The sequence below is a fragment of the Streptomyces sp. NBC_00459 genome, from assembly GCF_036013955.1.
Classification (GTDB): Bacteria; Actinomycetota; Actinomycetes; order Streptomycetales; family Streptomycetaceae; genus Streptomyces.
On record NZ_CP107903.1, the window covers coordinates 9,571,412 to 9,685,594 of the forward strand.

104 protein-coding genes and 6 pseudogenes are annotated in these 114,183 nt (G+C 68.4%); 53 read left to right on the top strand and 57 right to left on the bottom strand.

Features of this window, described 5'->3' with window-relative positions; genetic code table 11:
• Positions 1-232: 232 nt before the first annotated feature.
• The 3 genes from OHN74_RS41890 to OHN74_RS41900 all read right to left on the bottom strand — a co-directional run bounded on the left by OHN74_RS41890 (position 233) and on the right by OHN74_RS41900 (position 1,909).
• Positions 233-1,414, bottom strand: coding sequence for a hypothetical protein (locus OHN74_RS41890; protein ID WP_327699797.1), 1,182 nt, complete (start codon positions 1,412-1,414; stop codon positions 233-235).
• 2 nt (positions 1,415-1,416) lie between these two features.
• A complete protein-coding gene (locus tag OHN74_RS41895; protein ID WP_327699798.1) occupies positions 1,417-1,620 on the bottom strand; it encodes a hypothetical protein in 204 nt (67 codons plus the stop codon).
• 151 nt (positions 1,621-1,771) lie between these two features.
• Entirely contained in the window at positions 1,772-1,909 is a 138-nt protein-coding gene (locus OHN74_RS41900; RefSeq protein ID WP_327699799.1) for a hypothetical protein, read from the bottom strand.
• Positions 1,910-2,070: 161 nt separating this feature from the next.
• Here OHN74_RS41900 and OHN74_RS41905 point away from each other — a divergent pair, with 161 nt between their 5' ends.
• Complete coding sequence (locus tag OHN74_RS41905; RefSeq protein WP_327699800.1) at positions 2,071-2,829, top strand: transposase family protein; 759 nt, start codon at positions 2,071-2,073, stop codon at positions 2,827-2,829.
• Between the two features lie 122 nt (positions 2,830-2,951).
• Positions 2,952-3,935: a phosphotransferase enzyme family protein gene (locus tag OHN74_RS41910; protein ID WP_327699801.1), complete on the top strand. Its 984-nt coding sequence runs from the start codon at positions 2,952-2,954 to the stop codon at positions 3,933-3,935.
• Positions 3,936-4,040: 105 nt separating this feature from the next.
• On the opposite strand, the gene OHN74_RS41915 is transcribed toward OHN74_RS41910, so the two are convergent.
• Positions 4,041-4,298 carry a hypothetical protein gene (locus tag OHN74_RS41915; protein WP_327699802.1) on the bottom strand — a complete coding sequence of 86 codons (258 nt, stop codon included), beginning with the start codon at positions 4,296-4,298 and terminating at the stop codon, positions 4,041-4,043.
• Between the two features lie 338 nt (positions 4,299-4,636).
• Here OHN74_RS41915 and OHN74_RS43005 point away from each other — a divergent pair, with 338 nt between their 5' ends.
• Positions 4,637-5,185, top strand: coding sequence for an AMIN-like domain-containing (lipo)protein (locus tag OHN74_RS43005; protein WP_443060526.1), 549 nt, complete (start codon positions 4,637-4,639; stop codon positions 5,183-5,185).
• A gap of 108 nt (positions 5,186-5,293) precedes the next feature.
• Here OHN74_RS43005 and OHN74_RS41925 read toward each other — a convergent pair.
• Positions 5,294-5,676: pseudogene (locus OHN74_RS41925) on the bottom strand (hypothetical protein); the annotation flags it as partial.
• A gap of 436 nt (positions 5,677-6,112) precedes the next feature.
• On the opposite strand from OHN74_RS41925, the gene OHN74_RS41930 reads away from it, so the two are divergent.
• The 4 genes from OHN74_RS41930 to OHN74_RS41945 all read left to right on the top strand — a co-directional run bounded on the left by OHN74_RS41930 (position 6,113) and on the right by OHN74_RS41945 (position 10,629).
• Positions 6,113-7,111, top strand: a complete 999-nt coding sequence (locus OHN74_RS41930) for an arabinan endo-1,5-alpha-L-arabinosidase (RefSeq protein ID WP_327699804.1) — start codon at positions 6,113-6,115, stop codon at positions 7,109-7,111.
• 281 nt (positions 7,112-7,392) lie between these two features.
• Positions 7,393-8,208, top strand: a complete 816-nt coding sequence (locus OHN74_RS41935; protein WP_443060592.1) for a rhamnogalacturonan acetylesterase — start codon at positions 7,393-7,395, stop codon at positions 8,206-8,208.
• Between the two features lie 60 nt (positions 8,209-8,268).
• Complete coding sequence (locus tag OHN74_RS41940; RefSeq protein ID WP_327699806.1) at positions 8,269-9,279, top strand: pectinesterase family protein; 1,011 nt, start codon at positions 8,269-8,271, stop codon at positions 9,277-9,279.
• A gap of 567 nt (positions 9,280-9,846) precedes the next feature.
• Complete coding sequence (locus OHN74_RS41945) at positions 9,847-10,629, top strand: DUF4253 domain-containing protein (protein WP_327699807.1); 783 nt, start codon at positions 9,847-9,849, stop codon at positions 10,627-10,629.
• 234 nt (positions 10,630-10,863) lie between these two features.
• Here OHN74_RS41945 and OHN74_RS41950 read toward each other — a convergent pair whose 3' ends face one another.
• Positions 10,864-11,586 carry a dienelactone hydrolase family protein gene (locus OHN74_RS41950; protein ID WP_327699808.1) on the bottom strand — a complete coding sequence of 241 codons (723 nt, stop codon included), beginning with the start codon at positions 11,584-11,586 and terminating at the stop codon, positions 10,864-10,866.
• A gap of 583 nt (positions 11,587-12,169) precedes the next feature.
• On the opposite strand from OHN74_RS41950, the gene OHN74_RS41955 reads away from it, so the two are divergent.
• The 3 genes from OHN74_RS41955 to OHN74_RS41965 all read left to right on the top strand — a co-directional run bounded on the left by OHN74_RS41955 (position 12,170) and on the right by OHN74_RS41965 (position 14,115).
• The gene (locus tag OHN74_RS41955; RefSeq protein WP_327699809.1) at positions 12,170-12,544 is read left to right on the top strand and encodes an SDR family NAD(P)-dependent oxidoreductase; all 375 of its coding nucleotides are present in this window, start codon (positions 12,170-12,172) and stop codon (positions 12,542-12,544) included.
• 414 nt (positions 12,545-12,958) lie between these two features.
• The gene (locus OHN74_RS41960; protein WP_327699810.1) at positions 12,959-13,258 is read left to right on the top strand and encodes a hypothetical protein; all 300 of its coding nucleotides are present in this window, start codon (positions 12,959-12,961) and stop codon (positions 13,256-13,258) included.
• Positions 13,259-13,365: 107 nt separating this feature from the next.
• The gene (locus OHN74_RS41965) at positions 13,366-14,115 is read left to right on the top strand and encodes a class I SAM-dependent methyltransferase (RefSeq protein ID WP_327700458.1); all 750 of its coding nucleotides are present in this window, start codon (positions 13,366-13,368) and stop codon (positions 14,113-14,115) included.
• A 245-nt stretch (positions 14,116-14,360) separates the two neighbouring features.
• Here the strand turns inward: OHN74_RS41965 and OHN74_RS41970 are convergent, their stop codons facing one another.
• Positions 14,361-14,690 (bottom strand): hypothetical protein, encoded by a 330-nt coding sequence (locus OHN74_RS41970; protein ID WP_327699811.1) that lies wholly within the window; start codon positions 14,688-14,690, stop codon positions 14,361-14,363.
• 556 nt (positions 14,691-15,246) lie between these two features.
• Complete coding sequence (locus OHN74_RS41975) at positions 15,247-16,269, bottom strand: S66 peptidase family protein (protein ID WP_327699812.1); 1,023 nt, start codon at positions 16,267-16,269, stop codon at positions 15,247-15,249.
• A 260-nt stretch (positions 16,270-16,529) separates the two neighbouring features.
• On the opposite strand from OHN74_RS41975, the gene OHN74_RS41980 reads away from it, so the two are divergent.
• Positions 16,530-17,114 carry a hypothetical protein gene (locus OHN74_RS41980; RefSeq protein ID WP_327699813.1) on the top strand — a complete coding sequence of 195 codons (585 nt, stop codon included), beginning with the start codon at positions 16,530-16,532 and terminating at the stop codon, positions 17,112-17,114.
• Positions 17,115-17,133: 19 nt separating this feature from the next.
• Here the strand turns inward: OHN74_RS41980 and OHN74_RS41985 are convergent, their stop codons facing one another.
• From OHN74_RS41985 to OHN74_RS42000, 4 genes are all read right to left on the bottom strand, one after another.
• Positions 17,134-18,429 carry a GNAT family N-acetyltransferase gene (locus OHN74_RS41985; protein WP_327699814.1) on the bottom strand — a complete coding sequence of 432 codons (1,296 nt, stop codon included), beginning with the start codon at positions 18,427-18,429 and terminating at the stop codon, positions 17,134-17,136.
• Between the two features lie 231 nt (positions 18,430-18,660).
• Positions 18,661-19,452, bottom strand: coding sequence for an IS21-like element helper ATPase IstB (gene istB, locus OHN74_RS41990; RefSeq protein WP_327692608.1), 792 nt, complete (start codon positions 19,450-19,452; stop codon positions 18,661-18,663).
• Positions 19,452-20,957: an IS21 family transposase gene (istA, locus tag OHN74_RS41995; protein WP_327692450.1), complete on the bottom strand. Its 1,506-nt coding sequence runs from the start codon at positions 20,955-20,957 to the stop codon at positions 19,452-19,454. Before istA ends, istB begins: the two co-directional genes overlap by 1 nt.
• Before the next feature lie 125 nt (positions 20,958-21,082).
• The gene (locus OHN74_RS42000) at positions 21,083-21,364 is read right to left on the bottom strand and encodes a hypothetical protein (protein WP_327699815.1); all 282 of its coding nucleotides are present in this window, start codon (positions 21,362-21,364) and stop codon (positions 21,083-21,085) included.
• Between the two features lie 135 nt (positions 21,365-21,499).
• Here OHN74_RS42000 and OHN74_RS42005 point away from each other — a divergent pair, with 135 nt between their 5' ends.
• Positions 21,500-21,841, top strand: a complete 342-nt coding sequence (locus tag OHN74_RS42005; protein ID WP_327699816.1) for a hypothetical protein — start codon at positions 21,500-21,502, stop codon at positions 21,839-21,841.
• A 129-nt stretch (positions 21,842-21,970) separates the two neighbouring features.
• Here OHN74_RS42005 and OHN74_RS42010 read toward each other — a convergent pair whose 3' ends face one another.
• Entirely contained in the window at positions 21,971-22,888 is a 918-nt protein-coding gene (locus tag OHN74_RS42010; RefSeq protein ID WP_327699817.1) for a DUF6891 domain-containing protein, read from the bottom strand.
• Positions 22,889-23,326: 438 nt separating this feature from the next.
• On the opposite strand from OHN74_RS42010, the gene OHN74_RS42015 reads away from it, so the two are divergent.
• Positions 23,327-24,160 carry a PIG-L family deacetylase gene (locus OHN74_RS42015; RefSeq protein WP_327699818.1) on the top strand — a complete coding sequence of 278 codons (834 nt, stop codon included), beginning with the start codon at positions 23,327-23,329 and terminating at the stop codon, positions 24,158-24,160.
• Positions 24,161-24,605: 445 nt separating this feature from the next.
• On the opposite strand, the gene OHN74_RS42020 is transcribed toward OHN74_RS42015, so the two are convergent.
• The 3 genes from OHN74_RS42020 to OHN74_RS42030 form a co-directional block, all read right to left on the bottom strand.
• Positions 24,606-24,962: a DoxX family protein gene (locus OHN74_RS42020; protein ID WP_327699819.1), complete on the bottom strand. Its 357-nt coding sequence runs from the start codon at positions 24,960-24,962 to the stop codon at positions 24,606-24,608.
• 640 nt (positions 24,963-25,602) lie between these two features.
• Positions 25,603-27,609, bottom strand: coding sequence for a GDSL-type esterase/lipase family protein (locus tag OHN74_RS42025; RefSeq protein ID WP_327699820.1), 2,007 nt, complete (start codon positions 27,607-27,609; stop codon positions 25,603-25,605).
• A gap of 290 nt (positions 27,610-27,899) precedes the next feature.
• Positions 27,900-28,175, bottom strand: coding sequence for a hypothetical protein (locus OHN74_RS42030; protein ID WP_327699821.1), 276 nt, complete (start codon positions 28,173-28,175; stop codon positions 27,900-27,902).
• A gap of 158 nt (positions 28,176-28,333) precedes the next feature.
• On the opposite strand from OHN74_RS42030, the gene OHN74_RS42035 reads away from it, so the two are divergent.
• Positions 28,334-29,446 carry an SGNH/GDSL hydrolase family protein gene (locus OHN74_RS42035; RefSeq protein WP_327699822.1) on the top strand — a complete coding sequence of 371 codons (1,113 nt, stop codon included), beginning with the start codon at positions 28,334-28,336 and terminating at the stop codon, positions 29,444-29,446.
• Between the two features lie 71 nt (positions 29,447-29,517).
• Here OHN74_RS42035 and OHN74_RS42040 read toward each other — a convergent pair.
• The 3 genes and pseudogenes from OHN74_RS42040 to OHN74_RS42050 form a co-directional block, all read right to left on the bottom strand.
• Positions 29,518-29,669, bottom strand: a pseudogene (locus OHN74_RS42040) (NF041680 family putative transposase); the annotation flags it as partial.
• A gap of 135 nt (positions 29,670-29,804) precedes the next feature.
• Positions 29,805-32,111, bottom strand: a complete 2,307-nt coding sequence (locus tag OHN74_RS42045; protein WP_327699823.1) for a glycoside hydrolase family 3 N-terminal domain-containing protein — start codon at positions 32,109-32,111, stop codon at positions 29,805-29,807.
• 42 nt (positions 32,112-32,153) lie between these two features.
• The gene (locus OHN74_RS42050) at positions 32,154-33,185 is read right to left on the bottom strand and encodes a LacI family DNA-binding transcriptional regulator (RefSeq protein ID WP_327699824.1); all 1,032 of its coding nucleotides are present in this window, start codon (positions 33,183-33,185) and stop codon (positions 32,154-32,156) included.
• Between the two features lie 235 nt (positions 33,186-33,420).
• Between OHN74_RS42050 and OHN74_RS42055 the strand changes: the two genes are divergently transcribed.
• From OHN74_RS42055 to OHN74_RS42065, 3 genes are all read left to right on the top strand, one after another.
• Positions 33,421-34,740: an ABC transporter substrate-binding protein gene (locus OHN74_RS42055; RefSeq protein WP_327699825.1), complete on the top strand. Its 1,320-nt coding sequence runs from the start codon at positions 33,421-33,423 to the stop codon at positions 34,738-34,740.
• Positions 34,741-34,802: 62 nt separating this feature from the next.
• On the top strand, positions 34,803-35,648 hold the full coding sequence (locus OHN74_RS42060) for a carbohydrate ABC transporter permease (RefSeq protein WP_327700459.1): 846 nt from the start codon (positions 34,803-34,805) through the stop codon (positions 35,646-35,648).
• Positions 35,648-36,562, top strand: coding sequence for a carbohydrate ABC transporter permease (locus OHN74_RS42065; protein ID WP_327699826.1), 915 nt, complete (start codon positions 35,648-35,650; stop codon positions 36,560-36,562). Before OHN74_RS42060 ends, OHN74_RS42065 begins: the two co-directional genes overlap by 1 nt.
• 137 nt (positions 36,563-36,699) lie before the next feature.
• On the opposite strand, the gene OHN74_RS42070 is transcribed toward OHN74_RS42065, so the two are convergent.
• A complete protein-coding gene (locus tag OHN74_RS42070; RefSeq protein ID WP_327699827.1) occupies positions 36,700-36,975 on the bottom strand; it encodes a hypothetical protein in 276 nt (91 codons plus the stop codon).
• A gap of 702 nt (positions 36,976-37,677) precedes the next feature.
• Here OHN74_RS42070 and OHN74_RS42075 point away from each other — a divergent pair.
• Positions 37,678-38,910, top strand: a complete 1,233-nt coding sequence (locus tag OHN74_RS42075; protein ID WP_327699828.1) for an MFS transporter — start codon at positions 37,678-37,680, stop codon at positions 38,908-38,910.
• A 617-nt stretch (positions 38,911-39,527) separates the two neighbouring features.
• Here the strand turns inward: OHN74_RS42075 and OHN74_RS42080 are convergent.
• Together OHN74_RS42080 and OHN74_RS42090 are read right to left on the bottom strand one after the other, a co-directional pair.
• The gene (locus OHN74_RS42080; protein WP_327699829.1) at positions 39,528-40,151 is read right to left on the bottom strand and encodes a hypothetical protein; all 624 of its coding nucleotides are present in this window, start codon (positions 40,149-40,151) and stop codon (positions 39,528-39,530) included.
• A gap of 1,133 nt (positions 40,152-41,284) precedes the next feature.
• Positions 41,285-41,848 carry a YcxB family protein gene (locus tag OHN74_RS42090; protein WP_327699830.1) on the bottom strand — a complete coding sequence of 188 codons (564 nt, stop codon included), beginning with the start codon at positions 41,846-41,848 and terminating at the stop codon, positions 41,285-41,287.
• A 436-nt stretch (positions 41,849-42,284) separates the two neighbouring features.
• Between OHN74_RS42090 and OHN74_RS42095 the strand changes: the two genes are divergently transcribed.
• The 6 genes from OHN74_RS42095 to OHN74_RS42125 all read left to right on the top strand — a co-directional run bounded on the left by OHN74_RS42095 (position 42,285) and on the right by OHN74_RS42125 (position 49,966).
• Positions 42,285-43,016, top strand: coding sequence for a dienelactone hydrolase family protein (locus OHN74_RS42095; protein WP_327699831.1), 732 nt, complete (start codon positions 42,285-42,287; stop codon positions 43,014-43,016).
• A 307-nt stretch (positions 43,017-43,323) separates the two neighbouring features.
• Positions 43,324-43,623 carry a putative quinol monooxygenase gene (locus OHN74_RS42100; RefSeq protein WP_327699832.1) on the top strand — a complete coding sequence of 100 codons (300 nt, stop codon included), beginning with the start codon at positions 43,324-43,326 and terminating at the stop codon, positions 43,621-43,623.
• A gap of 183 nt (positions 43,624-43,806) precedes the next feature.
• Positions 43,807-44,580, top strand: coding sequence for a maleylpyruvate isomerase N-terminal domain-containing protein (locus OHN74_RS42105; protein WP_327699833.1), 774 nt, complete (start codon positions 43,807-43,809; stop codon positions 44,578-44,580).
• Between the two features lie 1,022 nt (positions 44,581-45,602).
• Positions 45,603-47,363 (top strand): S8 family peptidase, encoded by a 1,761-nt coding sequence (locus tag OHN74_RS42115; RefSeq protein WP_327699834.1) that lies wholly within the window; start codon positions 45,603-45,605, stop codon positions 47,361-47,363.
• A 670-nt stretch (positions 47,364-48,033) separates the two neighbouring features.
• Positions 48,034-48,369, top strand: a complete 336-nt coding sequence (locus OHN74_RS42120; protein WP_327699835.1) for a hypothetical protein — start codon at positions 48,034-48,036, stop codon at positions 48,367-48,369.
• A gap of 82 nt (positions 48,370-48,451) precedes the next feature.
• Positions 48,452-49,966 carry a hypothetical protein gene (locus tag OHN74_RS42125; RefSeq protein WP_327699836.1) on the top strand — a complete coding sequence of 505 codons (1,515 nt, stop codon included), beginning with the start codon at positions 48,452-48,454 and terminating at the stop codon, positions 49,964-49,966.
• Between the two features lie 226 nt (positions 49,967-50,192).
• Here the strand turns inward: OHN74_RS42125 and OHN74_RS42130 are convergent, their stop codons facing one another.
• On the bottom strand, positions 50,193-51,101 hold the full coding sequence (locus OHN74_RS42130; RefSeq protein ID WP_327700460.1) for an NADP-dependent oxidoreductase: 909 nt from the start codon (positions 51,099-51,101) through the stop codon (positions 50,193-50,195).
• Between the two features lie 173 nt (positions 51,102-51,274).
• Here OHN74_RS42130 and OHN74_RS42135 point away from each other — a divergent pair, with 173 nt between their 5' ends.
• Together OHN74_RS42135 and OHN74_RS42140 are read left to right on the top strand one after the other, a co-directional pair.
• The gene (locus OHN74_RS42135; RefSeq protein WP_327699837.1) at positions 51,275-52,555 is read left to right on the top strand and encodes a helix-turn-helix transcriptional regulator; all 1,281 of its coding nucleotides are present in this window, start codon (positions 51,275-51,277) and stop codon (positions 52,553-52,555) included.
• Positions 52,556-52,754: 199 nt separating this feature from the next.
• Positions 52,755-53,240, top strand: a complete 486-nt coding sequence (locus tag OHN74_RS42140; protein WP_327699838.1) for a hypothetical protein — start codon at positions 52,755-52,757, stop codon at positions 53,238-53,240.
• 421 nt (positions 53,241-53,661) lie between these two features.
• Here the strand turns inward: OHN74_RS42140 and OHN74_RS42145 are convergent, their stop codons facing one another.
• A complete protein-coding gene (locus OHN74_RS42145; RefSeq protein ID WP_327699839.1) occupies positions 53,662-54,225 on the bottom strand; it encodes a MarR family winged helix-turn-helix transcriptional regulator in 564 nt (187 codons plus the stop codon).
• A 481-nt stretch (positions 54,226-54,706) separates the two neighbouring features.
• Here OHN74_RS42145 and OHN74_RS42150 point away from each other — a divergent pair, with 481 nt between their 5' ends.
• Positions 54,707-57,799, top strand: coding sequence for a S8 family serine peptidase (locus OHN74_RS42150; RefSeq protein ID WP_327699840.1), 3,093 nt, complete (start codon positions 54,707-54,709; stop codon positions 57,797-57,799).
• Between the two features lie 868 nt (positions 57,800-58,667).
• Here OHN74_RS42150 and OHN74_RS42155 read toward each other — a convergent pair.
• Positions 58,668-59,018, bottom strand: coding sequence for a DUF4333 domain-containing protein (locus OHN74_RS42155; RefSeq protein ID WP_327699841.1), 351 nt, complete (start codon positions 59,016-59,018; stop codon positions 58,668-58,670).
• A gap of 480 nt (positions 59,019-59,498) precedes the next feature.
• Here OHN74_RS42155 and OHN74_RS42160 point away from each other — a divergent pair, with 480 nt between their 5' ends.
• The 3 genes from OHN74_RS42160 to OHN74_RS42170 all read left to right on the top strand — a co-directional run bounded on the left by OHN74_RS42160 (position 59,499) and on the right by OHN74_RS42170 (position 63,414).
• The gene (locus OHN74_RS42160; RefSeq protein WP_327699842.1) at positions 59,499-60,332 is read left to right on the top strand and encodes an ABC transporter ATP-binding protein; all 834 of its coding nucleotides are present in this window, start codon (positions 59,499-59,501) and stop codon (positions 60,330-60,332) included.
• Positions 60,329-62,335, top strand: a complete 2,007-nt coding sequence (locus tag OHN74_RS42165) for an FtsX-like permease family protein (protein WP_327699843.1) — start codon at positions 60,329-60,331, stop codon at positions 62,333-62,335. Before OHN74_RS42160 ends, OHN74_RS42165 begins: the two co-directional genes overlap by 4 nt.
• Before the next feature lie 68 nt (positions 62,336-62,403).
• A complete protein-coding gene (locus OHN74_RS42170; RefSeq protein WP_327699844.1) occupies positions 62,404-63,414 on the top strand; it encodes a YdcF family protein in 1,011 nt (336 codons plus the stop codon).
• A 506-nt stretch (positions 63,415-63,920) separates the two neighbouring features.
• Here OHN74_RS42170 and OHN74_RS42175 read toward each other — a convergent pair.
• The 10 genes and pseudogenes from OHN74_RS42175 to OHN74_RS42220 all read right to left on the bottom strand — a co-directional run bounded on the left by OHN74_RS42175 (position 63,921) and on the right by OHN74_RS42220 (position 72,262).
• Complete coding sequence (locus tag OHN74_RS42175) at positions 63,921-64,865, bottom strand: amidohydrolase family protein (protein WP_327699845.1); 945 nt, start codon at positions 64,863-64,865, stop codon at positions 63,921-63,923.
• A 254-nt stretch (positions 64,866-65,119) separates the two neighbouring features.
• Positions 65,120-66,106 (bottom strand): aldo/keto reductase, encoded by a 987-nt coding sequence (locus tag OHN74_RS42180; RefSeq protein WP_327699846.1) that lies wholly within the window; start codon positions 66,104-66,106, stop codon positions 65,120-65,122.
• Positions 66,107-66,234: 128 nt separating this feature from the next.
• Positions 66,235-67,194 carry an amidohydrolase family protein gene (locus OHN74_RS42185; RefSeq protein WP_327699847.1) on the bottom strand — a complete coding sequence of 320 codons (960 nt, stop codon included), beginning with the start codon at positions 67,192-67,194 and terminating at the stop codon, positions 66,235-66,237.
• A 54-nt stretch (positions 67,195-67,248) separates the two neighbouring features.
• Entirely contained in the window at positions 67,249-68,835 is a 1,587-nt protein-coding gene (locus OHN74_RS42190; RefSeq protein WP_327699848.1) for a Na+/H+ antiporter, read from the bottom strand.
• A gap of 67 nt (positions 68,836-68,902) precedes the next feature.
• Positions 68,903-69,274 carry a DUF2255 family protein gene (locus tag OHN74_RS42195; RefSeq protein WP_327699849.1) on the bottom strand — a complete coding sequence of 124 codons (372 nt, stop codon included), beginning with the start codon at positions 69,272-69,274 and terminating at the stop codon, positions 68,903-68,905.
• A 128-nt stretch (positions 69,275-69,402) separates the two neighbouring features.
• Positions 69,403-69,837: a nuclear transport factor 2 family protein gene (locus OHN74_RS42200; RefSeq protein WP_327699850.1), complete on the bottom strand. Its 435-nt coding sequence runs from the start codon at positions 69,835-69,837 to the stop codon at positions 69,403-69,405.
• A 117-nt stretch (positions 69,838-69,954) separates the two neighbouring features.
• Positions 69,955-70,971 (bottom strand): zinc-dependent alcohol dehydrogenase family protein, encoded by a 1,017-nt coding sequence (locus tag OHN74_RS42205; protein WP_327699851.1) that lies wholly within the window; start codon positions 70,969-70,971, stop codon positions 69,955-69,957.
• 45 nt (positions 70,972-71,016) lie between these two features.
• Positions 71,017-71,259: pseudogene (locus OHN74_RS42210) on the bottom strand (cupin domain-containing protein); the annotation flags it as partial.
• 90 nt (positions 71,260-71,349) lie between these two features.
• Entirely contained in the window at positions 71,350-71,682 is a 333-nt protein-coding gene (locus OHN74_RS42215; protein WP_327699852.1) for a carboxymuconolactone decarboxylase family protein, read from the bottom strand.
• 31 nt (positions 71,683-71,713) lie between these two features.
• Positions 71,714-72,262, bottom strand: coding sequence for an alpha/beta hydrolase (locus OHN74_RS42220; RefSeq protein ID WP_327699853.1), 549 nt, complete (start codon positions 72,260-72,262; stop codon positions 71,714-71,716).
• Between the two features lie 232 nt (positions 72,263-72,494).
• Here OHN74_RS42220 and OHN74_RS42225 point away from each other — a divergent pair, with 232 nt between their 5' ends.
• The 6 genes and pseudogenes from OHN74_RS42225 (at position 72,495) to OHN74_RS42250 (ending at position 76,868) form a co-directional block, all read left to right on the top strand.
• Complete coding sequence (locus tag OHN74_RS42225; RefSeq protein WP_327699854.1) at positions 72,495-73,370, top strand: helix-turn-helix domain-containing protein; 876 nt, start codon at positions 72,495-72,497, stop codon at positions 73,368-73,370.
• Between the two features lie 106 nt (positions 73,371-73,476).
• Positions 73,477-74,346 carry a helix-turn-helix transcriptional regulator gene (locus tag OHN74_RS42230; protein WP_327699855.1) on the top strand — a complete coding sequence of 290 codons (870 nt, stop codon included), beginning with the start codon at positions 73,477-73,479 and terminating at the stop codon, positions 74,344-74,346.
• A gap of 187 nt (positions 74,347-74,533) precedes the next feature.
• A complete protein-coding gene (locus OHN74_RS42235; RefSeq protein WP_327699856.1) occupies positions 74,534-75,079 on the top strand; it encodes an HAD family hydrolase in 546 nt (181 codons plus the stop codon).
• Between the two features lie 154 nt (positions 75,080-75,233).
• Positions 75,234-75,503: pseudogene (locus OHN74_RS42240) on the top strand (transposase); the annotation flags it as partial.
• Positions 75,504-76,243: 740 nt separating this feature from the next.
• On the top strand, positions 76,244-76,429 hold the full coding sequence (locus OHN74_RS42245) for a hypothetical protein (RefSeq protein ID WP_327699857.1): 186 nt from the start codon (positions 76,244-76,246) through the stop codon (positions 76,427-76,429).
• 97 nt (positions 76,430-76,526) lie between these two features.
• Positions 76,527-76,868, top strand: a complete 342-nt coding sequence (locus OHN74_RS42250) for a hypothetical protein (RefSeq protein WP_327699858.1) — start codon at positions 76,527-76,529, stop codon at positions 76,866-76,868.
• 16 nt (positions 76,869-76,884) lie between these two features.
• On the opposite strand, the pseudogene OHN74_RS42255 reads toward OHN74_RS42250, so the two are convergent.
• The 8 genes and pseudogenes from OHN74_RS42255 to OHN74_RS42290 form a co-directional block, all read right to left on the bottom strand.
• Positions 76,885-77,067 (bottom strand): annotated as a pseudogene (locus OHN74_RS42255) (IS5/IS1182 family transposase); the annotation flags it as partial.
• A gap of 87 nt (positions 77,068-77,154) precedes the next feature.
• The gene (locus OHN74_RS42260; RefSeq protein ID WP_327699859.1) at positions 77,155-77,379 is read right to left on the bottom strand and encodes a hypothetical protein; all 225 of its coding nucleotides are present in this window, start codon (positions 77,377-77,379) and stop codon (positions 77,155-77,157) included.
• A gap of 232 nt (positions 77,380-77,611) precedes the next feature.
• Positions 77,612-78,544, bottom strand: coding sequence for an NADP-dependent oxidoreductase (locus OHN74_RS42265; RefSeq protein WP_327699860.1), 933 nt, complete (start codon positions 78,542-78,544; stop codon positions 77,612-77,614).
• A gap of 391 nt (positions 78,545-78,935) precedes the next feature.
• Positions 78,936-79,805, bottom strand: a complete 870-nt coding sequence (locus OHN74_RS42270; protein WP_327699861.1) for a helix-turn-helix domain-containing protein — start codon at positions 79,803-79,805, stop codon at positions 78,936-78,938.
• A gap of 179 nt (positions 79,806-79,984) precedes the next feature.
• Positions 79,985-80,680: a type 1 glutamine amidotransferase domain-containing protein gene (locus OHN74_RS42275; protein WP_327699862.1), complete on the bottom strand. Its 696-nt coding sequence runs from the start codon at positions 80,678-80,680 to the stop codon at positions 79,985-79,987.
• 27 nt (positions 80,681-80,707) lie between these two features.
• Complete coding sequence (locus tag OHN74_RS42280; RefSeq protein ID WP_327699863.1) at positions 80,708-81,100, bottom strand: nuclear transport factor 2 family protein; 393 nt, start codon at positions 81,098-81,100, stop codon at positions 80,708-80,710.
• A gap of 72 nt (positions 81,101-81,172) precedes the next feature.
• Positions 81,173-81,772, bottom strand: a complete 600-nt coding sequence (locus OHN74_RS42285; RefSeq protein ID WP_327699864.1) for a flavodoxin family protein — start codon at positions 81,770-81,772, stop codon at positions 81,173-81,175.
• 243 nt (positions 81,773-82,015) lie between these two features.
• Positions 82,016-82,927, bottom strand: coding sequence for an alpha/beta hydrolase (locus OHN74_RS42290; RefSeq protein ID WP_327699865.1), 912 nt, complete (start codon positions 82,925-82,927; stop codon positions 82,016-82,018).
• A 282-nt stretch (positions 82,928-83,209) separates the two neighbouring features.
• On the opposite strand from OHN74_RS42290, the gene OHN74_RS42295 reads away from it, so the two are divergent.
• Positions 83,210-83,997 (top strand): IS5 family transposase gene (locus OHN74_RS42295; RefSeq protein ID WP_443060593.1). Its coding sequence is split into 2 segments (ribosomal slippage): positions 83,210-83,546 and positions 83,546-83,997, totalling 789 coding nucleotides; the frame shifts between segments, so codons are not numbered across the junction.
• Positions 83,998-85,084: 1,087 nt separating this feature from the next.
• Here the strand turns inward: OHN74_RS42295 and OHN74_RS42300 are convergent.
• The 3 genes from OHN74_RS42300 to OHN74_RS42310 all read right to left on the bottom strand — a co-directional run bounded on the left by OHN74_RS42300 (position 85,085) and on the right by OHN74_RS42310 (position 87,144).
• Positions 85,085-85,621: a GlcG/HbpS family heme-binding protein gene (locus OHN74_RS42300; RefSeq protein ID WP_327699866.1), complete on the bottom strand. Its 537-nt coding sequence runs from the start codon at positions 85,619-85,621 to the stop codon at positions 85,085-85,087.
• 278 nt (positions 85,622-85,899) lie between these two features.
• Positions 85,900-86,118, bottom strand: a complete 219-nt coding sequence (locus OHN74_RS42305) for a hypothetical protein (protein WP_327699867.1) — start codon at positions 86,116-86,118, stop codon at positions 85,900-85,902.
• 354 nt (positions 86,119-86,472) lie between these two features.
• Positions 86,473-87,144 carry a DNA-binding response regulator gene (locus OHN74_RS42310; RefSeq protein ID WP_327699868.1) on the bottom strand — a complete coding sequence of 224 codons (672 nt, stop codon included), beginning with the start codon at positions 87,142-87,144 and terminating at the stop codon, positions 86,473-86,475.
• 72 nt (positions 87,145-87,216) lie between these two features.
• On the opposite strand from OHN74_RS42310, the gene OHN74_RS42315 reads away from it, so the two are divergent.
• The 3 genes and pseudogenes from OHN74_RS42315 (at position 87,217) to OHN74_RS42325 (ending at position 89,437) form a co-directional block, all read left to right on the top strand.
• Positions 87,217-88,068: an aldo/keto reductase gene (locus OHN74_RS42315; RefSeq protein ID WP_327699869.1), complete on the top strand. Its 852-nt coding sequence runs from the start codon at positions 87,217-87,219 to the stop codon at positions 88,066-88,068.
• 423 nt (positions 88,069-88,491) lie between these two features.
• Positions 88,492-88,695, top strand: a pseudogene (locus OHN74_RS42320) (ATP-binding cassette domain-containing protein); the annotation flags it as partial.
• Between the two features lie 157 nt (positions 88,696-88,852).
• Positions 88,853-89,437, top strand: a complete 585-nt coding sequence (locus OHN74_RS42325) for a TetR/AcrR family transcriptional regulator (protein ID WP_327699870.1) — start codon at positions 88,853-88,855, stop codon at positions 89,435-89,437.
• A 10-nt stretch (positions 89,438-89,447) separates the two neighbouring features.
• Here OHN74_RS42325 and OHN74_RS42330 read toward each other — a convergent pair whose 3' ends face one another.
• On the bottom strand, positions 89,448-91,187 hold the full coding sequence (locus tag OHN74_RS42330; protein ID WP_327699871.1) for an FAD-dependent monooxygenase: 1,740 nt from the start codon (positions 91,185-91,187) through the stop codon (positions 89,448-89,450).
• A 490-nt stretch (positions 91,188-91,677) separates the two neighbouring features.
• On the opposite strand from OHN74_RS42330, the gene OHN74_RS42335 reads away from it, so the two are divergent.
• The 4 genes from OHN74_RS42335 (at position 91,678) to OHN74_RS42350 (ending at position 94,812) form a co-directional block, all read left to right on the top strand.
• Entirely contained in the window at positions 91,678-91,797 is a 120-nt protein-coding gene (locus tag OHN74_RS42335; RefSeq protein ID WP_327699872.1) for a fumarylacetoacetate hydrolase family protein, read from the top strand.
• Between the two features lie 86 nt (positions 91,798-91,883).
• Entirely contained in the window at positions 91,884-92,627 is a 744-nt protein-coding gene (locus OHN74_RS42340) for a hypothetical protein (protein ID WP_327699873.1), read from the top strand.
• 92 nt (positions 92,628-92,719) lie between these two features.
• Positions 92,720-93,709 carry a hypothetical protein gene (locus OHN74_RS42345; protein ID WP_327699874.1) on the top strand — a complete coding sequence of 330 codons (990 nt, stop codon included), beginning with the start codon at positions 92,720-92,722 and terminating at the stop codon, positions 93,707-93,709.
• Positions 93,709-94,812 (top strand): alcohol dehydrogenase catalytic domain-containing protein, encoded by a 1,104-nt coding sequence (locus tag OHN74_RS42350; RefSeq protein WP_327699875.1) that lies wholly within the window; start codon positions 93,709-93,711, stop codon positions 94,810-94,812. Before OHN74_RS42345 ends, OHN74_RS42350 begins: the two co-directional genes overlap by 1 nt.
• A gap of 149 nt (positions 94,813-94,961) precedes the next feature.
• Here the strand turns inward: OHN74_RS42350 and OHN74_RS42355 are convergent, their stop codons facing one another.
• From OHN74_RS42355 to OHN74_RS42365, 3 genes are all read right to left on the bottom strand, one after another.
• A complete protein-coding gene (locus tag OHN74_RS42355) occupies positions 94,962-95,591 on the bottom strand; it encodes a TetR/AcrR family transcriptional regulator (protein ID WP_327699876.1) in 630 nt (209 codons plus the stop codon).
• A gap of 182 nt (positions 95,592-95,773) precedes the next feature.
• Positions 95,774-96,232 carry a MarR family winged helix-turn-helix transcriptional regulator gene (locus OHN74_RS42360; protein ID WP_327699877.1) on the bottom strand — a complete coding sequence of 153 codons (459 nt, stop codon included), beginning with the start codon at positions 96,230-96,232 and terminating at the stop codon, positions 95,774-95,776.
• Between the two features lie 144 nt (positions 96,233-96,376).
• On the bottom strand, positions 96,377-97,372 hold the full coding sequence (locus OHN74_RS42365; RefSeq protein WP_327699878.1) for an ABC transporter permease: 996 nt from the start codon (positions 97,370-97,372) through the stop codon (positions 96,377-96,379).
• A 139-nt stretch (positions 97,373-97,511) separates the two neighbouring features.
• Between OHN74_RS42365 and OHN74_RS42370 the strand changes: the two genes are divergently transcribed.
• A complete protein-coding gene (locus OHN74_RS42370) occupies positions 97,512-97,997 on the top strand; it encodes a MarR family winged helix-turn-helix transcriptional regulator (RefSeq protein WP_327699879.1) in 486 nt (161 codons plus the stop codon).
• A 179-nt stretch (positions 97,998-98,176) separates the two neighbouring features.
• On the opposite strand, the gene OHN74_RS42375 is transcribed toward OHN74_RS42370, so the two are convergent.
• Both OHN74_RS42375 and OHN74_RS42380 read right to left on the bottom strand, forming a co-directional pair.
• On the bottom strand, positions 98,177-98,869 hold the full coding sequence (locus OHN74_RS42375; protein ID WP_327699880.1) for a response regulator transcription factor: 693 nt from the start codon (positions 98,867-98,869) through the stop codon (positions 98,177-98,179).
• Complete coding sequence (locus OHN74_RS42380) at positions 98,866-100,059, bottom strand: sensor histidine kinase (protein WP_327699881.1); 1,194 nt, start codon at positions 100,057-100,059, stop codon at positions 98,866-98,868. Before OHN74_RS42380 ends, OHN74_RS42375 begins: the two co-directional genes overlap by 4 nt.
• Before the next feature lie 211 nt (positions 100,060-100,270).
• Here OHN74_RS42380 and OHN74_RS42385 point away from each other — a divergent pair, with 211 nt between their 5' ends.
• From OHN74_RS42385 to OHN74_RS42405, 5 genes are all read left to right on the top strand, one after another.
• Positions 100,271-100,411, top strand: coding sequence for a hypothetical protein (locus OHN74_RS42385; protein ID WP_327699882.1), 141 nt, complete (start codon positions 100,271-100,273; stop codon positions 100,409-100,411).
• A gap of 415 nt (positions 100,412-100,826) precedes the next feature.
• On the top strand, positions 100,827-101,474 hold the full coding sequence (locus OHN74_RS42390) for a (2Fe-2S)-binding protein (RefSeq protein ID WP_327699883.1): 648 nt from the start codon (positions 100,827-100,829) through the stop codon (positions 101,472-101,474).
• Between the two features lie 12 nt (positions 101,475-101,486).
• Entirely contained in the window at positions 101,487-102,467 is a 981-nt protein-coding gene (locus OHN74_RS42395; RefSeq protein WP_327699884.1) for an FAD binding domain-containing protein, read from the top strand.
• A complete protein-coding gene (locus OHN74_RS42400) occupies positions 102,464-104,650 on the top strand; it encodes a xanthine dehydrogenase family protein molybdopterin-binding subunit (protein ID WP_327699885.1) in 2,187 nt (728 codons plus the stop codon). The genes OHN74_RS42395 and OHN74_RS42400 overlap by 4 nt, the downstream gene beginning before the upstream one ends.
• Before the next feature lie 148 nt (positions 104,651-104,798).
• Positions 104,799-105,962 (top strand): XdhC family protein, encoded by a 1,164-nt coding sequence (locus OHN74_RS42405; protein WP_327699886.1) that lies wholly within the window; start codon positions 104,799-104,801, stop codon positions 105,960-105,962.
• Positions 105,963-105,994: 32 nt separating this feature from the next.
• On the opposite strand, the gene OHN74_RS42410 is transcribed toward OHN74_RS42405, so the two are convergent.
• From OHN74_RS42410 to OHN74_RS42430, 5 genes are all read right to left on the bottom strand, one after another.
• Positions 105,995-106,660, bottom strand: coding sequence for a response regulator transcription factor (locus OHN74_RS42410; RefSeq protein ID WP_327699887.1), 666 nt, complete (start codon positions 106,658-106,660; stop codon positions 105,995-105,997).
• On the bottom strand, positions 106,657-107,925 hold the full coding sequence (locus OHN74_RS42415) for a sensor histidine kinase (RefSeq protein ID WP_327699888.1): 1,269 nt from the start codon (positions 107,923-107,925) through the stop codon (positions 106,657-106,659). Before OHN74_RS42415 ends, OHN74_RS42410 begins: the two co-directional genes overlap by 4 nt.
• A gap of 108 nt (positions 107,926-108,033) precedes the next feature.
• A complete protein-coding gene (locus OHN74_RS42420; protein ID WP_327699889.1) occupies positions 108,034-108,234 on the bottom strand; it encodes a hypothetical protein in 201 nt (66 codons plus the stop codon).
• A gap of 4 nt (positions 108,235-108,238) precedes the next feature.
• Complete coding sequence (locus OHN74_RS42425; protein ID WP_327699890.1) at positions 108,239-108,694, bottom strand: MarR family winged helix-turn-helix transcriptional regulator; 456 nt, start codon at positions 108,692-108,694, stop codon at positions 108,239-108,241.
• A 184-nt stretch (positions 108,695-108,878) separates the two neighbouring features.
• Positions 108,879-109,334, bottom strand: a complete 456-nt coding sequence (locus OHN74_RS42430) for a MarR family winged helix-turn-helix transcriptional regulator (RefSeq protein WP_327699891.1) — start codon at positions 109,332-109,334, stop codon at positions 108,879-108,881.
• A 72-nt stretch (positions 109,335-109,406) separates the two neighbouring features.
• Here OHN74_RS42430 and OHN74_RS42435 point away from each other — a divergent pair, with 72 nt between their 5' ends.
• The 3 genes from OHN74_RS42435 (at position 109,407) to OHN74_RS42445 (ending at position 114,136) form a co-directional block, all read left to right on the top strand.
• Positions 109,407-110,222, top strand: a complete 816-nt coding sequence (locus tag OHN74_RS42435) for an SDR family NAD(P)-dependent oxidoreductase (RefSeq protein ID WP_327699892.1) — start codon at positions 109,407-109,409, stop codon at positions 110,220-110,222.
• A 930-nt stretch (positions 110,223-111,152) separates the two neighbouring features.
• Entirely contained in the window at positions 111,153-112,688 is a 1,536-nt protein-coding gene (locus OHN74_RS42440) for an aldehyde dehydrogenase family protein (RefSeq protein ID WP_327699893.1), read from the top strand.
• A gap of 254 nt (positions 112,689-112,942) precedes the next feature.
• Positions 112,943-114,136, top strand: coding sequence for an amidohydrolase family protein (locus tag OHN74_RS42445; protein WP_327699894.1), 1,194 nt, complete (start codon positions 112,943-112,945; stop codon positions 114,134-114,136).
• Positions 114,137-114,183: the final 47 nt, after the last annotated feature.

The window sequence follows — 114,183 nt, forward strand, 5'->3', positions numbered from 1 at the left end:
AGAACTTCAGGGCGGCTCACTGGGAGTTGGAGTGGCTCGAACGTGAACCGGCCAGCGGCGGATACGTGATCTGCCTGCTTCGATAGCCAGGACGGTTGATCTGGAGCATGATCTGGCAGTCGGGGCGCGGGGCCGCTCGTGCGGGGCCTTGTCCAGGCGGCCCGTGAGGCCCGCCCTGGCATCCGGCCGCCTACGCCGGCTGAAGCGGGCGACCGGACACGAGAGATCGGGGTTAGGACGAGTTTCCGCCCGTCAGCACCCGTTGTTCGCCCGCCGGGATCGCGCACGGTGTGCCGCCCGCGTTGGTGAGGCCTTCCGGGCTGAGGGACCAGGTCGAGATCTGGCCGCCGGAGTAGCCGCTGTGGATAGTGTTGTTGAAGAAGCGGTCGTGGTACGAGGCGCACTGCCGGGCGATCTCGTTGTCGATCGCGCACTGCGTGTCGCAGAACTCGCCGCGATAGTACGACGCCCGCCCCGCGCGCGTGATGTCGTTGTACTCAATCGAGTTGTAGTTGCTCATGTTCCGCGACTTCACCACATAGCCGCTGACGTAGGAGAACTTGTTCCGCACCACCTGGTTGTTCGAGCTGAAGTGCGTGATGTACAGGCCGTGGATGTTCCCCTCATACGGGGCGGCGTTCTCGATGTTGATGAAGTGGCTGTTCTCCACCCGGTTGTTGGACGAGTTCGTGAGGACGATGCCGCCGTAGCCGAAGGTGGAGCCGCCGCTCCACTTGCTGCCCAGGTTGCGGAACTGCATCCCAAAGAACGTGTTGTGGTTCAGGCCCTTACTGCCGCGCACCTGGAGTGGCGGGTTGTAGTTCTCGTCTTTGACGTCACGCTCGGAGTCGCCGTAGACCGAGACGCCGCCCGCTGAGTAGTACTCCACCCGCAGATAGCGGAAGTCGAGATTGCTGTCGCCGCCGCCGTACAGCGGGTCGCCGGTGTCCCTGGGCAGCCGCGGCTGCAGCCAGAAGCCGGCACAGTAATCCGTGCCGCATGTGGCGTTCTTGAAGACCGGCAGCCCGCCCGCCGGGACCCCCTGCCCCGGCACGTAGTCGATCGGCATGAACGACACCTTGTGCCCGGGCACGTAGAAGCGCCACTCGTGGAACGGCGGCGCAATGTAGGTGCCCTGCTTGATGCGCACCTCGACGTCGGTGGTCGGCTTCTGCTGCTGCAGCACCTGCTGCACCCGCGGCAGAGTGGCCACCGCGTTGCCGGAGCTTAGCCCGTCGTTGGCGTCCGAACCGCCGGCGCCCGCGGGCGCCATGTAAACCGTGAAGGCGGCCGCCTCCGCAGCGGCCGGGGCGGCCATCACCGTCGTGACCGTGCCGGCAACCAGCAGCACGGCCGCGCCGAGCCCGGCCAGAATGCCGCGGGTGATTCTGGTACGTCTCTCCCGAATACCCATGATCACCTTCCTTGTAGGGTGATGCGCAGCGTCTTCGTCTCTCCGGCCGTCCCGGTCACATCGACCGTGAAGGTCATCGGATTGAGCGAGCCGACCGTGATGCCCTTGTCGGCGGCCACCGCGACCTCGAGCCTGACCAGGGTGCCATGGCGCGTCGGATCCGCCACCGACACGGCCAGTTCACCGTCGTCGCGCCGCAGCACCACCGACCCCGCGTCGACGGGGTGCTGGCCGCGAACTTCTGGGGCGCCGGGCGCGGCCGCGGAGCTCTCCAGTTGTCGCGCTGGGCGACCGTGTAGACCAGCGGCTTGCCGACGGCATCCGCGCCCACCGCGCCGCCGACGCACATGGCAGAGCTCATCGGACGCCCAGCGAAGTCAGTTCGCCGTTCGGGGCCGCGGCCAGCGCCGGACCCGCGGTGCTGGCCGCGGCCCGCCCCCGCCCCGTCGCCAGCGACAGCACCAGGAACTCTCTGCGTGAAAGTGCCCTCACCATGCACACCCCTCCAAGGAGCCCCAGGCACTACGGCCATAGCCGAAAGTGATCCTATTCCAAGCTGACGGCGTTGACCACGAGTTGGACGGTCCTGCGCAACGACGAAGCTCCTGGTAGACGGGTTCTCGACCAAGATCACCCGTGTCCGCCAAGAGCTTCGTGTGCTTGTCCACCCGTCGTCGTTCGATCTGTCCACCCGCACTCTGCGGTTCCTGACCGGGCAACTGACAGCCAGGCGGAGGGAGATCGGCACGCGGTGGCGGCGGCTTCCCGCAGCGCGACAGGCTCTGCTGGCCCTGGCCCACCTGCGGTGCGGTGACACCTACGCACAGCTCGCGGCCGGTTTCGGCATCGGGATCGCGACCGCCTTCCGCTACATACGCGGGGCCGTCGACATCCTGGCCACCCTCGCCCCGTCCCTGGCCGAGGCGATGAAGACCATCCGGACCAAGGCGTTCGTGATCCTGGACGGCACCCTGCTGCCGATCGACCGGATCGCCGCCGACACCCCGTACTACTCCGGGAAACACAAGCGCCACGGCATGAACGTCCAGGTCCTCACTGAACCGTTCGGACGGCTGCTGTGGGCCTCGCCCGCGCTGCCCGGCTCCACTCACGACCTCACCGCCGCGCGACAGCACGGGATCATCGAAGCCCTCGCTGATGCGGGACTCAAATGCTGGGCTGACAAGGCGTATCAAGGTGCCGGCGGAACCGTCCGAGTCCCGTTTCGGGGCCGCCGTCTCAAGCGATGGAAGGGCCGCCACAACACCACCCACGCCAAGATCCGCTGCTTCGGCGAGCAGGCCATGGCCACCCTCAAGGGCTGGCGGCTCCTGCGGAAGCTCCGCTGCAGCACCAACCGCATCACCGACGTGGTGAAGGCCGTCCTCGTCCTTCACCACCACGCGTCAGCCTGAGGTTGGAAAGAGCTCACTGATGCCTTTCTGTGAGGCGGGCGGACAGTCACCCAGCTGTCGGTTCGTCGCAAGGCACTGTCTAATTGTCGGCGCTGACCATTTGTCTTCGGAGAGGTAACTGTATGCACGACACAGCCGACTTGATAGCGGAGACCTACGCCCTCGACGCCGGACCGTGGACGTTGACGCCGGTCACCCGCGGCGCATTGGGACAGATCTGGAAGTTGTCCGGGAACAGCTCCTCGTGGGCGATAAAGGAACTCCTCTTCGGTTGCGATGAAGAACAGGTCGGCCGGGAGGCCGCGTTGCGGCAGGCTGCCGAGAACCTGGGGATCGCATCGCCGCGGCTTCTCCCCAATCGCCACGGCGCACACGTCTCGCACTTACCCCGTTCCTCCGGTGGGTCCTACGTCAAGCTGTACGACTGGATTGACGGCGCCACAGCGGACGCGTCTGATCCAGACATCTTGGCCTGGTTCGGGCGGACCATGGCGCTGCTCCACAAGGCTGCGGGTGAAGGTGCGGGTGAGACGCCGAACTCCTGGTACGAGCAGTGCCCCGAGGCCGCCGACTGGAAGGACCTGCACGAGAGGATTCATCAGGCCGACCTCCCGTGGGCAGACTCGCTGGGCCGGTTCATCGCCACTTCCGCGGCAGAGCTCGCGCAATGGGTGACGCCGTCCGAAGCCGGGGATCTGGTGACATCGCATCTTGACCTGCAACCCCAGAACGTCCTGGTCGGTGTGAACGGGCCAGTCCTCCTCGACTGGGACAACGCCGGTCCCGCCTCGGCGGAACGCGAACTCGCACGCGCCGTTTACGTGTGGTCCGGTCGGAACCAGACCAACATCGATTCGGCCCGGCGATTGACGCGGGCCTATCGGAGCGCCGGTGGCCGCGCGGAGATCAGAGGCCTGCAGTCGTTTTCGATGCTTTTCGCGACGGACTTGAACTTCATTTATGTGCAGGCTAAATGCGCCATCGATCCGGCCGTGACCGCTGCGCAGCGAGAGTTCGCGGGCAACCAGGTCGTCGCTTCACTGCGCAGGCTGCCCGATCTGGCGGTCATCTCGCAGTTGGTTGCGGCTCTGGAGACGCGGGGGTAATGAACGGGCGCGGACCGTGCGCATGCCTCCTGTTCGACAGCATGTGATGGTCCGCCAGCGGGAGAATTGCGCTGACACCTGGATCGTGCTGCTCTTTCGAGATTCCTACCAGTATGTGGCCGGTCCCGTGACGACCCAGCCGGGGTCGGTGAATCTGACCCAGGAGCCCAATTCCACCTCGATCATCTGCGCGCGGTAGGTGATCTCAACGTTGACGCGGCTGCCGGTGTGACCTCGGCGGAAGTCCACGAGATCGAGTTCGCCGAGCCAGGACAGGTCCTGCTCGCATTCGTCGGCAGCAGGGCTGCTGCCACTCGCCCCGGCTTCGACGGCACTCGCTTCGACGGAAGCGGCCCACAGCAACTTGAGTACATGCCGGACCGGTTGGGGATCGATGAGCTGTTCGGCCTCAGAGATCCTCCAGGCTCGGAGGGGACTGAGCCCAACGGCACCTACGACAACTCGAACATGGGCAGTCCCCACTGATTTCTTCCAACCTCCCGCGCCATCGGCAACCCGCCTGACGCGAGCTACATCATTTCTTGAGCACGGCGCCGACGCCAAGCCGCTTGATCGAGCTGAGCGGGAAAGCCTTAATGTCCGAAACAGGACCATCGGCGCATCCAACTATTTCGCCTTCCTCTTTGTCTCACATGGCACAGATGCGCAATACGCAGGAATCTGAAGGGATGTGCTCGCCGATGAGACGCTGGGCAACGGTGCTGGCAGCGCTGGCACTGGTACTGACGGGAGCCGGCACCGCGTCGACTGCCGTTGCCGCGCCACAAGCTGCGGTTTGTGAGACGGGCTGGGGGAGTATGGCGAAGGCGGCGCCGGGATCGATGGCGATGGCCGGCTCCCTGACGGATGTCAGGACCGGACGGCACACCTGCTACGACCGGATGGTTTTCGATATTCCGGGTATGACGACGGCCGATCCGGCCCTGTACTGGGTCCAGTACGTCCCCAGTTTCGCGCATCCCCCGTCGCAGACCGGTATCCCGGTCGCGGGAGGCGCGATCATCGAGATCGAGTTCACCGCGCCGGTCGACGACTCGCAGTACCACGTCGGGCTCGCGAAGCCGCTGCCCGGGCTCGACTTCGGGGGCTACCGCACCTTCCGGGACGCGAAGTTCGGCGGCTACTACGACGGAGGGACCCACATCGGACTCGGTGTCCGGGCCACGCTGCCGTTCCGGGTGCTGGTGCTTCCCGACCGACTGGTGGTGGATGTGGCGCACACCTGGTAGCCGAGCAATCGTGTGGCCTGCCGCGGTGGACCGTCGGACTGGAGACCGGTTCGGACACCTGCCAGTGGTCTCGGGAGTCGCTCAAACGGCGGTCTTGTTCCGCTGGCGGGGCGATGCCCAGTATGAGCTAGCGCCTTCGGGACCTCCTGGGTGTGGCCGAACGTGGCAGGCCGTGCAGATGATCGAGTAGGGCCGGCCGGGACGGGGATGTGCTGGTCCTTGCCCCGGCCGCTGGCGTGACACAGGATCCGGTGCGGTGCGGTGCGGTGCGGTGCGGTGCGGTGCGGTGCGGTGCGGTGCGGTGCGGTGCGGTGCGGTGCGGTGCGGTGCGGTGCGGTGCGGTGAGTTGTGAGCGTCGGGCCGCAGCCGGCTGGTGACTTCGACAGCCAGAATCAGTCGTCCATCAGCAGCCCGTGAGAGCGGCACTTCGGCGAGCAGCCGCCACAGCGGACCAGCACGATGCATCCAGGGGAGAGTGCGGCGTAGAGCCCGGGCAGGGACGCGGCGATGTCCGCCAGCCCATCGGTGAGTTGCCCGTGGAGTCGGGGGATGGGCGCCCGAACGCCGAGGTCCGAGATCGTACGCGGGGTGCTGATGCCACCGCTCCGATGCGACAGCGGCCCGCAGGGACCGCAGTGGTGAAGGGTGTCGGTTCCACATCCCGGCAACGCCCATGAGCCGGCGTGTTGTGGGCGCCGTCGGCAACTGCGCGACAGGTGAGGTGTCGAACGCGATTCGACGACCTTCGTGATGGGAGTTGCTGCGCGAACCGTTGACGCGCAAGGGGTTCGATTCTACCTTCCCGTTCGAAGTCGTGACCGGCGTTCACAATGCCGAATGCGCTGAGTCTGCCCGAGCGTTCTGCTCGCTCCGAGTATGGCGAACACGTCCGGACAGGGTCGTCCCCCCCACACCAGGAGGATCCGCGTGAGCCGCACCTCCCGCAAGGTCGCCCGCAGAACCAACCGCAGAACCGCTCTCCTGTCCGTCCCCGCGGCGATTCTGCTCGCACTCGTCCCGAACTCGGCGTCCGCATATCCGAACCCGGGCACCGTCACCGGCTCGATCGTGGTCCACGACCCGACGATGATCCGCACATCCTCGGGCCAGTACCTGCTCTACGCCACCGGCGGCGGCATCAGCAACCGCACCTCCACCAACCGCACCGCTTTCAGCGGCGGCGCCGACGCCTTCTCCAGCAGGCCGAGCTGGTGGCGCACCTACTCCTCCGTGCCGGAGGCCTGGGCACCCGACATCTCGTACCACGGCGGCAAGTACCTGCTGTACTACTCCGTCTCGTCCTTCGGCTCGCAGAACTCGGCCATCGGCCTGGCGACATCGACGACCGGCCGACCGGGCAGCTGGACCGACCAGGGCATCGTCTACACGTCGAGTTCGTCGAACGACTACAACGCCATCGACCCGAACCTCTTCGTGAACGACGACGGCAAATGGTGGCTGTCCTTCGGCAGTTGGTGGACCGGGATCAAGTTGATCCAGATCAACCCGTCGACCGGGAAGCAACTCGCGTCGAACACCACCCGCTACTCGCTCGCCTCCCGCCCCACCGGTACCAAGGCCGTCGAGGCCCCGTACATAGTCAAACGCAACGGCTACTACTACCTGTTCGCCTCGTACGACACCTGCTGCGCGGGCGCCAGTTCCACGTACAAGGTCAAGGTCGGCCGGGCCACCGGCATCACCGGCCCGTACTACGACAGGAACGGTGTCGCCATGATGAACAACGGCGGTACGCCCGTGCTGGAGTCGCACGGCCGGTACGTCGGCCCCGGCGGGCAGTCGATCTTGAACGACGCGGACGGTGACCTGATCGTCTACCACTACTACGACGGCCAGGACAACGGCACTCCGAAGCTCGGCATCAACCTTCTGAACTGGAGCAGCGGGTGGCCCGTCGCCTACTGACGCGGGTGGCGGCCATCCTGCTGGCTCTGCCCATGGGTCAGTCCCCGGCGAGCGCCGCGTCCTCCAACACCCGGTCGAGGCACAGAAGGGCGCCGACCCCTGGATTTCGTCTCGCAACGTCAACTATCAGCCGTCGGTGCCGAGTTGGACCGCCGCACTTGGTGGGCCTTGTGTGGGGCGACGCCGCGTGGAGCAGGCGGTGCCCGCGCCGCATATGGAAGGGAGAAAGCATGTTCTTCAGACGCTCGATGTGGCAACGGCTTACAGGTCGACGGATCGTCATGCGCGCCGCGTTGACCGGTGTCGCAGCCGTCCTGTCGATCGCCCCATTGGCCGTCACGGGGGCAACAGCCTCGGCGGCGACCCCCGTTCATGTCTACATCGCGGGAGACTCGACCGCCTCCACCTATGTGTCCTCGCTGGCTCCCCGGGCCGGCTGGGGGCAGGCGCTGCCGGTGTTCCTCACCTCCAATGCCGGGGTGGTGAACGTGGCCAAGTCCGGGGCCAGTTCCAAGAGCTTCATCGATCTGGGCCGACTCGACCACATTCTGGCTCTGATCAAGCCTGGCGACTTCCTTCTCATCTCGTTCGGGCACAACGACGAGAAGATCGATGACCCAACCCGCTACACCGAGCCGTCGACAACGTACAAGCAGTATCTCTCCCAGTACATCGACCGGAGCCGGGCCAAGGGAGCCGTCCCGGTTCTGGTCACGCCAGTGGAACGTCGCAAATTCAACAGCGCGGGAGTCATTTCCCCATCCCATGGCGCTTATCCGGCGGCGATGCGCGAACTCGCCGCGGCCAAAGGCGTACCGCTGATCGACCTGACCACCTCCAGCACCGCACTGTGGAACCGCGTCGGCGTGGCGGGAACGAAGAACTACTTCATGATCCTGAACTCCGGGCAGTACCCCAACTACCCCAACGGCAGCCAGGACAACACGCACTTTCAGGCCTTCGGCGCGATCGAGGTCGCTCGCCTCGTCGCCACTGCCTTGCACAACCAGAGCGTCCTGCCGTCGGCCGATTTCCAGCGGCTGACCGACACCATCCCCACCAGCGCGATCGTGTGGCCCACGACCGCACCGTACTGACGGTCACCGGTCACCTTCTGCCGCCGGCAACTCTTCCGAAGATCGACGAAAGGGTCACACATGCACCCGCTCGCCAAACACCGGACCCTGGTGGTCGCCGGTGCCCTTGCCGTCTCACCGCTGGCACCCCTCGGGCTGACCACCCCAGCGAGCGCCGCCACCACGATCACGGTGGCGAGTGACGGCTCCGGAAACTACACCACCATCCAGGCCGCGATCGCGGCTGCCCCGTCAGGCACGATCATCAACATCAAGCCGGGCACCTACCGCGGCCAGGTGTCCATCCCGTCGAGCAAGTCCAGCATCACCCTGCAGGGGACGACCGGGACCGCGACCGACGTCGTGATCACCGGAAACACCCCGGCGTCCACCGCCGGAACCGCGGGCAGCGCGACCGTACTCAACATGGCCAAGAACACCACGGTCAACGGCGTGACCATCGCTAACACCTACGCCGCTCACGACAGTCAGGCACTGGCTCTGTACGCCGGCGGCGACCGGCAGGTCTACCGCAACGTCCGCCTGCTGGGCTACCAGGACACCTTCCTGTCCTGGGGCGGTACAGGAAGTTCGCAGGTCCGCCAGTACGTCTACAAGAGCTACATCGAAGGCGCCGTCGACTTCATCTACGGCAACGGCGCCCTGGTCATCGACTCCACGACCATCCGCTCACTGGACCGTGGCAGCACCAACAACGGCTACATCACCGCCGCGGCCACCAACGCCAGCAACCAGTTCGGCATCCTGATCACCAGGTCGACGCTGCTGAGTTCGGCTGCGGCGCGCACCGTCGCCCTGGGGCGCTGCTGGCACGCCGGTGGGGCGGCCGACGCGATAGGCCAGGTGCTGGTCCGCGACTCGACGCTGGGGGCCCACGTTCGCCAAGCCGGAGCCTGGCAGGACATGAGCGGCTTCTCCTGGAAGACCTGCCGGTTCAGCGAATACAACAACAACGGCCTCGGAGCCAGCACCGGCACCAGCGACCGCCCGCAGATCAGTGGCGCAACCGCGGCGAACTACACCTCGCAGAAATATCTGACCGGAAGCGACGGCTGGAACCCTGTGCAGTAGGCAGTAGGCGTTGGCCGAGACCGTACATCCGCACGCCCGGCGGTGTGCGACGAGGCCATCGCCTCCTGCACCGGAGGGCGCATCTTCCCTGCACAACCGAGGTGCGCACGAACCGGCGTCTTCGAATTCGAGAGGTCTGGGGCGAGTTCCGGAGAGGTTCGATGCCGCCACGCTCTACGCCTGCTCGCTGCGGCAGCCTGATGTCACCGCTCGTGTCCGCGACGGCTTCCGAGTCTTGGGCGTCCCGGTCGGCCGGGCTGTCGAAGCGGCCGTGTGCGGCCAGTCGCTCCAGACCGTGGCCCGCGGCGACAACCTGGCCCTGTCAGAGCCCTTTCGGAACTCGTCCGGGGAGCTTCGCCACCGCTGACCGAGCTCTCCGGTCCGGTGCCCACGCGCGTGCCGGCCCACCCGCCCGGTGCACGGACCTCGATCGCCTCGGCGTGCGGCATGTACGGGATCCAGCACCGTCGTCGGAACGCTTCCCGGATCTTCTCCCGGCGCCCGAGTCACGGCCACCGGAACCTGAGTATCAGCATCAATGTCAGTGCCGAGGTCTACGGTGCGGCCATGTTCACCCTGCCCGACGGTCTGCCTCCCGGCCGTTTTCTGCCTCGTGGGTCCGTACAAGCCTGGGTCTCTGACGAATTCCCGGAGGACATCGAAAGGCTGTGGCCCCGCTTGCTGAGCGAGCGAAGAGCAAGCGGCCTGGTTCCGCTTCTGTGCCTGCCCGACGCCATGGGAAGACCACTCAGCCTGGACCACATCACCGCCGTCCGCCTGGAGGAGGTGCTGACCGCGGACTTCATTGAGTACCGTCGTCGGAGGCTGCCGCTGTGGACGGACCCGACGCCGGCCCCGGTACCTGAGGGAATCGAGCCATGGCCGCACGACCCGGGGCCGCCGTTCGAACAGTGGCCGGGCCTGGCACCGGCGACGCCGGTTACGTCGGCGGGCCCGACACCCGAGGAGGCTGCGTCAAGCCTGATTGCCAGGCTCATCGAGGCTGGCGATTTCGGACTGGCCGAGTGCCGCCTCGTTCTCGTCCCCGCCCATCGAAGCAGCGATGCCCTGGCGTTGATCGGCTGGTCCGCGGAGGCACCTCTCCTTCTGCTGTGCGCACTCCTGCGGAGCTGGGAGGACCGGTTCGGAGCTCAGGTCGTAGCCGCTTTCGGCAGCGAACTGCACGTCTCGGTCGCGAGGCCTCTCGTTGAAGCAGAGCATGCGAGCCTGCTCGCTCTGGAGCATGTGCTGTCGACCGCGGACAACATCGTCGACGACCCTCCGACTCCGTTCCCCGAGTACGCGACGGACCTTGTGGGGCGAACTTCCTGGTCGTTCTGGTGGGACTAGTCCTATTGATCACGAGCGTCGTTGACTGTCGCCGGGCCTGAACACGGCGAAGACCTCCGGTGTGGTGGAGCTGTCCAGGAACGCACCACACGGAGGTTTTCCTGTCCCACGGTGATCGGGGCGGCACCGGCCATCTGCCGGCCACTGCCCTCAAGGAGGGCCGGGACCTGTCCTTGGTGAGCGGCCTTCTGGTCGACACCGCCTACCGACTACTGCGGGCTCGGCGGCCCGGCGCTATTTCAGGTGCCGGTCGAAGAACCGACCCCCGTCCTCCACCTCGAACCACGGGGTACCGAGGTGTCCGCCCAGGTTGGCGTGCAGCGTCTTCTCCTTGCTGCCGAAGGCGTCGAACAGGTCCAGGGCCCGCTGCCGAGGGTTCCCTTCGTCGTCCCACTGCAGCAGGAGCAGCAGCGGGATGGTGACCTGCCGGGCCTCCTCGCGCTGGGCGCGGGGCACGTAACCCCCAGCGAAGAAACCGGCGGCGGTGATGCGCGGTTCGGCCACCGTCAGCCGAATGCCGAGGGCGGTCCATCCCGAGTACCCGACCGGGCCGCCGATCTCGGGGAGCGAAAGGAGCGCGTCCAGGGTGGTCCGCCAGTCCGGGACCGCCTTTTCGACCAGCGGGCCGATGAAGGACTCGAAGATCTCCTCGACCGGCTCTCCGGCCTGCATCGCCCGGCGGAGGTCGGCGCGAGCCTGCTCGTCGGCGGCGGAACGGGGCCGGTCACCGCATCCGGTGGCGTCGATGGAGGCCACCGCGTAGCCGTACGCCGCGGAGTGCCGGGCCCGGGCCACCATCCGGGCGTCGCCCTTGGGCAGGCCGTTGTTGTGGGCCATCAGGATCAGCGGGGCAGGTGCGGCGGATCCGGGCGTCCACAGGGTGCCGGGGATCTCGCTGAGGGTGAATTCGCGTTCGAGGACGCCGTCGTCGAGGCGCTTTTCGGAAGTGAACTGCATGGTTGTGCCCTTCGGGAGTGCTCAGAAGTGGCGCTCCCGGACGACCTACCGCCCGACCGTGACCCCGGAGGGGAGCACCCATGTCGATACTGCGTTCACGGGTACCACCTCCTCGTTCTCTCGCACGGCCTCCGGAAAAGTAGCAGTGGCCGCCGAGGTCCGCCAACGGGTTTTTGCGGAGGCTCCGTGGCCGGATGCCACAGAACCCGGCCGGATGCTGGGAAACTCCACCGCACCACCGACCACCCCGGCTTGCTGTATGTCCTGGAGGGGACCTTCGGCCGGTCCCTGCACAAGGTGTCCCTGCTGTGGGACGACGATCGTCGGCCGACGTAGTTGATGGAGATCCTGCTGGAGAACGAACCTGCCCCGTCGGCACGGCCGCGACAGCCCGTCGTACGGGTACGAGCCCGCCGCGTCGGCCGTTCTCGCGATCGGCCGGAACCGATGATTCGACCTCGCCCATCACTGCTCGACAACCGTGAGGGCGGCCGACTGGTCCTGCTACTTCTGACGGCCGCGCGCAGGCCGGTCCCGCTCGCCGTTGCCGACCGATGCTGTTGTCTCCTGCCGGAAATCGGGTGTGGGCCCGGCCCCGAGCCGCGTCGGCCTCGGCGCGGACGCGGCACCGAAATCACGCGCGCGGCAACTGACCGCCAGGCAGAGGTTCGTTGCCACCGGCCGCCGCCCCGAGCGCGTCCTTCACGCCCTCGGCGGCGAGCATGCGGGCCTCGTGACCGTAGCCCTGGACATCACCGACCCGGCCGCCGCCACGTCGGCCGCAGAGGCTGCCGTCGACTGCTTCGGCCGGATCGGCGTCCTGATCAACAATGCCGCCGACCTCTACGCCGGGTTCTTCGAGGAACTCCCCGATGCGCAGATCCGCACCCAGACCGAGACGAACCTGTTCGGCCCGATGAACGTCACCCGCGTCCCGCTTGCCCGTCACGCGTGCTGAGAGCGCCGGGCACGTCCTCACTCTGTCGTCGTCCCCCTTGCAAGAGCGGTCGGCACCAGTACGCCAAGCGCCTGGCCGCCCACGCCTGAACCCCACCGCTCCGGAGCGCCGCCGAGCTACTGGGCGGAGACCGCGCTCGTGGTGGCTGGGACGCACGCCTCGACAGCTTCGAAGAACGCGGCCCGTGCGGCGTTGCGGGTGAAATCCGCTCAGCGTCCCCACACCGCATACACGAACGCCCTCAGCGGCGCAGTTCCTCTGCTGCCGATGACTCCCGTAACGAGGGCCATGAGCACGTTCTCCTGGTCGGCCCAACTGCTTTGGGCGGCGATCCAGGCGAGGATGACCACCTGTCACACTGAGCCCGTGCGTGTCGCGGCAGGGCGGCACCCAACGGAAGGAACTGATCGCGGGATGCCCCGATGGATAGTGCTGGCCGTACCGGTCGGCGGCGTGGCAGAGGCAAACAGCGACGCGCGTACCGTCGCGGAGTTCGAAGGGAGCGCCGGCGAAGCGGAGACGGCTCTGCTGGAGGCAGCGAACACGTACAGGCACGGCCCCTGGAAAGTACGCCGCCGCGAGATCTTCAAGTGCTCCAGCCGGTCCTACCTCATTCGGATCCGGGAGCGGGCAGCTACATACAGCCTCCTCGTTCAGCTTGCCGAGCTTGTCCACGACTCTGATGTGAAGTCGGTGGACGAGTCTCTCGGCTGACGACCAGTCACCACGAAGTTGAGTCAGATCCCCTGTGAGAGCTGTGCAGTCACCCCGCCCGCGATATTCGAGTGAACGTGGGAGAGGGCTTGCGTAGGGTGGTGATCGTGGACCCAGCTGACTTTTACACCGGCATCGTCGCGGACCTCTACGGGCCGTTGAAGTCCTTCTCCCAAGACCCCGAGCCCTATGCGGCCTTCATTCAGCATGCCGGTTTGCCGGCGCTGGAGTTGGGATGCGGGGACGGTGATCCTTTGCTCGAGTTGCGCAGGCGCGGCCTGGATGTCGAGGGTGTCGACTCGTCCGCGGACATGCTAGAACGCCTGCGTCGCCGGGCGGATGAACAGGGCATCCGTGCCACCGTGTTCCACCAGCGCATGGAAGCTCTGGATCTGCCTCGCAGCTACCGGGCGATCTTCCTCGCCGGACCGACCTTCACTCTGCTCCCTGACGACGACGCGGCGCTGGCCGCCCTGCGCGGAATCCGCGCCCACCTGGCGGAGGGCGGCACCGTGCTGGTGCCTCTGTTCACCCCCGCACCGACCCCGGTGGAACAGCTCGGCCTGGTGCGTACGGCCGTCGCACCCGATGGCGCGGAGCTTCGGTTCTCCGTCGTCGCCGAGGAGCGCGACGAGCTGGCCCGGACACAGACGACGCTTCTGCGCTACGAACGCCATCACGGTTCGGACAGCAGCGTGGTGGAGCGCCCGTGGATCCTGCACTGGTACACCCGCGACCAGTTCGAGAAGCTGGCCACGACCGCCGGCCTGACCGTGACAGCGGTCACCGATCCTGACGGCAGGCCCGCCCCTGCCAGCGCCACCGACCTGCTCCACTTCCGGCTCCAGGCCACTTGACCCCCTTCTTCCCTGAACAGGTCAGGGCCCCGTCTCCGCTACCACGCCCGAAGATCCGTGCCAGGGCTTCGAACGCGCCGAACTCAGCGACGGGCGACTCTCGTCGAGAGTCGGGTCGCAAGGTGGACCAAGCCCCGTGTTCGCAGCTTGGAGATGGCTGACCGCTGGACACGGATGGTGATCGCCGCCTACGCCCCGGCCTCGGCTCGCGCGCTCGCTGGCGACGGAGCCACCAGATCAGACACTCAAAGGCGAGTAACTGCCGCAGCGATGCCGGACTTCCGGAGCGCGCGGGCCAGGTGTTCCATCTCGGGAAGCGTTCCTGAGTAATCGCCATCCACCGCGCGGCGTAGCACAGCCTTCGCGTTCATCAGGTCGATGCCGAGCTCGGCCCGCAGCACGCGCATGATGGCGACGCTCTTCGTCGACGGACTGCGCACCTGCAGCCTCGCGGGTCCATGCTCGGAGAGCATCTGATCCCGCAGTTCCGCCGGCACATCACCACCGCACACAGCTACCGCCCATCCACAGACGGAACAGGTCGACTCGACGTCCCACCGCAACTGGCCGCCCACCAGGGCCTGAACTCCCCAACACTCCAGCTCCGCACCGCAGTCCTGGCATACGTTCGAAGTCAATGCCCGTTTGTCCGGCCCACTTCGCGAGTGGTACCAGGCGCTCGACGCTACTGACCCGGGCCGCGTGGTGTGGAATTGGGATACCGAGGTGGCCATGACCCCGCGGCAACGCCATGACCTTGGCCTGTTCGACGACTGGATCCAGCGCTTGCCTGCCCTGTCTGCATGATCTACGCCGTGAGAACGGCTTCACTGAGGTGAGGTCGTTGACGCTCCCATGGGTGACTGCCGGTTGCAGAGCGATCGGGCCAACAGCAATGAACGAAGCCGCGGCCCTCCTGAGCACTCCGCTGCGGTTCCCCGGTTCTCCCGGCCGGATCTCCCAGGATCCGCGGGCGAGAAACACCACCCGATCCGACCCAACAGCCGTTTGGCGATCGAGCGTTCCCGGAACTCACCAGCACGCGCTGCCGCTTCCTACCGACACGATCAGCGCCGTGACTCACATCGTGGCGCGTGCTGCCGAGGCTGTCGGTTCACTGATCCGCATCGCTCAGCCGCCCGCTCCGCTCCCCGCCAGCGGGCGTACTGCCGGTTCGAGCAGCGACAGCGTCCGCTGCTGCGCGTCGAGGGCGACGCGGACACCGACCGGCATCGGGAGATTCGGGCCGGCGTGTCCGAACTCGACGTTGCCCAGGACCGGGATGTCACGGTCGCCGAGGACGTCGAGGACGATCTCGCGCAGGGTCGGGGACGCGTCGGGCGAGTCGAGTCCGTCGATCCCGTCCGGGATGCCCACGACCATGCCGGAGATCCGATCGAGGATGCCGGCGTGCCGCAGTACCTGCAGATAGCTCCACACATAGGCTGCCAGACCTCCCGCCTCCTCCCAGAACAGCACCGCGCCGTCGAACCATTCGAGCGGCAGCGCGTAGGACGTCGCTTGGTTCAGTACGATGCGGTTGATTACTCCGCCGATCAGGCGGCCTTCGGTGCGACCGGCACGCCAGCACTCCCACGTCGGGGTGGAGGGCAGCGGGCCGATCGGCTCGGTACCGGTCAGCAGCGTCGAGTAGAGCTCCTCGAGTTGCGCCCTGCGTGCCGCAGTCGCGCGCTGCCAGTGTCCGCCGAGTCCAGGGGTGGCCAGGTCGGTATGGAAGCCGACCAGACCCGTGCGCGCGTAGAACACCAGATGCAGCAGCGAGATGTCGCTGAAACCGAGGATCGGCTTGGGGTCGGCAGTGATCGCCTCGAAGTCGATCAGATCGAGGTATCCGAGCGCCGTCTGGCCGCCGTCATGCGCGATGATCGCGCGCACCTCGGGATCTCGCAGAAGGGCGTTGAGCTCTTCGGCGATCTCCGCCGGCCGAGCCGCGCTCCACCAACGGTGCCGCCCTGCATCGAGGAGCCGTGCCCGGCGCACACGGAATCCCATCCGCTCGAGCACGTCCACCGCCTGCTTGAGGTCGGGCTCGGATGCGGCATGGAGCGGCCCAGACAGCGATGCGATGACGACGAGATCTCCGGGCCTCAGGGCACGAGGTCGAAGCAGTCGAGGCAGCGCAGTAGGAGTCACCGAGGCAGTATCCCGACACCCTCAGTAACACGCGACGCATTTACCGGCGTCCATCCACGAAGCCCCTGGCCCAGAACAAGCCGCCCTCCGGGGACAGTTGGAGTCGCCTCGGGTGGAGCCAAGTAGCACAGCCCTAGCGACGCCCGCTACGGATGCGTCGGCCTGCATCCGGTTGCGTCGGTCCCAATCACCAGTGGTCCTTGCTGGATCGCCCTACTAGACCGTCCTTACCTCTGCTGCTCACCGTCCTCGACGGGATCATGGCCATCCAGTTCAAGGTGCTCACGGTGGCCATCCCGCTCTGGCTGGTCGGTGCCACCACCGCCCCGCACTGGCTCATCTCGGGCACGATGTTCACCGGAACCGTCATCGTCGTCGCGTTCCAGGTTCGAGCCGGCCGCAACATCGATTCCCCCGTGGCCGGCGGTAGCGCCTATTGCCGGGCTGGCATGGCCTTTCTCATCGCGTGCTCGCTGATCTCCCTGTCCGCGGGGATTCCGGCTTGGGCTGCCGCAACCCTGCTCATCACCGCAGTGGTCATCCACACAGTCGGCGAGCTCTGGCATGCCGCTGCCGGCTTCGAAGTGTCGTTCGCCCTCGCCCCGCGGCACGCCATCGGTCAGTACCTGGGCGTATTCGGGCTCGGCACCGGACTTGCCGAGGCCCTCGGACCAGGTCTGCTCATCGCCCTCTGCATCACCTGGAGCCGCCCCGGCTGGTATGCCGTCGGAGCGATGTTCGCCCTGACCGGCATGGCAGCACCACCCGGTGTCCGCTGGACACAACACCACCAGCACGCTCGTCAGACGCGGCCTCACTCTGTGGTGAAGGCGCAAGCCGCCTGATCAGCTGCAAGGAACGGTTCTAGAAGCCGAAGGAGTTGTGCGGTTCGGGATCGATGCGGAACATCCGGGTCAGCCGCCCGATCGCGCCGTCGGAGTGCGGAGTGATGTGGCCCGCGTACGTCAGGTCGTGCGCCGACATGCCCCCGAAGTAGAGCGAACTGAGCGCCGACACCGTGATGGTCAGGTCCGTCTTCTGGTCGGTGGCAACGCATGTCGGCGTGGTACCGCCTGCCCGGAGAAGCCATGTCCGGTTGTTTGCCGGGCACATTCGGTCGTCGTCGATGGTGAACACCAACTCGCCGACCGAGTCGTACGAACGTTGTGTCAGGGCGAGGGGGACGTCGAGCAGACGCGCCCACAGGTTGTCCGACTGGCGGGTGATGCGCATCGCCCGTGGGCTCGCGAGCATCCACCGAAGTGGTTCGTCGCGCGGACGGCCGGGCGCAACGATGGTCCTGGTGAGGTCGAAGTCGACCAGCAGACTCCACAGGGCGCGATATGCCATCGGGTTCGTCGCCTCCAACGCCTCTACGACGAGCGTTCCCGCATTGCCGACTGCCGAGGACCACGGCAGTCGAAAGTTGGCTATGCCGTCCACATCGCCGTGCTGGTCACGGTGGACGAGATACCGCAGCGGCCCGTTCGTGCCGTCCGCGCTACCGGACAGCCCGTCCCAGCGCCCGGGCAAGGGGGCGAGCTCACCGACACGGGATACACGCACCTCCGCGTGCACCATGGGCCAGAACTTCTTTGCCTGAGTGGCATCGACCAGCTCCAGCGAACCCGGATCGGGCTCTGCCGGAAGAAGGGCCGCCTCATGACGGTCCAGTTCCCACCGCACACGGTAGGTCGCCGGCGAGAAGCCGAATCGGCCGTAGATGCTGCCCTCGCTGGCGCTGAGCATTGCCAACGGCTCACCCCGGTCCAAGGCCGCCTCGAACATGGCCTGCATCATCCGCCGCAGGTAGCCGCGTCGGCGGTGTGTAGCGATCACCGCGGTAGCGGTGACTCCGGCCATCTTGACCGTAGTCCCGCCGGGGACCGTTACGTCGAAGGAGATGGTGGCCGATGCGCCGACGCAGGCGCCGTCGGCGAATGTCGCAATCGGATGGAAGGATTCGTCCTCGACATCGGCTTCTGCCCACTTCTCAAGCTGCTCAGCGGTTGCCGGAGTGCGCTGCGGAGGCCACGGCTCCGGACCACCGTGCCACGCTGCATCGGCCGGCTCCCAGCTCGGCAACCCGTTCGCGTAAGGCAAAGCCAGATAGTACGCGTTCATCTCATCGCGCCGTGGCGGGCGGACCTGAATAGCCATGACGCACATTGCATCCGCCGCCATCGCCTGCACACAACCGATTAGTTGCTCGTCGAGTCACCGGCCGTCTGCCGAGGAGGTGGTCGTGGAAGGTCCGGGCGAGATCGCACGCCCGGGCGTTTGTCAACGGCCACTCAGTTCTCCCCGGAGGCGGCCAGTAATTCTCCCCGCTGGCGGCCAGTAGATCTTCCCCAACCGCGGCCAGATATCTCCCCGCTGTTGGTGGGTGGATCAGCGCAAGGGGATCACCCCCTGACCGCTGGTGGCCTGGTTGAGCCGGAAGGAATCACCTTGGGTGACCACCACGTGAGCGTGGTGCAGGAGCCGGTCCACGGTCGCGGTGGCCAGGGTCTTGGGCATGATCTCGTCGAAGCCGGAGGGGTGGAGGTTGCTCGAGACGGCCAGCGCCCGCCGTTCGTAGGCGGCATCGACCAGCCGGTAGAAGCCCTCGGCGGCATCGGGTGAGACCGGCAGCAGTCCGATGTCGTCGACGATGATCAGGTCGGTCCGGATCAGCCGGGCCATCGCTCTGGCCAGGGAGTCGTCGGCTCGGTGGCGGCGGACGAGGGCTCCGAGGTCTTCGATGGTGAACCAGGCGACGGTCATGCCGGCTTCGATGGCGGCCTGTCCCAGGGCTTCGGTGAAGTGGCTTTTGCCCGTGCCCGAGGGTCCGCAGATGCAGAGGTTCTCCTTGCGGGTGACCCACTCGAGCATCTTCAGCGAGTCCTGGGTCGGCCAGGGAATTGAGGAGGCGGTCTCGTCCCAGTCGCCGAAGGTCTTGCCCGCGGGGAACCCGGCCCGCTTGCGGCGGGTGCGGAGGTTCGCGGCGTCCCTGCCGGCAGCCTCTTCGGACAGGAGGACGCGGACGACCTCGGCGGGGTCCCAGCGTTGGGCCTTCGCGGTGGGGATCAGGTCGGTCAACGCCCTCCGGATGTGCGGGAGTTTCAGCCGCCGGGTCAGCTCGATGGCCTCGGCGAGGGGATCGCCGTGGGTGCCGGTGACGGTGCGGATCGGGGTGGCCATCAGTGCTCTTCCTTCTCGTCGGCGACGCCGAAGTTGGACCAGGCGGAGGTGCCCGGCTGGAGGCTGTGGTTCTCGGAAGGCCGCGTGGGTTCGACTGTCTCCAGGCCGACTTGGTAGGTGAGGATGCGGATCAGGTCGTTCTCCGCGAACCGTCCGGCGACCGCCGCCGAGCCCAGGGCCCGGTCGACATCGGCGGCGGAGTGGAGCTTGGCCAGCGCGACGGCCTCGGCCATCTTCGACTTGACCCTGCGGGCTCCGGCCGCGCCGGCCTCGATCAGCCAGGACGCCGCCCCGGGACCGAGCGCGAGGAAGGCCGCTTCCTCGGCCGAGTTGGCCTTCGGTGTCCGGTCGCCCTCCTTGTCTTCGCGGGGCGGGTAGTGCTCGTCCTTGATCTGCGGGCTGCCGGGAGTCGAGCGGTCGTGCCGGGCGACCTCGGCCGGCCCGTCGTCCGCGACGGCGGTGACGATCAGCTCGTCGCCGTTGAAACGGGCCCAGACCCGGGTGTCGACGAGTTGGTGCGGGACCGAATAGCGCACGCCTTCAACAGAGATGGTGGCGTCCCAGTTGACCCGTCTCGTGGTGCCGAACGCGACCGCGAACGGCTCCTTCGGCAGCGGGTGCAGCCGCTGCCGTTCCTCGGCGAGGGCCTCGGCGGGCTTGCGCCGGCTGGCCCGGTGGACCCGGTTGTTGACCTCGTCGCAGAAGTCGCGGCAGGCCGCCTCCAGATGTCCGAACGACCCGTACTGCTCGAGCAGGTTGGCGTCGGTGGGCACCAGGTCGGCCTTCGCGATGCGGACCGTGGCCTCGGATCCGCCCTTGGTTTCCGGGTCGGCCGGCAGACACGTACGGATGGTCAGCCCGTAGTGCCTGGCCACCTCGACGATGTCCGGGTTGCGGACCGCGATGTTCGCGATGTGCATCGTGGTGACCGTCTTCTCGTTGTCGGTCAGCGCATAGGCAGGCACCCCTCCTATTCGCCGCAGAGTGGAGTCCAGGCAGGCCACGATCGTCGGCAGGGTCTTGTCGAACACCGGGATGACGACGCGGAACCGGGACCAGGCCAGCCAGGCGCACCACAAGGAAGTACGGCGTCCGCCGATCCGCGGCCCTTCGCCCCAGTCCCACTGCAGCCACAATCCGGGCTCGGTGATCCACGGCCGATAGACCCGTCGCGATCCGGCCCGCAGGCTCGTCTTGACCTCCGCGACCACCCGCCGGGTGGTCCTTTCCCCGCCCGTGAAGCCCATCGCCGTGATCCGCCGGTGCACGACATCGGCACGGATCCGGCCGTGGGAGTTCACCACCAACTCCTCGATCTTCGCGAGGTATTCGTCGATCGGGCGGGCCCGGTGCTGCCGCTCGGTCGGGCTCTTGCCCTCGGCCCGAGCCTGCACATACCGGGCCACCGTGTGGTGGTCGCAGCCGGCCAGCTCGGCCGCTGCTCGGTAACTCCCCGTGAGGTCGTATGCCTCAAGGATCTCCATGATCTCCCTGCTGTTCTTCACACCGGTCAGCTTCGCCGACCGGTATCGGTCCAGGTCCGGGGAGATATATGGCCGTCCGTGGGGCAATCCTTGGCCAGGAATGGGGCGCTAAGTGGCCGCCTACGGGGAGTATCTACTGACCGCCGTCAGCGTTGCCGGGGAATGGCAGCCGCACGTCGATGAGCTGTTCCTCCTCGCGGAGATTTCAGAGTGCCACGACGCAGCATGATCCAGGTGGTGATCTTGCGTGGGCTCGCGACAGCGCCGCGGGCAGGTTCGACAGTGCCGGTCCTGGGCCCGGCCACGTAGCGGCGCACAGGCAGGTCGCTGCCCTGGTAGCCGCGCTCGCGTATCTCGTGGAAGAGGTCGGTCGGGCTGGTCACACCGTCGGTGGACCGCTCGGTCAGATAGGCGGTGAACGGCTCCACCACCTCTCTGGGCGCCCGTGCCGTGCGGACGCAAGCAACTCGTCGGTGTCGCGGAAGCGGTGCACGGTGGCGATGGATTTCAGCAGTACCGGTCGGCAGTGCGGAGAGTGATCTTCGTGGTCGGCAGCGTCGGCGGTGGCAGCCGCCGAGGCTGTCCTCTCGGACAGCGGTGGCGACGCCTTCGAGGTCGGCTCGGGCCGGTACGGCTGGACGGTGCCGTACGCGCGTCCGCGGACGTCGAACCGGCCAAGCCGGTCCGTGGACATGAGCATCGATGCCCTGCTGGACCGCGAGGGCGCCGTCCGCGCATTCAGGTACCCGCTGATCGAGTACATCCCGAGGCCCGCCTTCATCAACAGCGAGGCAGGGGCTCAGGCCGGCACCACCGTGCGGGCGATCGCGGGGATGGCCCCCGACGGTGAGACCTTCCCTGCCAACCTGGAAGCGAGGTTCGCAGAGCCGGAGGGCTGTGCCTGACGGGTGCGTTCCCAGAGTCTGGTGTCACATCCCGTCTGCTCAAGATCGTATGAGGTGAATCTCCGTCGTCGGACGTCAACGCCTGCCGTCCACTTACCGCGGACCCGTCGATCTCTCCTGGCCAGAGCACTAGCTGACCAGGCGGCGGTGCCACTCCAGCGGGGTGACGGTGATGGCACGGTCGGGGGCCCGGTCCCAAACGGCCTGGAGACCGGCCGCGTCCAAGGCGGCCATGACCTCGTGGCCGACCGCTGTGGTGGTCTCGGACGAGCCGTCGAAACCTCCGTAGAGGAGCATGAGTTCGTGACCGGCAGCGGCGGAGTCCGTGCACTGGGAGTGGAAATAGACGAAGCCACGGGCGTCGGTCCTGCCTTCGCCGCGGATCTCGGACTGGCCGCAACTGCGGCAGCAGGTGAAGTTCTCGCGGGCGGTGATACCGGCCTCCTGCAGGGCAGTGAACGCGCGGGTGAGTCGTTCCGGGTCGGTCTCGCCTGTCCACTCGGCCTGCTCCGCGACGCGTTCCAGCCACATCCGGTCGGCCAACACCTCCGCCTGCTCCCGCGATACGGGTCGGCGGTCGGCGGTTACCAGGTAATCCTCGGCGAGCTCCGCCAGTTCGGCGCGGTCGGTGTAGCCGCCGACCAGCACCTCGCGGACGCGCTTCTCCAACTTCTTGCGCTCGTCTTCATCCAGGTCGAGCGGCGGCACCTCGCGGGCGAGGCCTATATCCAGCAACGACCAGGTCAGATGAGTGCTCCAACCGGACGTTTGCCGGGCCCAACCGGTCATCGCCTCAATCACGGCTTCGCAACCGTCGACCATCACCTGGAAGTGCTGGGCGGGGGCACCGTTGCGGTGCTCCAGCGTGTAGTCCCCGTCGGCCTCGTGCCAGAGCTGGGCGAAGACGTCGGGCAGGTCGGGTATCCGGTGGACCACCATAAACCGGTAGCCATCACGGCCGATTCGCCGGATCAGCCCAGCCCACTCCTCCGCGGACACACGAACGTGCCGTTCCCCGTTCTCCGTCTCCACCACGATCTCGGGCATGCTCACACTCTGACACGCCCCACTGACAGCCAATTTACCGGGACCAGCGATGCAGGTACCTGCGATGGCCCAGGGAATCCCTGACCCAGCGCAGACCGGACCGCTACCGGCAGCCGGAACAGCTGCAAACTTCTAAGTTTCGTGTCGGAATCTCACGGCTGGTTCCGGACGGAAGCAGTAACCCCATGTGGCGCTGAGACGTGCAGCCCGCGCCTGGACCTCCTCGTTAGGGTTGAAGCCCGGAAGCTTGGAGGACCAAACCCTCGCCTCGGGAACAGTCGGTCAGGTCCGCGCGGTTGCATCGACGGGGGCCGGCGCCGCACAGGCGGGGAACACGGAGACCACAAGGTCGTGGGCCCACCCGGATCCGGTCCCCAGGATCGCGGTACGCCCACCGCGCAATTGGACCGAGATGTATCTCTGCAGGAGGTTTCTTTCATGGCTGACCGGCCCTTGACGCTCATGGCAGTACACGCCCACCCCGACGACGAGGCCACCGGAACCGGTGGGGTCCTCGCGCAGTACGCGGCGGAAGGCATCCGCACGGTTCTCGTGACCTGTACCGACGGCGGTTGCGGTGATGGACCGGGGGGTGTCAAGCCAGGTGATCCCGGGCACGATCCGGCAGCGGTCGCCTTGATGCGCCGTCAGGAACTTGAGGCGAGCTGTGACGTCCTGAAGATCAGCGATCTGGAGATGCTGGACTACGCAGACTCCGGAATGATGGGCTGGCCGAGCAACGACGCCCCCGGATCCTTCTGGCAGACCCCCGTGCGGGAAGGCGCGGCCCGACTCGCGGAACTCATGCGGCACTACCGACCTGATGTGGTCGTCACCTATGACGAGAACGGCTTCTACGGTCACCCCGACCACATTCAGGCCCACCGCATCACGATGGCGGCGCTGGAGATGACCGCGTTGACACCGAAGGTGTACTGGACCACGATGCCCCGCTCGATGATGCGGCAGTTCGGCGAGATCATGCGCGAGTTCCATGAGGACATGCCGGAGCCGGATCCTGCCGAGGCCGCTGCGATGGCCGAGATCGGCCTCCCTGACGACGAGATCACCACGTGGGTGGACACCACCGCGTTCAGCGGCCAGAAGTTCGACGCGTTGGCCGCGCACGCCAGTCAGGGCGAGAGCATCTTCTTCCTCAAGATGGGCAAGGAGAGGTTCGGCGATTTGATGGGCATGGAGACCTTCGTACGTGTCCAGGACGCCACCGGCGCGGCCGTACCCGAGAACGATCTCTTCGCCGGACTGCGCTGATCTGCCTGCCTGCCTGCCTGCCTGCCCGCCCGACCGCCCGGCTGGCCCGGGCGAGCGCATCGAGCGCACGGCGCGACCGGGCGGGTCGCGCAGCCGGAGACCTGTCCACGCGAGTTCCGCTCCGGCGGCCCGTGTCCAGCTCCTTGCCGACGTTGTCGACGCGTGGCCGCGATTCCGACCCGACACCGCGACCGTCCTCAAGCCACCTGGTAGCCGCGCAGGCGGGAGTCCCGTGGCCTGCTGACTGGTCAGTGCGCGACAGCCCAAATGCCAACCCCGGCAGTCTGCTCCGATCAGGACAGACCGCCGGGGAAGTGGAACGGAGCTGAGCATCCGACGGCACAGACCTTGGCCAAAGTGGCCCGTTCGCATCTCGACGGCAGCTCTGGAGCCTGCCTCAGCGTGGTCCCGAAGACCATGAGGCAGGGAACTTCTGGTCTGTGGGTTACCAGGCTCCGTGGTCGATCAGGCCCAGGGTGAGGATGGCCGCCGCAGTGGAGAGGAACACGATCCCGCCCGTGATGTTGCGGGAGCCCACGCGCAGGTGGGCGGTGATGGCGCCGATGAAGTACAGCACGAGTCCGGAGGCGGCGAGGGTTCCAAGGAGCGGCACGGCGAGCCCGGCCAGCAGTCCCGCGGTGCCTGCCGCCAGCAGCATGCCCAGTACGGGGACCCACTTCCGGGGTATGCCCTTCATGTCCGCCTGGGTCTTGGGGTACTCGTGGCCGATCAGGTAGGTGACGGCGGCGGCACCGTTGAAGACCGCGCCGAGGATGGTGACGGTGACGTATGCGGCGAACACGATTTTCCGTTCTGTCGAGAACAGCACTGCTGGGCACTCCGGAAGGGATGCCGTTCTCCTGGACGACGAGTGGGCGACTCGATGTGTGACATCGATTGGCAGCCAGGGCCTGCCGGTCGTCTCGAACGCCTGTTGATCAACACCGCACGGCAATAACCCGGCCGAGTCGCGATCCGCGTCCTGTGTCGGATCCTGTGTCGCTGTGTCCGGGCTGCCGGATCTCACCCTTGCGGGCCGGCCGGTTGCGGTAACTGCAGGTGGCGTTCCGAGGGTTCCGTTCGAACCCAGAGCCGTAGTGGTGCTCGGCGACGCCCAGCGCGGTCGCAGAGCACCATCTGCCAGCGGTGGCGGTGGCGGTTGAACGAGGCCTCGGCGCGAGCGAAGTAGCCGCTGGCGCCGCCGTCCGCCGCCTTGTCCGCGACGTGGACCAGCCCCTTCCACGTGTTCGTCGAGCGAGCAGACCACGACGGATACCGAGGATTCCAAGACCCTTCACGCAGATGCCTCAGCAGACCGGCTTGCTTGCTTGCCTGCCCTTGTTCGCCGTCGGCCCGGTTGGCCCATCCCTCAGGGTGGGCCAACCGGGGATATGGGATTCCCCCCAGATGCTCCAAGAGGCACCCCACCGCAGACAGATACGTCAACTGCCGATTCTCGCGGCGATGATCGGTGCGAGGCGGTCGGCGATGACACGGTGACCCTGGTCGTTGGGGTGGACCGAGTCCGTGAGGTCGCCGGAGCCCAGCCAGCCGGTGGTGTCGACGAAAGAGACCCGCGAGTCGCCGCCGACGGTGGCAGCACGGACAGCCACTTCGGTCTGCGGGACGTACCGGCCGCGGAAGGTCTCCAATGCGAAGATCCAGGCCTGCGGATATGCGGCCCGTACCTTGCGCAGCAGGCTGCTGTACGCCGACTGGAACTGAGTCGAATCGACCCCGTGGCCGACGTCGTTGGTGCCGAGATTGATCACGACAGCGTTCGCCTGATAGCGGGAGAAGTCCCAGGCGGGCGTGGACGCGTTCGGGTTGAGCCTGCCGAACTGCTGCTCCAGCCCCACGCAGCCGTCCGCCGCCGCGACCAGGCACGCGCCGCCCTGGGCGATCTGGCTGTGCTCGGTGCCCAGCCGTTCCCCGATCAACCAGCCGTACGCGGTACGGGCGTTCTGCGAGGTCGTCGTCCCCACCGTGATCGAGTCGCCGACGAACTCGATCAGCTTGGCCGGCGCCGACGGCGCGAACGTCGTGGCACCGCTGTCGAGAACCAGCCCTTGGAAGACGGCGTCACCGCGGTAGGAGCCCGCGACCACCTGGTAGTTGACCTGGAGGGTGTGATTGCCGGCGGCCAGTGGCGAGGGGGTGAGGTTCACCGTCCCCTTGACGTCGTCGTAGAACGTCACCGGCCCGTTGTCGATCCTCGCCCAGAAGTCGATGGTGCCCCGTTGCTTGAGCTTGACGGTCCGTCCGGTGAAGCCGGTCCGGTAGTACGCGCCCGCCCAGTACGGGGTGTAGGCGGTGGTGGAGCTCTGAGTGTCCCAGCGGCCGACGAACTTGACGTTGGGGTCGCCGGGTTGGCCGGGAGCCGCTGCTCGCGCGGAGCCGGTGACGGTGCCGGCGAGTTGGGCGCTGATCACGGGGGAGAGTCGGCTCGCGAACTTGGTGTGGCCCGCCTCGTTGGGATGCCCGTTGCCGTCCTCGTAGTCGGTGCCGTCGGTGAGCCAGCCGGTGGTGTCGACGTAGTGCACCTTGGAGTCGCCGGAGTTGGTGCGGGCGCCGACGGCGGCCTTGGTCTCGGTGACGTAGCGCTTCTTGAGGGTCTGTACCGCGAAGAGGTGCGCGTTCGGGTACTTGACGCGGATGTCGCGGAGCAGGGCGATGTACGCCGACTGGAAGGCGGCGCCGGTCACGCCGTGGCCGATGTCGTTGGTGCCGAGGTTGATGACCACCGCGTTGGCCCCGTAGCGGGAGAAGTCCCAGTCCTGGCCGCCCGTACTGGTGGTCTTGAAGAACTGCGTACTCAGGCCCGTGCACCCGGACTGGGCGACCAGGCAGTAGCCGGAGCGGGCAATCTGGGTGTGGCGCATCCCCAACTGCTCGCCGGTCTTCCAGGCGTACGAGTCGAGCGCCAGCCGGTCGGTGAGGGCACCGGCGGTGATCGAGTCGCCGACGAACTCCACCAGCCCGGAGGGTGTGTTGGCGCTGACCGTGCGTGCACCGGAGTCGAGCACAAGACCCTGGAAGACGGTGTCGCCGGAACGGTAGAAGATACGCAGGGTGTGAGTGCCGGGGGACAGGGGCCGGGGAGTGAGGTTCACCGTGCCGCGCACACCCACGTGGAAGACGTCGGATCCGCCGTCGATGCTCACGTAGAGGTTGACCGCGTCTCTGGCCTTGACCTTCACGGTGGTACCGGTGAAGGCGGTCTGCAGATACGCGCCGGTCCAGCCGGGCACCGCCGCGGTGCCCGAGCCGGTGTCCCAGCGGCCGACGTAGGTGATGTTGGTGTCGGACACCGAGCCGTCGCCCGGCGCGGCCTGCGCCGGTAAGTTGCCCGCCCAGGACAGCAGGCAGGCGACGAGCACAGCGATGAGGAGGGCTGCTGAAGTGCGTCTTGCGTGGCGTGCGGGGGCGGGGTGGGGGGAGGTCTGCATGGGGATCCCTTTCGCATGAGGGGTGGGAGCGCTCCCATGGGCAGCCTTTCGAGAGAAGCAATGAAACGGTTCAGCGTCAAGAGGCCTCGCGACGGCCGATCCGGCTCCAGTCATGACCGGCGCCCAGTCGTGACCGTCGCTCAGCGGGATCGCCTCTGTCGGGAGGGCTCGGCGCCCCTGCGGCGGTGAACAGCCAGGACCAGGGGGGTGCCGAGCGGCACGCCGTCGGACCGCGCCACCGGCGAGAAACGGGAAGCCGTCTAAACACGTCTAAACCCGTTCCGGTTCACTCAGATGGCCACTGGCTGGCGGAGGAGGTCCTCTGTGTCGTGCGCGATCGTGTCGCCATCGACCGCGGCCGACATGGCGCGCACCGGGGTGACGCCCTCGATGCGCAGTACGCGTTCATGCGTGCCGGAGGCGGCATGGCCCCCTTCGGTGACGCGGGGACCGGGAGTTGTGCCGGAGGTGTTGCGTACGTCTGCGGCGGGGCCCCGGTTTCCGGCAGTGCGAGGTCGGTCCAGGCGGCGGGCCGCCGACTGCCGTGGCCGGTACTCCAAGACCACGGAGGCACTGGCGCTGGTGGCCGTACTGCGAGGGATGGGTCGGCGTCGGTAAGTGGCCGAATCTGCACAGCCCGGAAGAATGTTGTCGGTGTACGGTCACATGACCTCGCTCCTCCCGTCCCGGCCGCGCACCCCGACTCGTCATCCGGAGGAAAGCCATGCCGTTGTCCCGGACCCAGAGGATTCTCGCGTCGGCGGTGTCGATGCTCGTGCTCGGCGCCTTTCCCGGCGTCACCGCGGCGGCGCCGAGCGGCGAGAGACGGCCGGCCGACAGCGTGCTCGCTCGGGTGCACACTGCGGGACGGGTGAAGGATGCCGGAAACATGCTGGAGTACAGCTGGCCCGGCGTGTACTTCGAGGGCCGTGTCCGGGGGACCGGCGTGGGTGTCGTGCTCAACGATTCGGCCGCCGACTACGACGTCCAGGTGGACGGAGTCACCGTCGCCACGCTCGTCACCCCGGGCGCGACCACTCACTGGATCCGCGGCCTGAAGTCCGGCGTGCACACCGTCCGGCTGGTCAAGCGCAACGACAGCCCGTGGAGCACCAGTTCGTTCGGCGGATTCGTCGCTGTCCCCGGAGGTGCCGTGTTGAGCAGGCCCGCCGCGCGCAGCCGCCAGATCGAGTTCATCGGGGACTCCCTCACCGTCGGCTACGGCAACCTCTCGTCCTCCCGTGACTGCAACGAAGACCAGCTCAGGCGGAGCACCGACGCCGATGTGAGCTACGGAGCGCTCACCGCGCGGCGGCTGGGAGCCGATTACCAGATCAACGCCTACTCGGGCCTCGGTATGGTGCGCAACTACAACGGCGGCTCGCCGGATGTCACTTACCGCACCTTCTACGACCGCGCCCTGCTGAACGTGCCCGGTGACGTCTGGCGGAACCCCGGCACATGGCGCCCCGGGCTCGTGGTGGTACACCTCGGCACCAACGACTTCTCGACTCCCGTCAACGCGGGCGAGCCGTGGACCCCCGACAGTCTGGTGGCCGCCTACCGCAACGCCTACAGCGCCTTCCTCCAGAAGCTGCGGACGCGCTACGGGCCCGGTACCACCATCGTGGCGGTCGGCGCCGGCCAGTTCGCAGGGCACGTCCAACAGGTGGTCCGAGAAGGCACCGACGCTGGTGACAGCCGACTCCGCTACTGGTTCCTCGACGACACCGGCCTGGACTTCCTCGGCTGCCATTGGCACTACTCGGCCCACGACGACCGACTCGTCGCCGATCGGCTCACGGCGTTCGTCAACGGCCTGCCGATACGCTGGTGAGGGTACGGACCACCCAGAACCGCTCAGCCTGTCATTCACCCTCTGGGGCTGTTGCGCTCCACGACCCACTACGACGTCGGGCGCGGGTGGATGCGGTCCCAGGCCATGGCCCGGGCAGTGCCCCGTACCTGTCGGTGACCTGCACCGTCGCCGCGTTCGGCGCACCCCAGATCTCGGGCTCGGCGAAGCCGAACTCCCCGCCGTGCTTGGGCGGGTGGCCGACGTGGGGGTGGGCGCGGACCCGTATGCCGTCCAAGAGAACTGGACGGCGTTCACTCGGGATGCGTGGCTGCAGAGTTCCTCTCCGTACGACTCCTGCGGCTGATGCCGGAAGTCATTTCGGGCCGAGCCGCTGCGCTCAGCCGACGTCGGCCGGTGTGTTCAGCACTCGGTCGTGGCCGGCTTCGCGGACCGGTCCGGTCAGGTGGACGGTGCCGGTGAGGCGGATGTCGGTGCTGGAGGCTCCGATCATGACGGTGATCTCGCCGGGTTCGACGATGCGCTTCAGGTCGGGGCCGGTGTAGGCGAGGCGGTCGGTGTGCAGGCGGAAGGTGACCCTGCGCTGTTCGCCGGGGGCCAGCCGGACGCGCGCGTAGCCGGTCAACTGGGTCACAGGGCGAGGGAGTTGGGCGATGGGGTCGGCGCTGTAGAGCTGGACCACCTCGGAGCCGGGGATCTCGCCCGTGTTGCGGAGCACGCAGCTGATCTCGACCTCGCCGTCCGTGCGGATCTCATGGGCGCTCACCTCGAACCCGTCGTAGGCGAACGTCGTGTACGACAGCCCGTGTCCGAAGGGGTAGGCCGGGGAGGGGTCGAGGTTGCTGACGCCCTCGGTGTTGCCGCCCAGCGGGGCGTGGAGGTAGGTGCCGGGCTGCCCACCCGGCGTGCGCGGGATCTGGACGGGCAGTTTGCCCGAAGGGGTGGTCCGCCCGGAGAGCACGCCGGCCAGGGCGGGGCCGCCCTCCTCGCCGGGGAAGAAGGCCTGGACGACGGCGGCCGCACGGTCGGCGTAGGTCCCGAGCGCGTACGGGCGGCCGGAGACGACGAGGAGTACGACCGGGGTGCCGGTGGCGAGCAGTGCCTCGACCAGTTCACCCTGGACACCCGGCAGCGAGAGGTCTTCGGCGTCGCAGCCCTCGCCCGAGGTGCCGAGGCCGAAGAGGCCGGCACGGTCACCGACGACGGCGACGCACACCTCCGCCTGCCGGGCAGCATCCACCGCCGCGTCGAAGCCGTCACGGTCGCTGTCCTTGACGGGACAGCCCTGTTCGTAGGTGATCAGGGCCCCGGGCAGCTCCATGGCCAGGGCGTCGAGGAGGGAGAGCGCCTCGATGCCGTTGTCGTGACCCGGGTGGTGGGGGAGGACGTGGTTGGGGAAGGAGTAGCAGCCGAAGAAGGCGTTGGCGTCGTTGGCGCAGGGGCCGACCAGGGCGATGGACGCCGTGTCCGCGGCGAGAGGGAGGAGGCCCTCACGGTTGTCGAGCAGGATGATGCTCTGCTCGGCGAGTTCGCGGGCCAGGGCGCGGTGCGCGGGCGGGTCCAGGTCGATCGGTCCCTCGACGTCGACCTCCGGTGTGAAGCCCGCGTCGAGCAGCCCGAGTTCGGCCTTCTGGCGCAGGACACGGCGTACGGCCCGGTCGACGAGGTCCTCGGAGACGGTTCCCGCGCGGACGAGTTCGGCGAGTGGTTCGCCGTAGCAGAGGGTGTCGGGCAGTTCGACGTCGATGCCGGCCGTCAGAGCGCGGGCGCCGGCCTCGCCGTAGTCGGCGGCTATGCGGTGCATGGTGCGCAGGAATGCGACGGACCAGTAGTCGGAGACGACCGTGCCCTCGAAGCCCCAGTCTTCGCGCAGGAGCCGGGTCAGAAGCCCGGCGTCCGCACCGGCGGGCACGCCGTCGACATCGGCGTAGGAGTTCATCACCGAGCGGGCGCCGCCCTCGCGTATCGCCGTCTCGAACGGCGGCAGGATCACGTCGGCGAACTCGCGGGGCCCCATGGAGACGGGGGCGTGGTTGCGGGCGGCCCTGGAGGCGGAGTATCCGGCGAAGTGCTTGAGTGTGGCGACGATCCCCGCCGTCTCCAGACCTCGTACATAGGCGGCGCCGCTCGTGGCGACCAGGTACGGGTCCTCGCCGAGGGTCTCCTCGACCCGGCCCCAGCGGTAGTCGCGTACGACGTCCAGAACGGGGGAGAGGCCCTGGTGGACGCCGACTCGGCGCATGCTCGTGCCGATGGCGTGGGCCATGCGCTCGACGAGGGCGGGGTTGAAGGCGGCGGCCCAGGCGAGTGGGGTGGGGAAGACACTGGCGTGGTGGGCGGTGAAGCCGGTCAGGCATTCCTCGTGGGCGATGGCGGGGATGCCGAGCCGAGTGGTCTCCATCAACTCGCGCTGGAGGGCGGCGAGCCTGCGTGCTCCGTCGGCGGGATCCACCGGCTTGGTGCCGAAGGGACGGGTGATGTGGCCCAGGCCGTCCTTGCTGGCCTGTTCGAAGTCGGTGTGGCGGGCGAAGACGTCCTGCATCGGAGCCACGTTTCCGCTGACGTGCTCGACTCCGGGCCAGGCGCTGCCGAGCTGGGCGAGCTTCTCCTCCAGGGTCATCTCCGCGAGCAGGGCGTCGACCCGCTCGGCATGGGGGCAGGCCGGGTCGGCCCAAGGTGTGGTCATGGTGCGTTCCTCGGGGTGGTGGCGCAGGACGGCGCGTGTTGTTCAGGAAGGAGAAGAGGCGGGCGGGGGTGCGGTGGAGGACCGGACGACGAGCTGGGTGGCCAGTTCCACCCGGTGGCTGTCCAGGGGATCGCCCGCGGTGAGCCGGAGCAGGGAGCGCAGTGCTGCGCGGCCGATCTCGGCGAAGGGTTGCCGGACAGTGGTCAGGGGCGGGGCCGAGGTGCTGGCGGCGGCGGTGTCGTCGAAGCCGACGACGCTGACGTCCTCCGGTACGCGCAACCCCTGGACCCGGGCGGCCTCGATGACGCCGAAGGCCTGAAGGTCGTTGGCGGCGAAGACTGCCGTGGGCGGATCGTCGAGGGCGAAGAGTTCCAGGGCGGCCTGGTACGCGGGTTCGAAGCGGAAGGCCCCCCGCTTGATGAGGTGGGGATCGGGCGTGAGGCCGGCACCGCTGAGCGCGGCCTGGTAGCCGTGCAGGCGAGCGGTGTTGCACACGGCGTCGTGCCGTCCCTCGATCATCGCGATCCGGCGGTGGCCGAGTTCCAGCAGGTGCTCGGTCGCTGCCATGCCACCGCTGAAGTTCGTCGCGCCGATGCTGGGCACGGTGTCGTCGGGCACGTTCATCGGGTCGATCAGCACCAGCGGGATGCCGTGCTGCGCGAACTGGGCGCGCTGGCGGGCGGTTAGTTCGGACGTCACCAGGATGACGCCCTCCCGCCCCGCGTTCGTGACCTTCCGGGCCCACGCAGCGCCCAGTGGGTCGTCGGGCGCCGTGCCGATGACGACGTCGACCCCTGCCTCGGCCGCGGCCTGGGTCACACCCTGGGTGATCACCAGATTGTTGGGGTTGACCAGTTGGTCGAAGGTCAGGTCGATGGCACGTACCGGCGACTGCGCGCCCCCCGGACCACGCGCCACGTAGTCGCGCTCGACCAGCAACTGTTCGACGCGTGCCCGGGTTTCGGGCGAGACGTCACTGCGACCGTTGACCACCTTCGACACGGTGGCCACCGATACCCCGGCCGCCTCGGCGATGCCGGTCAGGGTCGTCCGCTCGACGACTCTCTTCGCCATGCTGGTCCTTTCGAAGGTTTACGGGGAAGGTAGCGCAAGGTTTCGGAACGGTCCAGGGCGGGCTTGATAGGAAAGTTGTTTCGTCCAGTGTATTGACCGGCCGAAAACAGGCCTCTACTTTATCGGCCAGAAAACGCAGAGGTTTCGAAAAGTTTCGAATCGCATATCGCGCAGCTGGCGAACCCTGCGAGCCGTCCAGCGCGGTCGAACCTCTGAAGAGCCGAAGGAGCTCCCCATGCCTGCGAGAATCCCCTCCCATGTGCTTGTCGCCACCTCGGCGGCAGTCCTGGCCCTGACCCTCACCGCCTGCGGCAGCAGCGGGCGGACCGCCGGCGGCAGCTCCGGTGACGGCGCGCTGGCGTGGGCGCTGACCCAGGGGTCCGAAGCGACCTTCCGGGCGTCCGCCACGGAGTGGAACAAGGAACACCCCGACAGCAAGATCAACTACCAGTTCTTCCAGAACGACCCGTACAAGCAGAAGCTGCGCACCGCCGTCGGCGCCGGCAACGGCCCGGTCCTGTTCGAGAACTGGGGCGGCGGCGGACTGAAGACCTACGTGGACGCGGGCAAGGTCGCCGACCTCACCGCCGATCTGAACGCCGACCCCGAGTGGAAGAACCGCATCTTCCCCTCGGTGCTGGAGTCCACCACCTTCGACGGCAGGACCTACGGCGTCCCGGTCAACGGGGTGCAGCCCGTGGTCCTGTACTTCAACAAGCAGCTGTTCGAGGAGGTCGGCGCCGAGCCGCCGAAAACCTGGGACCAACTGCTCGCCCTGGTGAAGAAGTTCAAGGCGAAGGGCATCGCACCGATCTCCATGGGCGGCGCCTCCAAGTGGCCCGACCTGATGTGGCTGGAGTACCTCGTCGACCGCGTCGGCGGACCGGAGGCGTTCGCGAAGATCGCCGCCGGCGGCAAGGGCGCATGGTCGGACCCGGCCGTCCTCAAGGCCGCGGAGATGATCAAGCAACTCGTGGACGCCGGTGGCTTCGCCAAGGGCTTCACCTCCGTCTCCGCCGACACCGGCCAGGCCGAGGCCCAGCTCTACACCGGCAAGGCCGCGATGATCCTGCAGGGCAGCTGGGCCTACGGCACGATGGCCACCGGCTCGCCGAAGTTCGTCTCCGCCGGCAACCTCGGCTGGTCGGGCTTCCCGGCCGTCTCCGGCGGCAAGGGCGACGCGAGCAACATCGTCGGCAACACGGCCAACTTCTTCTCGCTGTCGGCTCAGGCGAGCGCCAAGGACAAGAAGACCGCGGTGGCCTACCTCAGGGACGGCGTCTACAACGACACGTACATCGACAGTCTCCTCAAGAACGGCGACGTCCCGCCGGTGAAGGACCTGGAGGCCAAGCTCAAGGCCACCGACAACGCGGACTGGACGACGTACGTCTACGGCCTCGCCCGCGACGCGAAGAGTTTCCAGCTCTCCTGGGACCAGGCGCTGACCCCCGAACTCGGCAACGAACTGCTCACCCACCTCGACCAGCTCTTCCTCGGCGAGATCAGCCCGCAGCAGTTCTGTGCCCAGATGGACGAGGCGGCGCAGGAGTGAGCGCCTCCACCGTCCCCAAAGCCCCGTCGGCGCGTTCCGGCGCCGACGGCCCGCCGTTCCTCATGGCCCTGCCCGCCCTGGTGCTGTTCGCCCTCTTCGCGCTCGTGCCGATGGCGATCGTGATCTACCTGAGCTTCACCCGCTGGGACGGTCTGGGCAGCCCGGCGTGGGCGGGAGCCGACAACTGGCGCGAGGCGCTGACCAGCGACGTCACCCGGCACGCCCTGTGGCTCACCGTCAAGCTGATGGTGTTCTCCTGGATCGTGCAGACCCCGATCAGCCTCCTGCTGGGCGTCTTCGTCGCCGGGAAGCAGCGCTACCGTGCCCTGTTCGCCGTCTTCTACTTCGTCCCGCTGCTGATCTCCACGGCCGCGATCGCCGTCATCTTCAAGAACCTGCTCGATCCCAACTTCGGCCTCGGCGCGGCCCTGAAGCTGCCCGTCCTCGGCCAGGACTGGCTCGGCGACCCCCAACTGGCCTTCTACGCTGTGGTGTTCGTCATCGCCTGGCAGTTCGTGCCCTTCCATACGCTGCTCTACCAAGCCGGAGCCCGGCAGATCCCCGCCTCGCTCTACGAGGCCGCGTCGATCGACGGAGCGGGCCGCCTCGCCCAGTTCTGGCACATCACCCTGCCCCAGCTGCGCTACACCATCGTCACGTCCTCGACGCTGATGGTCGTCGGCTCTCTCACCTACTTCGACCTGGTCTTCGTCCTCACCGGCGGAGGCCCCGGCTACGCCACCCGCATCCTGCCGCTCGACATGTACATCACGGGCTTCCAGAGCAACGAGATGGGCCTCGCCAGCGCCATCTCCGTGGTGCTCGTCGTGGCAGGACTCGTCGTCTCCCTCGCCCTCGTCCGGTTCTCCGGCTTCAGCCGGATGCGCAGCCAGCAGGCAGGTATGTGATGTCAGCGATCTCCCACGCCCCGTCCACGGATTCCCCCGGCACACCGCCCCGAGACGAACCGCCACCGGCACACCCGCGGCGCAACCCCCTCAGCGGCCTGCGCCGCGCCAACCCGCTCGGTGCGTCGGGTGGACTGCTCTGGCTGGTGATCGTCCTGGTGCCGGTCTACTGGGTCGTCGTCACCAGTCTGCGTACCCGCGAGGGCTTCTTCGACGCCAACCCGCTCTCCGTCCCGTCGCATCCCACCCTGGAGAACTACCGTCAGGTTCTCGACAACGACTTCACGCACTACCTCCTCAACAGCACGCTGGTCACGGTCGGCGCGACGCTGCTGACCGTCGTGGTCTCCTTCCTGGCGGCCTACGCGATCGTGCGCGGCACCACCCGGGCCCTGCGCTGGGCGTTCAGCGTCTTCCTGCTGGGCCTCGCCATCCCGCTCCAGGCGACGATCATCCCGGTCTACTACCTGATCGCCAAGGCGCAGATGTACGACACCCTGGGCGCGATCGTGCTTCCCTCGGCGGCGTTCGCGATCCCGCTGACCGTGATCATCCTCGTCAACTTCCTGCGTGACATCCCCGACGAGCTGTACGAGTCGATGCGAGCGGACGGCGCCGGCCACTGGCGCATGCTGTGGAGTCTCGCGCTGCCCCTGTCCCGTCCCGCTCTGATCACGGTCGTCATCTACGACGCCCTGAACGTCTGGAACGGCTTCCTCTTCCCGCTGATCCTCACCCAGAGCCCGGACAAGAGGACGTTGCCTCTCTTCGTGTGGAGCTTCCAGGGCGAGTTCACCATCAACGTCCCGGCGATCCTGGCCGCAGTGGTCCTCTCCACGCTGCCCATCCTCGTGCTCTACGTCCTGGGCCGCCGCCAGCTCATCGGCGGGCTGACCGCCGGCTTCGGCAAGTGAACGGCAACGGTACGACGGTGGAAACGGCGGGTCTGCTCGCGGGCAGGACGAGTGGGCTCCGACAGACTCGGCTCGGCTGGACGATGAAGTGAATGCCCGAGTCAAGGACAGTGCCGGCTCCATCGGGCGGCGCACCCTCAGCTTCGCCGCCACCTCACCGCGCTGGTCGGCAAGGCCCCGACACCGCGGGCGCTCAGCACCAGGCCCCAGCCCTGCCGTGGTTCGCCGAGCATCGTCGGGTCGCCGTCGGTGCGCGGTGGCAGGTCGGGAAGCGACATCCGGGCGAAGAACGTAGCCGCCAGGAGGAAGGACGCGGTGTCCGCGCCGATGACCCAGCCGCCTCCGACGGAAGCGGTCAGCAGGCCGGCTGTGGTCGGGCCGAGGATCCGGGTGGTGTTCCTGACGGAGACCACAGTCCTGGGGGCAAAAAGCCAGCCGCAATGCGCTAGACTTGATCTTGAGCTGGTCGCCGCAACTCAAGTCGGCTGGTCGTGCGTTGGTGGTCCAAGGAAAGACGCCCCGCTTCCTGCGGGGAAATGCAGGTGCAAGGCCTGCCCGGCGCTCGAAACATGGGGCCCGTCCGCGTACAGCGGACGGGCCCCATGCGTTGCCCGGCGTCAGGACCCGAGCGGCTGAGCTTTCCCTGGCCGCAACGGACCGGACCGGGCCGTCTGTCCCGCCTGGAGACATTCGCCGCCTGTCTCCACCACGACACGGCCCTCGGGGCCGGATGGCCGATCGCCAGCGGCATCGTCGAAGGAGCAGCCCGATATCTGGTGGTCGACGACTCGGCAACACCGGAAGCCGGTGAAACGACCCACAGAGAACGCGAACCCTTCTAACCTCGCCCGACCGGCACACCTACGAATTCCTGGCCTGACAGACGAGCTCACGCCAGAAGAACCGCACCCTGTTCGCTTCTGCGCGCCCTTCCTCTACGCTCAAGGAAGGTCATCAACTACCGCATGACATCTGCCCGGTGACGAAGTCGGCGTGGGGTGCGCGTCCCCGCTCCACGCCACCACTGGACGGCTTCAGGCGCAGCCACGGGTCGGCACATCCGGACGCCGACGATCCCGGTGGTGCGTCCCGCCGGGCGGCGAAAGGGATGCGCCGTGCCTTCGGCGTCAGCGAACTACCGCACCCTGCTGCGCACCAAGGGTGCCGCGGCCTTCTTCCTTCCCACCGCTGTCGGGCGACTGGGCATCGCCATGACGGGCATCGGCATTGTCTGGCTGGTGCACGCACGCACCGGCTCGTATGCCGCTGCGGGACTCGTCACCGGCGGGTTCGCCGTCGCGGACGCCATTGCCGGGCCCCAAATCGGGCGCCTCGTCGACCTGTTCGGGCAGACGCGGGTGCTTTACTGCGCGGTGGGCGCGCACGCCGGTGCCGTGGCGCTGCTGCTCGTCGGCGCCGTTCCGGACCTTGTCGCCGGGGTGCTCGTCGGGGCAACACTGCCCCAGCTCGGTGCCCTGTCCGCCGCTCGATGGTCCGCCCTGCTGTCCGGCGAACGGGCTGCCGCGCTGCCAACCGCCTTCGCCCTGGAGGCCCTCGCCAACGGCGTGTCCTACATGGCCGGCCCGGCTTTGGTGAGTGTCCTCGGTGCGGCGGGCCGCCCCGGTTCCGGGGCGCTGCTCGCCGCCGCACTCGTCGTCGGCGGTGGGCTCGCCCTCGCCGCCCAGCGCCGCACCACGCCGCCCCTCACATGCCGCGCCGAACGCCGCCACGCCGGACGCGCTCTGCTCCGCTCCGTATTTCTGCGGCAGGTGGCGCTCGGCCTCGCGCTCGGGGCGTTCTTCGGCGCGATGCAGGTGTCCGTCACCGCGTACGCTGTCGGACGCGGTGCACCGGACACGGCAGCACTGCTCTACTTCGCCGCGAACTGCACCAACCTGGTGGGTGGTTGGGCATACGGAGCCTGGCGCCACGGCGGCTCACCCCGGCGACACCAGGCCGTAGCCGCCGCCTGCCTCACTCTCGCGAGCCTCCCGCTGATATTCCTCGACGCGCCCCTCGCGGTCGGCGCCACTCTCGCCCTGACCGGACTCGCGGTGCCGGTCCTGCTGATCCTCTGCTCCGTTGTCACCGAGTCGGCGGTCCCGCGCGCCGTCCTCACCCAGGCGTTCACCTGGGGCAACTCCGCAAGCGCGGCAGGAATAGCAGGCGCCGCGGCGGTCGCGGGGAGGGTTGTGGACGCGGGCGGTGCGCACGGCGGTTTCGGCTTGGCGGCGGGGGCCTCAGTGGTGATGACGGTCCTGGCACTCAGCGGTCTGCGGGACTCATCACCGAACATGCTGTCCGCGCCCGCGGAAACCAAGGCGCAAACGGGTCTACCCCCAACTTGACCAGTACAACTCCGAGGAGGACTACGAGGTCTGGGTCGAGAACTGGGAGCGAGAGCCTCGGCTCGGGAAAACAATGCCTTCAGCGTTGCATGCCGGGTGTCGGACGCCCGCCCGACACCCGCCCGCACACTCGAGCCCTTGCTCGCTCCTCCGTGGAGTCAGGTCGACAACAACTACAGCTGGAGCGACTTCCGTTTGAACCCGAGCCGGTCAGTACACGGGTTGAGGTGACCAATGACGGGGGCGGGCGCCATGTGGCGGGCGCTGGAACGGAACGGTGTCCGCCACCTTCGCCACGAAGGCACGGATCGCCACCGGCCGGAGCGGCTACACCGGCCTGTACTGCGCCCGCTGACCGCCCACCACCACCGGGCCCGGCCCCACCACCCCCGCAGCCGGGCCCGGTCACGTCCTGAGGGCCACCGTCGGTCACCACTACAGGACTGAGAGCGCCGACACCGCCGTGGCAACAATGTGGAGGCGGTCCCCGGGCGGGGGTGCCAGCGGGACTTGACCGGAGTGCGACTGTCCCCGCCCCGGGACATGACTGGTACGGGGCCGTCCTTCCGACCCCCGTGGCGGAAGGACGGCCCTGGCACTTTCTGGTGGCCGCCCGGTCAGTACAGCTTGTTGACGGCCGTGGTCGTGGTCTTCTTGAAGGCGGCTACGGGCGCGTCGTCGAAGTCGCCCATCTGTCCCCACTTGACGACGGTGACGGTCTTGTCGTCCCGTCCGACCGACAGCAGGGCGATGTCGTTGGCGCCCCAGGACGTCTCGGTGTGCAGGCCGCGGACGCGGGCGCCCTCCTCGACCGGCAGGGTGCCGTAGTCCCGGCCCTCGGCCTCGACGTCGGGCGAGGACTTCTCGATGCGGGCGGCGCAGGTGCGGATCAGGTCGTCGTAGTGCTTCGCGAGGGCCTTGGCCTGGGTGGCTGTGCCCGTCACGACGGTCAACTGCACGGCGCTGGTGTCCAAGTCGGTCTGGAACTCCCGGTGCTGGTAGTCGTAGTCGAGCACGCCCTCCGTGCTCACGCAGAGGCCGAGCGACTCCGGGAACCCCTCGGTGACCGGCCCGGCGGTCCAGGACGACGTCGGGTGCGGCGGCAGCTGGGACGCCGACAGGAACGTGGGTGTGGCAGCCTTCGGCGCGGCGCCTGCGGCCGGTGCAGTCAGGACTGTGCCCGCCGCGAGGGCGGCGACGGCGAGTGCGGTGACAGCGCCCGTTCGGATGCGCATGGACATGGGTGTTCCCCCGTGGACGAGTGATGAGTGCGTGGACATGAATGCCCCGGCGAGGCCGGCTGGTCGGTCCGGGCCCGCTCGGTGCGGCACCAAGAGCATCGGCGGTCACAGCGGCCGGGCGCAACAGCCGACAACCGATCGAGCAGGGTGGAACCGTCCCAGCCCCTCTGACGTGCAGGTATATGGGGTGCCTGGGATACCGTGTGGGCCGTGTGGGCCGTGTGGGCCGTACGAGGACGGGTGACCTGTGTCGCCACAGGACGACGGCATCCACCAGGTGGAGCGGTTCGCCCGGGACCGCACACACCGCGGCAAGGTGCCGGCCGCACCGGGATGCGCGCGGCGCGCCAGGCTGGGAGGCCACTGACAAACAGGGTTGATTCTGGTCCTTCGTACGACCGGGAACCCAGGGGCCTGGGTGTGGCTGAAAGCGCTCATGCCGTACGTGTGGCTTCGACTGACAGGCCGTCCAAGGCCCGCGACGACACGGCCACTCATTCGGATGAGCGAACAGAGAACGCTTCGTAAAGACACGTCGGCGTGGTCGTCTGCAGGGTCAGTCAACCGAACGAAGAGGGAGGATCGAGTGCCCGGGCTTTGGGCGGGGGTTGATGCCGGCAAGGCCGCGCATCACTGCACGGCGATCGTTACGGACGGGGCGAAGGTGCTGTCGTGCCGCGTACCGAACGACGAGGCTGGACTGCTGGATTCCTGGCCTTACCGTTAACTGTGCCGCCTGCGGCTGCCGAGGCTATGGCACGACCGTCGCCAAGGACGCCTACGTCATACCGACCTGGCACGGATGCGCCGGGATCGGCAGCCTCCGGGCAGGCCGATCGCCACCAGAGCCGCGCGTCCATCGGAGTCGGCATAGGCGATTGGACGTTCCTCGCCGCATTGACCGCAGAAGAAGTACGTGCCCCCGGCGCCGTCCCCGGCGAAACTCTCGAGCGCAGCGCCCGAGGCAAGGTGGACTTCCTCAACATGGTCGCCTCGATCACGGGCGACTGCGATCAACGATTCCATGGGCCGCACCGCCAGTTCACTGGGCTGACGAGGATCATTGGCAATCAGTCACATCGAAGCGGGATGGTTGTCACAGAGCCCGCTTGTTTCACAAAAGCGGACACCTGTCACACGCGAGGGGTGTACTGGTCCAGGATCGCCCGTAGCCGCTCGAGGTCCCCAGCCTGATGCAGGCCCCGCTTGGGCAGGACGTCGAGGCACATGATGTTGGGATCCCGGCTGAGCAGGACAAAGTGGCCTGCCGTTTCTCGGTACCCCTGGAAGAGGGACCACTTCTGGCTCAGTGTGCTGTGGTCGGTACGGCATGTGATCCCGGCCGGAGACACGGTGGCGTGGTACTCGCCCTGCCATCCCACGAGCCGCTGCACCTGGGCGGCTTGCAGCCGCGGATAGCCCCACATCAGCAAGACGACCAACAGGAGCAGAGCAGTCGAGAACACGTCGACACTGCCGCGGACGGCGGCGGAGACCAGCCAGTGTCCTACCGCCAGAAAGAGGACTACACCCCGCAGCAGCAGCCCGGCCCATTTGATCCGCTCGCGGACCCGCAGGCCGGCAAGGGTGTCGGCAGACTGGGGCCGGTACGCCAGTTCGACTACGGCCCGCCCGTCCACGACGTTGTCAGAGGATTCCGCATTGTTGATGCCTTGGTCGCTGTGGCCTTCGGCCATGGTCCCTCCCCGGTACAAGACATGCGGATCATAGCGAACTGAAGTTCTCACTCGGCCCGGGTCGAAGACCATGTCGATCACCCGGGAAGGTGCGCCCTCCGCGTTCCGCGAGCACCCCTCCCGAGTCCGATCCGCAGACATCGTGAGCATTCCTCCAACCAGGCCACCCGGCGCGGGTAGCGTGAGGTGACGACCAGCCAAGTGCCAGGCGGACGACTCAGACCACCGCCCTGAGTAAACGCGTTGACCGCGACGACCACCACGGGCACCTGGAGTACGCCGCCACATCATCTGGCGGGACAAGCACGCCCAGGACAGGCGCCTACGCGAATTCGTCGCCAGAGCACACTTCACCTGACTGGCAACTTACCCGTGACTTGCGGCGCATCACACTTGTAGCCGCCCGCAGCAGGCATCCCGAAAGGCCCGAAACGCTATGCGCTTCATCTCTGAGACGTCGTCCGACAGCGTCTTTGAACAGCTCTTTCTGATCGGCGACATCCCTGGCGTGCTATGGACACCGCGAGGTGTCGACGGGCCCCGCCCCCTGATCGCAATGGGGCACGGCGGCGGTCAGAGCAAGACGGCCCCTGACATCGTGGACCGTGCGCGCCGTTTCGTGGCCGAGTGCGGTTTCGCCGTGGTGGCGGTCGATGCGCCCAGCCACGGTGACCGGCCGGAACATGAGGAGTTCACCCGGATCGCGACCGAGTACGAGGCCCGGCTTGACACCGGTGAGGGACTGGCCCCGCTGATCGCCGGCTTCCAGGCGCTCGTTGTCCGCCAGATCGTGCCGGAATGGCAGACAGTCCTCGACGCGGTCCAGGAGCTCAGTCATGTCGGCATCGGCCCAGTTGGCTACTGGGGTGTGTCGCTGGGCTGCGTGATCGGTGTCCCGCTGATCGCGGCCGAGCCCCGGGTCCGGGCGGCGGTGTTGGGCCTGGGGGGTGCTGAGGTGTCAGCCGAGACCGCCGCACGGATTACCGTCCCGCTGGAATTCCTCGTGCAGTGGGACGATGAGCGAGTGCCACGGACCCAGAGCCTGGCACTGTTCGACGCCTTCGCCTCAACAGAGAAGACGCTGCACGCCAACCCCGGCAAGCACGGTGAGGTCCCGGCGTTCGAGATGGACAGCACGCTGCGGTTCTTCGCCCGGCACCTTGGCTGATACTCCCGCCTGTACTCCGTGACGCGCCGATCGGGAACCGTTCCCGATGGGAGCGTTCAGCGCGCACTGGCCAGAGTGGCCAACAGAGTTCAGGTCCGGGCGCGTCACCGTTCCAGTGCCTGCGCAAACATCGCCAGGACGAACGTTGACTGACGCGGCACCAGGGCCCGCCTTGAAGGGTGTCTGAGCGATGGACCAGCGACTGGCGCTCTGTCAGGGACTCAGCGTTGTTGAGCCCATCGCCTGCCGATGGCAAGGTGCGGCCTTGGGCGAGCACCTTTCTCGTCCTTGAGAGGGAGAGACCGTTATGACATACGGCTGCATCGTATCGATGAAAACCCAGTCCGGTTCCCGCGACGAAGTCGTCTCCATTCTTCTGAGCGCTGTCGACGGACTTCGTGCGGCAGGATGCGACATCTACGTCGTGGGCTTGTCCGACGATGATGACGTGACAATCTGGGTCACGGAGGTCTGGCGGACCAAGGAGCACCACGATGCTTCGCTGACGTTGCCCGAGGCAAGGGTCGCCATCAGCAAGGCCATGCCGATGCTGACGGGAGAGTTCACCAAACAGGAGTTGTCGGTCGTGGGCGGGCTGGGACTCTGATGTTCGTCTTTCAGAGCGATCTTGCCCAGATCAGTGATGACGCGAGAGTGATCGCCGCCTCGTAGGAGGTGACGATCACCTCAGGTCCAGTAGCGGTCGAAGTCGCCGTTGGTGAGCAGCGCGCGTGTGTTCGTCCGACAAATTCGCTACCTGGCGGCCGGAGTGGCGTGATAAACAACCGCCGTGCAAAACATCTTGGAGTTTCCCGAGGTCCTGCGGCTGATCGAAGACCGCTCGGCCGCGTTCCGCGCTGCGATCGCGTCCGCCCCCGACCTTGACGTCCAGGTCCCCACCTGCCCGGACTGGACACTGCGCGAACTGGCGCAGCACCTCGGTGACGGCCGCCGTCGCCAGGCCGCCATCGTCGCGGCGGGCCCGGGCGCTGAGCCCCCGGCGAGGACGGACCCGAAGGGCGCCCCGACCGCGCCCCGCGACCACGAAGCCCTGGACGCCTGGCTCGCCGAGTCGACCGAGCTCATGCTCGACGCGATGCGTGAGGCCGGTCCGGACCGCGGCTGCTGGACCTGGTGGGGCCGCTCGCAGGCTCCGGAGACCAGTGGTGCCGTGGCCAGGCACCAGATCCAGGAGATCGCCGTCCACACCTACGACGTCCAGCTCACCCAGGGCGCCGCACAGTCGCTGCCGACGGAAGTCGCGGTCGAGGGCGTCGACGAGTTCCTGACGACCGTCTCGGCGACGACTGTCCCCTGGCCGTTCAAGCCGGCAACCATCGACCTGCACGCGACCGAGGGCCGCTCCTGGCGCCTGACCCTCAATGCCGACGGTGTCCGCTGCGACGACCTCGCCGCCGACGCGGAGCCGGGCGACATGGCGATGTGGGGAGCAGCGAGCGAACTGATCCTCTACTTCTACGCGCGCGTCCCGTTCGACGGACTGGAGACCACCGGCGACACCGAGCCGATGGAGCAGCTCGCAGAGTGGGACCCGAACGCGTAAAGCGCGCACTTGTGACGTACCTGTTGGTGATGCGCCGCTCCTGCGGGCGCCACTGGGCCCGGAGTTGCGCACATCGCGCGGCTGCGGTCCTGCTGCGGGCCCGCTGTTCAAGGGTGCAAGGCGCATCTGCGGGCGGGCTGCCGCTGTACTGGGGACACTGCGCGGCGCCGGTGCTGCTGTTCAAGGGCGAAGGGCTCTCGCTCGTCCTGACGCCCGGTCAGCGGGCCGACTGCGCCGTGTTCGAAGCTGTCACGAAACGGATCCGGCTCCCCGCCCGGCATCGGCCGGCCTCGCACGACACCCGACAGCGTCAGCGCCGACAAGGGCAACAGGAACCGTCGCATCCGCGCCTGCCTACGTGGACGCGGGATCCGGCACGTCATCCCGGAGAAAGCCGACCAAGCGGCCCGCCGTAGGCGCGCGGGCACGTTGCTGACCATGTCGGCAGGAGGGGATACGCGCCGGCCTGGTGGCCGACTGCTTCGTGGGATGCCACACGGGTACGGAGGGGCCGTGCTGGAGCAGTCGGCCGGCGGTGTTACGAGCACGGGGACGTCGTATCGGAAAGCGGGCCAGCAGCCCGACCCCCGCGCGCAGGGCGTGTTCCGGTTCTCGACACCGGCCGGCCGATGCCGTCCAGGACGATCGGGGCGAACAGGATGTGCGGGAAGGGCGGGCAGCGTCGCCGCCAGGCTACGGCAGGGTGATGCGGTCGACCAGCCCTCGACGCGCACCGGGGCAGCCACCGCCGGGTCTGCTCGATACGCACCCAGGGAACGATCACCCGGTGCATCCGCTCGGTGGTGGACATCCGGAACCGCGTCGGCACCCCCAACGGTGCTTTTCAGCCATGCTCCTAAAACGTCGCGGCACAGAAAGGTACTTCCGTACAGGAGGACCCGTCTGACATCTTGCATCCACCACTCGTTTCGTACGGTCCGGCTGGTGCCATCAGCACGGTCGGGCCGTCTTCGGAGGACGCATTGATACCCCACATATCCGGCCGATCCAGACGCACGCTGGTGCTGGCGGCCACGCTCGGCGGAGCCCTCGCGTTCGGCGCCCCGGGTGCCCTCGCGGGCACGCTCCCCGTCGTCCCCTCCACCGCGTCGGCCGCCAAGGCCCACACTCCGGCCGCCGTGCCGGCTTCCCAGAGTGCGACCTGGGTGGCCGGCACGCGTGCCTACCTCGTGATCACCGCCCCCGGTGACAGTTCGGCGGTCCGCTCCGCGATCGCGGCCAACGGCGGCACCGTCTTCTCGAACTTCGACGCCATCGGCGTGATCGTCGCCCACTCGGCGTCCAGCGGATTCGCCGCCACCATGCGCGGCGTGGCCGGCGTGCAGCAGGTCGGCGCCACGCGCACCTCGGACGTCCCTGCCGACGCCTACAACCCGGCGCTCCCGGCCAATCCGGCTCAGGCCTCGACCCCGGCCGGAGAACCGGTCCGGGCCGACATGAGCCAGATCAAGGCCGACCAGGCCTGGGCCGTGAACCCGGGCTCTGCCACGGTCAAGGTCGGCATCCTGGACACCGGTGTGGACGACCAGCACCAGGACCTGGCACCCAACTTCGACGCGGCCGACTCGGTGTCCTGCGCCTACGGCAAGCCCGACACCCGTGCCGGCGCCTGGCGGGACGTCGACACCCACGGCACCCACGTAGCGGGCACCGTCGCCGCGGCCAAGAACGGCAAGGGCGTCGTCGGAGTGGCCCCCGGGGTGACGATCGCCGCGGTTCGGGTCGCCGAGCCGGGCAACGCCTTCTTCTTCGCCGAGAACACCATCTGCGGCTTCGTCTGGGCCGGTGACCACGGCTTCAAGGTCACCAACAACAGCTATTACACGGACCCGTGGCAGTTCAACTGCCCGGACAACATCGACCAGGCCGCCATCATCGAGGGCGTCAAGCGCGCCCAGGAGTACGCCGAGGGCAAGGGCTCCCTCCAGATCGCCGCCGCGGGCAACGAGAACTACGACCTCGCCCACAAGACGACCGACTCCGCGAGCCCGAACGACTCGACGCCGGTCACCCGCACCATCACCAACGCCTGCCTCGACATCCCGACCGAGCTGCCGGGCGTGGTCACGGTCGCGGCCAACGGCACGGGCGTCACCAAGGCCTCGTTCTCCAACTACGGGCAGGGCGTCATCGACATCGCGGCGCCGGGCAGCAGCGTGTACTCCACCGTCCCCGGCGGCGGCTACGGCAGCAAGAGCGGCACCTCGATGGCCACCCCGCACGTGGTCGGTGTGGCGGCACTCATCGCCAGCGCCAACCCGGGCATCACCCCGGCGGAGATCCGCGCCAAGCTGGCCGCCCAGGCCAACGACATCGCCTGCCCCTCGGACAGCCGCTGCACGGGCACGACGGCCAACAACTCGTTCTTCGGTGAGGGACAGACCGACGCCCTCAAGGCCGTCGGGACCACCCCGCCGCCCGGCAAGTACTTCGAGAACCTCGCGGACGTCACCATCAACGACAACGCGACCGTGGAGAGCTCGATCGCCGTCACCGGCGTGACAGGCAACGCCCCGGCCACTCTCAAGGTGGGTGTGGACATCAAGCACACCTACATCGGTGATCTGAAGGTCGATCTGGTGGCGCCGGACGGCACCGTCTACACACTGCACAACCACACCGGCGGCAGCGCCGACAACATCGCCCAGACCTACACCGTGAACGCCTCCTCGGAGGTCGCGAACGGCACCTGGAAGCTGCGCGTCAACGACAACGCCGCCTCCGACACGGGCAAGATCGACGCCTGGAACCTGACCTTCTAGCGCAGGGCCCGGCAACGCCCACGTACAGCACGCACTGCGCCGACGACAGCTCCCCGCCCGCAACCGCGGACAAGGCGGGCCGCGGTCTGTTCGGCCAGGGCTGCGAACTGCTGGGCGGCAGAGGGAATATGGGCCTCGGTAGCGGTGTATGCCGCAGCCGGGGCCCATACGCCGGAGGGCAGGACGCGTCCAGGAAGGCCGCGGACGGCCTGGGGCCGGTGTCCGGCTCACCGTGCGCCTCCCTGGGGAGTTTGCAGGGCGGTGTCCGCTCTGGCCGTTCGCTCCTTGCGGATCTCCAAGTCCATCGCACCCCTTGAGCTGGGGTGTTGCAACGACTCCTAGAACGCAAGGCCGCGCCGCAGGGGGCCTACGCCTTGCGGTTGGCGGGCTCTCAGGGGTACGACGTAAAAACTCCGCCCTGGACGCACACCGGCAAGGAGGCCGAATGCGGGGGAGGTGGGGCACCGAGTTCCGTGCACGGTTTCGACCAAGCCCCCAGCCGTCGGCCGGTCTCCGCTGCCCGCGTTCACGCCGTTCGTCATGGATCTACTCGCTCCCGTCCGGTGCGGTACCGGCCCGTCCGGCGCCGCGCGTAGCGGTCACAGCAGCCGGACCGACCAGAACTCCGACCACGAAGGCCCGACCACGGTCACGAAGCGGCAACGCCTCCGTGGACCAGGCTCAAATCCCCGACGACGACCCGGTCGACAACCGTCCGTACGCTCTGCTGTGCCTGTCCGTGAATCCGCAGGTCACTAAGCTGGCTGGGCCGTGGTCGGGAGGCCGAGGCGGGGCCGCCGTGCTGCGCCGCCGTCAGTGCGGTGGCGCAGGCGGGGGAGAGGTCAGGGCGGGCGCGGTGTCAGCGGGCAGGGTGGCGTCACAGGCCGGAGGCGTCGTGGGCGACATCGACGCCGCAGTACCGGCACAGCGTGTGCACGTGACGGCGGAGGACGTCGGCAACTCGGCCGGTTCCCGAACCGGTGGCCTCATCGCCGATCTGTTCTGACAAACGTTGCTGAGTAACAACCGGTGGCAGGCCCGCGGCTTCGCCACCGGCCTTGCGCCCGCTGGAGGGGTCGGTCATACACATGGAGCCGCACTGGGATCGCCCGCTCGACGGTCTCGACGAAGTCGCGTGGGACGAACTGCTGAGCCCGGACGACGCGGCGGAGCTGGTCTCGGCGCTACGGTCGCTGGCCGCGGAGGGCGGGAACGAGAACCGGATCTATGACGTCCTGGAGGACAACGACCACGACTACTGGTACGCGACCGTAAGTGGCAAACCTGAAGGTTTCCGGCCGGCCGCCGTGCCCACGTTGCGCTTCCTGGCCCGGATCGCGGCGCAGCCGTCCGGTGTCGGGAGCGAGACGGCACTGGAGCTGATCGAGACCATCGCGGACGCGGCCCTGGACCGGCCGACGATGACCGGTGTCGAGTTGGACGCGATGGTCGACGCACTGCGTGCGGAACTGGACGCTGCGCGGCCCGCGCTGGCCGAGGCGGGCCGGCTGGGCCGCGCGGGCGACTACCCCGTGCGACGCCTGCTGGTCGGTGTGGATGCGGGGGTGCTGCTCGGCGGCGCCTACGAGCCACGATGGCGCGGCGTGGCCCGGCCCTTGCTGGACAGCCCGACCGGCCGGCTCACCGTGGCCGGCGGCATGCTGATCACGCGAGAGAAATCGGATCTGGCCTTCCGCTCACCGCACGACGGCGAGCCGATCCACACATTCAGCTATCCGGGACCGGAAGGTGCCTGGCCGTTTGCCGGCTCCATCTCGCAATCGAGCGTTCTGTTCTCGAAGGACGAGTTGTCGGTGCATCCCTTCGTGGATCGCGATGGCCCCGGCGTGCTCACCGTGGATGCCGACGGCCGTCACCCTCGGCTCTGGCGTCCGGTCGGCGCCGACTGGCGTGCGACCCCGCTGGTCCGGCCCGGTCTGCGCCTGCGGCCGTCGGCACGGCGGGCAATGACGGTGGCCGCGCACGGCGGCGAATGCTTCGTCGGACACGCCGACGGTGTGGTCCTGAGGTTCGACGCTCGGACCGGCGTACCGTCCGGGCGGCCGATAACGCTGACCGCCAACTCGGCGATGCTGGGTGTCGACGACGACCTCCTGATGGTGACGCGTCGGACGCCCGAGGGCGAGCGAAACCTGATCCGCATCGCGCTCGCCACCGGTCGGCCCGTGGACCCGCTCTTCGGGTCGACCCTGATGCCTCCGGTCCGCTATGTGGCCGAGGGCCGTCCGCGGTTGGCATTCACCGACGGTTCCGGCCCGTACCGGAAGCTGTATCGGATCGACGCCGAGACAGGCTTGGAGATCGGCTCCCCGATCGGAATCGGCGACCTGAACGGCTTCTGTGTCTACGAACTGGGCGGCCGGCCCTGCCTGGCGGTTGCCGGCTGCCGCCAGGTGCACCGCCTCGACGCGGAGACCGGCGAACCGGTCGGTCCGCCACTCTTCGGCCACCGCCGCATCGTGCTGGATGTCGCGTCCGCACCGGTGGACGGCCGTGCGGTGCTGTATTCGGCAGACGGCGCCACCGTCCGCCGCTGGGACGCGGAGACCGGCACACCCTGGCCCGCGGCCGTACCGTCCTGAACGCCAGAAGGCACGGCGCTCCGAGGCTCCGCGACACCTTCCAGTCCGGTTGGGGCGAACTTGCGGCAGGTCGCCGGCTTGCCACCCCAGCCGGTGAACGAGCGAAACCATGCCTGGCGAACGGAGATCAAGCGATCATTTTCGGTGTCGCGGACGGGCACACCAACATCTAGAGACAATTCAAGGAGCGTGCGGGAGAGCGACGCCGTAGCTCTCCGAGGCCCCCCTACGGGCGCAGGAGCACCTTGCCGCGCGCACGGCCGGTCTCGCTCAGCTCGTGCGCCTTGGCGGCGTCGGCGAGTGGAAAGCTCCGGTCGACGCGCACGCTCAGGCGTCCGTCGGCGGCGAGGCGGGCATACTCGGTGAGCTCCGGCCCGAACCGTCGGTTGTCGCCGGAGAAGGTGATACCCAGCTCAAAGGCCCGGGGGTCGGAGATGGTGACGATGCGCTCGGTGGTGCCGCCGCGCAGTTGGACGGAGACATCCAGTGCGTCGATGCCGGCGACGTCGTAGACGGCATCGACGCCCTGCGGGGCGACGGCGCGGACACGGTCGGCGAGGCCGTCGCCGTACACCACGGGGATCGCGCCGAGAGAGCGCAGGTAGTCGTGGTTGGCCTCGGACGCCGTACCGATCACGGTGGCACCGCGGGCCACGGCGAGCTGGACGCCGACGGAGCCGACCACACTTGCGGCTCCGTGAATCAGGAGGGTCTCGCCCGGGCCGACCGCGAGCTCGACCAGCGCACGGTCGGAGGTCTCGACGGCCACGGGCAGCGCGGCGGCCGTCTCCCAGTCGAGGCCGGCCGGCTTGGGCGCGAAGTCCGAGGCCAGGGCGTACTCGGCGTAGGAGCCAGTCTCGGTCCAGGCCATCACCTCGTCCCCGACCGAGACACCGGTGACGCCCTCACCCAACTCGTCGACGATGCCTGCCGCTTCCATGCCGGGGACGGCGGGGAAGGACACGGGGCCCATCATCTCCTGGACCCAGCCGCGCCGAATCTTGAAGTCGATGGGATTGACGGCGGCAGCGACAATCCGCACCCGCACCTGCCCGGGGCCGGCGTGCGGCTCTGTCACCTCCGTCAGCTGCAGAACCTCCGGACCGCCGTACTCCCCGTACGAGATCGCCTTCACGTCTGTCACTTCCCGTCGTTCGTATGCATCAGCTCGCCGTGGTGGTGGCGGCCGGTCGTGGACAACACCTCCAGCCTCCGGCTGGACGGCTCGACTGGCGCTGTCCTTTCGGACGGTTTGAACTAGCCGAAAGGACGATCCGATGGGAGGGCCGACTGCTTACGCTGGCGGACATGAATCTGATGGCCGCAGTCGAGCTGATCCAGGCGCCGCTGTCCGATACCCTGTCGCGCCTGTCGGCCGTGCTGGCGAAGACGATTCCGCACCGGGCGATCGCCCAGCTGACCGGCAACTGCGCATACTCGCCGTTCCTGACCCACGGTGAAGCCCCGGGCCGGGCCGGCTCCGTCGCTACCGCCGCCGACCTGGTCGCGTTGCGGCCGCTGTTGCCGGCGAGGGGAAACTGGCAGGGGCGGGCCACGATGGCGGGCGTCGACGTGCCCGTGCTGGCTCTGACCAGCGACATCACTGGGCAGAGCGCGCTTCTGGTCGTCATACGGACCGAGGACACGGCAGTACCGGAGGAACACCTGACACCCGCCCAGCTGCTGTGGGACCTGGTGACCGCGCACCGGGACGGCGTGCGGACCGAGACGCTCCCCGGGTCGCTGGCCGCGTCACGAGCCGCGGCGGCGGCCCGTGCCGCCGCCATCGCCGAGCTCCGCGACACCCACGGGGGCGCGCTGACCGCGTTGCTCGGCGTCCTGCGCGACCGCGCCCTGGACGACACGAACGCCCGCACGCGTGCCGTCGACCTCGCCGTCTCCGCTCTCGACGAACTGCGGTCACGGGCCGAACTCGACCAGTCGCTGGCGGAGGAGCGGGCCGGAGACGCCTTCGAGCGGCTCGCCGTGTCGCTGCGCCGGATCCTGCGCGCTCGCGGCCTACAGCTGGAGTTGGGTCCGCCCGGCGCGGAGGAGGGCGCGGACCGGCTGCTGCCCGCCGATGTCACCGACACGGCGCTTGCCGTGGTCCGGGCCACCGTGCACGCGTCACTCGACGACCAGGGGCACGGTTCGGACGGTGACGGAGAGCACCGAGTCCACGTCGGCTGGAAAGTCGGTACGGACGAACTGCGCGTCACCGTACGGGACAACGGACCCGGGACCCTGTCCCGCAGCGCCCTCGACGCCCGGCGTGTCACCGAGCGACTGGCACCGCTCGGCGGGCGGGTCGAACTGGACGCGGTGCCCGGATGGGGCACGGCGGTGACCCTCGAGATCCCTCTCGCATCGCCCAACACACCCCGCCAGCACCCCCTGACCGCGCTGGGAGAACGGGAACTGGCGGTGCTGGGACAGCTGGCCCGCGGTCGGCGCAACCGGGACATCGCGCAAGATCTGCACATCAGCGAGTCGACGGTGAAGTTCCACGTGGCGAAGATCCTCGGCAAACTGGGCGTCAGCTCTCGCGGCGAGGCGGCCGCGCTCGTCCATGAATGGGGCACCGCATAGCCGTGTCGTGGGCAGTGGATGGCCTGTCGCAGCGGCGACCAGGACTCCGGATGTCCAGGTGCCGCGCATGGCGCACGGGACACAGGAGCTCGTAACACGATCTTGGCGAGGAGCATCGGGCTGGCTCGGTATGTCTACTCTCACTGGCGGGCTGATCGTCTGCGGGTGATGCAGCGTGTGCTTCCGGTACGGTCGCGGCATGACTGGCGTGTTCGACGTGGCCCAGGCTCTGGACGGCGGAATCACCGACCAGGAGCGGGCGTGGGTATTCGTCCGCGCCTTTGCCGCTGCTTGGGACGAGCCGTTGACCGAGGACGACGGCACGCCAGCAGCGGAACTGGCGCGGGCCGAGGCGACGCTCGGCTGCTCCCTGCCGGCCGTGCTGTGCGAGTTCTACACGCTCCTGGGTACGCAGTCCGGCCTGATCGCCAACCAGGATCCGCTGCTGCCGGCCCCCCGACCGGCTTGCCCCATTCCTCAGGAGCCTGCCGACGGGATGGTAAGGGTCGTGGCCACCCGTGAACCGGGCCAGGGACTGCTGTCCGCCGCCGACCCCCCTGTGTGCCCTGCCGCTGGGCGACTTGATCACCTGAGTCGAGAGCAGCAGCACTGGCGAAGGCTACGGGGGTCCGCTGTGGGACAGGCTCACCGCGGCAGCGGTCACCGGTCCCACGGTCGGGTCTAGGCCTGGCGGATGGCGGATGGCGGATGGCGGCCTCGGCGAGTCGCTGGGCCCGGGTCAGGTTGATCGTCCGCGTCACGGACGATCCCATGGTGCCGGAGCATTCCACGTCTCGTGGTCGGGCTGTTGCTGGATTCCTCTCTGTCCTGGCTTTGCTCCTGCATCTTTGTGCCGCACGTCTCTTACGCATTGTGGGGGCCTTCTTGGGCGTCCTGGCCTACGGCGGCTGGCAGGTGGTTTCCGGTGACCATGGATGCGTGGCACGGAAGGTGGGCGATGGTGTGGCCACCGGGCCCCGCCGTTTAATGCTTCATGCGTGAAGTTAAATGGACGTCACTTCATGGCGCCACTGGCGCTTCGAGTGATTCACTTCACGTGTGAAGTGATGTCTCGTGTCTGATCGGAGACGTCACGGACTTGAGCCTCAGCGGAGCTCGGCGCTGCCCGTTGCCTGGATGATGCGCTGCGCGATCTGGGTCATCTGGCGTACCTGTGTGGGGGAGAGGCTGTCGAAGATGAGGCGGCGGACCGCGGTGACATGACCGGGGGCGCTGGTTTCGAGTTTCGTCATCCCTGTGTCGGTCAGGCTGGCCAGGGTGTAGCGGCCGTCGGTGGGGTCGGGGCGGCGGGTGAGCCAGCCGCGCTGCTCCATGCGGGCCGCGACCTGGGACAGGCGCGGCAGTTGACCTGCGGTGAAGTCGGCCAGCTCGCTCATGCGCAGGGTGTGCTCGGGGGCCCGGGACAGGCCCACGAGGACCTGGTACTCGAAGTGTGTGAGCCCGGCGTCGCGCTGGAGCTGCCGGTCCATGGCCGCGGGCAGCTTGGTCACCATGCCGGCCAGGGCCATCCAGGCGTGGAGTTCCTCCTCGTTCAGCCACTGGACCGGTTCCGCGGCCTCGCTGCCCTGTGCCGACTCGGCTTGCCCGTCGGGGCTGGTTTCACCGACGGGTGCGCTGGGGGTCCGCTTGGCGGCGCGGTTCTTGGCCATGGGCAGATTCTATGCGCGAGGGGCGGATGGCCTTCCTCGCGAAGCCGTCGGCCAGGCAGGCGAAGCAACGACGACAGCGGCCGGTCATCCCGCTCTCGGGCGGCCAGGTTGCCCTCGGCGTCGGCGACGTCATGGGCCGCGGCCCGTCCGGGGCGGTCGCGGTCACCGTGAGTCGTCTGCGCATGCAAGGGCCACCGGACGGCACGGGCCGAACTGCGCCTCCTCTCGCCCACCCGCCGCACGGCGACGACTCGCTTCACGTACGACTGCCCCTGACCGGCCGGGCAGGGGCGGTTTTTGCCGCCCTAGATGGCCGTGGTCGGAAAACTCCGTGGAGAAAATGTGCAGTTGTTAATCTATCAAGCGTTTGACTCTTCTCAAGCAACTTCATTAGTGACAAGGTGGCTGTGATCTCGGGGAACTGACCACTCCACGCCCTGCGCATGCCTGTCCCATGCATGCGCAGGGGGAAGGGCACTCTGTGTCTCAGCAGCACCTCGGCCGACGCAGCCGCCTCGGCGGCAGAGCCGCGTCGCTCCTGGCCCCGGCAGTCGCCGGCAGCCTTCTGCTTCTCGCCGCCGGCCCGCCCGCGCAGGCCGCGCCCACCGGCCCGGCGGCGCGGCAACCGGCCGACACCACCCGGCAGACGTACGCCGCCGGCACCTACCTCGTCCAACTCGCCGACCAGCCCGTCGCCACGTACGGCGGGACCGCGCCGGCGCCCGGAGAGAAGGTGAACCCGCGCTCCCAAGCCGTACGCGACCACCTCGGCCGACTGAAGCAGGCACGCGACCAGGTGCTGGACGAGGTGCGGGGCGTCACTCCGCTGTACAGCTACCAGTACGTACTGAACGGGTTCTCCGCAAAACTGACGGCCGGTCAGGCCGCGGAACTGGCCCGCACCCCCGGCGTCGTCTCGATGACCCGCAGCGAGGCGAGCCATCTGGTCGCCGCGGACACCATGGCCGGTACCGCGGCCACGGCCGCCACAGCAGGTACCCCGACCGCGACCACCGCAGGCTCTCTCCCGCCCGCCGACACGGTCGGGTTCCTCGGTCTGAAGAAGCCCGGTGGTCTGTACTCCAAGATCCCCGGCGGTCAGCGGAACGCGGGGGAGGGGATGATCATCGGTCTTCTGGACTCCGGGATCGACACCAACAACCCGTCGTTGCGGGCCCTTCCGGAGCCCCGGCCCGACGCCGAGGTCATCGCCAAGAAGTGGAAGGGCGGCTGTGACCCCGGCGACGACCCCGCGCACCGGGTCACCTGCAACAACAAGGTGATCGGCGCCCAGTACTACAACAAGGACGTCTTCGACCCGGGGCAGGACGACTGGCCGTCCCCGATGGACCCCGAGGCCCACGGCACGCACACCGCGACCACGGCGGCCGGCCTCGCCGACGTGCCCGCCTCGGTGCCCGACACCGCGATATCCGGCCGGATATCCGGGATAGCCCCGGCCGCGCGCATCGCCGCCTACAAGGTGTGCTGGAACAGCGTCTGCGGGACGGCCGACATCGTCGCAGCCATGGACAGGGCCGTGGCCGATGGTGTGGACGTCATCAACTACTCCATCGCCGGCGCGTTCGACGAGCCCGCCAACCGCCCCGAGTACATGGCGTTGTTCAACGCCGCCAAGGCCGGCGTCTTCATCTCGGCAGCCTCGGGCAACTCGGGGCCCGGCACCGCCGCGAACGGGATTCCGTGGGTGACGACCGTAGCCGCCTCCACCCATGACGTCGGCTACCGCACGACCGTCACCCTCGGCGACGGCGCCTCCTACTCCGGCGTCGGCACCAGCGCCTCCGCCGTGCCGTCCGCGCCGCTCGTCGACGCGGCGAAGGCGGGCAGGAGCGGCGCGGACGCCACCGCGGCCGGGCAGTGCCGGACCGGCACCCTCGACCCGGACCAGGTGAAGGGCGCCATCGTGCTCTGCGCGTACGGCGGCGTCGTCCTGACCGACAAGAGCGACGAGGTCGAGGCGGCGGGCGGCGCCGGCATGGTGCTGTACAACGTCACCCCGATCGACGCGCAGATCGCCGGCGCCTACACCGTCCCGTCCGTCCACGTCGACCGGGCCACCGGCGTGGCGATCAAGGCGTACGCCGACAGTACCGGCGCCACCGCCGTGCTCGGTGCGGCGCGGGCCGTGCACCAAGAGGCGCCGGAGGTGGCCAACTTCTCCTCCAGCGGCCCGGACGTCAACAGTGGCGGCGACCTGCTCCAGCCCGACGTCACAGCCCCCGGCGTGGACATCACCGCCGGCACCACCCCGGGCGGTTCCGGCGGTGCCTTCAAGGGCGAGCAGGGCCTCATGTCCGGTACGTCCATGTCCACGCCGCACGTGGCCGGGCTGGCCCTGCTGCTGCGCCAGTTGCACCCCGACTGGTCTCCGATGGAGGTCAAGTCGGCCCTGATGACCACCGCCACCACCAAGGACAGCGCGGGCAGGCCGATCCAGCGCTCCGGCGCCGCGGCCACCCCACTCGACTACGGCGGCGGGCACGTCGCCCCGAACCCGGCCGACGACCCGGGCCTGGTCTACGACTCCACGTCCGCCGACTGGACGGCGTACCTGTGCGCCCTGGGTCGGCCTCCGGTGACCGCCGCCGACGGCGGCGACGCCTGCGCCACCGCCCGGAAGACCGACCCGAGCGACCTCAACTCCCCGACGATCTCGGTGGGTGACCTCGCGGGGAAGCAGACCGTGACCCGCACCGTCACCAACGTCTCCGCCACCACCGGTGTCTACACCGCCGCGCTGCGGACGCCGCCCGGCTACGAGGCCCAACTTTCGCCGGAGAGGCTGGTCGTCCCGCCCGGCGGCTCGGCCACCTACCAGGTCGCCTTCACCCGCACCGACGCCGCCTTCGGGAAGTGGTCGTACGGATCGGTGAGCTGGAGCGACAAGACCCACCGGGTGCGCAGCGCCGTCGCCCTGCGGGCCTCGGCACTCGACATCCCGGCCGAGGCGACCGGCGAGGGCGCCACCGGCGCGGTCACCTTCACCCCGAAGGTCGGCTTCGACGGCACCCTCACCACCACCGTGCGGGGCCTGTACGCGGGCACGGTCAAGAGCGGCACCCTGACCGGCGTGAACACCGACTTCGACCCGTCGCGCCCGTCGCCCTCCGTGGCCAAGGCCGAGTTCACCGTTCTGGAGGGCGCCGGCCTGGCCCGCGTCGCGATCCTCTCCGCCGAACATCTCGCAGGCAGTGACCTGGATCTGTGGGTGCTGGACAAGGACGGCCACCTGCTCACCAGGCCCGGCAGCAGCAACGACGAGCATGCCGACCTCGAGCCGGGCACGTACACGGTGTACGTCATCCAGTACGCCCTGCCGCCGGGCGTCACCAGCCAGACGTACACCCTCCACACCTGGCTGATCGGCCCGGACACCCCCGACCACCCGGCCACCGTCACTCCGGCCACGCACCCGGTCTCCCGCGGCGACACCGTCCCGACCACCGTCTCCTGGCGGAACCTCCCGGCCGGCGGCGTCTACCTCGGCCTGGTCGGCTACGGCGACGGCCCGGACACCGTCGGCACAACTGTCCTGACCGTCACCCCGTAGAACAGGGGGCTTGACGGGAAGGTCGCAACAACCGGAGCTCAGCAAAGGAATGAATGGAGGCTGAATGCGAACGCAATTCTGAAGCTGGCACACCAAACATCGAGCACTCAAGGAGATGTATATGAGCACGGTCATTGACCGGTTCCGGAGGACGGCAGTGATGGCCGCCGTCCTGGCTGCCGCACTGGGAGCAGTTTTCGTACCGCAGACGCAGGCCCACGCGGGCACTGTGCCTATTGGGCCCTCTACCTCCCAGCCTTTCTGCACGCTCTATCCGTCCGATTGGCACTGCAGTTGATCTGCCGTGCCACGCCTGGGCAGCTCTGACGCCTTTGTTTTGACGCTGCCACACCAAACATCGAGCACTCAAGGAGATGCTATGAGTACGGTCTTTGACCGGTTCCGGAGGACGGCGGTGATGGCCGCCGTCCTGGCTGCCGCACTGGGAGCAGTTTTCGTACCGCAGACGCAGGCCCACGCGGACGACATAGTCCTGCCTGACCCTCCCTCCTACTGCGACAACCCCCCTCCGTGGGCGACCTATTGCTGAGAGTGGTCTCTGACGCCTTGGCGTAGGCCTTTCGTGACGGCTCGTCGGTTCATCCGGCGGGCCGTTGCGATGTGTCAAAGCTCTGGAACAACGCCGACGCCGTGTCCACAAGCGCAGCAAGGAGTGCACGCGGTGCGAATCCTGTTCACCGGCCCGGTTAGGGCCAGTCATGTCTTTCCCGTGATCCCGACCGCGCAGGCTTTGTGATCGGGTCGCAGGCGCGCGGTCGGTGCGGTCGGCGCGGGTGGGGTGATCAATTCCGTCTTCGCCATGGCCATGCCGTCCTGACACCCCCGCGTCGGGCCACAGCGGACAGTCCTAATTCTCCAGCACCGCGTAGTCGTACGAGACACCGTTCCCGTTGGCCTTGGTCACGGACACCATGATCTGCTGCCGCTTCCCGTTCTTGGACGTCACAGTGCACTCGACCGAGTCGTGCTGCCGTGGCTTGAGACCTCCGGCGCAGCTCACGGATTTCGGCTTCTCCTGGATGAGCGGCACGGAGTAGTTCTCGCGGACCTGTTTCTCGACCTCTGCACGGCTCACGGCCCCGGTGGCACCGGCGGTGCTGGTCGACTCCGTACTCAGCAGCCGCGGTACGGCCACGAAAGCGAACCCGCCCACGGCCACGACGGTGGCGGTCACCAGGGACACAGCGGCGTATTTCATGTTCTCTCCTGCGATGTGCTTGCTGCGGTGAGGCTGTCAACGGAAGAGTGGCCCGCCGGACGGTGGCTGCGCTTCGGCCGGTCGGCCGACCGTGTGCGACCGGGGTCGGCCCGCAGGCCGATTCACGGGTCAGGCGGGCGGCAGCCGGCTGTCGCGTACCGGAGTGCAGGTCCGGCCACCAGGTCGAGCAACCACACCAGGGCCCCGCAGAGGGAGACTGTGACGGCGCGCCGGACGGCCGGGGAGAGCGGGATATATCGGGATCCGCGCCGCAAGGAGTACGGACGTACGGCCGAGCAGCGGGTCGGCCCGCAGGCCGATGCCGGCGGTCCCGGACCGGTCCGGCGGCCGAGGACGCGCGGGGCGGTACGGCTGGACAGTCGACGGCATGCAGATCCTCACCGTTCTCCAACCGGCCCTGGCGACGTTCGCCGGGCTGTGCCTCGTCCTGTGCGCCCTCGTCACCGTGGAGTCCGCCCGATGAACTCGTACCGCACGACCGCTGCCTACCCCGTCCTGGTGGCCGCCGGTCTGAAGAAGTCCTACGGTCCGACCCGCGCCCTGGCCGGTGTCGACGTGTCCGTCTCGGGGGGCGAGTCGCTGGCGATCATGGGCCCGTCCGGGTCGGGCAAGTCCACCCTGCTGCACTGCCTCGCCGGCATCGAACGCCCCGACGAGGGCCAGGTGATGCTCGCCGGCGAGCGAAGCGAGACGGGGGTCCCCTCGGACGGAGCCTGGGTGAGCGTGGAACAGCTGGACGAGCCGCACCGCAGCGAGCTGCGCCGGACCCGCTTCGGCTTCGTCTTCCAGTCCGGCCAACTGCTGCCGGAGCTGCCCGCCGACGAGAACGTGGCCCTGCCGTTGATGCTCGGTGGCATGCCCCGCCGCCAAGCGGTCCAGAAGGCGCGGGGGTGGTTCCCGCCGCTGGGCCTCGCGGGCATGGAGGAGCGGCGGCCCGGACAACTGTCCGGCGGGCAGGCGCAGCGTGTGGCCATCGCACGCGCGCTGGTCGGCAGCCCCCAGGTGATCTTCGCCGACGAGCCCACGGGCGCACTGGACCAGGTCACCGGCATGGAGGTCATCGACCTCCTGGTCACCACCACCCGCAGGCAGCGAACCGCACTCGTCGTGGTCACCCACGACGAGGACGTGGCGCGCTGGTGCGACCGCACCATCCGCGTCCGCGACGGCCGCCTGTCCGAGGACCACCGGACGCCGGACGGGGCCGCGGTCACGAGCGCCGTCGCCCACGCCGCCCGGGGCACCGCCGGACGCCCAGCCGACTACGACGCGGACGCGAGGTACGACCGATGAGGGCCCTGGACCGCACCACCTGGACCCTGACCTGGCGGCTGACCCGCGCCGGAGGCCGCACCGGGCTGCTGGCCACCTCCCTGTCCGTCGCCGCGGCCGCCATCAGCACCGCGCTCCTGCTGATCTGCGTGGCCGTCAACCTCGGTTTCCAGCAGCGAGCCGACCGCATCGACTGGCGCACCCCCGTCAAGTCCGCGGCTCCGGTTGCCGTCGAGGCGGTCGGTACCACCTTCAGCGGCGGTACCCCCGTCACGGTCGTCGACGTGGCACAGCTCCCGGGCAAGAAGGCCCCCGCCCCGCCCGGCATGCCCCGCTTCCCTGAGCCGGGCGAGGTGTGGGTCTCCCCGGCCCTCGCCGACCTGCTCCACCGCCTTCCCACCGACCGGCATCCCGTGCCCGGCACCGTGGCGGGAACCCTCGGCCGCGCCGCGGTGGCCCACCCCGGCGACCTGGTCGCGGTCGTCGGCCACAGGCCGACCGCCGTCGCCGTCACCACCCCGCGCGCAGACGATGCGCGCCGCCCCGGGGACACCGTCACCCCCACCAGGGTCGCCGACTTCACCGGACGGCGCTCGACCGACGGCATCGGCAGCGGGTACGTGGCTCTCGCGAAGATCGCCACCATCCTCGTCGTCGTACCGCTGCTGGTCCTGGGCGCATCCTCCGCCCGCCTGTCGGTCTCCCGCCGCGACCAGCGCCTCGCCGCGCTGCGGCTCATCGGTGCCACCCCGGGCCGGATCGCCGGGATGACCGCCGCCGAGGCGGCCCTCACCGGCGCGGCGGGCGCGCTGCTGGGCACCATCGGATACGGACTGCTCATGCCGGCCACCGCGCGGGTGTCCGTGGCGGGCGGCTCCTGGTACGCGGCAGACCTGTGGGTGGGGCTCCCGATGCTGCTCGCCGTGCTCGCCGGTGTCGTCGCCATGGTGGTCGTCAGCGCGCTCGTCGGGCTGCGCCAGGTCGTCGTCGGCCCCCTGGGCGTGGCGCGCCGCTCCAAGCCACCCCGCATGAGCTTCCTGCGCGCCCTGGCCTTCGTCGCGGTGATCGTGGGCTACAGCTTGTTCACCCAGGAGCACAAGAGCGATGTCAACGGCCCCCTCGTGTTCTTCGCCGCGGTCTTCCTCGCCCTGTCCGTGATCGGCCCGTGGGTGGTCGGCGTCCTCGGGCGGATCATCTGCGCCCTTGCCCAGAAGCCGGCGACCCTGCTGGCCGGCCGCCGCCTGCTGGACGATCCCAAGAGCGGCTGGCGTACGGTCTCCGGGCTCACCCTCGCCGGATTCGTGGCCGGGTTCTTCGCTCTCTTCGCGATCTCAGGCGTCTCTCCGTGGGGACATCCCGACACCCTTGCCGTGGCTGTTCCCAAAAGCCGGGCGGCCGTGGTCCAACAGGATGCGCGGCATCGCCTGGAACACGCGGGGATCACCGCCACCATCGGCACGGACACCGACTGGGTCGCCACGGGCGGCGGCGAGAACAGCGTCCAGGTCACCGCCACCATGCCCGGCGGCACCGAGCAGCTGGACCGCGCCCGCACCGCGCTGACGTCCCTCGTACCCGGCCAGTACCCGGTCACCGGAACCGACATCGACTGGTCGACCAGGTTGTTCGCAGACGACTTCTCCAACGCCACCCGGGTCATCCTCGGCGTCACCTTCATCACCGCGATCGCCTCCGCGGGCATCACCGCGGCCGCCTCCGTCCTGGACCGCCGCCGCACCTACGGCCTGCTCCGCCTCGCGGGTACACCGCTGCGGACCCTGGACGCCGCCCGCCGCAAGGAGACCCTCCTCCCCGTGGCCGTCCTCGCCGGCGGAGCAGCCCTGACAGGCATCTTCACCGCCGCCCCGCTCACCCTCGGTGAGGGCTCGAGTATCGAAACCGGCGGCCTGGTCCTGCTCGCCCTGTGCTTCGGCGTCGGCGTCGCGGGACTGCTGGCGGCCGGCGCGCTCAGCCGCCCGCTGCTGAGGTCGGTCACGGAGCAGTCAGGCCCACGCCCCGAGTAACAGGCCACCGCCGTACCCGCATCCCGGGCCAGGGCAACGCCCCCGATCAGCAAAGGTGACAACAACCCATGCCTATCGTCATTTTCGCGATCCTCGCCGGGCTGGCCTTCCTGCTCCTCCTGGCCCGGACGCGGCAAGACCCCCGCCGCTTCGGCAACGCCGTCCTCCTCGGACTGTGCCTCGTCCTGCTGACTCTGGCGCTGCTCGCCCAAATGGCAGCCGGCAGCGCGCCCCCACCCCTCCTCGCGGCGATGACCCTCGCCCTCGTGCTGCTGGCTCTGGGGGTGCTCGCGCTCGCGTTCTTCCTGATGGCGAACGCGGTGACGATGGTCCGCAAGGAGGGCCCACGCCCCGCCAACCTGCTCTCCGGGCTGGCGGGGCTGGCCGTCCTCGGCTGCGTCTCGCTCACCGTGACGGCCGCCGACGTCGACTCGCCGCCGTTGCGGCACATCGCCGGAGCGGTCCTCCTCGTGGCCGGCTACGTCTCGTACGTCTTCCTGTCGTTCCTCGCCTACGCCTTCCTCTACGCGCGGCTGAAGGTCCGTCACGACGTGGACTTCGTCGTCGTCCTCGGCTCCGGTCTGATCGGCGGCTCCCGGGTGCCGCCCCTGCTGGCGAGCAGACTGGAGCGGGCGCGTGCGGTGTACGAGGCGCAGGCGGCGCGGGGTAGGCCGCCCGTGCTGGTCACCTCCGGCGGCCAGGGCCCCGACGAGGACCTGCCCGAGGCCGAGGCGATGGCCGACTACCTCATCGCCCGTGGCGTCCCGGAGCGGCATGTCGTACGGGAGAACCGCTCACGCACCACGGAGGAGAACCTGCGCTTCAGCGAGGCGCTCATGCGGCAACGCGAGCCGGACCACCGGTGTGTGGTCGTCACCAACAACTTCCACGTCTTCCGCGCCGCTCTGACGGCCCGGCGCACCGGCGTGAACGGCCAGGTCACCGGCTCGCCCACCGCCGCCTACTTCTGGCCCAGCGCGACCATCCGAGAGTTCGCCGCGATCTTCCTCCACTACCGGGCGGTCAACCTCGGCTCGTGCGCGCTGCTCGGCCTGCTGGGCTTCCTCCTCCCTTCCTGAGAGTGAGGTTCCGTCCTCGAACCGCGTTGCGCAGGTGGCGGTTCATCACGGCAGGTTCCTTCCGGGTTGGGGCAGGGCATTGCCCCGTCAGCTCGGCGCTCGCGGCTCGCCCGGAGGCACCACCCCAGCCGTCCACCCGACCACCCGCGCCGAACCACGGCCGCCCCGGAAGCCGACCGACCTCCGGGGCGACCACACGCCGTCACGTACCCAGTGCCACAAGTCCCCGGAGCTTGAGTTCCGACGTCCGACCTACTCCTCGACTCCCCGGGCGGCTTGCGGACCTGGCTCGGCAACGACCCCGGCCGCCTTCGGCATCCGACTCGGGCGTCTGCATCTTTGGCGCGGCCCGGTTGCTGTCCAAGACCTCGACCACCACCGCCCCATCGGACACCCGCAGCCGCGCCGCGACCTGTGGCAGCAACTCGCGCATGGTCGGTCCGCACGTGTGATCCGGTCGCCGGGCTCTGCTGCCGGTTTCGGATGGTCACGACAGGCCCCGAGGCTCAGGCCAGTCCCAGAAGTGATTCGGCGTTGCCGGCCAGGATGCCCTGGGTGTCCTCCGCGTCGAGACCGGCCCGTTCGATGTAGGCGACGGTGTCGAGGTAGTGCTCGCCGCCCTGGTACGGGAAGTCGCTGCCGAGGACGAGCCGGTCCGCGCCGACCGCCTGGACCGCGGCCCGGAGCGCCGTCTGGGAACTGTGGGCGACGGTGTCGTACCACATCAGGCGCGCCGCCCGGCTTGGCGGAAGGGGGGCCTCGGGTGCCTCGAAGTGGGCAAGGTTGTCCCACCGCTCCAGCAGCATGGGCAACGCGCCGCCGAAGTGGGAGTTGAGGATGCGTACACGGGGGTAGCGCGTCACGAACCCACGGGTGATGAGCTGGGCCGCTACGACGGTGTCCTCCACGGGCGCTCCGACCATCCAGGTGAGGTGGTGGTCGTTGATCTGCGGGGAGGCGACGCCGTCACCGGAGGGGTGGAGGTACATCACGGAACCGCGGCGGTCGAGTTCCTGCCACACCGGTGCGAAGGCCGGGTCGGTCAGCGCCCGGCCCGCGGCCGAGGTGGTCAGGGCAACGCCCACCACCCCCGGCGCGTCGAGGACGCGGGCGAGTTCGGCCAAGGCCACGTCGACGTGCGGCAGAGGAAGCACGACGAAGGCCAGGAAGTGGTCGGGGTGGCGGTCCACCAGGTCGACGTACCGGTCGTTGATCATGCGTGCGGCTGCGGCGGCCTGAACCGGATCCGGCAGTGCGCCCGTCAGCGGTGAGGCCGAGATCACCTGCCGGTCCACACCGGCCCGTTCCATCAGGGAGAAGCGGGCCTCGAGTTCCTTGTCGGTGTCGTCGGCCCCGAGCCCGCGCTGGCCGCCGGTGGTCGTGACGCCCGAGTCGGCCAGGAAGTCCAGGTAGTCGCTGGGGTAGACGTGAGCGTGCGTGTCGATGCGCATCAAGGGGTTCGTCAATCGTCGAAGGGAAGGGAAGGGAAGGGAGAGGGAGAAGGGAGCGGATTCCGGATTCGCCGTGGTGCAGGGGACCTCGGACGGTCTCGGCCGCGGTCAGTGCCTTCACGTCTCCGATCAATTCCGGCGTTGACCCTGAGTACCGGGCTGGGTCCCGCGGATTCGTCATTCACTGGACGCGCCGACCGGGTGGGACCGGAGAAGGAGCGGTGAAAACGGCCAGGCGAAATGGATGGGCCGAGCTACTTGTCGACCAGGGACATGTGGTGCTCGTTGTAGCGGTTTCCCTGTACCCCGATGCGGCCGGCGAGTCCGTTGAGGTCGGCGAGGTCGTCGGCGGAGAGGGGCAGTCGGGTGGCGCCGATGTTCTCCTCGATGCGTGCGGTGCGCCGGGTTCCGGGGATCGGAACGACCGACGGATGCTGTGCGAGCAGCCAGGCGAGCGCGACCTGGCCCGGTGTGGCGTCCTTGGCCTGCGCGAGCAGGTTGACGTGGTCGACGAGCGCTTGGTTCGCTGCCCGGTTCTCGGCTGTGAACCGTGGGATGTTCGTGCGGACGTCGTCGGCGGTGAATGGCGTCGTGGCGTCCACCGTCCCGGTCAGGAACCCCTTGCCGAGCGGGCTGAAGGGTACGAATCCGATGCCGAGTTCCGAGCAGGTCGGCAGAACCTCATGTTCGGGGTCCCGGGTCCACAGCGAGTACTCGCTCTGTACTGCCGTCACCGGGTGGACCGCGTGGGCGCGGCGGATGGTCTGCGCACTGGCCTCGGAAAGCCCGAAACAGCGCACCTTGCCTTCCTGCACGAGCTCCCCCACGGCTCCGGCGACGTCTTCGATCGGCACGTCCGGATCGACGCGGTGCTGGTAGAAAAGGTCGAGCGTTTCGACCCTGAGCCGTTTGAGGGAGGCCGTGGCGACGGCTCGGATCTGCTCGGGCCGGCTGTTGAGTCCGGCGGGGGCGCCGTTCTCGATGCGGAATCCGAACTTGGTGGCGATCACTGCCTGGTCTCGCACCGGGGCGAGGGCTTCTCCCAGGAGCTCTTCGTTGACGTAGGGGCCGTACACCTCCGCGGTGTCGAAGAACGTGACTCCACGGTCCACGGCGTCACGCAGTACGGCGATCATGTCGGTGCGATCGCCGGGATTGGGGCCGTAGCTCTGGGACATTCCCATGACGCCGAGACCGATGGCGGAGACATGCAGGTCGCGTCCGAGTGTTCGGGTGTGCATTCTTCCTCCTCGTTGCTGTCAATGCTGGTGGGTGGGCTTCAGGCAATAGGCAGCCCGCCGCCGCATCCGGTGCCGTCGCGAGTCGCTTTTCCTTCGCGTGATCGTGCCGAGGGTCGGCGTACTGCGGTTCACCGCGTTGTCCGCGGAAACAGGCGTTGGGCGTTCGCCGTAGTGAGCGAACGCCATGTCGTGTCCTGCGCCGGTGGTGCGGCCGCGTCGATCGCCGCGATGTGGGCGCCGGCCAGCGGCGCAGGCGTCCAGCAGTAGTCGCTGCCGAAGAGCACGCGGTCAGGGTCGACGAGCTTCAGCAACGCGGGGACCTGGCGCGGGAAGGCAGTGCCCGCCATGTCGTAGTACAGACCGCGGAGTTGCTGCACCGCGTCGGGGCTGGGCGCCTGCTGCTCAGGCAGGAACAGGCTCATGAACTCGTTGATGCGGTCGGCCAGGACGGGAATCGCGCCGCCGCAGTGCGGGACGATCACCCGCATGTTCGGGTGACGCGTCAGGACGCCCGCCATCACCAGGTCAGTGACGGTGCGGGCCGTGTCGAAGATGTACTCGACCATCGGACGCGGTCTGCCGAGAGCGGACCGTTCCCAGCACACCGGTGAGGTGGGGTGCAGGAAGACCACGGCGCGGCGGCGGTCGAGTTCCGCGAAGACCGCGTCCAGGCGCTGGTCACCCAGGTAGACGCCGTGCGTGTGTGTCATCAATGCCACGCCGTCGGCGCCGAGTTCGTCGAAGACATATGCGATCTCCTCCAGCGCGCCGTCCACATCCGGGAGGGGGAGGGAGGCGAAGTTGCCGAAGCGGCCCGGGTGGTCCCGGGTCAGTTCGGCGGTGTACTCGTTGACGCGCCGGGCCAGGAGGCGGGCCGCTTTGTCGTCGCCGAAGTGCACGCCGGGGGAGGACATGGACAGCATCGCGGACTCGATGCCGTGGCGGTCCATCAGGTCTAGGTGGGCTTGCACGGACCAGGACGGCCAGCCGCCCATGCCGTCGGGGTGGGCGTGGCCGGCCGCCGTCGCCTGTTGGACGTAGAAGTCGGGAAGGAGGTGGGCGTGAACGTCGATGAGGCCGTACGACATGGCAGCGGGATCCTTTCTCGTGGGCTGCTTGGGCGGACGCCCGGTGCACTCGGCCTACTCCACCTGCTCGCCGCCGGCCAACCGGACCTCTTCGTTGTCGAGGGCGGCCTGGAGCCGGCGGAGCACGGTGTCGTCGATGTGCCGTTCGTCGCGCAGGCGGACGACGGTCGCACGTTTGTTGGCGATCAGGGCGAGGCGCAGGTCGGTGTAGTGGCGGTTGTGGAGCAGAGCGGGATCGTCGTCGGTACCGGCGCCCTTGGCCCGTACGGTCGCCAGATTGGCCTCGTACTCCTGGCGCAGCCACTCCACGACCTTCGGGGTGGTGCCCCGTTCGGCAGCTAGTTGCGGCAGCGCCTTGATGGCTTCCTCGGCTGCGGTGGTCTCGGCCAGGATCTGTTCCTCGTCGACGGACGTGTCGGGAGGCAGCCGGGCCCAGCGCACCACGCCCGGAAGCAGCAGTCCCTGCACCACGAGGGTCACGACAATGACGCCGGAGGTGACGAAGACGATGAAGGCGCGGTCGGGGAAAGGCTCGCCCGAGTCGAGTGTCGCCGGTACGGAGAGCGCCACCGCGAGCGACACCGCGCCCCGGAAGCCCGCCAGTCCGCTGACGACACGGGCCCGGTGACTGATTCTCAGTTCCCGCTGCTGGGGACGCCGGTCGATCGCGCGGATCAGGTAGGCGGAGGAGAACAGGAACGCGAAGCGGACCGCGACCAGAACCACACTGACCGCTCCGACCGCGATCAGCGCATCCCTGAGGTCGGATCGGCTCAGGTGGCGCAGCGCGTACTGCAGTTCCACGCCGACCAGGACGAACAGTGCGCCGTTGATGATGAAGGTGAGCAGTGGCCAGAAGGCCAGTGCCTGGCGGCGGTGCTCGGCGCGGATGAGGCTCGGAGCCACCTGGGCCATGATCAGCCCGCTGACGACGACCGCGAGGACGCCGGAGGCATGGATCATCTCGGCCAGCAGATACGCCGTGAACGGCGCCAGGATCATGACGAGGTTGCCGAGCAGGGGATCGTCCAGTCGGCGCCGCAGGTTCATGTTGATCCAGGCGACCGCCACGCCGACCGCGGCCCCGCCGCCGTAGGCCAGGAGGAACAGCGCGCCGACGTGCGGAAGGGTGAGGTGTTCCTCGCCGACGGTGATCCCGACCGCCAGGCCGAAGATGACCAGCGCGGTTCCGTCGTTGACGAGGCTTTCGGCACGTAGCACGGTGACCTGGCGGCGAGGCAGAGAGCGGGCCAGGACGCCCACGGCTGTGGCGTCGGTGGGAGCCACGGCCGCGCCGAGCGCCCAGGCCGGTCCCCACGGGAGTCCGAGCGCGTGTCCGGCAACCGCCACGGCGCCCGCGGTCAGGATCACCAGGACCGTGCTGAGCAGGACGATCCCGCGCAGGTTCGTACGGATCTCCCGCATGGACGTGGTCAGGCTCTCCCAGTACAGCAACACGGGGAGGAAGAGCAACAGTACGACTTCGGGCGGGAGTTGGGTCTGGCGGACGGCGGGGACGAGACCGAGGATTGTGCCCACGACGAGGAGCGCGACGGGTGGTGCGACGCGGAAGCGCCGGCCCAGGACGTTGCCCACCAGCACGGCCGCACCCAGGACGACGACGAGTTCGAGACCGAGCATGGCGCTTACTCCTGCGAGGGACTGGGTGTCGGTGGTGGCTCAGCGCCTTCCACCAGGATCGTCTTGGTCATCTGGGTACCAGCCGCAGCGTCGTCGAGCGTGCCGCCACCATGGGATCGACGTACGCGCCACCGCAACGGCCGTACTTGGTGCGATACGCGGTGTCGACACGGTCGTTGACCTCGGAGTCCGGGACCTCGGCGAAGGCGACGTCCTTGTCGACCCCGCCGGAGCGGATGTGCCCCTGATGGTTCGCGCGGGCCGTGCGCCACCAGCCTCCGTTCGCGCCTCGGAAGGAGCGGACGTACAGGTCCTCACCGTCGCGGACGACCCAGATCGGCACCGGCTCCCGCAGGGTGCCGTCACGGCGGAGCGGTGCCATCTCCAACTCGTCCGCTCCGGCGATGCGGTTGAGCTCGTCGCTGTTCCATGTCGGCATCGGTGGTTCTCGCAACTCTCTTGATCGCGGCATGCGGAAGGTGACTCGTCAGCCCCGGCAGGCCGTCGTGCGACCGGGACGGGAGTGGGAACGGGCGCCGACGTGGTGGAGGGCCAGATGGCCTGCGGTCAGGCGGGAGCGGTGGGAGTGGTGGCGAGTGGGTCACCGAGGTGGGTACGGGTGATTCCGAGTGAGTCCTCGAAGACGCGGTAGTCGGTGATCAGGCCGTCCGTGACGGTGAATCGCAGGATCATCTCGCTTTCGAGCACCTCTCCCGAGGGATGGAACCGGGAGGAAAACCGGCCCGGTGCCAGGACCCGTCCGTCGGCCTCCACCATGGTGCCCAACCCGAAGGTGAGTGGCTCGACGGCGGCGAAGAACTCGGTGAGGGACTGCTGGATCTCCTCCGGCCCGGTGCGAGTTCCGGCCCAGGGAGTCAGAGCCGGATCGCCAGGAATCGTCCAGGTCGCGTCGGGCGCGAAGTGGGAGAGGATGCGCTTCATGTCGCGTGTGCCGAAGGCCTCGAAGTACGCCTCGACGGTGGCGATCGCCTCGCTGGTCATGGCTGTCGGTCCGTTCTGTTCGGTGGCTGCGGCGACGGTCGAACGGCCGCTGCTGCGCGGTGGTGCCGGCGGTGGTGGGCGTGGCTGATCCGGCGCCCACCACCGCCGGGCTTCAGGTCAGGGGCGCAGCAGCGTCTTGATGGCGCGGCGTTCGTCCATGGCCTTGTACCCCTCCGCGGCCTTGTCGAGGGGCAGCGTGAGGTCGAAGACCTTGCCCGGGCTGATACGGCCGCCGAAGACGCGGTCGATGAGGTCGGGAAGGTAGGCGCGCACAGGGGCCGGGCCACCGCGCAGACCGACGTGGGAGAAGAAGAGCTCCTGGCCCTCGATCTGCGAGCCGTGCGGGAAGCCGACGAAACCGACGTTACCGCCGGGGCGGGTGGACTGCAGGGCCTGGCGCAGCGACTCCTGGGTGCCGACGCATTCGAGGACCGAGTCGGCGCCGATGCCGTTCGTCAGTTCCTTCACGCGAGCCACGCCTTCTTCGCCGCGCTCGGTGACGATGTCGGTGGCGCCGAACTCCAGAGCGAGCTTCTGCCGGGACTCGTGGCGGCTCATGGCGATGATGCGCTCGGCGCCCAGTTCCTTCGCGGCGATGACGCCGGACAGGCCCACCGCACCGTCACCGACGACCACGGCGGTCGAACCGGGCCTGACCTCGGCAGCCTTGGCGGCGTACCACCCGGTGCCCATGACGTCGGACAGAGCCAGCAGGTCCGGGATCAGCTCCTCGGCCGGCTCTTCCGGGGTGGTGACCAGGGTGCCGTCGGCGAGAGGAATGCGGACGTACTGGGCCTGGGCGCCGTTCACCCACTGCGCGTGCAGGCAGGAGGTCTGGTAGCCGAACTGGCAGACCGGGCAGGTGTTGTCGGAGGCGACGAAGGAGCCGATGACGAACTGGCCGGGCCTGACGGTCGACACGTCGCTGCCGACTTCCTCGACGATGCCGACGTATTCGTGGCCGATCGGCTGAGGCCCGGTGACCGGCAGAACGCCCCGGTAGCTCCACAGGTCGGAGCCGCACACGCAGGCGGCGACGGTGCGGATGACCGCGTCCGTCGGTGCCGTGATCTTCGGATCAGGAACGTTCTCCACCCGGATGTCACCGGGCGCGTGAATGATGGTTGCTCGCATGGTGCCTTCCCAGCGCTTGTCGGGTCTGTCGGGTCTGTCGTGGTGTCAGGGGCGGGTACGGGTGCTCACGCGCCGGCCGTTACAGTCGTCGTCCGAGACGTGTTCGAGCCAGGTGGCGTCGTCCGTCTCCCACAGGGCGAGATGGACCAAGAACTGGTCGGGCGCGGCACCGTGCCGGTGCTCCTGGCCCGGGGGCGTGTGGATGACGTCGCCGGGATGAGCCTCGGCGATGGCGCCGCCACGGGACTGCACCAAGGCGATGCCCTCGACGATGTAGTGGGTCCGAGGTGTCGTCCCTCTGGTGTGGTGCTGCCGCCGGTCCGTGCGGCGGCGGTGTGTGGGGGAGAGCCCGCGATGTGGGGTGCGTGCGGAGGGGCATCAGCCGGACTGGTCCGACTTCTCCACGATCTCCTTGAGCTGGGTCATCGCGGTCATGGCGTTGGGCCATCCGGTGTAGAAGGCCAGATGGGTGATGGCCTCGACCAGCTCGTCCTTGGTCACGCCGTTCTCCAGCGCCTTGCCGAGGTGGAAGCCGAGCTGGTCGGTTCGGTACAGGGCGGCGAGAGCAGTGACAGTGACGAGGCTGCGGTCGCGCGGGGACAGACCCGGCCGCTCCCAGATGTCACCGAACAGGACAGTGTCGGTCACCTCCGCGAGCTTGGGGGCGAACTCCTGGATCGCCGGCGGCGCGAACTTCTTCCGTTCGGACATGGGGTGGTGCTCCTAGCGTGTGTGGGGGGAATCAGGCTGCCCGGCCTTCGACCGGGGGGCGGGACGGGTGCTCACCGAAGAACGAGGTGAGCTTGGCGAGGGCGGGGGAGACGTATTCGTCCTTGTCGTGCAGGTCGAAATGGGAGGCGCCGTCGATCCAGAACAACTTCTTCGGCTCCCCGGCCCGTTCGACGGCCGTTCGGCTGAAGTGGAACGTGGCGGACTCGCTGCCCGCGATCATCGGCAGCGGGCGCGGAGCGAGGCTCTCGATGCCGGCGAAGGAGTCGTAACGGCCGATCTGGTCGACACTGCGCAGAACCCACGCGTTCTCGGTCCGCAGGTTCGTACCGCGTGCGGTGCGGCAGTGCTCGTGCCTCTGCCGGAGATGGCCCTGCGTCGTCTCGTCGGCTTCACCGCGCACGATGTGTTCGACGGGGCTGGGCCCACCGAGAGCCTCGTCCGTACGCGGGAGTCCGGCGCGGTCGTCGGGCGTGTGCAGGTGACCGGCCGGCGTCAGGCCGTTGCTGACGAAGGTGACATCCGTTCGCACTGTTTCACTCGCCTCCTCCGCCTGCAGCATGGAAATACGGAATATCGGTGACGTACGGAAAGTAATTCCGTCCCGGGGGTTGGCCGTCCCGGTTGATCGGGTGGATGCTCCTTGTAGGCCGATTCTGATCGGCGAACACGCCATCGACCCTGCCACTTTCGAGGGAATCCGCAAAGGGGAGAATTCCACCCTGGGCATCACTTATCCAGGGGAGAGATTCTTACCCCCCTCGGGCAGACCGAGCGCTGCGACACTGGCTGTCATGACCAGCGACGCGCATCTGAACGAGCTGGGAGAATTCCTCAAGGTGCGGAGGGCGGAGTTGACCCCGCGCACCGTCGGTCTGCCCGACACCGGTGGCCGGCGTGTGCCTGGCCTGCGCAGGGAGGAGGTCGCCCTGCTCGCCGCAATCAGCACCGACTACTACACAAGGCTGGAACAGGGCCGTATCCAGCCGTCCGCGTCAGTGCTGGCGGCGCTCGCCCATGTCCTGCGTCTGGATGATCACCAGCGTGACCACCTGTTCGAGCTGGCAGGCCGGCAACGGGCGGGACACCGTCGCCCGGCCGTCCAGAAGGTTCACCCGCAGTTGTGCCGTCTGCTCGACGATCTCACCGTGAGTCCTGGCGTGGTGATCGGCCGCAGTATGGACATCCTGGCGTGGAATCCGCTTGCCGCCGCCCTGGTGACCGATTTCGCGAAGGTGCCGGAAGGCAAGCGGAACTGCGTCCGTATCCTCTTCACCGATCCGTCCATGCGGACGCTGTACCCGGACTGGCGGGCCGTCGCCCGTGGCTGTGTGTCTCATCTGCGCATGACGGCCGCCAAATACCCGGACGATCCGCGGCTGACCAGCCTGGTCGGCGAACTCTCCGTGCAGGACAGGGATTTCGGGCAGTGGTGGGGAAGCCGTCACGTGCCGTCTCGCAGGCTGGGCATGAAGAGGTTCAACCACCCCGTCGTCGGCGAACTCGTCCTCGACTGGGACACCTTCACCTGCGGCAGCGATCCCGACCAGGAACTCGTCGTCTGGACGGCGGAGCCTGGCACGCCGTCGTACGACGGGCTGCGTGACCTCGCCTCGTGGGCCTCCGGTCGGCGCGGCGGCCCCGCCGACCGGTCCGGTCGACCGGTGTGAAGGACTGGTCCGGCGTCGTGCACTCGGGAGGAAAAGGTGAATTACCGAACCCTGGGAGAAAACTCTCCCCCTCAGTTTTCGGATGAACGCTGCGACACTGACGGCTATGGACAGCGAAGCGCATTTGCCTGAACTGGGAGAATTCCTCAAGGAGCGCCGAGCCCAACTCAGCCCGCGGACCGTGGGCCTGCCCGACTCCGGGGCACCTCGGCGTGTGCCGGGGCTGCGCCGTGAGGAGGTCGCCCGACTCTTGGGAATCAGTCCGTACTCCTACGCGCGGTTGGAGCAGGGGCGTGCCCCCGTGCCGAGGTCGGTGCTCAACGGTCTGGTCCGTGTCCTGCACCTCGATGACGACCAGCGTGACCATCTGATCGAGCTGGCCGCGGGTGGCGAGTATGAACCGCGCCGCCGACCGGCGCAGAAGGTCCACCCGCAGCTGAGGCGCATCCTGGACGAGCTGACGGCGACTCCCGCGCTCGTCCTGGGCCGGAACCTGGACATCCTCGCCTGGAACCCCCTGGCCGCCGCTCTGCTCACCGACTTCGACCGGATCCCCGAGAAGAAGCGGAACTACGCCCGGCTGCTATTCACCGACCCCGCCTTCCGGGAGCTCTACCGCGACTGGCGGACGAACGCCCGGACCTGCGTCGCCCACCTGCGCCTGGAGGCCGCCAGGTGCCCTGGCGACCCCGGTTTGGCCGCACTTGTCGGTGAGCTCTCGGTGGCCGACACCGACTTCAGGCAGTGGTGGGCCGGCCGTCAGATGACCGGACTGCGGATGGGCACCAAGAGGCTGCGACACCCGCTCGTCGGCGACCTCACCCTCGACTGGGACAGCCTGACCTGCACAACCGCCCCCGCACAGAAGCTGGTGATCTCGACCGCCGAGCCCGGGACCCCGTCCCATGACGGGCTCCTCTTCCTCGCGTCGTGGACTGCGGATCCGGATCAGTCGGCACGGGACGCGGCAGCCTGATCGTGACGGGGGCAGCCGGCTTGCGCCGTCGTGGCGGCCGGGGGTGCCGAGGACGAGATGAGGGCGGGCTGAGACCGGAACACCGCAGTCACTCATGGGTATCGGTCCCACGACAGCGCAGGTGTGGTCGGTCACGTCCTCCTGCTGGCTGTTCCGGGCGGCCGTGCACCTGTGGGATCCTGACGGGATGACCTCGCTGGACCGTGCCTGGGGCCTGGCCGAGGGCACGCTGGCAGGAGCGGCGTTCGAAGGCGAGCTTCTCCAGGCAGCCGTCACGGGGCGTCTGAGCGACGAACAATGGCGGCGCCAGATCGCCCAGGTCCTGGCCTCGGTCTGTGGATCAGTTGAGCGGGCCGGGGGGCTCGTCGAGGCATGGAGCCGACTCACCGGCCGAGTCGACCCTGACGTTGTGGATTTGCTCGCCGCGCTCCGCACGAAGGTGCCGGTGGTCCTGGTCTCCAACGCGACCACGCGGCTGGAGGCATATCTTGCGGGGATCGGACTGGACGAGGCATTCGACGCGGTGATCAACACCGCCAGGATCGGAGTGGCCAAGCCAGACCAACGCGTCTTCGACATAGCCGCCGGGCGGGTCGGAGCCGATCTCAAGCGCTGCCTGTTCGTAGACGACACCGTCGGCCATGTCACCGCAGCCCAGGCGGCCGGCGCAACCGGCGTGCACTACCAGGACATCGAGCAACTACGGACCGCGGTTGCACTGCTGCTGGATTGACATGCCTCGCGAAGACGCTGGCCCTCGGATGTTGCTGAAACGCCGACACTTCTGCGCGCAGGTCCCGTCCAGCGTTCCCGGAACTGACCTTCAGATGTCGCACCCGACACAATCAGCCACCACCGGCTCACCTCGTAGAAGTGAGCGGTGCGTTGCGTTCCCGCGTGAGAGCTGGCGGCAGATCTGGTCCAACAACCCGCAGGAACGCCTGAACAAGGAGACCCGTCGCCGCACCGACGTCGTCGGGATCTTCCCCGACCGCACCGCCTTGATCCGGCTGGTCGGCGCGGTCCTGGCCGAGCAGAACGACGAACGGACCGAAGCCCGCCGCTACATGGGCATCGAACTCCTCGGCAAGGCCCGCCTCCACCCGATCGAGTCAGAAACCGACGAGACGGCCCTGCCCACCGAACTCACCGCATAGCCTCAAAACGAGATCACCGAGTGGCCGTCAGTACACCACTCCAGCGGACGTGACCCGACCGTGTCAGCATCACCTCGAAACGCGAGGACAGCCAGAAGTAATTGAGTACCCACTGAGGCCGCCCCGAGGCAGAATGATCACCATGACGACTTGAAGAGCGTCGGCAGGACGCGCGGCCTGGCGCAAGATGGGGATCGGCTGGTCCGTCTTCGACGATGAACGCTGGATCTGCATTGCGTGCCGGGAACCAGTCAGTTCCTACCAGTACCGCTTTCATCCGCCCGAGTCCTCAAGTTTCGAGCGCTGCGTCGGGCTGGCATGGTGCTCTGGATGCCGGATCTACTCGGGCAACATGGTTCGCGTTCCTCGCGAGCGGGTCCTGGTCGACGCCCTTGCGTCGCTTCCTCCCGGCGATCGTGACCGGCTGCTCCGCAAGGAGGCCGCGTTGATCGACCATCTCGATCGCCGAGGCCTCAGTCAGCAATGAGGTGAGCAGCACGTTGAGCCAGACCCGGGGGAACCGGAGTGGCCGAGCGCAACACTGTCAAAGAGCTCCTGAATCGCCTATCGATGCAACAAGCGGGTCCTGGTGACAAGACGTCAAGAGCGTCCTGAGACCTCGCGATGCCAGTGGTCAGCGCCCCGCATGCCGGGTCCGTCTGTCGTTCGGTGCGAACCTGGTTCTGGAGGTGCTCGACGACGGTCGGGGCGCGTATCCAGCCCGCTCCCGCGACGGAGGGATGGGGCTGGTCTCCGTACGCCGCCGGGCCGAGGAACTGGCGAGCGAGCAGGTGCAGAACGCTGTGCTCGGGGCCAGGATGAGGACGTACGGCAGGGCGACGATGCCGTACACGGCGGCCGTCGCCCCGACGTTTCACTGGCCGGAGCCGCTCAGTCCTTTGCCTTCCGCCGCATCCTGGCCCTGATGTAGGCGACTGCCGAGACCACAAGGATGAACAGGCCATGGCCACCCTCAAGTCCTGAACCTGAAGAGGAAGCCTCACTGGCTCCTATACTCCTGGCGTGTTTGATACGCCGAACCTCTTCCACGTTTCCTCCGTGCTCAATCGCCGGTCGATCGCCCAGCATGGCCTGGATTGGGCCCGGATGGGCGCCGCACGGGGAATCGCCGGCAGCCGCCGCCCTGAGGTGGAGGGGATCTTCGTCTGTCGGGGCGAGGAGGAAGCAGCGTTCTTCTTTCAGATCAACAACACCGGTGGGCGGGTTGATCTCTGGTCCGTGGACGGCGTCGATGAGGGGTTGCTCCTCGACAACGGCAACGGATTCGTCTACCTGCCCGGCCGCATACCAGCCGCGCGAGTCCGTCTCGTGCGATCAGACGTTCCTCCGCAGCTTGGTTTTTGACTTCGCGCGGCGGTGCGACTGGGGGCAGGCCCACGCGGAATCTGGATGTGAGCTCGGCAAAGGTGTGGTTGCAGCGCAGGTGCGCCAGCCTCGTCAGCGCCTGGCGGCTGCCGGTCAGCCGCCGCCGGGTGCGGATCTGTCGTCGCCGAGCGGCCAACCCCCGCCGCAGCAGCCGCAGCGCGGAAGTGGACAGGTGCAACCCGGATGGTGGGCAATGACCCGGGGCTCTAGGCGGAGAAGGTTGCTGTTCGCCGACAACCCATCTACCTGGGGCTTCGTTGTCCTGTTACCGCAACCCCTCGATCCCACAGCCAGGTTGGAAGGGGCTCAGCGTGGTGAGGAGTTGCTCGACTCCGCCGTCGGCCAACGTGTTGGCGTACGCGGCGGCGAGGTTCCTTGTCGCCGTGTACCAGGTTCTGGGCCCAGGACTGGTGCACGGCACGGCATGGAATTCGATGTTCTTCAGTTCGAGGCGCATCAGGGCACGCGGAGCCGCCAGGAGATTGTCCACTGCGAGGTGTGGTATTCGATGAGCCGGACGTTCCGCCAGGAGTGGTCGGGGGTCATGTCCGTCCAGGGTTGCGTGATCGTGACCCCGCCCTGGATGGCTCCTCGTGAACGATCCAGCCGCTGGTCCAGCTATGACCGATTACGCGTGAATGGGGCCGGACGTCGTTCGACGTCCGGCCGCACTGTGAGGTGGCGCTGTGGGCTGCAGCCCCTGTGCCCGTACTTGACTCTGCTCAGAAGGTCAGGACCAGTCGGCCTCGAACGCCGCCGGCGGCGAGGAGCCGGTGCGCCTCGGTGGCCTGTTCCGCCGGGAACGTCCTGGCGACCCGGAGTGTGATGAGGCCGTCCTCCACCTGCTGCCGGAGCCGGTCGAGCTTGGCGCGCTCCCGGGCGTATCGGAACACGACGATCGGCTCGTAGGCGATGTCTCGTTCGCCGGGGCCGTCATAGCCCAGGAGCGTCACCACCCGGCCGCCGTCGCGTACCGCCCGAGCGGCGAGAGCGCCGAGCGACGCGGCGTCGACGAGTCCGTCGACGCCCTCCGGGACCTCTGCGCGAACACGGCCCGGGTACTCGGCGCCGCGACGGAGTACGACGTCTGCACCGAGTTCCTTGATCAGTGCCTCGTCCTGCTCCGAGGCGTCGGCGACCACCCGCAGTCCGTCCGCCTTGGCCAGTTGGACGGCGTATCCGCCGACCGCGCCGGCCGCTCCGGTGATCGCGACGGTCTGCCCGGGCTCCAGGCGGAGGGTGTCCAGCGCCAGTCGCGCGGTCAGGCCGTTCATCGGGAGGGTTGCCGCCTGCACGTCGGTCGTAGCGTCAGGAGCGCGGACGACCGACTCCACCGACACCACCACTTGCTCGGCGTACGCGCCGTGGGAGCCGCTGGAAAGCACGATTGCCATCACGCGGTCGCCGACGCGCAGGTCCGTGTTCGTACCCGTGCCTATCTGGTCCACGACCCCTGCGGCTTCCATGCCGGGAACGAACGGCGGTTGGGCGTCCGGCGACCGGGCGACTCCGCTGCGCTGAAGGGCATCGACCGCGTTGACGGTCGCGGCGTGCACCCGGATGCGGACCTCGCCCGGACCGGCATCGGGAGCGGGCAGTTCGAGAACCTGAAGCACCTCCGGCCCACCGGATTCCGTGAAACCTACAGCCTTCATTCGAAGCACCTCATTGCTTGGCATGTGGTCGTTGAGGTGTCCGACCTTTCCGTCTCGCGTGCGCCCGGAAAAGGGGAAGGTTTCTGGCTGGGATGCGGTCAGTGGGGGGACGAATCTCTCCCCCCACTGGCCGGAGCAAGTATGTGGGGCGGCCTGAGGCCTGATCATCCTGAGGCGGAACGAACGGGCCCGGCGTCCGAGCGCTCGGACTGGGAGGACCAAGCAACCGAGGACCACGTCGGCAATGGGTACGGCCGTCCAGCGGCCGGACGCCCACAGCACTCTCGCGGCGGCCGAGCCGATGGCGTCGCGGAGGGGCGACCTCTGTCGGCCAGGGCAGCCCTGGCCAGGGGAAGGATTTCTCCCCCTGCGGACGTGAGTGGGAGAGGGCTCAGATGGCGGGGTCGGACGTCGTCGGCTTCTGGTCCGCGGCCCAGGAGGCCAGGAGACGCAGTCCGTCGTGGGACGGGGTACCGGGTTCGGCGTTCCACACGATGATGTGCTGGTCGGGGTCCGTGCCGCAGGTGAGCGTGTTCCAGTCGAGTGTCAGCTCGCCCACCACCGGGTGATGAAGCTTCTTGATGCCCTTGCCGCGCATCGCGACGTCGTGTTCGGTCCACCACTGCCGGAACTGTGGGTCACGGGCGGAGAGCTCCTCGACCAGAGCGGTGAGGGGCTGGTCGGCGGGGTAGCGCGCGCTCTCCATGCGCAGCTGGGCGATGGCCAGCCGGGTGACCTCCTCCCAGTCGGCATACAGCTCGCGCATCCAGGGTTCGGTGAACAGCAGTCGGACGAAGACGCGCTCCTCCTCCGGGTAGCGCCCGAAATCGGTCCACAGGGCGGCGGCGAGCTGGTTCCAGCCCAGGATGTCGGTGCGCCGGCCGATGACGAAGGCCGGGGAGGCGGTGAGATCGTCCAGCATGCGCTGCAGCTGCGTATCCACCTGCTGGCGCTCGCGCGACGTGGACGGGCGCACTCTCTCTTTCGCCGCGAGGTCGAAGAGGTAGGTGCGCTGGTCTTCGTTCAGGCGGAGCGTCTTGGCGATTTCGTCGAGCAGGGGAGCCGATGCCTGGAGGCGGCCCTGCTCGATGCGCGTGTAGTACTCGGTACTGATCGCGGCGAGAAGGGCCACCTCCTCTCGGCGCAGACCGCTCACACGCCGTCGTTCCCCGGCACGGAGTCCGACCTCGGAAGGACTGAGCTCGGCACGGCGGGCCTTGAGGAACTCACCCAGCTCGTTCAGATGAGGGTTGCGGTTCATGAATTGCAGCCTCGCACAAAAGCCCGGCTCTGTAAGGGGGAGAGATCCTGCCCACGTTGGGCTTTACCTATATGTGAGAACATTATCGACTCTGACCTGCATGGAAAATGACAGAACGGGACTCGGCGGCCCGTAGTGCGTACCGGGCCGCCGAGTGAGTACATGGCCCTGGTGTCAGCTCACAGTGCCTTGAGCAGTTCCTGGGCCAGAGCTACCGCGGAGCCCGGGTTCTGGCCGGTGAACAGGGTGCGGTCCACCTCGACGTGCGGGGCGAACGGCTCGGTCTCGCGATAGTCCGCACCGAGTTCGTTGACGAGGCGGTCCTGCAGCAGCCACTTCGCGCGGTCCGCGAGACCGTTCTGCTTCTCCTCGGCGTTGGAGAGGCCGGTCAGACGGTAGCCGGTGAACGGGGACGTCCCGTCCGGGCCGATGGTGGCCAGTAGCGCCGCGGGGCCGTGACACACCAGGGATACCGGCTTGCCCGAGGCGAGCCAGTCGGTGAGCAGCTTGCCGGAGGCGGCGTCATCGGGCAGGTCTTCCATCGGGCCCCAGCCGCCGGGGTAGAACACGGCCACGTAGTCGTCGATGTCGACGTCCTCGATGCGCATCGGGTGCGCCAGCTCGGTCGCCTCCTGCAGGGCGGTGCGCATACGCTGCGCGCCTTCCTCGCCACCGTTGAAGTCCGCGGTGAGGCTGAGCGCGTCCGCTGTGGGCGGCACACCGCCGGGCGTCGCCGCCGCGATCTCGAATCCGGCCTCCTTGAAGACCTGGTAGGGGCCGATTGCTTCCTCGGCCCAGAAGCCGGCCGGCTGCCGGGTTCCGTCGGCCAGCGTCCAGTGGTCGGACGCGGTGATCACGAAGAGGATCTTCGCCATGGGTGGATCTCCTTGAGGGGGGTGGTCTCAGCCCTTGAGGGCTTCCTGGATGACGTGGCTGTCGGCGGCCTGCCGCATGCTGACGGCCTTGCCGTCACGGACGGTCCAGAAGTGGATGAACCGGACGTCGACCGCGTTCCCGGTCTTCGTCTCGGCGTGGTAGTGCCCAAACACGAAGACATGGCCCTCGTCGTCCGCGTAGAACTCCTCGGGCACCGCGCCCAAGGAGACGAGGTTCGGCATCGGCGTGCCGAAGAAGTCCTTTGCCACGCTGTCCCAGCCGTGGTAAACGCCGCTGTTCGGGAAGCCCGGAGTGATGTCCCAGACGAGGTCCGGGGCCATGACCTCCGAGGTGACCTCGGGCGCCATTCGGGATTCGTATACCCGGCGGATGAGGGCGAGGTTCGGAGAATCGGACATGAGTTGCTCCTTGCGGGGGGTGGGCGTGGGGGTGGTCGATCGGAATCCGAAACAGGAAAGAAGGCCGGGTGATCAGGCGGCGAGCGCGGCCCGCCCGGCCCGGAAGACCGCGGCCTGGTGTGCGACGCGCGCGCCCAGGTGCTCCGCGGTGGCGAGGTCCGACCGGTGGACCGCTTCCGGGCCGGCATCGGTGGGGCTCTGGGCGCCGGCGCCCATGAAGAAGCCCAGCCGGTTGATGTCGTCCTCGCTGCCCTTGGTGGAATCCCAGCCCGGCATCAGACCCAAGCTGATCCAGTGCATGCCGTGCTGAGCGGCCAACGTGGCGTAATAGTTCAGGGTTGACGACTTGTCACCGCTCTTGGCGCCGGAGTTGGTGAAGCCCGCGGCAAGCTTGTCCGCCCAGGCGTGCGAGAACCAGCGCCTGCTGCTGGCCTCGGCGAACGCGTGGAACGCCGCGGAGGCGGTGCCCATGTACGTCGCGGCACCGAAGATGATCGCGTCAGCGGCGTCCAACTGCGCCCACTGCTCATCCGTGATGGTGTCCACGGAGATCACGACCACGTCGGCGCCGGCCCCCGCCGCGCCATGTGCCACGGCCTCGGCGACGACGGCCGTGTGGCCGTAGCCCGAGTGAAAGGCAACGGCGATCGTGGTGCGGCCGGAAGGGGACATGACGATCGGGCTCCTCAAATGTCTTTGTGCGGTGTGTGACCGAGCATTGCATCGGAAGAGCGCGCTGTGAGGGGTAAGAAATTTTCCCCTGTCTACCGCTCTCCCGGTATGTGAATCCGTCCGACGGCCGGAACCCGCAGAGTGGCCCGTCCCGCACCCGCGTGGCACGGCAGTTACAGTTTGCGTTCGCTGCTCGTCGGAGACTCGGTTTCTGTCCATACTCGGCTGAGGCGCTGAGGGCCACTAGAGGACGGCGAAGAACTCCACCATCTTGGGGATCGCCTGGTCCACGTATTCAGGCACGTCGTACATCGCAATATGTGTTGCGCCTTCGACGACGAACAACTCCTTCGGCCCCTTGGACAGCTCGTAGGCCTGGTCGCTGAATATCTTTGTGTCCGCCTTGCTCCCTGCAATGAGGAGCATCGGCTGGGTAAGAAGTTCCGGGATCTGGTCGAACGCCGAGAAGGCGAACATCTTGTCCATGCTGGTCAGCAGGAAACGGCCCTTCGAATTGGGATGCTCACCTCGCGGCGTCCTGTAGTAGTCGTACCCCTCGCGCAGGAGGTCCGGCGTGCTCTCGTTGATCTCCTCCAGCGTTTCTGGGACGAACGGGGCGTAGAGAGGTTTTGCTCCCCTTGCTTCCGCCGTGCGCTGCTGGGCGACCATCTCCAGCGTTCCGATCTGCTCGGCCACGGGGGACAGATGCCCCAGAAAGCCCCTGGAGCCTTCGCCCATCGGAGCTGCGCTGACCGTAGCCACTGCCTTGAAACGACGTTCTGTCTGAGCCACGTTGATCGCGTAGCCGCCGCCGGCGCAAATGCCGAAGACCCCCATGCGCTCGGAGTCGACGAACGGAAGTGTGGTGAGGAAGTCTGCTGCACAGCGCGCGTCTTCCACCCGGGTCGTCGGGTCCTCCAAGAGGCGGGGTTCGCCACCGCTCGCTCCCTGGTACGAGGAGTCGTAGACGACAGTGACGAATCCGTGTTCAGCGAGCCTCTTGGCGTAGTGGCCGATGGTCTGTTCCTTTACGCCTCCGGCCGGATGAATACCGACGAGTGCCGGATATTTCTTGTCTTCGCTGAAGTTTTCCGGCAGATGGAGATGTCCCGCAATCTCTACTGCCTTATTCCTGAACGAAACAGTTTCGACCATGGTGCGTGCCCCTTCTGTGTACTCGGGCCGCGCTCGGGCGGACCTCAGATCATGGTCTGCCGAAGCTCAGGGCATGTCTACACGTGATGGGGGGAGGAATCTTTCCCCTGGGTACAACTCGCTGGGTAGGTAATTGTTCCCGCGACCCCGTTCCGCTCTTGGTTCCTGTAAGGGCTCAGAACGATTTCGCTTAAGAGGTCCTAACAGAAGTTGTTGATCATGTGACTTTCGGCTTGGGTGGTCGTTGGTCTGGTCGTGGGGAAACGACAGTCGCGGCCATGGATCGTGTCGGATGAACTGTGGTCGCTCATCGAGCCCTTGCTGCCGGGACCGGGGCCGAAGTTGGTGGAGGGCCGCCCACGGGTCCTGGACCGGCAGGCGCTGTGCGGGATCCTGTTCGTGCTGCATACGGGCATCCAATGGGATTACCTGCCGCAGGAGTTGGGCTTCGGGTCGGGGATGACGTGCTGGTGGCGCCTGGCCGCGTGGAACGAGGCCGGCGTGTGGGAGGAACTGCAGCTGGTGCTGCTGACGAAGCTGCGGGCCGCGGGGAAGCTGGACTGGTCGCGGGCGGTGATCGACTCCTCCCATGTCAGGGCGGCGCGGCGCGGCCCAAAAGCGGGCCGAGCCCGGTCGATCTCGCACGGCCGGGCAGCAAGCACCACGTCCTCACCGACGGGCAGGGCATCCCGCTCGCGGTGTCCTTGGCCGGCGGCAACCGCAACGATGTCACGCAGTTGCTGCCGCTGCTGGACAAGGTTGTGGCCGTGGCCGGTGTCGTCGGCCGGCCCCGACACAGACCCGACGCGCTCCTCGCCGACCGCGGCTACGACCACGACAATTACCGCCGCCTGCTGTGGCAGCGCGGCATCCGCCCGGTCATCGCCGAACGAGGCGTTGAACACGGCTCCGGCCTGGGTATCTTCCGTTGGGTGGTAGAGGGCACGATCGCCTGGCTGCACGGCTTCCGCCGCCTGCGGATCCGCTGGGAACGACGCGACGACATCCACGAAGCCTTCCTCGGCCTCGCCAGCCACAGCGGGATCTTCTCAAGGCGAACCACGCCCTGACCGCTCACATGGCAAGCGCGGCATACCGCGTCGACGCGGCGCTCAGGTCGTATCGCGCTTCGCGGCCGACGGAGAGGGCGGTTGCTCGTCGCGGCTCTCCGAGGTGAAAGCGTCGCGGCGAGTGAGAGTCACCGACAGAGGCAGGCCCAGCCGCTCGGCTGCGCGGCGCCGGACACCCACCTGAGCTCGGGTCCGGGGACGGAAGGAGGGGAGACGCGAGCAGCCGCAGCCGGGGCGGTGATCGTAGGTCAGCCCCTCCGCGAGCACAGTCGCAACGACTGACCACGCCTTCGTGTCGCGTCGCCGGGGTGCAGCAAAGTCGTAGCCGGCGAAGACGAGCTGTTCACGACAGCCAGGACAGATGCGCTTCCGGATCGGCCATGTGCTGCCTTTGAAGGAGAGCCGGCACGCGATGCATACGTAGTGCCGGAAGGCGCCGTTGAACGCGTGGTAGCACATGGTCCGACAGGATACGCATCGTCCGCGGGCGAGCCCAACTGGATTCCTAGAGCCCGATCTGGCCAGTCGGCCGCCCGGCCAGTGTCCGCACCACCACACGATGGGCGCGGACGCACAAATAGCGGGACTCCCCTTAGGGTGTGGCGCTGCTCCAGCGCCGCGACTCCGGCGCCCAGTCGCCCTCGTACTGAACCGGGACGGTGCGCACGAACTTGACGATGCCGGGATCGTCCTCCAGCCGGGGCACCCTGTCCGCACCGTTCCCGCGGGCGTGAGCGGTGCGGACATCGGCACACTTCCTCTCGATCAACCAAGGCACGGATCGATTACCACCACTCAGTCGTATCGGAACCACTCGTCCAGGTGCTTCGTCCGGGGAGGTTGAGGACGGAAGCGCCAGGTCGACCGAGGGATCTTGAACGGGTGAGCGTCTTCCGGTTCGGCGTGATTTCGATGTCTGCACCGAACCGGAAGACGCTCGTGGTTTTCAGTCAGGCACGCCTGCCGAGGCCGGAGGCGTCTGCTTGGCCCGCTGTTCGGTCGAGGATCACTGGCTGCTGAGGCGGGTCCGGACTACGGAGCGCTTCCAGGTCTTCCCGGCCACTACACGGCTATGGGCGGACGAGAGTCAGAGTGCGCCCAGCGCGGCGCGCGCGACCTCGTCGTCCTGGGCCGGGGTGCCTCCGCCGGCCCCGAGGGCACCGATGAACTGGCCGTTCTCGAAGATCGGGCGACCGCCGGGCAGCAGGCTGCAACCGCTGGCGACGAAGGAGGCGATCTGGCCCGGGTCCTTGATGTTGGTGGCCAGGTCGGCTGTGGCGGTCCGGAAGGTGCGCGCGGTGTGTGCTTTCGCCGGTACCAACATGACCGCCGCCGAGCTGTTGTTGTCCATGCGAAGCGATGCCTTGGTTTCGCCGGCGGAGTCCACGACCAGGACGAACATGGGTGGAAGGGAGTGGTCCCGCACGTAGCGGACGGCGGCCTCGATGAGCCGCTGGGCCTGGGCCAGGCTGATCGTCCGCGTCGCGATCGATCCACTGCTGCCGGTGGCGGCCGAGGCGCTGTCGGCGAGCATCTGACTCAAGGCCACTCCGCCCGCTACCGCCCCCGCCATCCCTAGCACTCCGCGCCTCGTGGCCTGGCTGTTGCCGGATTCTTCTGCCATGGTTCTGCTCCCTCAATCTCTGTACGGAAAATTCTTGCGAATCTCGGTGTGGGCTTCCTGGGCGCCCTGCCTGCGTCGACGGGCAGGTTGCTGCCGGTGATCATGGATGCCCGGCCCGGACGCCGGGCGATGGAGTGGGCGCCTCGCCTTCCGGAATCACTTCATGCGTGAAGTTATATCCGGTGTCACTTCATGATGCAACTGATGCCTGAAGTGATTGACTTCACATGTGAAGTGATGCTGTCTCGTGCCGGAACCGGGATGTCACGGCCTCGGGCTCAGAGGGTCTCGGCGCTGCTCGTCGCCTGCGCGATGCGCCTCGCGATCTCGGTCTTCTGACGCATCTGCACGGGGGAGGGGCCGTCGATGATGAGACGGCGGACCGCGGTGACATGACCCGGGGCGCTGACCTCGATCTTCGCCGTCCCTGCGTCGGTCAGGCAGGCCAGGGTGCAGCGGCCGACGATGCGGTCGATGCAACGGCCGCGGAGAAGCACCTGGCGCCGGCGATGATCAGAGGTGAGCTTCGCCTCGGTGATTCCGCATCCGGCGCTCGTGCCCCGTGGAGGGCATAACGAAGGGGCGGTTCCGCCCGGATGGCGCTCCGGCGACCGCGCCCACCGGGGCCGGGATGGGCAACCGGGTCGGCTGGTGGCTCCACCCCGGCGACCACCACCGAAGGATGCGGGAGGTGCCGGGCACGCAGTCGGCCTGGTGATGGTGATAGGGCGCCGGACAGGACACCGGAGGATGCCGGGCACAAGGCGGCACCTGCTCCGGTCAGGCGGGCCCACCACCGCTACGCCCCGAACCTCGACACCCGACTCGTTTCGGCTTGGGCGAAGGTCTGCTCACCCGCGGGTCAGGCCCAACTGGCCCGCGCGCATTCCGGCCTGGAAGCGTGAGTCCGCGCCCAGGGCGAAAAGGAGTTCGGCGACTCTTCGACGGTAGGTGCGCAACGACATGCCAAGTTCGCGTGAGGCTGTCACGTCGGTCATTCCGGAGCCCAGTGCGTACAGCACTTCGCGGGTTTGCGCGTCGATCCGGGGCCGGTCGGCGTCGAAGAAGGCCGCCAGATCGGTGGCCGTCTCCCACGCGGCTTCGAACAGCGCGTACGCCCCGCTGACCAGGGCGGGTTCGACGCTCATCGTGTACGTACGGTGACGGGGACCGTGAGCGGCCGAGGCTGAGTGCGTGGGGTCGGTGAGGAACATGGTTCGCCGGTCGATGAACACCGTCCCCTGGGGGAGGGGGGTGGCTGTGATCCGCACCTGCATGCCGTGGGCGGTCATCTCGCGCAGTACCTCCCGGTCGCGCTCGTCGGCGAGCACGGCGGGGCTGTACAGCTTGCGGGCCTGGCGTGCTCCGTCACGTCGGATCCGCAGGCGGGCGGAGTCGCGGGCATGGGGCCAGGTGTCGAGGTCGCGTGCGGCGCTGACCCACTCCGCGTCGAACAACTCCACCAAGGGCTTGATCCGCGCGCGGAGCTCAAGATCACCTTTGAGGGCCATGTGCTGTGGCATGCGTTCATTGTGCCTGTGGCAGCAAGGTGCCACAGCCTCGTCAGCAGGTTGAGGGCCGTGCAGGCTGGGCCCATGAGCAATGAATTCCGCCTCGGCGGCGACCTGGCCGTCAACCGGCTCGGCTTCGGTGCCATGCGCCTCCCGTCCAAGGAGGGCATGGGTGGACCTGCCCGCGATCCCGAGACCGGCCATGCCGTACTGCGCCGTGCCGTCGAACTGGGCGTCAACCTCATCGACACCGCCGACTTCTACGTCAGCGCCGGTGGTGCGGTGCGCGCGAACACACTGATCCGCGAGGCCCTCCATCCTTACGCGTCCGACCTGGTCATCGCCACCAAGGTGGGCCCCGTCCGCCGCCCCGACGGCTTCCGCCAGGCCGCCACCCCGGCCGACCTGCGCGGCTTGGTGGAGGCCAACCTCGGCGGCCTGGGCGTGGACCGCCTTGATCTGGTCTACCTGCGCATCGGTCGGATGGAGCCCCCGCACGGGGAGTCGCTCGCCGAGCGCTTCGAGGCGCTCGCGGCGCTGCGGGAGGAGGGCCTGATCCGTCACCTCGGCCTCAGCAACGTCGACACCGCCCATGTCGCGGAGGCCCGCGCGATCGCCCCGGTCGTGGCAGTGCAGAACCAGTTCCACGCCGCCAAGCGCGACGACGTGGAACTGCTGGCCGTCTGCGAGGAGGCCGACATCGCGTTCGTGCCCTTCTACCCGATGGGCGGCGGCAGGGAACTCGACGACGAGCGACTGGCCAAGGTCGCGGCCCGGCACGGCGCCGCCGTGTCGCAGATCGGCCTGGCCTGGCTGCTGGCCTCCTCCCCGGTGACCCTGGCCATCCCCGGCACGGGCTCCCTCTCGCACTTGGAGGACAACATGGCCGTCGCCGGGATCACCCTCACCGAAGAAGACCTCGATGACCTCTCCTGACGTGCGAGGGCTGTCGAAACGCCTCAAGGGAAACCGTCACGAGCATCGTCGTGATGACGGGCGCGACAGCAGGAAGCGGTAGGCACGCGGCCTGCCGACTTGTCGGTCGACCCGAGGTTCCCGAACACCGACCGGCGCGGTGCCGGTGACCACCGGGCGGCCTCCGTCGTCGACAACCATCCTGCCCACAGCCTGTTGGCACGGCTTCTCCTGCTCGCCACGGGAGATCGCGGACGGCTGCTCGATCGCCAGGAGCGCCGCACACGACCGGCCATGCGCCGATGCCGCCCATGACGCTGGATCCGAGGGCCCTCGCGCATCCCTCGTTGCGGGCCGTGGCGCACATTGTGCGTTCGACGACCCAGCGGCAACGTCAGGTCGGTGCCGTGCGGTTGTCCTCCTTCGGCGATCGCGGATCGGGCGTCGGCGTACAACCACCTCAGGATCCTCGCGCTGACGCATGGCAGTCCGGGCCGCCGGGGCGACGAGGTTGTCGATCTCGCCGACCGGGGCAGCGTGGCGAAGAAGAGGGCCGGTACCTTCTCGCTCGGCACGGGCCAACGGCTGGGCATTGCCGCAGCGCTGCTGGGTGATCCGCAGACGATTGCGCTGGACGAGCCGGTCAACGTCGACGCTGTCACGCGCCGCGTCTTCCTCGGCAAAGAATCTCCCGGAACTCCTCACCGGGGCCGGTGGTTACGGCACTCCTTCCTCCTGAGCAGGGCGCGGCCTGCCGGGTGTCTACACTCACGTGAGATCTGGTGAACTCATGGGAGGAGTCGGGATGCCGCGCAACCGCCAGCAGATCCCCCGGGAGGAGCGCACGGGTGATCTGCTAGCCGCGGCCACCGAGCTCTTTCTGGCGAAGGGTTATGACAAGACGACGATGGCGGACATCAGTTCCGCCGCCGGTGTGGCCCGAGGCAACGTCTACTGGTACTTCGACTCCAAGGACCACATCTTCGCCGCCGTCATCAACCGCATGCTCAGTCGCGAGATCCGCATCCTGAACGAGGAGCAGGCCGGTTCCGACCCATTGAGCCGCCTGGTGCGCGGGCTGTCCGACATGCGCTACTCCCGGCCGCTGCACCAGGCCATGCACGACCGGCTTCCCCATTCGGAGGCAGTTCGCGAGGCCCACAGCACCTTCATGAACTGGATCGTCGGACTGGTCGACGAGTTCATGGCCGAGCGCGGCCTCGACGACGCCCCTGGTATCGATGCCGGGCTCGTCCGCGATGTCGCGGTCGCCGTCTTCGAAGGGGCGCACGTGCCCAATGACTGGAACAGACCGGCCCACGAGATGATCCGGTTTCTGTTGGAGTCCGTCGTGGCCAGGAATTCAGCGGCCAAGGGGCGGAAGCGCTGAACGCGGTACCTCAGACGAGGTGAGGCCCGACTCCCGCTGATACCGTCCGCGTCGCTCCGGCCGCTTTCCCGTCCGAAGGCGGGACCGTCGCACCGCGCAGTCTGTCGAGCACGGCGACGGGATCCGCGGGAGCCTGCCGGCCTCGCCAGCCGACGTGACCGTCCGGGCGTACGAGCACCAGCGGCCGCTCGTACAGTTCCGCGGCGGCAGGGTCGGCGAGGCGCAGCACCGTCAACGGCACACCACACCCGCGCGCGGCCTCCACCAGAGGCATGGGGTCCGGGGAACCCGAGACCACGAGCGTGAACCCGTGCCCGAAGTGGTCGAGCACCGAGCTGCCGTCGGGCAGCCAGGCGTGCGGTGCGCGGCAGCCGGGCCACGTCGACGGTACGTACTCGTCCGGCTCGTCGGGCGGTTCCGGACTGCCGTCGGGTACGCAGACCGGGGAGCCGCTGTACCGGTAGCCGAGCTGGACGCCCGTGCAGCGGAACTCCTTGGCCCGAGACCCGCGGATCTTTTCGCCCATCTCACGTCGGGCCCGTTCGCCTTCCTCGTCCGTGTGGTCGAGCACTGGGTCGGGGACGAGCCGCGCGTCGGCCCTCCAGTTGCTGGAGGCTTCCGTGACGTTGCGGACGGCGATCGGCCGCCGCTCCTGTTCGTAGCTGTCCAGGAGCGCCGGGTCTCCCCATCCCTGGAGGGTCGCGGCGAGCTTCCAGCCGAGGTCCACGGCGTCACCGATCCCGGTGTTGGCGCCGAATCCCCCCTTCGGCCACAGCAGATGCGCCGCGTCGCCCGCTAGGAACACCCGGCCCTCACGGTAGGTGCGGGCCACGACGCAGTGGCCGCTCCAGGGCTGCGCCGCGAGGATCTCCACGTCGATCGGCGCACCGACGGCCTCGCGTATCCAGGTGACCGCGTCAGCGGGGTCGGGCTCTTCGTCCAGGTAGACCGAGAGCCGCCATTCGTCCACGCCGTTGACGACCGTGATGTACGGCCTGCGCGCCGACGACAGTGTGTGGATCTGTACCGCGGGGCCGCCCAGTCGCTCCCGCACAAGGTCCAGCAGCTGCGGCGCACGGAAGTGCACAGCGAAGTTGTGACCCTGGGCGAACATGCCCTCGAACGGGATATCGAGCGCCCGACGTATGCCGCTGCGGCCTCCGTCGCAGGCCACCAGGTACGTGCCGGTCAGTGTCTCGGTGGCACCGCTCGCCAGGTCGCGCACCACGGCCAGGACACCCTCGGAGTCCTGCTCCATCGTCTCCAGGCGGGTGCCGTACAGGATCTCGACCCCTGGCAGTGCGCTGGCCGTGCGTGCGAGCAACGGTACGAAGGCGAACTTGGACAGGAACACGGGACCCTCCGGCGTCAGCGGGGCGTACACGCCCGAAGACCGGTTGGTGACCCCGTAGTCGAAGTCGGTGAGGACATGCCCCGTGGCGGAGGTCGCGAACACCGTGCGGTGCGGGTAGTCCGGGGGCGGTGCCGACTCCGTGCGTGCCTCTTCCGCACAGCCCCAGCGCCGCAGGTGTTCCATGGTGCGCGAAAAGATGGCCTCGCCTGCGGGAAAGGGCACGCGGCCGTCGCCCTGATCGATCACGGTGACCGGTACACCGCGCCACCCCAACTCGGTCGCGAGGGCGAGGCCCACGGGCCCCGCTCCCACGACCAGGACGCGCCGAGATCCGGTTTTCTCGTGCCGGTCGTACATAGAAGATCTGCCTTCCTGAGCAAGGGTCGGACCTCTCATGGTCTCATCTCTTGAACCGGGGTCAGAGTCGCACGTACATGTCGATGTATGGAAGACCTGCAAAAACACAAGCCTTTTGGTCGATCGTATGCGGTGCTACGCTCATCTCGCGTTCAAGAGACAGGGAACGTCATGGTGACTCCTGTTGATCAGGAAGATGCCGGGAGCCGCTGCCGGGATCGACGAGTTCGCAGACGCTGCCGAGTTCGAGGCCTCAATGAGGTGACCGGCGCTCAGGACGGCGGGCCCCACGCCAAATCCGTCGAGCTGCGGGCGCTGATCCTGCCGCACGTGCGGCAGCCCGATGGGGCCCACGCCCTGGACCATCTCCTCAGCACCACCCACCAGTTCAGCCATACCGGGGGCAGGCGGCGCATCACGCGGCGCGCCTGAAGGCCGCTGCACCCCACCGTTTGACGGGCAAGGAGGCCCTCACTATTCCAGCGCTGGTCTCCTGTCCGTCCCGGCAGACGACCCTTGACCCGGCGACGTGATCAGCACCGGGACCCCGGCCGGCGTCGGCCACAGGCAGGGACTCTTCCTGCGGTCGGGCACCGAGGTGCGCATCGAGATCGAAGGCATCGGCACCCTTGTCGACACCTGCGCCTGATCGACAGGGCGCGCCGGGGGCCGTTCCAGCCGGAGGAACGGCCCCCTCACCACACGATTCCGGCAGCCTACGGAGGACATGACGACATGAGTAAAGAAACCAAGAACAGCTTCGGCGGCGGCGACCCGTGGGGGTACATCCAGCCGTGGGACGAGGAGCGTTTCGGCCCGGAGGTCCACGACGTCGAGCAGCGGGTGAAGTGGGAAATGGCCATGGCCATCGCCGGTGGCCTGCCGTACATCTGGCAGGAGCTGGCCCGGCCGATCTCCGAGATCGTCTACGGTCTCCTCGAACTCCGTGCCGGAGACCGGGTTCTGCTCATCGGTGAGGGCATCGCGCCCGCCGGGTGGGTCGAGGACATGCGGGCCCTGGTGGGACCGGAGGGCGTCATCGACACCGTGGAGATCATCAAGGACGGACGAAACGCCGTCCTGGGCAAGATTCCCGGCCGGAACGGCCAGGTCGGCTGCTGGCGCTGGTCGTACACGGACTCGGTGGACGACGAAGCATACGACTGTGTCGCTGTGTTGCAGGCGACACAGCACTGTGACGACTGGGCCGAGACGGCCGCGGACCTGCTGCGGGTGATGAAGCCCGGCCGGCGCATCGTGCTGGCCGAAGCGGTCTTGAAGGGAGCGACGTTCTACTCCCGTATCGACTCCGACGTCCACCTTCGGCAGTGGTTCGACAAACTCTTCGGGCACGTCCCCGCGGACGACATCCCGTACTACTCCGGAGAGCAGATCCGCGAGGCGTTCGGGGACAAGGTCGACAGCCCTCAGCTGATGGAGTGGAAGGGCATCGAAATGTACTGGGGCCGAAAGAGGTGAGCACTGCCGTGCGCTTCGGGCAACAGGCCGCGGCGCACGTTCCCCCTCACCCGGGTCGATCCACTCATTCACCCAAGGACAAGGAGGTCCCCGTGAGTGTTGTTGAAGACGTCATGGTCCTGGGCTCCGACCATCCGTTGCGCAGTGTCGTCCGCGACGAGCACCTGCTTCTCTCGCCGCCGCATCCCCCGAAGGTGCCCGTCAAGCTGTGGGCGGAGCACCCGCCGCTGACCGTGGTGCACTACCCGCAGCAGTACGAGCCAGAGGCATTCGCCCGGCCGCGCGATGTCTACGAGAACGACGAGATCCGTGTCGAGTGGCAGAAACTCGACGGTCGGCAGCCCTTCTACCACCGCAACTGCGACGTCGACGAGATCTCCTACCAGATCGGCGGCGAGCGGACGCTGATGTCCGAGCTCGGTGTGATCGAGTTCGGGCCAGGTGAGTTCTCCCGTATCCCGCGCGGCGTTGCCCACGACAACTACGGCCGTGAGGACAGCCACCTGCTCTTCTACATTCCCGCGCCGGTGACCGAGCTGGCGTCGGCTCAGCGGGAGTCCGGGGCCGTGTTCCCGCCCTTTCCCGGCTGGCAGCCTGGCGAGGCAAACGAGGCGATCACTCAGTGCATGGCCGCGGCCGGCCACGACGTCACCGTCTTCGGGGTCGACGAACAGTTCCTGCTCGAGCAGGTGCACCACGAGGACCGGCGGATGGCGGTGCTGCGGGCCGATCCCGGTCAGGACGTCAGCTGGCTGTACACGACCGATCGCATCCGCCTCGGCATGGTCACCACCACCCCTGGCGGACAGCGCCGCTACCGGCGCACTCTCGACGCCGACGAGATCCAGTACCAGGCCCATGGCCACCGCACGCTGATCACCCAGCGGGGCGTCGTCGACCTCGAGCCGGGCGACTTCGTGCGCATCCCGCTCGGCATCTCCCACGCCAGCGTGGTGAGCGAGCCCGGTGACTACGTCAGTCTCCTCTCGCACCAGGAACTGCACCAGGTCGCCGAGACCGCGCGGACGGCGAACGCCTACACCCCCGAACAACTTCCGAGCCTCACCGTGGAGGTCCACTGATGGCCACGATGCTTGCCCTGCGCGCGCACCAGGGTGCCGAAGCACTCGCCCTGGACGAGATACCCGTCCCCGAGCCAGGTCCGCTCGACGTGGTCGTGAAGGTCGCCTCCGCCGGCCTGGCGCCGGGCATCATGCGCCTGCTCCATATGGGGGCGCTCAAGCATCTGCCCACCACCCTCGGCCACGAGGCCGCCGGCGTCGTCTCCGCCATCGGCCGCGATGTCACGGGCCGCGCGGTCGGCGACCGAGTACGGGTGCACCCCCTGCTGAACTGCCGTGAGTGCGACTACTGCCGTACCGACCGGGACATGATGTGCGATCAGCAGGCCATGCTCGGCCACGCCGCCTTCGGCGATGCCCGGATGCCCATGTACGAGCAGTACCACGATGGTGGACTAGCGGAGTACGTCCGCGTCCCGCACTGGCTGATCGATTTTCTGCCGGACACCGTCAGCTTCGACGTCGCGGCCAAGGTCCAGGATCTCGCCAACGCCGTACGTGCGCTCAAGTGCGCCGACCTTCCGGAACGGGCCACTCTCGTGGTCACCGCCGCGACCGGCACCATGGGAACCGCGACGGTCAAACTCGCGGAGCACTTCGGAGTCGCCCGTCTGATCCTCGTCGGCCGCGACGCCGAGCGTCTCCACCGCGTCGCCGGGCTTGCCGGCGGCATACCGGCCGGAGTCGTCGCACTCGACGAACTCCCCGAGAACTGGTCGACCGACGGCACTCTCACCCGCCGACTGCGCCGGCTGGCACCCGAGGGAGCTGATGCCGTCATCGACTTCATCCCGGAGGGTCCCGCCCTCGGCCAGACCATGGCCGGCATGGCGACCGGCGGGACACTCGTGCACATGGGCGGCAACTCCACCCCGCTGCCCCTGCCCCCCATCGCCCTGATGATGCATTGCTGGCGCTTCGTCACCACGCGCGCGTGCACCCGCCAGGACACGACGGATGTCCTGCGTCTGCTCGGGACGGGCACCCTCACCGTTGACGAGCTCATCACCCATCGGTTCCCGCTCACCGAAGCGATCAAGGCCATGGACGCCATACAGCAACGTGCCGACGACCCCATGTGGATGACCGTGATCAACCCCTGACCCGGCACGCGAGCGGGTCACGCCTGCGCGGAGTCACCGCTGGAGGCCTCGCTGCGGGTTCCAGTCCGGGTCCGGGGCCGGCTCGGAGTCCTGCAGCTTCGGCGTCGACACCGGCTGTTGCCGCTGAAGCGCACTCCTGCCGGCTCTGGTCAAGGCCTCGGGGAGCTGACGGGCCGTAGGCCGTGGAGGACGGTGTCGACGATCTGTTCGGGCAGCCCGTCCGGGAGATCGGGGTCGCGGTGCGTGAACGAGCGGATGAGCAGGGGGCCGACGAACATGTCGATGACCGTTTCCAGGTCGACGTCCGTACGGAGCTCCCCGGTCAGCTGGCCCCGGCGCAGAACCTGCAGTCCGAGGTCCCGCCGGGGAATGATCACACTGGAGTGATAGGCGGCCCAGATCTTCGGGCTGCTTCTCATCTGGGCGTGCGCGTTGAGCAGGATCGCCGACGAGCGGCTGAGCAGACCGCGTTGGCGCAGCGACTCCAGCAGAACGACCAGGTCGTCCCGCATCGACGTACCGGGGAGTGTGCGCTCGGCCGGCTCGGCGGCGCGCATGACGTCGACGAAGAGGTCCTCCTTGCCGCTCCAGCGGCGGTATATGGCCGCCTTGCTGACGCCGGCAGAGCGAGCGATGCGGTCGACGGAGACATCGGCCAGCGCAACACCGTTCTCCAGGAGCCTCATCACCCCGTCCAGAATGGCCTGTTGCACGGCCTCGCTGCGGGGGCGGCCCCGAGTGGGTTCGTACGCCGACGGACGGGTCTTGGCACGGCTCATGGCGTTTCGTCCTTTCACGCGCGATGCGCCGACGGCCATCCCTCGGTCCAGGTCTGTGCCGTGTTCAGGGCGGCGGTGGGTGTTGGCACACCATTGCGCGACCGAGAGGTCGTGGTCGAGCCGCCCGGGAACCGCTGCTGCGAATCTCCGTCCGCAGGGCATCCGCCGATAGCCAGGGCCGGTTAGTCCGACGATCGACCGGCGAGGGCGTCGGGATTCAGTTCCTCGACCAAACGGTAGAGCAGACGGTGAATGGTGTCCTTGTCGTCCGAAGAGAGCGGCGAGGTCGTCTCCCCTTCGACGCGGCGGGCGATCGACGCGGCACGAGCGGCAGTCGTGTGTCCTTCGGCGGTCGCGAACAGGCGCATGCTGCGGCGGCTGGTCGGATGCGGCTCACGTCGCAGCAGGCCTCGCTCGACGAGCCCGTTCACCGCTGCCCCCATGGACTGGGCCGTGATGCTGGAGCGGCGCGCGATCTCCGCGGCGGACACCCCTGGCGTCCACAGGACTTGCTGCAGAGCGTTGTGCTGCGCCAACGTGAGGTCCTCCGCGCGCAGCGCCCGCTCCAGCCGTCCGGCGATGAGCTGCGAGAACTGCCAGGCCAGATATCCGGTGGTGGTGGGGAACGCCGCGTCGGTCACGGCCGCAGTCTACGAGAGTGCGGCGTGCCGCTTGCGAGCGTGTCACCGGTCGGCGGAGCTGCGCCGTTGTGTCATGAACCGTGGGCCTGGGCCGCCTTCCGGCCTGGATGTGGCGTGCGCGAACGGCCCTTGACCGGGGGCGGGTCAGCCGACGGCTGCGCCGCGTGACCCGCGGACATCCCGCCAGAAGAGCGTCGCGGCGGCGACCAGGATCCACGTCACCAGGACGGCGATGCCGGCGGTGAGACCGTCGTTGTTGAAGTGGGACAAGCCCTGGACGGCTCGTACGCCGACTCCCACCGGGAGGATCTCCGAGAACGGGTGGAGCCAGTCCGGCAGGTAGGCGGTGGGCAGAGTGCCGCCGCTCGTGCTGTTGCCGAAGGTGAACAGCACCACGGCGGCCAGCGACATCCCGGCCCTGCCGAAGACGCGCATGAACGCCATGGTCGCGCTCGCGACGGCTGCGGCCATCAGCGCGATGACCCCCGCTATGCCCAGGAAGGGTCCCGGCAGCGCCGAGAAGCCCAGGCTTCCGGCTATCACGGCCACCAGAATGCCGCCGAGGACGCTGAAGGAGGCCAGGCTGGCCAGCCTCCACCGGTATTCCAGTCGGGGAGCCATCTGGTAGGTCATCATGCCGAACAGGAACCCGGCCAGTACGACGCCGAACCCGGCGTAGAACACCGACATACCGCGGGTGTCGCCCGCCGAAGCCGGCACGACGTCCTGCACGCTCATCTGCTCGCCGTTCGCCTTGGCGACACCGGAGAAGGCGCCGGTGACCGTCGAGGTCACGGAGGGACCGTTGGCCCCGGCATAGAGCAATTCGGCGGAGCTTCCGGAGTCGGTGACGTAGGCGGCGTACACCTTTCGGTCCTGCAGTGCGTGGCGGGCCGCGGTCTCGTCGGGGTAGTGCTTCACGTCGAATCCACCGGGCAGTCCGATTTCCAGTCCTCCGGTGACCTGTTCGAGCTGTCGGGTCGTCCCGACGACGGCGACCGGAAGGTCGTGCGGCTGGGGGGCGTGAAAGGCGGCCAGGAACACGCTGACGAAGATCGAGCCGATGATCAGCACGATCCCGACCGGGAGCAGAACCCCCTTCAGCCCAGTGGCCCCTTGCGGCGCTGGAGCGGTGTCCAACGCATGGTGATGGGGCGCGTGGCGCGGTTCGACGGAAGTGGTGGGTGTTGTGGGCATGGGAGGGGGCTCTCATCCTGATTGGAAGCTACCTGATAGTTGTATCATAGAAATATAAGGTGTCTTATCATTGGAGTCGCTCATGAACCGCACGCACGCAGATCCGTCCACGCGCATGGGCTACCTGGCGTGGCAGGTGGTGCATGTCATGGGAACTCGTCTTGAGAGAGCGCTGCGTTCGCTCGACCTCACGGCTGCCCAGCACAACGCTCTGCAGCACGTCGTCTGGACGCCGGGCATCTCCGCCGCGGAGATCGCGCGTCGGACCGGCTTCACCCCCCAGTCCATGGGTGCCGCCGTCAACGCGCTGGTGGACCGCGGCCTCCTGGTGCGCCGAGAGCATCCTTCGAACCGCAGAACCGTGCAGCTGACCATCACCTACAGCGGCGCGAAGCTCGCCGATCGGGCGCGGAAGCTAGTGGAGCGACTGGACACGGAGGCGCTCGCGGTCCTCGCTCCCGCCGAGCGGGCGGTCATTCATTCCTTGCTGCTCCGCGTGCTTGCCGAGCTGAATCCTGACGCCTTGCCGCCTTCGGATCTGCGTGGTGCGGACTCCGGAGTGGCGTGATCTTGGTTGACTTCGCAGGAGAAGCCTTGGTGCGCCTTGTTTCTCTCCTGCGATGTGTTCGCTGCCGTGATGTTGTCACCGGGAGAGCAGCCCGCTGGACGGTGGCTGTGCTTCGGCCTGTCGGCCGAGAGTGTGTGGTCGGGGTCGGCCTGTGGGTCGACCCAGTGCCGGCCGACAGGTCAGGCGGGAGGCGTCTGGCGGTCGTGTACGAGCCCGCTGTCCCAGGCCCAGGCGGCGATCTCTACGCGGTTGCGCACGCCGAGCTTGTCCTTGATGTTGGCCAGGTGGGTCTTGACCGTGCCCAGGGACACGAACAGCTCGCTGCAGACCTCCTGGTTGGTGCGGCCCACCGCCACCAGGCGTACGACGTCGAGTTCGCGCTCGGAGAGCGGATGCGGGACCGCTTCCGGCGGGTGTTGTCCGGCGAGGTGTTTGAGGAGTCGGACGGTGACGGCGGGGGAGATCAGGGCGTCCCCGCGGGCGGCGGAGCGCACGGCCTCGATCAGGAGGGTGGAGCCGGCGTCCTTGAGGAGGAAACCGCAGGCGCCGTTGCGCAGGGCGGTGTAGGCGTAGTCGTCCTGGTCGAAGGTGGTCACCACGACCACGCGGATCGGGTCGACGACGCCTGGCCCGGCCAGGGCCCGGGTGACCTCCAGACCGTCCAGTCTGGGCATGCGGATGTCGACGAGACACACGTCGGGGCGCATCCTGCGGGCGAGTTCGACGCACTCGGCGCCGTCGGCGGCTTCGCCGATCACCTCGAGGTCGGGCTGGGTGTCGAGGATCAGTCGGAAGCCGGTGCGGACCATTTCCTGGTCGTCCGCGATCAGTACGCGCGTCCGTGGACCGTTGCGATCGCTGTCGCCGCTCATGCCGATGATCCTTCCACAGCTGCCAGGACGGGGAAGTCGGCACTCACGCACCAGCCGCCGTCCGCTGTCTGTCCGCAGGTCAGCGATCCCTCCACGGCCTCCACCCGTTCCCGCAGGCCCACCAGGCCGAAGCCGCCCCGCCCGCCGGTCGGTACAGCGGCGCGCGTCTGCGGCGCCGTGTTGCGCACCTCCCCCCGCAACCGGTCGCCGCCGGAGTGCCGGTCCAGTTCGAGGCGGACCACGACGTCCGAACCATGGGCGTGGCGGCGCACGTTCGTCAGCGCCTCCTGCACCACGCGGTGGACGGACGTCTCCACCTCGGGAACCAGCCGGATCCCGCGCACCTCGGGCGCGACGTCCAGCGCCGCGGCGGCGCCGTTCTCGGCGAATGCCGAGACCAAGCGCTCCAGCTCGGTCAGCAGCTCACCCGGGCGGGCGGAGTGGTGATCGTCCTCGCGCAGCACCCGCACCAGCCGGCGCATGGAGTCCAGAGTTTCCCCGCCGGCTCGGGAGATGCCCTCCAGCAGCGGCTTGATCTGCTCCGGCGAGGTCTCCTGGATCATCAGCGCGGCGTTGGCCTGCACGACGATGCCGGTGACGTGGTGGGCGACGAAGTCGTGCAGGTCCCGGGCGAGTTCCAGGCGCTCGTTGTGGCGTACGGAGATCACGGCCCGGGCCCTGCGGGAGTCCAAAAGACGCAGATAGCAACCGAGGCCCACGACACCGCCGACGGCGAACGTCAGCACGAAGGAGAACTGGAGGTAGTCGCCCGTCGTGCTCCCGCGCAGGGGCATGGCGATCACCGCGGCAGCCAGCGCCGCCGACAGCGTCACGGCGGTGACCGGGCGCGTCACCCGCCGCGCGGTCCGGGGGAGCAGTATGAGCAGGGCGACCGTTTCGAGCAGACCCCACGAGCCTGAGATCTGGGCATACCCGCACAGGCCCACGGTCAGGGCCAGGGAGCCCAGTGCGGCGACGCCGGCACGCCAGTCGGGACCCGGCCGGCGGGCGGGAAAGAGCAGCGCGGCGGCGGCGAGGGGGCCGGAGACCAGGGTAAGCCAGCCCGACCAGCGGTTCTGCGGGTCGTAGTGGGTCACCAGGTCGAACAGCCATACCAGGGCCAGGCCTGCGCAGAGGGGGACCGTGATGGCGCGCCGGACGGCCGGGGAGAGCGGAGTATCAGGTTCCACGCCCAAAGGGTACGTAGGTACGGCCGGGCAGTGGGTCGGCCCGCAGGCCGATGCCGGCCGCCTCGGACCGGCCCGGCGGCCGAGGGAGGGCGCGTGCGTCCGGCGGGATCGTCGACGGCATGCAGATCCTCACCGTTCTCGAATGGGCCCTGGCGGCGCTTGCCGGGTTGTGCCTCGTCCTGTGCGCCCTCGTCACCGTCGATTCCGCCCGATGAAGGCGTTCCGTGCGACCACGGACTCCCTCGTCCTGGTGTGTGCCGGTCTGAAGAAATCCTGCGGCCCGACCTGGGCGCTGGACGGTGTCGGCGTGTCCGTCCCGGCGGGCGGGTCGCCGCCCCGTGTCCTGGCCTGAGCCGCTCCCGTCCCGGACAGGCTCGGCCGAGTCATCCGCGCGTGGAGATATAAAGGTGGTTGATGCACACACGCTTGTTTGATGTGGATCAGGAGGTTAATGCTTGGCCTGTGTCCAGAACCCTGGCGCTGATCACCGGTGACTCCTCGGTCGGCGGTGTCACCTGTGCCGTGCCCGCGGCCGCCCGACTGCGGCCTTCTCCCGGTGTTCCTGTCGGCGGCCCGGTCGTGGCGCACCCTCCGACCGCCGGTGACGTCCGGCTGCTGGAGCGCGCGCCGGACCCGGCGCCACTCTTCTCCCGCCGTCCCGAGAACGGCAGCCCGCCCGAGCAGCGGGCATGGCACACCTTCGCGGACGGCTCTGCCACCGACACACCTTTGATAACCACCCGCACCCCCACCGAGGGAGAGTGGCCATGTCCACCGAGCATCCCGCTGAAGCAGAGACTTTCCCCGGCGAGTCCCCCACGCCACCACCCACCCGGCGTACTTTCATCGCCACGACCACCGTTGTCGGAGGAGTCGCCGTGGCAGGCGGCCTGATCGCGGCGTCGCCCGCGCTCGCCGCCGAGGAAACGGTGGCCGCCGAGGTGGTGCCCGGCAGCCGGGTCTCCTTGACCGTCAACGGCGTCCGGCGCACCGTCACGATCGACAACCGCACCTCGCTGCTCGACCTCCTGCGCGAGCGACTCGACCTGACCGGCTCGAAGAAGGGCTGCAACGCCGGTGCCTGCGGCGCCTGTACGGTCCTGGTCGACGGACGCCGGGTCAATTCCTGTCTGACGCTGGCGGTGCGCCTGGAGGGCGCCGAGGTCACCACGATCGAGGGCCTGGCGAAGGGCGACCGGCTCCACCCGATGCAGCAGGCGTTCATCGACCAGGACGCCTTCCAGTGCGGTTTCTGCACATCGGGCCAGATCATGTCCGGCGTCGGGTGCATCCAGGAGGGTCACACGGGCTCCGCGGAGGAGATCCGGGAGTGGATGAGTGGCAACCTCTGCCGCTGCGGCTGCTACGTGAAGATCGAGCGCGCGGTCGAGCAGGCCGCCGCCGGCCGGAAGTGAGGATCGATCCCCGTGCATCCCTTCAGCTACACCAAGGCCGCGGACATGCGTGAGGCTCTCAGCGCCGGTTGGCGCGGCGGGCGTTACATCGCCGGCGGCACCACGCTCGTCGACCTGATGCGGGAGACCGTCGAACGCCCCGGCTCACTGGTCGACATCAGCACCCTGCCACTGCGCGAAGTCGCCGTCACCGCGCGCGGGGGACTGCGCATCGGCGCCCTGGTCCGCATGGCCGAGGCCGCCGCCCACCCCAAGGTGCGTGTCCTGTACCCCGTCGTCTCCGAGGCGCTGGAGCTGAGCGCCTCGGCCCAGCTGCGGAACATGGCCACCATCGGTGGCAACATCATGCAGCGCACCCGCTGCGCCTACTTCCGTGACGTGAGCGCCGCCTGCAACAAGCGTGAGCCCGGCTCCGGGTGCGCCGCGCTGCAGGGCTACAACCGCAGCCACGCGATCCTCGGCACCTCCGACCACTGCGTGGCCACGCATCCCTCCGACGTCGCCGTGGCCTTCGCGGCACTGGAGGCGACCGTGCACCTGTTGGGCCCGGACGGGGAGCGCCGTGTCGCCTTCGCCGACTTCCTGTTGCGGCCCGGCAAGACACCGAACCGTGAACAGGCCCTGCGCCAGGGTGAGTTGATCACCGCTGTGGAGATTCCGGCCCACGCGCGCCCACTGAAGTCCGGTTACCTGAAGGTGCGCGACCGGCAGTCCTACGAGTTCGCGCTCACCTCGGCCGCAGTGGCCCTGCACATCCGTGGCGGCGTCATCCGCGACGCGAAGGTCGCCGCCGGCGGGGTGGGCACCGTGCCGTGGAAGCTGCCCGCCGTCGAGCGCCACCTCATCGGCGAACGCCCTTCCGACCGGCTGTGGGCCGAGGCCGCCGAGCACGCGGCCGACGGGGCCCACCCCCTCAGCCACAACGGCTTCAAGCCCGAGCTGCTCAAACGCACCGTCGAACGCCAGCTGCGCACCGTAGGAGGCACCAAATGAGCCAGCCGCAGGCAGCTGTCGGTGCGGGGCTGCCCAGGGTCGACGCACGGCTGAGGGTGACCGGGGGAGCGAAGTACGCCGCCGACAACAATCCCGACGGGGTTGTGCACGCGGTCATCGTGGAAAGCAGCATCGGGCGGGGCCGGATCACCGGCATCGACACCCGTGCCGCCGAAGCCGAGCCAGGCGTACTGAAGGTGATCAGCCACCTCAACGCGCCCAAGCTGCCGCCCGTGGAAGGGCGGTTCCCGCCGGGCAAGCCGCTGCGCGCCTTTCAGGACGACCGGGTCCAGTTCTTCGGACAGCCCGTCGCGGTGGCGGTGGCGACCACGCTGGAGATCGCACAGCACGCCGCGAGCCTTGTGAAGGTCTCCTACGCCGCCGAGACCTCCTCGACCGACCTGAGCGTCGCCGACGCCGCCGGAGAAACCCAGACCTATGCACGCGGCGACGCCGACCGGGCCCTGGACTCCGCCCCCGTCCGGCTTGAGAGCGCGTACCGGACGGCCCGCAACCACCACAACCCGATGGAACCGGCCGGCATCGTCGCCCACTGGGACGGCGACCGGCTGACCGTCTGGGAGAAGACCCAGTACGTGCAGGGCGCCGTGTTCACCTTGTCCGGCGAGTTCGGCATCCCTCCGGGCAACATCCGCGTCATCTCGCCGTTCGTCGGCGGAGCCTTCGGCAACGCCGCCCGCACCTGGGTGCACTCCGTCATCGCGGCCATGGCCGCACGCGAAGTGAAACGTCCCGTGAAACTCGTCCTCACCCGCAGGCAGATGTACTTCACCGTGGGATTCCGGCCCGCATACGAGTACGGACTGCGACTGGGCGCCGACCGAGGAGGCCGTCTGACCGCGTCGACGCACGAGGTCCGCGCCGAGTCCTCCCGCTACGAGACCTACAGCGAAAGCGTTCTCGTCCCCGGCCGGATGCTCTACAGCACGCCCAACGTCCGCCAGGCGTACGACCACGTCCCGCTGGACGTGAGCACGCCGTGGTTCATGCGCGGCCCCGGCTACGCCAGCGGCACCTACCCGGTCGAGTCGGCCATGGACGAACTCGCCCACGAACTGGGCGTGGACCCGATCGAGCTGCGTCTGCGCAACGAACCGGCCGACGACGAGTCCAGTGGCCTGCCGTTCTCCACCCGCCGCCTGCGCGAGTGCTACCGCACGGGCGCCCGTGAGTTCGGCTGGCACCGGCGTAACCCCAAGCCCCGCTCGACGCGTGACGGTGACTGGCTCATCGGCATGGGCATGGCCGCCGGTGTCTACGACACCGCGCGCAGTCAGGCCCAGGCCTCGGTCCGGCTCGACGCCGACGGCACCGCCCTGGTGCAGTCCTCGACCAGCGACATGGGCCCCGGCACGGCCACGTCCATGTCCCAGGTCGCTGCCGACGCACTCGGCCTGACCATGCGCCAGGTGACCTTCGGGCTCGGGGACTCCCTGATGCCCCCGGCCCCCGTCCACGCAGGCTCGATGACCATGGCCAGTGTCGGATCCGCTGTTCAGGACGGTTGCGACAAGCTGCGCAAGCAGGCGATCACGCTCGCGGTCGACGACGAGGGATCACCGCTGTACGGCGCCGATGCGGCCGGCATCGTGGTGCGAGGCGGTCGGTTGTACGTGAAGGACGATCCCGCGCGCGGGGAGACCTACCAGCGGCTCCTGGCCCGCAACGACCGGACCCATCTCGAAGTGCTCGGTTCGTACGCCGGGGCACCGGAACCGGAGAGGTTCTCTCTCTACGCCTACTCCGCGATCTTCGCCGAGGTGGCCGTCGACGCCCGTCTCGGCCTGGTACGGGTCCGGCGCATGCTCGGTGTCTACGACGCCGCCCGCATCGTCAACCCGAGACTCGCCGACAGCCAGGCCATCGGAGCCATGACCGGCGGGATCGGTCAGGCCCTCCTCGAGCACACGGTCACCGACCACCGCGACGGCCGGATCGTCAACGCGAACTTCGCCGACTACCTCGTGCCGAGCCACGCCGACATCCACGACCTGAAGGCGATCTTCATCGACGGGGAGGACTACGAAGCCGACCCCATCGGAGTCAAGGGGCTCGGCGAGGTCGTCATCGTCGGAGTGGCACCCGCCATCGCCAACGCGGTGTTCAACGCCACCGGTCGCCGCATCCGTGACCTGCCCATCACCGCCGAAGCACTGCTCTGAGCCCCCGGGTGGCCGGTGTACCCCACCCGGCCACCCGGGCCGTCCGGCGCCCGTGACGTCACACCGCCGGGCGCCAGGGCCGTCGCCGCGGTTTCCTCCCCTAGGGCGCGGCGACGGCCCGTCGACTCCCACCTAACGGAAAGCCCCCATGCTGAACATCAGGGACACACTGCACGGCTGGTGCCACGAGGACCGGCCGTTCGCCCTCGCCACCGTCATCGGCATCAGAGGCAGCGCCCCTCTGCCAGTCGGCACCGCACTGGCCGTGGACGCCGACGGCAACGCGGTCGGCGGCATCTCCGGCGGCTGCGTCGAGGCAGCGGTGTACGAACTCGGCCGCCAGGTGCTGGCCGACCACGCTGCCCCCGTACGCGTTGCTTTCGGGTACTCCGACTCGGACGCCTTCGCCGCCGGCCTGACCTGCGGCGGAGAGATAGACGTCCTGGTGCAGCGTGTGGAGCCCGGCGTCCAATCCCATCTCGCCGCCGCCCTCGATGCCGTGACCGCCGGACGTCCGTCGGCCGTGGCCCACATCGTGGACGGTCCCGGTGAGCTCGTCGGCCGTACGCTCCATGTCCCCGACGAGGGGGCCCACGAGGGCACGCTCGGCGACGAGAACGAGGACCGGGCGGTCGTGGCGCATGCGCGTGCACTCCTGCGGGCGGGCCGTACAGCCTTGATCGAGGTCGGTGGCGGTGGGGGAGGAGCAGAGAACTCGGACGACGGCACCTGCCTGCGCAAGCTCACCGTCCTCGTCCACGTCCACGCGTCCCGCCCACGGATGCTGATCTTCGGCGCCGTCGACTTCACCGCCGCCCTGAGCCGGGCGGGGAGCTTCCTCGGCTACCGGGTGACCGTCTGCGACGCCCGCCCGGTCTTCGCGACCCCTGCCCGCTTCCCGCACGCCGACGAGGTGGTCAGCGACTGGCCCCACCGCTACCTCGTGGCCACCGAGACCGACGCCCGCACCGCCGTCTGCGTCCTCACCCACGACGCCAAGTTCGACATCCCCCTGCTGAGCCTGGCACTGACCCTTCCGGTCGGCTACATCGGCGCCATGGGCTCGCGACGTACCCACGAGCACCGCGTCGGCCTGCTCCGGGAAGCCGGTGTCTCCCAGGACCAACTGGCGCGTCTGCACTCACCGATCGGCCTGGACATCGGCGCCCGTACTCCCGAGGAGACGGCGATCTCCATCACGTCGGAGATCATCGCTCACACCAACCGCGCCACAGGACGGCCGCTGTCGGACGGTGTCGGCCCCATCCACCCTTCCGCGCAGCCTCTGCCCGGCCTGGCGACGGTGCCGTAACCCCCCGCCCGCACCGGGTGGGGGGTGGACGGTCACGCGCCGGGGTGGGCGTGGCCGGTCTGGTAGGCGATCACGACGAGTTGGGCGCGGTCGCGGACGTGGAGCTTGGTCATGATGCGGTTCACGTGTGTCTTGGCGGTGGAGGGCGAGATGTGGAGCTGCTCGGCGATGGCATCGTTGGAAAGGCCGGCCGCCACGAAATCGAGCACTTGGCGCTCGCGGTCGGTCAGGGTCGTCAACTCCGGGGCCGGAGCGCTCGTCCTGTCGGGTGTGGTGAGGTAGTGGGCGATGAGTGCCCTGGTCGCCCTGGGTGACAGCAACGCCTCTCCGAGGGCGACCAGGCGGATGGCGTCGAGGAGGTAGGAGAGCTCCACACTCTTGCCGAGAAATCCGCTGGCCCCGGCACGCAGCGCCTGGAAGACGTGCTCGTCGGCTTCGAAGGTCGTCAGGATCAGCACTCGTACGCCCGCGAGGTCCTCGTCCGCCGAGATGGCGCGCGTGGCGGCGAGACCGTCCATGTCGGGCATCCGGATGTCCATCAGTACGACGTCGGCAAGGGTGCTGCGGGCCAGTTCGACGGCCTCTTCGCCCGTCGCCGCCTCTCCGACGACCGACATGTCCGGCTCCGACTCGATGAGCATGCGGAAGCTGGTGCGGACGAGGGCCTGGTCGTCGGCGAGCAGAACGCGGATGGTCATCGCTGCCTCCCCTCGGCGGCTGTGGCGTGCAGGGCCGTGCCGGACCGATCCGCCGCGCGGTTGTCGGCCGGTGGTCCGTGTGCGGGCAGCGGTAGCTGCACAGCGAGGCGAAAACAACCGTCGTCGACTGTTTCGGCGTGGAGGCTGCCGCCGACCGCGTGGACGCGCTCGCGCATGCCCGTCAGCCCGTGTCCGGTACCCGTCGCGGCCGACGCCGGGTACGGGCCGGAGCGCAGGGGGTTGGTGATCCGAACGCCCAGTTCGTCGGGCCCGTAGTCGACGACCAGGTCCGCCTCGGCGGTCGCGCCGTGCTTGTGTGCGTTGGTCAGCCCCTCCTGGATGACGCGGTAGGCGGCCAGGTCGATGGCGGTCGGCAGGGGGCGCGGGTGGCCTGCCTGCCGATGGCGCACGCTCAGCCCGGCGGCGGTCAGCGACTCGAGGAGCCCTGCGAGGCGGGACAGGCCGGGCACGGGTTCGGCCGGCTGCACCGCGTCCGTCTCGTCGCCGGACTGCCGTAGTACGTACAGCAGCGGGCCCAGTTCGTCCAGGACTGTGCGGCCGGCCTCACGGATGTGGGCGAGCGCCACCTCGGCCTGATCCGGTTGGCCCCGAAGGAAGCGGCCGGCGACTCCTGCCTGAATGGTGATCAGGGCGATGTGGTGGGCGATCACGTCGTGGAGTTCCCTTGCGATGCGCAGCCGTTCTTCGGCGACCCGGCGGCGGGCCTCTTCCTCCTTGCTCGCCTCCGCCCGCAGTGCTCGCTCTTCCATGGCGGCGACGTAGTCGTGCCAGGTGCGGACGGTGGCCCCGACGGCGGCGAACATCCCGGTCCAGGCGAACATGGCGCCGGCCTCCGGGCTGGAGGCCGAATCCACCGCGTAGGCGATGGCGCCGTACAGGGAGAGAGCCGTGCCCGAGACCGCGATCAAGGCGGTCCGCCGACGGACCGTTCGGGCCACGGTGTAGACCGCGATCAACGCGGCGAGCTTCAGCGGCTGCGACGGATACGACGAGTGGACGGTGAAGGCCACCTCCCCGAGCACAGCGAGCGTCAGGACGGGCAGCGGTGCCCGGCGACGGGCCGTCAGAAGCAGGAGCGCGATCGCCACGGCGACGGCGTCGGCGCTCGACGGCCGTGCGCCGTCGGGCGATCGTCCGAACAGCAGAGGAAGCAGGCCGACACCACCCACGAGTGTGGCGAGGGCGGCATCCACCAGGCGCGGGTGAGCGCCGGTCAGCCGTCGCAGCGACGCCGGTGCGATCACGACTTCACCGTCCTTCGGTACGGATCCCCGGTTGGGGAGGATGCGGCCGCCCGGCCTCACGATCGAAGGCGGAGGTGCGGATCGGCCGTGTGCCCGCAGCTACCGGGGTCACGCGTCACGTTGTTCGAGCAGCACGGCCGCGCCGACCAGGACCACGACGATGCGGCAGGCGAACATGGCGAGCCCGGACCCGTGCCACAGCGAGTCGCCGGTCGTCCGCACCGTCATGACCTCGTTCGCCGTGTTCGACGGCAGGTACGGACCGACGGCGTCGTTGCCACTGCTCGGCAGCAGCTGGATCAGGCTCACCGGCTCATGCCTCCCGGACCACGCAGGCCACCTCGTCGAGCAGAGTCCTCAGTTGTGCGGCCTTCTTGGGGCCCAGCTTCTCGGCGATCTGCTCTTCGATCCCCACGATCACGGCATCGGCATCGCGCAGGGAGTCACGGCCCGCGTCAGTGAGGTGCAGCTCCTGCACATGGCGGTGGCGCGGATGCGGTCGGCGTTCCAGTTGGCCCCGCTCCTCCAGACGGGCCACCTGCGAGGCCACCGCCTGCGGGGTGACGTTCAGGCGGCGGGCCAGTTCCGCACCGGTCAGGCCGGGATCGCCGTGGACGGAGATCAGTAGCGTGTACTGCGCGGCCGCGATTCCCAGCGGTCGTAGCCGTTGGTCCTTCCGGGCCTGAACTGCCCACTCCGTCCGCCGTAGAGCCCAGGTCACCCGGTCCTGCGCGTTGGCGGCGATCGTCCGCTCGTCATCATGTGTCACGCCGCGAGAATACGACACCTGGGCTTGCATAAAACAGCTGATATCAATCAACCGGCTGGAGGCATGGAGCTTGCGTGTGGCGGCAGGCATGTGTGGTCAGGGGAGGGGATGGCCTCCGGCTCTCCGGTTGGGGCGCCAGGGGCCACCCCTCGCAGGGCGGCCGTCGGTCGACGGGGCCTTGGGGTCAGTCCTCGCGAATCGTCTCGGTCACCCGGTTGAGCAGCGCCCGCAGCTGCGCGGTCTCCTTCGTGCCGAGACCGTCGGTGACCTGCAGCTCGATGTCGGCTATCACCTTGTCGGCGGCGCTCAGTGACTCCCGCCCGGCGTCGGTGAGATGCAGTTCCTGTACATGCCGGTGACGCGGATGCTCGCGCCTCTCCAGCTGGCCGCGGCTTTCCAGGCGTGCCACCAGTGAGGCGATGGCCTGGGGGGTCACGTTGAGGCGGCGGGCCAACTCGGCTCCGGTCAGCCCGGGTTCGTCGTGCACCGAGATCAGGAGCGTGTAGTGCGCCGCCACCAAGCCCAGTGGGCGCAGCCGCTGTTCCTTCAGCGCCTGCACTGCCAGCTCCGCGCGGCGCAAGGCCCAGGTCACCCGGTCGAGCGCGTTGAGACCGACGGGCTCCTCGTTGTTTCGTATCACAGGAGCAGGATACGGCACTTCATGTCCATCAAGCGTTTGACATAACAACAGCGTTTGAAGAACACTAACCTCATGATTCGCACCAATGCTCTGATTACTGGCGCCTCCTCCGGCATCGGCGCCGCCTACGCCCGCCTCCTGGCGGACGACCACAACCTCATCCTGGTCGCGCGACGTGCCGACCGGCTCGCCGAGCTCGCCGAGGAACTCCGCGCCCGTGGAGCGGCCGTCGAGGTGTTGCCCGCCGACCTCGCGACCCAGGACGGCATCGCCGCAGTCGCCACCCGGCTGGCCGTCGGCGATGTACGCATGCTGATCAGCAACGCCGGTGCCGGCGGATACGCTCCGCTGACCGATGTCGACCCGGCCGAAATCCAGGGCCTTCTCACCCTCAACGCGGTCGCCCCCGTCCTGCTGGTCCGCGCCGCGCTTCCCGGAATGCTCGCGGCCGGGGAAGGAAGCGTCGTCACTGTCGCCTCGCTGCTCGCCTTCAGTGCGGGCAGTACTTTCGCCGTTCGAGCGGACGGCACACCCCCGCAGGCACCCCGGCGTACCCTCTACGTCGCTGCGAAGGCCGCCACTGTGGGATTCACGCGCACGCTCGCGGGCGAACTCGCCGACACCCCGGTCCGTGTCCAGGTGGTGTGCCCCAGCATCGTGGCGACGGAGTGGAACGGTGGTGTCTCGCGCGGCAACCCGCAGGCCATGCTGCCTGAGGACGTGGCCTCGGCCAGCCTGGCCGGCCTGCGCCTCGGTGAGACCGTCTGTGTCCCTGGCCTGGAGGACCAGGACTCCGTGCTGGACGCGCTGCTCGCTGCGGAGGCCGGTGTGATGTCGGGCGGCTTCCGGCCCGCCCTCGCGACTCGCTACACGGATCGGCCAGCCTAGGCGGCGATGGCCGGCCGGCGGGCGGGTGGTGGATCTCCTGTCGTCCGCCCGTCTTCCGGATCCGGCTGTCGGCCTGTGTCCGATGGGGTGCCAGGTCGAGTGACCGTGAGGGTCGGCCACTCTGGACTTCGAGTCAAGATGAGCCGGAAGCCTGTGCTCGTCTATTTCCCTCTGTCTGTTGACCGGTTGCTGGTCCACAACTACCTTGGCTCTCGTTCAAGAGCGACGAGGTGGGTGGGCCTACAGCGCTCAAGGGTGGACCGGGCCGGCGGCGGCTCTTTGCTGCGCCGGCGTGGTGATCAATCCTCTCGGAGTCGAGAAGGTCGACTCGGCTGCCGCGGCATCTTCCGAGACTGCGTGAGTTCGGAGGCCCTCAGGGCCACCCGGGTCAGTCCAAGGATCCGGACCCCGTCGACTGCGCGACTGGGCCTGTCGGTATACGCGCTGCCACTCCGGGGCTGATCGGCGGCGCGGGTCGGCGCACCGGCGAGTGGGGTGGGTGATGTCAGCCCGAACCTCCTGTGCGGGAGTGGTGCGCGCCAGGTAGGGCCATGAACAGGCCGAGTTCTCTGTGCTGGATCAGGCTTCCGGTCAAGCGCACCAGGCTCCTGGGTGCCGTCCTCGGTAGCCGTCCGCGCGCCTTGGCCTCCTTGGCCGCTGTCGACCGTGTGCCCGTTTCGTTCCTCGGCGTGGATCGATCCGAACGACAGAAGCACAAGTGTATTGGTATCTATCAAATGCTTGACACTCGCCCAGTGGTTGATAATCTGGCACTTGCGACGGCCTTCGGGTCATCGCTGAAGTTCATTCACGTCGGCGCGCCCGCTCTCACACAGCGCCTCTTCGCCGCGCCGAACACCGCGTCCGCCACCCCGGCGCCCTCAAGGTGCAGCCCGGGTACTGGAGGGCGTAACAAAGTGGGAGAAAACCGTGAGCAACAACAATCCGACGAGCACGCGTGATGGAGTCATCGGACAGGACGGCAGTGAGGTCATCACCGTCGACCAGGCCACCGGAGCCGAGTTCGCGCGATACCCCGTGGCGGGGAAGAAGGAGGCGGCCGAGGCCGTCGCTGACGCCCGCTCGGTCGCCGCGGCCTGGTGGGACCTCGGATTCGAGGGCCGCGCGGAGCGGCTGCGTGCCTGGCGACGGGAGATAGCCGTCAGTGGCGAGGAGGGCGCCGCACTCATTCACGCCGAGAACGGCAAGCCCCTCGATGAGGCCCGCGTGGAAGTGCTCGGGATTCTGGAACACGTGCAGTACGCCATCGAGAACGCCGAGCGTGTGCTGGGACGCCGGGATCTCCCCGGCAGCCACACCGTGCCCAATCAGCGCGCGTGGCTCGAATACCAGCCCTACGGCGTCGTCGGTGTCATCGGTCCGTGGAACTTCCCCCTGCTCACCCCCGGGGCCATCCTGATCGAGGCGATCGCGGCCGGCAACGCCGCCATCCTCAAGCCCAGCCAGATCACGCCCGGCGTCGGGGAGTGGCTCGTCCGGACCTGGCAGCGGGCCGTTCCCGACCTTCCCTCCGTCCTGCAGAGCCTGAACGGGTTCGGGGCCACGGGCGGGGCGCTCATCGAGGCAGGTCTGAACAAGCTCGCCTTCACCGGCAGCGTCACCACGGGCAAGACCGTGGCCGCCCAGTGCGCACAGTCCCTGACCCCCGTTCTGCTGGAACTGGGAGGAAAGGACGGCGTCGTCGTGGCCGAGGACGCCGACCTGGACGAAGCCGCCAGGCACGTCGTGTGGGGCGCCATGCAGAACACCGGACACGGCTGCATCAGTCTCGAAGTGGCCTACGTCGTCGAGTCGGTCCACGACGAGTTCGTCGAGAAGGTCAGCGAGCTCGCCAAGCAGGTTCGCGTCGGCAGTGGCGAGGACGCGGAGATCGGGCCGGTTCCCCTGCCCACCCAGATCCCGATCATCCGGGAGCACATCCGGGACGCTCTCGAACGCGGTGCGACAGCCACCGTAGGCGGCCTCGACGCGGTGGGCGACCGCTATGTCACACCCACCGTCCTCGTCGGCGTGACCCCCGACTCCCTCGCGGCGACGGAGGAGACGTTCGGTCCGACACTGGCCGTCGTCAAGGTCGCCGACACCGAAGAGGCCATCGCTCACATCAACGCCGGCCGGTACGGACTGGGCAGTGCCGTCTTCAGCCGCGACCGCGGCGAAGCCATCGCCCGTCAGCTCCGCGTCGGAATGACCAGCGTCAACGACGCACTGGTGTTCTCCATGAACCCCGCGGTGCCCTTCGGCGGTCGCGGCGACAGCGGCTACGGGCGCAAGCAGGGCGAAGAAGGACTCCGGGAGTTCGCCTACCCGCACTCCTTCACCGCCAGGACCGGCCCCGCCCAGTTCTCGGCCAGCACCTTCGGCAGGCCCGCGGGCGCCATTGAGGGAGCTCTCGCCGGTGTGCGCGACAGGATCCTGGCCGAGAGCGACAAGAAGACCGCCTGACCGACCGGCGACCGGAAGCCCACGGTCCGGGCCGACATCCACCCCGCCGCCAGACCGGTCACCGACTGACTGACGGCACCGGATCCGGGAGGGCTGTGCACGCCTCGGACCCGGTCGCCGGACACGGTCCGTCGCCCAGTGCGAGCCGACCACAACAGCCGATGTCCCACTGGGGAACGACGCGCACCTCCGCGGAGCACGATTGCGATGGGACGTCCCGACAACCACCGCGCCACCATCGAGGGAGAGCGGACATGTCCGACGAACGTCCTTTCCGAGCCGTGACTCCACCCGCCGAGCCCCTGACCGCAGCCACCCGGCGAGGATTCCTCGCCGCGACCGCCGCTGCCGGAGGAGCCGCCGTAGCCGGCGGTCTGGTCGCGGGACAACCCGCGCTCGCCGCGGAGGCAGTGCCTGGCAGCCCTGCCTCCATGAAAGTCGGCGGCTCGAAAGACCATCGGAACGCCAAGAAGGAGAAGAAGATGCGCATCGTAGCTGTGGAGGAGGCGTTCTCCATTCCCGGAGCCATCCGGCAGGAGGCGGCGATCCGTCAGCGCTTGGAGGCAACGGAGGAGACCAAGCGGGAGTGGTTCCGGCGCCTGGACGACGTGACCGAACTGCGGCTGGCCGACATGGACGCCAACGGCGTCGACATGCAGGTCCTCTCTTACTCCACGCCGGGCCTGGAAGTGATCGAGGATCCGGCGGAGGCGGTGGCCGTGGCGCGACGGGTCAACGACTATCTGGCCAAGGCGGTCGCCAGTCATCCGAAGCGGTTCGCGGGCTTCGCGGTCCTTCCGCTGCAGGACCCGAAGGCCGCCGTCGTGGAGCTGCGCCGGGCGGTGAACGAGCTCGGGCTCAAGGGTGTGCTGTACAACGACCATGTACGGGGGCACTACCTGGACGAGCCGCAGTTCAGGCCCGTATGGGCCGAGCTGGAGCGCCTCGGCGTGACGCTGTATCTGCATCCGGCTGTCATTCCGGCCGACAAGTGGCGTGTCTTCGACGGGCATCCCGTGCTGGTCGGGCCGTCCTGGGGCTGGACCGCGACGGTGGGCGCCCATGCACTCCGGCTGATCTACGGCGGCGTGTTCGACGAGTTCCCGGGCGCATCAGTGATGTTGGGTCACATGGGCGAGCTGCTGCCGTTCCAGATGGCCCGGCTCGACAGCCGCTACCCCGCCCAAGTTCCGGTTGAGCGGAGGGTGCAGCACCTGCCCTCGTACTACCTGCGCAACAACGTGTACGTCACCACCAGCGGAGTCATGTCCCATGCCGCGCTGCTGGGAGCCGTCCATGCTGTCGGTGTCGACCGGGTGCTGTTCTCCATCGACTACCCGTTCGAGTCCAGCGCCGATGCGGTGGCGTTCCTGCGTTCCGCACCGTACGCGCGGGCCGACCTCGCCCGCATCGCGCACGGCAATGCCGAACGCGTTCTGGGGCTGTGAACGGCTGACAGTCCGCGTGGGCCCGCATTCCCTTCACCCGCGGTGCG

Excerpts from the sequence above, each read along its gene's own strand:
- OHN74_RS42215 (WP_327699852.1), bottom strand. The coding sequence starts at position 71,682 with ATGTCCGAACGGAAGAAGTTCGCGCCGCCGGCGATCCAGGAGTTCGCC.
- OHN74_RS41960 (WP_327699810.1), top strand. The coding sequence starts at position 12,959 with ATGCCCCGATGGATAGTGCTGGCCGTACCGGTCGGCGGCGTGGCAGAG.
- OHN74_RS42385 (WP_327699882.1), top strand. The coding sequence starts at position 100,271 with ATGAAGGCGTTCCGTGCGACCACGGACTCCCTCGTCCTGGTGTGTGCC.
- OHN74_RS42140 (WP_327699838.1), top strand. The coding sequence starts at position 52,755 with ATGACTGGCGTGTTCGACGTGGCCCAGGCTCTGGACGGCGGAATCACC.
- OHN74_RS42375 (WP_327699880.1), bottom strand. The coding sequence starts at position 98,869 with ATGAGCGGCGACAGCGATCGCAACGGTCCACGGACGCGCGTACTGATC.
- OHN74_RS41985 (WP_327699814.1), bottom strand. The coding sequence starts at position 18,429 with ATGGCTATTCAGGTCCGCCCGCCACGGCGCGATGAGATGAACGCGTAC.
- OHN74_RS42410 (WP_327699887.1), bottom strand. The coding sequence starts at position 106,660 with ATGACCATCCGCGTTCTGCTCGCCGACGACCAGGCCCTCGTCCGCACC.
- OHN74_RS42155 (WP_327699841.1), bottom strand. The coding sequence starts at position 59,018 with ATGAAATACGCCGCTGTGTCCCTGGTGACCGCCACCGTCGTGGCCGTG.
- OHN74_RS42200 (WP_327699850.1), bottom strand. The coding sequence starts at position 69,837 with ATGACCAGCGAGGCGATCGCCACCGTCGAGGCGTACTTCGAGGCCTTC.
- OHN74_RS42235 (WP_327699856.1), top strand. The coding sequence starts at position 74,534 with ATGACCTCGCTGGACCGTGCCTGGGGCCTGGCCGAGGGCACGCTGGCA.
- OHN74_RS42185 (WP_327699847.1), bottom strand. The coding sequence starts at position 67,194 with ATGTCGTACGGCCTCATCGACGTTCACGCCCACCTCCTTCCCGACTTC.
- OHN74_RS42175 (WP_327699845.1), bottom strand. The coding sequence starts at position 64,865 with ATGCGCATCGACACGCACGCTCACGTCTACCCCAGCGACTACCTGGAC.
- OHN74_RS41940 (WP_327699806.1), top strand. The coding sequence starts at position 8,269 with ATGCACCCGCTCGCCAAACACCGGACCCTGGTGGTCGCCGGTGCCCTT.
- OHN74_RS42165 (WP_327699843.1), top strand. The coding sequence starts at position 60,329 with ATGAGGGCCCTGGACCGCACCACCTGGACCCTGACCTGGCGGCTGACC.
- OHN74_RS42275 (WP_327699862.1), bottom strand. The coding sequence starts at position 80,680 with ATGGCGAAGATCCTCTTCGTGATCACCGCGTCCGACCACTGGACGCTG.
- OHN74_RS42330 (WP_327699871.1), bottom strand. The coding sequence starts at position 91,187 with ATGAGAGGTCCGACCCTTGCTCAGGAAGGCAGATCTTCTATGTACGAC.
- OHN74_RS42055 (WP_327699825.1), top strand. The coding sequence starts at position 33,421 with ATGCCTGCGAGAATCCCCTCCCATGTGCTTGTCGCCACCTCGGCGGCA.
- OHN74_RS41890 (WP_327699797.1), bottom strand. The coding sequence starts at position 1,414 with ATGGGTATTCGGGAGAGACGTACCAGAATCACCCGCGGCATTCTGGCC.
- OHN74_RS42180 (WP_327699846.1), bottom strand. The coding sequence starts at position 66,106 with ATGCACACCCGAACACTCGGACGCGACCTGCATGTCTCCGCCATCGGT.
- OHN74_RS42310 (WP_327699868.1), bottom strand. The coding sequence starts at position 87,144 with ATGCCACAGCACATGGCCCTCAAAGGTGATCTTGAGCTCCGCGCGCGG.
- OHN74_RS42300 (WP_327699866.1), bottom strand. The coding sequence starts at position 85,621 with ATGGCAGAAGAATCCGGCAACAGCCAGGCCACGAGGCGCGGAGTGCTA.
- OHN74_RS42170 (WP_327699844.1), top strand. The coding sequence starts at position 62,404 with ATGCCTATCGTCATTTTCGCGATCCTCGCCGGGCTGGCCTTCCTGCTC.
- OHN74_RS42370 (WP_327699879.1), top strand. The coding sequence starts at position 97,512 with ATGAACCGCACGCACGCAGATCCGTCCACGCGCATGGGCTACCTGGCG.
- OHN74_RS42190 (WP_327699848.1), bottom strand. The coding sequence starts at position 68,835 with ATGCTCGGTCTCGAACTCGTCGTCGTCCTGGGTGCGGCCGTGCTGGTG.
- OHN74_RS41980 (WP_327699813.1), top strand. The coding sequence starts at position 16,530 with ATGGCCATCCAGTTCAAGGTGCTCACGGTGGCCATCCCGCTCTGGCTG.
- OHN74_RS42220 (WP_327699853.1), bottom strand. The coding sequence starts at position 72,262 with ATGCTGCAGGCGGAGGAGGCGAGTGAAACAGTGCGAACGGATGTCACC.
- OHN74_RS42245 (WP_327699857.1), top strand. The coding sequence starts at position 76,244 with ATGGGGCTGGTCTCCGTACGCCGCCGGGCCGAGGAACTGGCGAGCGAG.
- OHN74_RS42315 (WP_327699869.1), top strand. The coding sequence starts at position 87,217 with ATGAGCAATGAATTCCGCCTCGGCGGCGACCTGGCCGTCAACCGGCTC.
- OHN74_RS42195 (WP_327699849.1), bottom strand. The coding sequence starts at position 69,274 with ATGCCGACATGGAACAGCGACGAGCTCAACCGCATCGCCGGAGCGGAC.
- OHN74_RS42280 (WP_327699863.1), bottom strand. The coding sequence starts at position 81,100 with ATGTCCGATTCTCCGAACCTCGCCCTCATCCGCCGGGTATACGAATCC.
- OHN74_RS42400 (WP_327699885.1), top strand. The coding sequence starts at position 102,464 with ATGAGCCAGCCGCAGGCAGCTGTCGGTGCGGGGCTGCCCAGGGTCGAC.
- OHN74_RS42340 (WP_327699873.1), top strand. The coding sequence starts at position 91,884 with ATGAGTAAAGAAACCAAGAACAGCTTCGGCGGCGGCGACCCGTGGGGG.
- OHN74_RS42435 (WP_327699892.1), top strand. The coding sequence starts at position 109,407 with ATGATTCGCACCAATGCTCTGATTACTGGCGCCTCCTCCGGCATCGGC.
- OHN74_RS42445 (WP_327699894.1), top strand. The coding sequence starts at position 112,943 with ATGTCCGACGAACGTCCTTTCCGAGCCGTGACTCCACCCGCCGAGCCC.
- OHN74_RS42225 (WP_327699854.1), top strand. The coding sequence starts at position 72,495 with ATGACCAGCGACGCGCATCTGAACGAGCTGGGAGAATTCCTCAAGGTG.
- OHN74_RS42025 (WP_327699820.1), bottom strand. The coding sequence starts at position 27,609 with ATGCAGACCTCCCCCCACCCCGCCCCCGCACGCCACGCAAGACGCACT.
- OHN74_RS42060 (WP_327700459.1), top strand. The coding sequence starts at position 34,803 with ATGGCCCTGCCCGCCCTGGTGCTGTTCGCCCTCTTCGCGCTCGTGCCG.
- OHN74_RS41935 (WP_443060592.1), top strand. The coding sequence starts at position 7,393 with ATGCGCGCCGCGTTGACCGGTGTCGCAGCCGTCCTGTCGATCGCCCCA.
- OHN74_RS42350 (WP_327699875.1), top strand. The coding sequence starts at position 93,709 with ATGGCCACGATGCTTGCCCTGCGCGCGCACCAGGGTGCCGAAGCACTC.
- OHN74_RS42160 (WP_327699842.1), top strand. The coding sequence starts at position 59,499 with ATGAACTCGTACCGCACGACCGCTGCCTACCCCGTCCTGGTGGCCGCC.
- OHN74_RS42355 (WP_327699876.1), bottom strand. The coding sequence starts at position 95,591 with ATGAGCCGTGCCAAGACCCGTCCGTCGGCGTACGAACCCACTCGGGGC.
- OHN74_RS41900 (WP_327699799.1), bottom strand. The coding sequence starts at position 1,909 with ATGGTGAGGGCACTTTCACGCAGAGAGTTCCTGGTGCTGTCGCTGGCG.
- OHN74_RS42290 (WP_327699865.1), bottom strand. The coding sequence starts at position 82,927 with ATGGTCGAAACTGTTTCGTTCAGGAATAAGGCAGTAGAGATTGCGGGA.
- OHN74_RS42405 (WP_327699886.1), top strand. The coding sequence starts at position 104,799 with ATGCTGAACATCAGGGACACACTGCACGGCTGGTGCCACGAGGACCGG.
- OHN74_RS42080 (WP_327699829.1), bottom strand. The coding sequence starts at position 40,151 with ATGTCCATGCGCATCCGAACGGGCGCTGTCACCGCACTCGCCGTCGCC.
- OHN74_RS42205 (WP_327699851.1), bottom strand. The coding sequence starts at position 70,971 with ATGCGAGCAACCATCATTCACGCGCCCGGTGACATCCGGGTGGAGAAC.
- OHN74_RS42325 (WP_327699870.1), top strand. The coding sequence starts at position 88,853 with ATGCCGCGCAACCGCCAGCAGATCCCCCGGGAGGAGCGCACGGGTGAT.
- OHN74_RS42390 (WP_327699883.1), top strand. The coding sequence starts at position 100,827 with ATGTCCACCGAGCATCCCGCTGAAGCAGAGACTTTCCCCGGCGAGTCC.
- OHN74_RS42045 (WP_327699823.1), bottom strand. The coding sequence starts at position 32,111 with ATGACCACACCTTGGGCCGACCCGGCCTGCCCCCATGCCGAGCGGGTC.
- OHN74_RS42100 (WP_327699832.1), top strand. The coding sequence starts at position 43,324 with ATGACATACGGCTGCATCGTATCGATGAAAACCCAGTCCGGTTCCCGC.
- OHN74_RS42265 (WP_327699860.1), bottom strand. The coding sequence starts at position 78,544 with ATGAAGGCTGTAGGTTTCACGGAATCCGGTGGGCCGGAGGTGCTTCAG.
- OHN74_RS41910 (WP_327699801.1), top strand. The coding sequence starts at position 2,952 with ATGCACGACACAGCCGACTTGATAGCGGAGACCTACGCCCTCGACGCC.
- OHN74_RS42230 (WP_327699855.1), top strand. The coding sequence starts at position 73,477 with ATGGACAGCGAAGCGCATTTGCCTGAACTGGGAGAATTCCTCAAGGAG.
- OHN74_RS42145 (WP_327699839.1), bottom strand. The coding sequence starts at position 54,225 with ATGGCCAAGAACCGCGCCGCCAAGCGGACCCCCAGCGCACCCGTCGGT.
- OHN74_RS42285 (WP_327699864.1), bottom strand. The coding sequence starts at position 81,772 with ATGTCCCCTTCCGGCCGCACCACGATCGCCGTTGCCTTTCACTCGGGC.
- OHN74_RS42090 (WP_327699830.1), bottom strand. The coding sequence starts at position 41,848 with ATGGCCGAAGGCCACAGCGACCAAGGCATCAACAATGCGGAATCCTCT.
- OHN74_RS43005 (WP_443060526.1), top strand. The coding sequence starts at position 4,637 with ATGAGACGCTGGGCAACGGTGCTGGCAGCGCTGGCACTGGTACTGACG.
- OHN74_RS41945 (WP_327699807.1), top strand. The coding sequence starts at position 9,847 with ATGTTCACCCTGCCCGACGGTCTGCCTCCCGGCCGTTTTCTGCCTCGT.
- OHN74_RS42065 (WP_327699826.1), top strand. The coding sequence starts at position 35,648 with ATGTCAGCGATCTCCCACGCCCCGTCCACGGATTCCCCCGGCACACCG.
- OHN74_RS42010 (WP_327699817.1), bottom strand. The coding sequence starts at position 22,888 with ATGCCCGAGATCGTGGTGGAGACGGAGAACGGGGAACGGCACGTTCGT.
- OHN74_RS41950 (WP_327699808.1), bottom strand. The coding sequence starts at position 11,586 with ATGCAGTTCACTTCCGAAAAGCGCCTCGACGACGGCGTCCTCGAACGC.
- OHN74_RS42135 (WP_327699837.1), top strand. The coding sequence starts at position 51,275 with ATGAATCTGATGGCCGCAGTCGAGCTGATCCAGGCGCCGCTGTCCGAT.
- OHN74_RS42050 (WP_327699824.1), bottom strand. The coding sequence starts at position 33,185 with ATGGCGAAGAGAGTCGTCGAGCGGACGACCCTGACCGGCATCGCCGAG.
- OHN74_RS42125 (WP_327699836.1), top strand. The coding sequence starts at position 48,452 with ATGGAGCCGCACTGGGATCGCCCGCTCGACGGTCTCGACGAAGTCGCG.
- OHN74_RS42270 (WP_327699861.1), bottom strand. The coding sequence starts at position 79,805 with ATGAACCGCAACCCTCATCTGAACGAGCTGGGTGAGTTCCTCAAGGCC.
- OHN74_RS42035 (WP_327699822.1), top strand. The coding sequence starts at position 28,334 with ATGCCGTTGTCCCGGACCCAGAGGATTCTCGCGTCGGCGGTGTCGATG.
- OHN74_RS42015 (WP_327699818.1), top strand. The coding sequence starts at position 23,327 with ATGGCTGACCGGCCCTTGACGCTCATGGCAGTACACGCCCACCCCGAC.
- OHN74_RS42095 (WP_327699831.1), top strand. The coding sequence starts at position 42,285 with ATGCGCTTCATCTCTGAGACGTCGTCCGACAGCGTCTTTGAACAGCTC.
- istB (WP_327692608.1), bottom strand. The coding sequence starts at position 19,452 with ATGGCCACCCCGATCCGCACCGTCACCGGCACCCACGGCGATCCCCTC.